Source organism: Streptomyces griseicoloratus, from assembly GCF_014534645.1.
Classification (GTDB): Bacteria; Actinomycetota; Actinomycetes; order Streptomycetales; family Streptomycetaceae; genus Streptomyces; species Streptomyces griseicoloratus.
In genome coordinates this window covers 1-113,284 of record NZ_JACVQF010000191.1, presented here as the reverse complement: position 1 = coordinate 113,284, position 113,284 = coordinate 1, and the positions used below count along the sequence as shown (strand labels likewise).

101 protein-coding genes, 1 tRNA gene, 3 pseudogenes and 1 riboswitch are annotated in these 113,284 nt (G+C 72.6%); of the genes and pseudogenes, 49 read left to right on the top strand and 56 right to left on the bottom strand.

Annotation, left to right across the window (positions count from 1 at the left end; translation table 11 throughout):
• Positions 1-204: 204 nt before the first annotated feature.
• Positions 205-1,803: an ABC-F family ATP-binding cassette domain-containing protein gene (locus H0H10_RS17605; RefSeq protein ID WP_188181938.1), complete on the bottom strand. Its 1,599-nt coding sequence runs from the start codon at positions 1,801-1,803 to the stop codon at positions 205-207.
• Between the two features lie 280 nt (positions 1,804-2,083).
• Here H0H10_RS17605 and H0H10_RS17600 point away from each other — a divergent pair, with 280 nt between their 5' ends.
• On the top strand, positions 2,084-2,497 hold the full coding sequence (locus tag H0H10_RS17600; RefSeq protein WP_188181937.1) for a VOC family protein: 414 nt from the start codon (positions 2,084-2,086) through the stop codon (positions 2,495-2,497).
• Between the two features lie 13 nt (positions 2,498-2,510).
• Here H0H10_RS17600 and H0H10_RS17595 read toward each other — a convergent pair whose 3' ends face one another.
• The 3 genes from H0H10_RS17595 to H0H10_RS17585 all read right to left on the bottom strand — a co-directional run bounded on the left by H0H10_RS17595 (position 2,511) and on the right by H0H10_RS17585 (position 6,685).
• On the bottom strand, positions 2,511-3,914 hold the full coding sequence (locus tag H0H10_RS17595; protein ID WP_188181936.1) for a hypothetical protein: 1,404 nt from the start codon (positions 3,912-3,914) through the stop codon (positions 2,511-2,513).
• 158 nt (positions 3,915-4,072) lie between these two features.
• Positions 4,073-5,197 (bottom strand): alpha/beta hydrolase family protein, encoded by a 1,125-nt coding sequence (locus H0H10_RS17590; RefSeq protein ID WP_188181935.1) that lies wholly within the window; start codon positions 5,195-5,197, stop codon positions 4,073-4,075.
• Between the two features lie 816 nt (positions 5,198-6,013).
• A complete protein-coding gene (locus H0H10_RS17585) occupies positions 6,014-6,685 on the bottom strand; it encodes a class II aldolase/adducin family protein (protein ID WP_188181934.1) in 672 nt (223 codons plus the stop codon).
• A gap of 275 nt (positions 6,686-6,960) precedes the next feature.
• Between H0H10_RS17585 and H0H10_RS17580 the strand changes: the two genes are divergently transcribed.
• The 10 genes from H0H10_RS17580 to cobI all read left to right on the top strand — a co-directional run bounded on the left by H0H10_RS17580 (position 6,961) and on the right by cobI (position 20,603).
• Positions 6,961-7,716, top strand: a complete 756-nt coding sequence (locus tag H0H10_RS17580; protein ID WP_188181933.1) for a lysozyme — start codon at positions 6,961-6,963, stop codon at positions 7,714-7,716.
• A 184-nt stretch (positions 7,717-7,900) separates the two neighbouring features.
• A complete protein-coding gene (locus H0H10_RS17575) occupies positions 7,901-9,157 on the top strand; it encodes an inorganic phosphate transporter (protein WP_188181932.1) in 1,257 nt (418 codons plus the stop codon).
• A 34-nt stretch (positions 9,158-9,191) separates the two neighbouring features.
• A complete protein-coding gene (locus tag H0H10_RS17570; protein ID WP_188181931.1) occupies positions 9,192-9,413 on the top strand; it encodes a hypothetical protein in 222 nt (73 codons plus the stop codon).
• A gap of 114 nt (positions 9,414-9,527) precedes the next feature.
• A riboswitch (cobalamin riboswitch) is annotated at positions 9,528-9,667 on the top strand.
• A gap of 103 nt (positions 9,668-9,770) precedes the next feature.
• The gene (locus H0H10_RS17565; protein ID WP_188181930.1) at positions 9,771-10,739 is read left to right on the top strand and encodes a cobalamin biosynthesis protein; all 969 of its coding nucleotides are present in this window, start codon (positions 9,771-9,773) and stop codon (positions 10,737-10,739) included.
• Positions 10,736-12,244, top strand: coding sequence for a cobyric acid synthase (locus H0H10_RS17560; protein WP_188181929.1), 1,509 nt, complete (start codon positions 10,736-10,738; stop codon positions 12,242-12,244). The genes H0H10_RS17565 and H0H10_RS17560 overlap by 4 nt, the downstream gene beginning before the upstream one ends.
• Positions 12,241-15,906, top strand: coding sequence for a cobaltochelatase subunit CobN (cobN, locus tag H0H10_RS17555; RefSeq protein WP_188181928.1), 3,666 nt, complete (start codon positions 12,241-12,243; stop codon positions 15,904-15,906). The genes H0H10_RS17560 and cobN overlap by 4 nt, the downstream gene beginning before the upstream one ends.
• Complete coding sequence (locus H0H10_RS17550) at positions 15,903-17,903, top strand: putative cobaltochelatase (protein WP_188181927.1); 2,001 nt, start codon at positions 15,903-15,905, stop codon at positions 17,901-17,903. Before cobN ends, H0H10_RS17550 begins: the two co-directional genes overlap by 4 nt.
• Positions 17,903-18,502 (top strand): cob(I)yrinic acid a,c-diamide adenosyltransferase, encoded by a 600-nt coding sequence (gene cobO / locus H0H10_RS17545; protein WP_188181926.1) that lies wholly within the window; start codon positions 17,903-17,905, stop codon positions 18,500-18,502. Before H0H10_RS17550 ends, cobO begins: the two co-directional genes overlap by 1 nt.
• A complete protein-coding gene (locus tag H0H10_RS17540) occupies positions 18,496-19,875 on the top strand; it encodes a cobyrinic acid a,c-diamide synthase CobB (RefSeq protein WP_188181925.1) in 1,380 nt (459 codons plus the stop codon). Before cobO ends, H0H10_RS17540 begins: the two co-directional genes overlap by 7 nt.
• Positions 19,872-20,603 carry a precorrin-2 C(20)-methyltransferase gene (gene cobI, locus H0H10_RS17535; RefSeq protein WP_188181924.1) on the top strand — a complete coding sequence of 244 codons (732 nt, stop codon included), beginning with the start codon at positions 19,872-19,874 and terminating at the stop codon, positions 20,601-20,603. The genes H0H10_RS17540 and cobI overlap by 4 nt, the downstream gene beginning before the upstream one ends.
• Before the next feature lie 20 nt (positions 20,604-20,623).
• Here the strand turns inward: cobI and H0H10_RS17530 are convergent, their stop codons facing one another.
• Positions 20,624-21,352: a ZIP family metal transporter gene (locus H0H10_RS17530; RefSeq protein WP_188181923.1), complete on the bottom strand. Its 729-nt coding sequence runs from the start codon at positions 21,350-21,352 to the stop codon at positions 20,624-20,626.
• A 98-nt stretch (positions 21,353-21,450) separates the two neighbouring features.
• Between H0H10_RS17530 and cobM the strand changes: the two genes are divergently transcribed.
• From cobM to cobC, 6 genes are read left to right on the top strand one after another with little or no spacing between them, the layout of a single operon-like run.
• Positions 21,451-22,269, top strand: a complete 819-nt coding sequence (cobM, locus tag H0H10_RS17525; RefSeq protein ID WP_188181922.1) for a precorrin-4 C(11)-methyltransferase — start codon at positions 21,451-21,453, stop codon at positions 22,267-22,269.
• Positions 22,266-23,504 (top strand): precorrin-6y C5,15-methyltransferase (decarboxylating) subunit CbiE, encoded by a 1,239-nt coding sequence (cbiE, locus tag H0H10_RS17520; RefSeq protein WP_188181921.1) that lies wholly within the window; start codon positions 22,266-22,268, stop codon positions 23,502-23,504. Before cobM ends, cbiE begins: the two co-directional genes overlap by 4 nt.
• Entirely contained in the window at positions 23,501-25,171 is a 1,671-nt protein-coding gene (gene cobJ / locus H0H10_RS17515) for a precorrin-3B C(17)-methyltransferase (protein ID WP_188181920.1), read from the top strand. Before cbiE ends, cobJ begins: the two co-directional genes overlap by 4 nt.
• Positions 25,168-25,764, top strand: a complete 597-nt coding sequence (locus H0H10_RS17510; protein WP_188181919.1) for a precorrin-8X methylmutase — start codon at positions 25,168-25,170, stop codon at positions 25,762-25,764. Before cobJ ends, H0H10_RS17510 begins: the two co-directional genes overlap by 4 nt.
• Positions 25,761-26,678 (top strand): sirohydrochlorin chelatase, encoded by a 918-nt coding sequence (locus tag H0H10_RS17505; protein ID WP_188181918.1) that lies wholly within the window; start codon positions 25,761-25,763, stop codon positions 26,676-26,678. The genes H0H10_RS17510 and H0H10_RS17505 overlap by 4 nt, the downstream gene beginning before the upstream one ends.
• Complete coding sequence (gene cobC, locus H0H10_RS17500; protein ID WP_262506271.1) at positions 26,668-27,723, top strand: Rv2231c family histidinol phosphate aminotransferase CobC; 1,056 nt, start codon at positions 26,668-26,670, stop codon at positions 27,721-27,723. Before H0H10_RS17505 ends, cobC begins: the two co-directional genes overlap by 11 nt.
• A gap of 224 nt (positions 27,724-27,947) precedes the next feature.
• Here the strand turns inward: cobC and H0H10_RS17495 are convergent, their stop codons facing one another.
• The 4 genes from H0H10_RS17495 to H0H10_RS17480 form a co-directional block, all read right to left on the bottom strand.
• Positions 27,948-28,871: an SCO1860 family LAETG-anchored protein gene (locus H0H10_RS17495; protein ID WP_188181916.1), complete on the bottom strand. Its 924-nt coding sequence runs from the start codon at positions 28,869-28,871 to the stop codon at positions 27,948-27,950.
• A 186-nt stretch (positions 28,872-29,057) separates the two neighbouring features.
• Positions 29,058-30,149 (bottom strand): amidohydrolase family protein, encoded by a 1,092-nt coding sequence (locus H0H10_RS17490; protein WP_188181915.1) that lies wholly within the window; start codon positions 30,147-30,149, stop codon positions 29,058-29,060.
• A 100-nt stretch (positions 30,150-30,249) separates the two neighbouring features.
• Positions 30,250-32,388, bottom strand: coding sequence for an FG-GAP-like repeat-containing protein (locus H0H10_RS17485; RefSeq protein ID WP_188181914.1), 2,139 nt, complete (start codon positions 32,386-32,388; stop codon positions 30,250-30,252).
• Positions 32,389-32,506: 118 nt separating this feature from the next.
• The gene (locus tag H0H10_RS17480) at positions 32,507-33,019 is read right to left on the bottom strand and encodes a hypothetical protein (RefSeq protein WP_309141821.1); all 513 of its coding nucleotides are present in this window, start codon (positions 33,017-33,019) and stop codon (positions 32,507-32,509) included.
• A gap of 192 nt (positions 33,020-33,211) precedes the next feature.
• On the opposite strand from H0H10_RS17480, the gene H0H10_RS17475 reads away from it, so the two are divergent.
• From H0H10_RS17475 to thpD, 5 genes are all read left to right on the top strand, one after another.
• A complete protein-coding gene (locus tag H0H10_RS17475; RefSeq protein ID WP_188181913.1) occupies positions 33,212-34,315 on the top strand; it encodes a pyridoxal-phosphate-dependent aminotransferase family protein in 1,104 nt (367 codons plus the stop codon).
• 353 nt (positions 34,316-34,668) lie between these two features.
• The gene (gene ectA / locus H0H10_RS17470; protein WP_188181912.1) at positions 34,669-35,181 is read left to right on the top strand and encodes a diaminobutyrate acetyltransferase; all 513 of its coding nucleotides are present in this window, start codon (positions 34,669-34,671) and stop codon (positions 35,179-35,181) included.
• Between the two features lie 60 nt (positions 35,182-35,241).
• Complete coding sequence (gene ectB / locus H0H10_RS17465; protein WP_188181911.1) at positions 35,242-36,513, top strand: diaminobutyrate--2-oxoglutarate transaminase; 1,272 nt, start codon at positions 35,242-35,244, stop codon at positions 36,511-36,513.
• Positions 36,514-36,567: 54 nt separating this feature from the next.
• Entirely contained in the window at positions 36,568-36,966 is a 399-nt protein-coding gene (locus H0H10_RS17460; protein WP_188181910.1) for an ectoine synthase, read from the top strand.
• Between the two features lie 6 nt (positions 36,967-36,972).
• Positions 36,973-37,866 (top strand): ectoine hydroxylase, encoded by an 894-nt coding sequence (gene thpD / locus H0H10_RS17455; RefSeq protein ID WP_188181909.1) that lies wholly within the window; start codon positions 36,973-36,975, stop codon positions 37,864-37,866.
• A gap of 75 nt (positions 37,867-37,941) precedes the next feature.
• Here the strand turns inward: thpD and H0H10_RS17450 are convergent, their stop codons facing one another.
• The 5 genes from H0H10_RS17450 to H0H10_RS17430 all read right to left on the bottom strand — a co-directional run bounded on the left by H0H10_RS17450 (position 37,942) and on the right by H0H10_RS17430 (position 42,623).
• Positions 37,942-39,027: an aminotransferase class V-fold PLP-dependent enzyme gene (locus H0H10_RS17450; protein WP_188181908.1), complete on the bottom strand. Its 1,086-nt coding sequence runs from the start codon at positions 39,025-39,027 to the stop codon at positions 37,942-37,944.
• A 59-nt stretch (positions 39,028-39,086) separates the two neighbouring features.
• On the bottom strand, positions 39,087-39,803 hold the full coding sequence (locus H0H10_RS17445) for a DsbA family oxidoreductase (RefSeq protein ID WP_188181907.1): 717 nt from the start codon (positions 39,801-39,803) through the stop codon (positions 39,087-39,089).
• Between the two features lie 74 nt (positions 39,804-39,877).
• The gene (locus H0H10_RS17440; protein WP_188181906.1) at positions 39,878-40,381 is read right to left on the bottom strand and encodes a GNAT family N-acetyltransferase; all 504 of its coding nucleotides are present in this window, start codon (positions 40,379-40,381) and stop codon (positions 39,878-39,880) included.
• A 37-nt stretch (positions 40,382-40,418) separates the two neighbouring features.
• Positions 40,419-41,027 (bottom strand): DUF1349 domain-containing protein, encoded by a 609-nt coding sequence (locus H0H10_RS17435; protein WP_188181905.1) that lies wholly within the window; start codon positions 41,025-41,027, stop codon positions 40,419-40,421.
• Between the two features lie 66 nt (positions 41,028-41,093).
• Entirely contained in the window at positions 41,094-42,623 is a 1,530-nt protein-coding gene (locus tag H0H10_RS17430; protein ID WP_188181904.1) for an aldehyde dehydrogenase (NADP(+)), read from the bottom strand.
• 103 nt (positions 42,624-42,726) lie between these two features.
• Between H0H10_RS17430 and H0H10_RS17425 the strand changes: the two genes are divergently transcribed.
• The 10 genes and pseudogenes from H0H10_RS17425 to H0H10_RS17380 form a co-directional block, all read left to right on the top strand.
• Positions 42,727-43,500, top strand: a complete 774-nt coding sequence (locus tag H0H10_RS17425) for an IclR family transcriptional regulator (RefSeq protein ID WP_004002235.1) — start codon at positions 42,727-42,729, stop codon at positions 43,498-43,500.
• 14 nt (positions 43,501-43,514) lie between these two features.
• Complete coding sequence (locus H0H10_RS17420) at positions 43,515-43,985, top strand: GNAT family N-acetyltransferase (RefSeq protein ID WP_188181903.1); 471 nt, start codon at positions 43,515-43,517, stop codon at positions 43,983-43,985.
• Between the two features lie 81 nt (positions 43,986-44,066).
• Positions 44,067-45,077 (top strand): hypothetical protein, encoded by a 1,011-nt coding sequence (locus H0H10_RS17415; protein WP_188181902.1) that lies wholly within the window; start codon positions 44,067-44,069, stop codon positions 45,075-45,077.
• Positions 45,074-46,324, top strand: a complete 1,251-nt coding sequence (locus H0H10_RS17410) for a sensor histidine kinase (protein ID WP_188181901.1) — start codon at positions 45,074-45,076, stop codon at positions 46,322-46,324. The genes H0H10_RS17415 and H0H10_RS17410 overlap by 4 nt, the downstream gene beginning before the upstream one ends.
• Entirely contained in the window at positions 46,321-46,980 is a 660-nt protein-coding gene (locus H0H10_RS17405; RefSeq protein ID WP_188181900.1) for a response regulator transcription factor, read from the top strand. The genes H0H10_RS17410 and H0H10_RS17405 overlap by 4 nt, the downstream gene beginning before the upstream one ends.
• 64 nt (positions 46,981-47,044) lie before the next feature.
• Positions 47,045-48,502: a peptidoglycan D,D-transpeptidase FtsI family protein gene (locus tag H0H10_RS17400; protein ID WP_188181899.1), complete on the top strand. Its 1,458-nt coding sequence runs from the start codon at positions 47,045-47,047 to the stop codon at positions 48,500-48,502.
• A 139-nt stretch (positions 48,503-48,641) separates the two neighbouring features.
• Positions 48,642-49,208 (top strand): SigE family RNA polymerase sigma factor, encoded by a 567-nt coding sequence (locus H0H10_RS17395; RefSeq protein ID WP_188181898.1) that lies wholly within the window; start codon positions 48,642-48,644, stop codon positions 49,206-49,208.
• On the top strand, positions 49,205-50,074 hold the full coding sequence (locus H0H10_RS17390; RefSeq protein ID WP_188181897.1) for a hypothetical protein: 870 nt from the start codon (positions 49,205-49,207) through the stop codon (positions 50,072-50,074). The genes H0H10_RS17395 and H0H10_RS17390 overlap by 4 nt, the downstream gene beginning before the upstream one ends.
• 85 nt (positions 50,075-50,159) lie before the next feature.
• Positions 50,160-50,996 carry a pectate lyase gene (locus H0H10_RS17385; RefSeq protein ID WP_188181896.1) on the top strand — a complete coding sequence of 279 codons (837 nt, stop codon included), beginning with the start codon at positions 50,160-50,162 and terminating at the stop codon, positions 50,994-50,996.
• A gap of 178 nt (positions 50,997-51,174) precedes the next feature.
• Positions 51,175-52,233, top strand: a pseudogene (locus H0H10_RS17380) (glycoside hydrolase family 43 protein); the annotation flags it as partial.
• Between the two features lie 19 nt (positions 52,234-52,252).
• Here H0H10_RS17380 and H0H10_RS17375 read toward each other — a convergent pair.
• From H0H10_RS17375 to H0H10_RS17300, 16 genes and pseudogenes are all read right to left on the bottom strand, one after another.
• Positions 52,253-53,317 (bottom strand): dienelactone hydrolase family protein, encoded by a 1,065-nt coding sequence (locus H0H10_RS17375; protein WP_188181895.1) that lies wholly within the window; start codon positions 53,315-53,317, stop codon positions 52,253-52,255.
• Positions 53,301-54,422 carry a pectinesterase family protein gene (locus H0H10_RS17370; protein ID WP_188181894.1) on the bottom strand — a complete coding sequence of 374 codons (1,122 nt, stop codon included), beginning with the start codon at positions 54,420-54,422 and terminating at the stop codon, positions 53,301-53,303. The genes H0H10_RS17375 and H0H10_RS17370 overlap by 17 nt, the downstream gene beginning before the upstream one ends.
• A gap of 66 nt (positions 54,423-54,488) precedes the next feature.
• Positions 54,489-55,816 (bottom strand): annotated as a pseudogene (locus H0H10_RS17365) (pectate lyase family protein).
• Between the two features lie 38 nt (positions 55,817-55,854).
• Entirely contained in the window at positions 55,855-56,655 is an 801-nt protein-coding gene (locus H0H10_RS17360) for a rhamnogalacturonan acetylesterase (protein ID WP_188181893.1), read from the bottom strand.
• 95 nt (positions 56,656-56,750) lie between these two features.
• Positions 56,751-58,112 carry an ABC transporter substrate-binding protein gene (locus H0H10_RS17355; protein WP_188181892.1) on the bottom strand — a complete coding sequence of 454 codons (1,362 nt, stop codon included), beginning with the start codon at positions 58,110-58,112 and terminating at the stop codon, positions 56,751-56,753.
• Positions 58,113-58,176: 64 nt separating this feature from the next.
• Positions 58,177-59,226, bottom strand: coding sequence for a pectate lyase family protein (locus tag H0H10_RS17350; RefSeq protein ID WP_188181891.1), 1,050 nt, complete (start codon positions 59,224-59,226; stop codon positions 58,177-58,179).
• A gap of 33 nt (positions 59,227-59,259) precedes the next feature.
• Complete coding sequence (locus tag H0H10_RS17345) at positions 59,260-60,777, bottom strand: glycoside hydrolase family 43 protein (RefSeq protein WP_188181890.1); 1,518 nt, start codon at positions 60,775-60,777, stop codon at positions 59,260-59,262.
• Positions 60,774-61,619 (bottom strand): DUF6807 domain-containing protein, encoded by an 846-nt coding sequence (locus tag H0H10_RS17340; protein ID WP_188181889.1) that lies wholly within the window; start codon positions 61,617-61,619, stop codon positions 60,774-60,776. Before H0H10_RS17340 ends, H0H10_RS17345 begins: the two co-directional genes overlap by 4 nt.
• The gene (locus H0H10_RS17335; protein WP_188181888.1) at positions 61,616-62,788 is read right to left on the bottom strand and encodes a Gfo/Idh/MocA family protein; all 1,173 of its coding nucleotides are present in this window, start codon (positions 62,786-62,788) and stop codon (positions 61,616-61,618) included. Before H0H10_RS17335 ends, H0H10_RS17340 begins: the two co-directional genes overlap by 4 nt.
• Positions 62,785-64,095 (bottom strand): pectate lyase family protein, encoded by a 1,311-nt coding sequence (locus H0H10_RS17330; protein WP_188181887.1) that lies wholly within the window; start codon positions 64,093-64,095, stop codon positions 62,785-62,787. Before H0H10_RS17330 ends, H0H10_RS17335 begins: the two co-directional genes overlap by 4 nt.
• A complete protein-coding gene (locus tag H0H10_RS17325) occupies positions 64,092-64,988 on the bottom strand; it encodes a carbohydrate ABC transporter permease (RefSeq protein ID WP_188181886.1) in 897 nt (298 codons plus the stop codon). The genes H0H10_RS17330 and H0H10_RS17325 overlap by 4 nt, the downstream gene beginning before the upstream one ends.
• The gene (locus H0H10_RS17320) at positions 64,985-65,920 is read right to left on the bottom strand and encodes a carbohydrate ABC transporter permease (RefSeq protein WP_188181885.1); all 936 of its coding nucleotides are present in this window, start codon (positions 65,918-65,920) and stop codon (positions 64,985-64,987) included. The genes H0H10_RS17325 and H0H10_RS17320 overlap by 4 nt, the downstream gene beginning before the upstream one ends.
• A gap of 97 nt (positions 65,921-66,017) precedes the next feature.
• Entirely contained in the window at positions 66,018-67,739 is a 1,722-nt protein-coding gene (gene araD / locus H0H10_RS17315) for an L-arabinonate dehydratase (protein ID WP_188181884.1), read from the bottom strand.
• On the bottom strand, positions 67,736-68,644 hold the full coding sequence (locus H0H10_RS17310) for a dihydrodipicolinate synthase family protein (protein WP_188181883.1): 909 nt from the start codon (positions 68,642-68,644) through the stop codon (positions 67,736-67,738). Before H0H10_RS17310 ends, araD begins: the two co-directional genes overlap by 4 nt.
• The gene (locus tag H0H10_RS17305) at positions 68,641-69,318 is read right to left on the bottom strand and encodes a GntR family transcriptional regulator (protein WP_188181882.1); all 678 of its coding nucleotides are present in this window, start codon (positions 69,316-69,318) and stop codon (positions 68,641-68,643) included. The genes H0H10_RS17310 and H0H10_RS17305 overlap by 4 nt, the downstream gene beginning before the upstream one ends.
• Before the next feature lie 147 nt (positions 69,319-69,465).
• Positions 69,466-70,068, bottom strand: coding sequence for a TIGR03086 family metal-binding protein (locus H0H10_RS17300; RefSeq protein WP_188181881.1), 603 nt, complete (start codon positions 70,066-70,068; stop codon positions 69,466-69,468).
• 138 nt (positions 70,069-70,206) lie between these two features.
• On the opposite strand from H0H10_RS17300, the gene H0H10_RS17295 reads away from it, so the two are divergent.
• Positions 70,207-71,448 (top strand): MFS transporter, encoded by a 1,242-nt coding sequence (locus H0H10_RS17295; RefSeq protein ID WP_188181880.1) that lies wholly within the window; start codon positions 70,207-70,209, stop codon positions 71,446-71,448.
• A gap of 14 nt (positions 71,449-71,462) precedes the next feature.
• Here H0H10_RS17295 and H0H10_RS17290 read toward each other — a convergent pair whose 3' ends face one another.
• Both H0H10_RS17290 and H0H10_RS17285 read right to left on the bottom strand, forming a co-directional pair.
• The gene (locus tag H0H10_RS17290; protein ID WP_188181879.1) at positions 71,463-72,626 is read right to left on the bottom strand and encodes a hypothetical protein; all 1,164 of its coding nucleotides are present in this window, start codon (positions 72,624-72,626) and stop codon (positions 71,463-71,465) included.
• Entirely contained in the window at positions 72,623-73,567 is a 945-nt protein-coding gene (locus H0H10_RS17285) for a 5-dehydro-4-deoxyglucarate dehydratase (protein WP_188181878.1), read from the bottom strand. Before H0H10_RS17285 ends, H0H10_RS17290 begins: the two co-directional genes overlap by 4 nt.
• 198 nt (positions 73,568-73,765) lie before the next feature.
• On the opposite strand from H0H10_RS17285, the gene H0H10_RS17280 reads away from it, so the two are divergent.
• The 7 genes and pseudogenes from H0H10_RS17280 (at position 73,766) to H0H10_RS17250 (ending at position 81,272) form a co-directional block, all read left to right on the top strand.
• Entirely contained in the window at positions 73,766-74,575 is an 810-nt protein-coding gene (locus tag H0H10_RS17280) for an NAD-dependent epimerase/dehydratase family protein (protein ID WP_188181877.1), read from the top strand.
• Positions 74,576-74,838: 263 nt separating this feature from the next.
• Positions 74,839-75,609: a DeoR/GlpR family DNA-binding transcription regulator gene (locus H0H10_RS17275; protein ID WP_188181876.1), complete on the top strand. Its 771-nt coding sequence runs from the start codon at positions 74,839-74,841 to the stop codon at positions 75,607-75,609.
• A gap of 63 nt (positions 75,610-75,672) precedes the next feature.
• Positions 75,673-77,062, top strand: a pseudogene (locus H0H10_RS17270) (ABC transporter substrate-binding protein).
• Positions 77,059-78,000, top strand: coding sequence for a carbohydrate ABC transporter permease (locus H0H10_RS17265; RefSeq protein ID WP_188181874.1), 942 nt, complete (start codon positions 77,059-77,061; stop codon positions 77,998-78,000). The pseudogene H0H10_RS17270 and the gene H0H10_RS17265 overlap by 4 nt, the downstream one beginning before the upstream one ends.
• Entirely contained in the window at positions 77,997-78,842 is an 846-nt protein-coding gene (locus H0H10_RS17260) for a carbohydrate ABC transporter permease (protein WP_188181873.1), read from the top strand. The genes H0H10_RS17265 and H0H10_RS17260 overlap by 4 nt, the downstream gene beginning before the upstream one ends.
• On the top strand, positions 78,839-79,828 hold the full coding sequence (locus H0H10_RS17255; RefSeq protein WP_188181872.1) for a zinc-dependent alcohol dehydrogenase family protein: 990 nt from the start codon (positions 78,839-78,841) through the stop codon (positions 79,826-79,828). Before H0H10_RS17260 ends, H0H10_RS17255 begins: the two co-directional genes overlap by 4 nt.
• A gap of 241 nt (positions 79,829-80,069) precedes the next feature.
• A complete protein-coding gene (locus H0H10_RS17250; RefSeq protein ID WP_188181988.1) occupies positions 80,070-81,272 on the top strand; it encodes a TerD family protein in 1,203 nt (400 codons plus the stop codon).
• Between the two features lie 177 nt (positions 81,273-81,449).
• On the opposite strand, the gene H0H10_RS17245 is transcribed toward H0H10_RS17250, so the two are convergent.
• The 6 genes from H0H10_RS17245 to H0H10_RS17220 all read right to left on the bottom strand — a co-directional run bounded on the left by H0H10_RS17245 (position 81,450) and on the right by H0H10_RS17220 (position 88,455).
• Positions 81,450-82,466 carry a 1-aminocyclopropane-1-carboxylate deaminase gene (locus H0H10_RS17245; protein WP_188181871.1) on the bottom strand — a complete coding sequence of 339 codons (1,017 nt, stop codon included), beginning with the start codon at positions 82,464-82,466 and terminating at the stop codon, positions 81,450-81,452.
• 13 nt (positions 82,467-82,479) lie between these two features.
• Positions 82,480-83,127 (bottom strand): GntR family transcriptional regulator, encoded by a 648-nt coding sequence (locus tag H0H10_RS17240; RefSeq protein ID WP_188181870.1) that lies wholly within the window; start codon positions 83,125-83,127, stop codon positions 82,480-82,482.
• Positions 83,128-83,238: 111 nt separating this feature from the next.
• On the bottom strand, positions 83,239-84,822 hold the full coding sequence (locus H0H10_RS17235; RefSeq protein ID WP_188181869.1) for a TROVE domain-containing protein: 1,584 nt from the start codon (positions 84,820-84,822) through the stop codon (positions 83,239-83,241).
• 362 nt (positions 84,823-85,184) lie between these two features.
• Positions 85,185-85,254: transfer RNA gene (locus H0H10_RS17230), tRNA-Ile, on the bottom strand.
• Positions 85,255-85,298: 44 nt separating this feature from the next.
• Positions 85,299-86,744: an alkaline phosphatase PhoX gene (locus H0H10_RS17225; protein ID WP_188181868.1), complete on the bottom strand. Its 1,446-nt coding sequence runs from the start codon at positions 86,742-86,744 to the stop codon at positions 85,299-85,301.
• A 274-nt stretch (positions 86,745-87,018) separates the two neighbouring features.
• Complete coding sequence (locus H0H10_RS17220; protein ID WP_188181867.1) at positions 87,019-88,455, bottom strand: hypothetical protein; 1,437 nt, start codon at positions 88,453-88,455, stop codon at positions 87,019-87,021.
• 295 nt (positions 88,456-88,750) lie between these two features.
• Here H0H10_RS17220 and H0H10_RS17215 point away from each other — a divergent pair, with 295 nt between their 5' ends.
• Positions 88,751-90,577 (top strand): DUF8508 domain-containing protein, encoded by a 1,827-nt coding sequence (locus tag H0H10_RS17215; RefSeq protein WP_188181866.1) that lies wholly within the window; start codon positions 88,751-88,753, stop codon positions 90,575-90,577.
• Positions 90,578-90,599: 22 nt separating this feature from the next.
• Here H0H10_RS17215 and H0H10_RS17210 read toward each other — a convergent pair whose 3' ends face one another.
• The 3 genes from H0H10_RS17210 to H0H10_RS17200 all read right to left on the bottom strand — a co-directional run bounded on the left by H0H10_RS17210 (position 90,600) and on the right by H0H10_RS17200 (position 92,599).
• Positions 90,600-91,304, bottom strand: coding sequence for an antibiotic biosynthesis monooxygenase (locus H0H10_RS17210; RefSeq protein WP_188181865.1), 705 nt, complete (start codon positions 91,302-91,304; stop codon positions 90,600-90,602).
• A 438-nt stretch (positions 91,305-91,742) separates the two neighbouring features.
• A complete protein-coding gene (locus tag H0H10_RS17205) occupies positions 91,743-92,183 on the bottom strand; it encodes a DUF3618 domain-containing protein (RefSeq protein WP_188181864.1) in 441 nt (146 codons plus the stop codon).
• Positions 92,180-92,599, bottom strand: a complete 420-nt coding sequence (locus H0H10_RS17200; protein WP_188181863.1) for a phage holin family protein — start codon at positions 92,597-92,599, stop codon at positions 92,180-92,182. Before H0H10_RS17200 ends, H0H10_RS17205 begins: the two co-directional genes overlap by 4 nt.
• A 174-nt stretch (positions 92,600-92,773) precedes the next feature.
• Between H0H10_RS17200 and dapA the strand changes: the two genes are divergently transcribed.
• The gene (gene dapA / locus H0H10_RS17195) at positions 92,774-93,694 is read left to right on the top strand and encodes a 4-hydroxy-tetrahydrodipicolinate synthase (RefSeq protein WP_188181862.1); all 921 of its coding nucleotides are present in this window, start codon (positions 92,774-92,776) and stop codon (positions 93,692-93,694) included.
• Here dapA and H0H10_RS17190 read toward each other — a convergent pair.
• Positions 93,679-93,909: a hypothetical protein gene (locus H0H10_RS17190; protein WP_188181861.1), complete on the bottom strand. Its 231-nt coding sequence runs from the start codon at positions 93,907-93,909 to the stop codon at positions 93,679-93,681. The two genes, dapA and H0H10_RS17190, sit on opposite strands and share 16 nt — an antisense overlap.
• Positions 93,910-94,072: 163 nt before the next feature.
• On the opposite strand from H0H10_RS17190, the gene H0H10_RS17185 reads away from it, so the two are divergent.
• On the top strand, positions 94,073-94,261 hold the full coding sequence (locus tag H0H10_RS17185) for a hypothetical protein (RefSeq protein WP_188181860.1): 189 nt from the start codon (positions 94,073-94,075) through the stop codon (positions 94,259-94,261).
• Positions 94,262-94,328: 67 nt separating this feature from the next.
• Here H0H10_RS17185 and dapD read toward each other — a convergent pair whose 3' ends face one another.
• The 11 genes from dapD to H0H10_RS17130 all read right to left on the bottom strand — a co-directional run bounded on the left by dapD (position 94,329) and on the right by H0H10_RS17130 (position 103,191).
• The gene (gene dapD, locus H0H10_RS17180; RefSeq protein WP_188181859.1) at positions 94,329-95,318 is read right to left on the bottom strand and encodes a 2,3,4,5-tetrahydropyridine-2,6-dicarboxylate N-succinyltransferase; all 990 of its coding nucleotides are present in this window, start codon (positions 95,316-95,318) and stop codon (positions 94,329-94,331) included.
• A gap of 351 nt (positions 95,319-95,669) precedes the next feature.
• Complete coding sequence (locus H0H10_RS17175; RefSeq protein ID WP_188181858.1) at positions 95,670-96,239, bottom strand: TetR/AcrR family transcriptional regulator; 570 nt, start codon at positions 96,237-96,239, stop codon at positions 95,670-95,672.
• Positions 96,239-96,559, bottom strand: a complete 321-nt coding sequence (locus tag H0H10_RS17170; protein ID WP_188181857.1) for a DMT family transporter — start codon at positions 96,557-96,559, stop codon at positions 96,239-96,241. Before H0H10_RS17170 ends, H0H10_RS17175 begins: the two co-directional genes overlap by 1 nt.
• Positions 96,560-96,646: 87 nt before the next feature.
• The gene (locus tag H0H10_RS17165; protein WP_188181856.1) at positions 96,647-96,979 is read right to left on the bottom strand and encodes a metal-sulfur cluster assembly factor; all 333 of its coding nucleotides are present in this window, start codon (positions 96,977-96,979) and stop codon (positions 96,647-96,649) included.
• A complete protein-coding gene (gene sufU, locus H0H10_RS17160) occupies positions 96,976-97,443 on the bottom strand; it encodes a Fe-S cluster assembly sulfur transfer protein SufU (RefSeq protein WP_188181855.1) in 468 nt (155 codons plus the stop codon). Before sufU ends, H0H10_RS17165 begins: the two co-directional genes overlap by 4 nt.
• A gap of 16 nt (positions 97,444-97,459) precedes the next feature.
• Positions 97,460-98,716: a cysteine desulfurase gene (locus tag H0H10_RS17155; RefSeq protein ID WP_188181854.1), complete on the bottom strand. Its 1,257-nt coding sequence runs from the start codon at positions 98,714-98,716 to the stop codon at positions 97,460-97,462.
• Entirely contained in the window at positions 98,713-99,477 is a 765-nt protein-coding gene (gene sufC / locus H0H10_RS17150) for a Fe-S cluster assembly ATPase SufC (protein ID WP_188181853.1), read from the bottom strand. Before sufC ends, H0H10_RS17155 begins: the two co-directional genes overlap by 4 nt.
• Positions 99,478-99,484: 7 nt before the next feature.
• Positions 99,485-99,802, bottom strand: a complete 318-nt coding sequence (locus H0H10_RS17145; protein ID WP_188181852.1) for a non-heme iron oxygenase ferredoxin subunit — start codon at positions 99,800-99,802, stop codon at positions 99,485-99,487.
• Positions 99,799-100,989: a Fe-S cluster assembly protein SufD gene (gene sufD / locus H0H10_RS17140; protein WP_188181851.1), complete on the bottom strand. Its 1,191-nt coding sequence runs from the start codon at positions 100,987-100,989 to the stop codon at positions 99,799-99,801. Before sufD ends, H0H10_RS17145 begins: the two co-directional genes overlap by 4 nt.
• A gap of 61 nt (positions 100,990-101,050) precedes the next feature.
• Positions 101,051-102,472 carry a Fe-S cluster assembly protein SufB gene (sufB, locus tag H0H10_RS17135; RefSeq protein WP_188181850.1) on the bottom strand — a complete coding sequence of 474 codons (1,422 nt, stop codon included), beginning with the start codon at positions 102,470-102,472 and terminating at the stop codon, positions 101,051-101,053.
• On the bottom strand, positions 102,469-103,191 hold the full coding sequence (locus H0H10_RS17130; RefSeq protein ID WP_188181849.1) for a helix-turn-helix transcriptional regulator: 723 nt from the start codon (positions 103,189-103,191) through the stop codon (positions 102,469-102,471). Before H0H10_RS17130 ends, sufB begins: the two co-directional genes overlap by 4 nt.
• Positions 103,192-103,536: 345 nt before the next feature.
• Here H0H10_RS17130 and H0H10_RS17125 point away from each other — a divergent pair, with 345 nt between their 5' ends.
• The 3 genes from H0H10_RS17125 (at position 103,537) to H0H10_RS17115 (ending at position 106,387) form a co-directional block, all read left to right on the top strand.
• On the top strand, positions 103,537-104,460 hold the full coding sequence (locus H0H10_RS17125) for an ABC transporter ATP-binding protein (RefSeq protein WP_188181848.1): 924 nt from the start codon (positions 103,537-103,539) through the stop codon (positions 104,458-104,460).
• A 148-nt stretch (positions 104,461-104,608) separates the two neighbouring features.
• A complete protein-coding gene (locus H0H10_RS17120) occupies positions 104,609-105,325 on the top strand; it encodes an ABC transporter permease (protein ID WP_223180024.1) in 717 nt (238 codons plus the stop codon).
• Positions 105,326-105,337: 12 nt separating this feature from the next.
• Positions 105,338-106,387 (top strand): COX15/CtaA family protein, encoded by a 1,050-nt coding sequence (locus H0H10_RS17115; RefSeq protein WP_188181846.1) that lies wholly within the window; start codon positions 105,338-105,340, stop codon positions 106,385-106,387.
• Positions 106,388-106,391: 4 nt separating this feature from the next.
• On the opposite strand, the gene H0H10_RS17110 is transcribed toward H0H10_RS17115, so the two are convergent.
• From H0H10_RS17110 to H0H10_RS17100, 3 genes are all read right to left on the bottom strand, one after another.
• On the bottom strand, positions 106,392-107,498 hold the full coding sequence (locus H0H10_RS17110) for an amidohydrolase family protein (protein WP_188181845.1): 1,107 nt from the start codon (positions 107,496-107,498) through the stop codon (positions 106,392-106,394).
• A 67-nt stretch (positions 107,499-107,565) separates the two neighbouring features.
• Positions 107,566-107,898, bottom strand: coding sequence for a hypothetical protein (locus H0H10_RS17105; RefSeq protein ID WP_188181844.1), 333 nt, complete (start codon positions 107,896-107,898; stop codon positions 107,566-107,568).
• 92 nt (positions 107,899-107,990) lie between these two features.
• The gene (locus H0H10_RS17100; RefSeq protein ID WP_223180016.1) at positions 107,991-108,959 is read right to left on the bottom strand and encodes a heme o synthase; all 969 of its coding nucleotides are present in this window, start codon (positions 108,957-108,959) and stop codon (positions 107,991-107,993) included.
• Between the two features lie 360 nt (positions 108,960-109,319).
• Between H0H10_RS17100 and tkt the strand changes: the two genes are divergently transcribed.
• The 3 genes from tkt to H0H10_RS17085 all read left to right on the top strand — a co-directional run.
• On the top strand, positions 109,320-111,407 hold the full coding sequence (tkt, locus tag H0H10_RS17095) for a transketolase (RefSeq protein WP_188181843.1): 2,088 nt from the start codon (positions 109,320-109,322) through the stop codon (positions 111,405-111,407).
• Positions 111,408-111,441: 34 nt separating this feature from the next.
• Entirely contained in the window at positions 111,442-112,560 is a 1,119-nt protein-coding gene (gene tal, locus H0H10_RS17090; RefSeq protein ID WP_188181842.1) for a transaldolase, read from the top strand.
• Position 112,561: 1 nt separating this feature from the next.
• Positions 112,562-113,284, top strand: a 723-nt coding sequence (locus tag H0H10_RS17085; protein WP_188181841.1) for a glucose-6-phosphate dehydrogenase, incomplete at its 3' end; no start/stop codon positions are given.

The following is a 113,284-nucleotide window of genomic DNA, read 5'->3' as shown; positions in this document are numbered from 1 at the left end:
CTGATTCCGCAGGTTCGCGTCCGTACCACCGAACGGGTTCCCCGGAGAAGTTCCAGGTCAGAAAGGCGCGACGGCCGGACCCTCGCGACATGAGGGTCCGGCCGGAAAATCCGTGTAGGACACACCTCATGATGAGGAGATCTCACACAGATGATGGATCACGGATCGGCCGAATGATCCATACTCAGTGGATCATCCGTTCGATCAAGCCAGGGCGACGAGGTCCGCGTAGTCGGCGCCCCACAGGTCCTCGACACCGTCCGGGAGCAGAATGATCCGCTCCGGCTGGAGCGCCTCGACGGCGCCCTCGTCGTGGGTGACCAGCACGACCGCGCCCTTGTAGGTGCGCAGCGCGCCGAGGATCTCCTCGCGGCTGGCCGGGTCGAGGTTGTTGGTCGGCTCGTCGAGCAGCAGCACGTTCGCCGACGACACCACGAGGGTGGCGAGGGCCAGACGGGTCTTCTCGCCGCCGGAGAGGACACCGGCCGGCTTGTCGACGTCGTCGCCGGAGAACAGGAACGAGCCGAGCACCTTGCGGACCTCGACGAGGTCCATGTCGGGCGCGGCGGAGCGCATGTTCTCCAGCACCGTGCGGTCCGGGTCGAGGGTCTCGTGCTCCTGGGCGTAGTAGCCGAGCTTGAGGCCGTGGCCGGGGACGACGGCTCCGGTGTCCGGCTGCTCGACCCCCGCCAGGAGCCTGAGCAGGGTCGTCTTGCCGGCGCCGTTGAGGCCGAGGATGACGACGCGGGAGCCCTTGTCGATGGCCAGGTCGACGTCGGTGAAGATCTCCAGCGAGCCGTACGACTTCGACAGGCCCTCGGCCGTCAGCGGGGTCTTGCCGCAGGGCGCGGGCTCCGGGAAGCGGAGCTTGGCGACCTTGTCGGACTGGCGGACCTCCTCCAGGCCGGACAGCAGCTTCTCCGCGCGGCGGGCCATGTTCTGCGCGGCGACCGTCTTGGTGGCCTTGGCGCGCATCTTGTCGGCCTGGGCGTTGAGCGCGGCGGCCTTCTTCTCGGCGTTGGCGCGCTCGCGCTTGCGGCGCTTCTCGTCGGCCTCGCGCTGCTGCTGGTAGAGCTTCCAGCCCATGTTGTAGACGTCGATCACGGAGCGGTTGGCGTCCAGGTAGAACACCTTGTTGACGACCGTCTCGACCAGGTCGACGTCGTGGCTGATCACGATGAAGCCGCCGCGGTAGGTCTTGAGGTAGTCGCGGAGCCAGAGGATCGAGTCGGCGTCCAGGTGGTTGGTCGGCTCGTCGAGCAGCAGGGTGTCCGCGTCCGAGAACAGGATGCGGGCCAGCTCGATGCGGCGGCGCTGACCGCCGGAGAGCGTGTGCAGGGGCTGGCCGAGCACCCGGTCGGGCAGGTTGAGCGCGGCGGCGATGGTGGCGGCCTCGGCCTCGGCGGCGTACCCGCCCTTGGTGAGGAACTCGGTCTCCTGGCGCTCGTACTGGCGCAGCGCCTTCTCGCGGGTGGCGCCCGTGCCGTTGGCGATGCGCTGCTCGTTCTCCCGCATCTTGCGGATCAGGACGTCGAGGCCGCGCGCGGACAGGACGCGGTCGCGGGCGAGCACGTCGAGGTCGCCGGTGCGCGGGTCCTGCGGGAGGTAGCCGACCTCGCCGGAGCGGGTGACGGTGCCCGCGGCGGGGATGCCCTCGCCGGCGAGGACCTTGGTGAGGGTGGTCTTCCCGGCGCCGTTGCGGCCGACCAGGCCGATGCGGTCGCCCTTGGCGACACGGAAGGTGGCGGACTCGATGAGGACGCGGGCACCGGCGCGCAGCTCGATGCCGGAGGCGGAGATCACGGACAGACTCCTGGGCGGGTGGGTGGCGGGACGGACGGCTTGAGGACGTTCCCGCCGTCTAATGCGCGAGGAGAATGGCCATGGGGCCAGTCTAACGGTGCCGTGCAACCACTTTTTCTGCGTTCCGGTGTTCGGTGGCCCCTGTTCGAGGGTCCCGTGTTCGACATCGCGGGTCACGGGTGTTGTCAGTGACGGGTGCCACACTGAGCGACGGGCCGGATTTGCGGACATTCCGGCACCCGGCCCGACCCCGGTACCGGCTCACGAAGGAGTGATCGGCATGGCAGGCACGGACACCGGTCGTCCGAGCATCTACCCGACGCTGCTGTACGCGGACGCCAAGGCCGCCGTGCGGCAGCTCACCCAGGCCTTCGGATTCACGGAACTCGCCGTGTACGAGGGTGAGAACGGCACGGTGGCGCACGCCGAGCTGGCCCAGGGCAACGGGGCGGTCATGCTCGGCTCGAAGGGCACGGGCGGCCGCTTCGACGAGGTGATGAAGAGCGCGGGTCCGACGGGGGTGTACGTCGTCGTGGAGGACGTCGACGCACACCACCGGCGGGCGGTGGAGCACGGCGCGGAGATCCTGATGCCGCCGACCGACCAGGACTACGGCTCTCGGGACTACATGGCCCGGGACCTGGAGGGCAACATCTGGAGCTTCGGCACCTACGCGCCCGAGATCCGCGCCTGAGCGCCGGGCACGGTCAGCTGCCCCCCGTGTGCACCTGGAAGGCGGCCCGGCGTACGGCCTTGGCGAGCGCCGGGTCGGGGTGCGCGGCGGCGAGTGCCACCAGGACCTGCACGGTGCGGGGGTGTCCGACGGCCCGGACCTCGTCCAGCAGCGCGGGGACGGTGGGCTGCACGGCGGACTCCAGGTGCCTCACCAGCAGCGGGGCCTCGCCGTGGTCGGCGACGGCGGCGGCGGTGTCGACCCACAGCCAGGTGGCCTCGTGCCGGGTGAGGACCGCGTGGGCGTCCTCCGGGTCGGCCCCGTCGTGCTCGGCCAGCCACAGCAGGGCGTACGGCCGCAGCGTCGGCTCCTCCAGCACGGCGCGGACGTCGGGCTCGGCGGGGGCGCCGACGACGCGCAGCGCCTCGAAGGCGAGGCCGCGCAGCAGGGCGTCCTCGCCGCGGGCGGCGGCGAGCAGCTCGGTGACGGCGCTGCCGACGGGGCGGGCGGCGAGCCAGGCGCGGTACTCGGCGCGGGCCGCGTTCGGGCGGAGCTGGGCGCAGCCGCGGAGCATGTCCTCGGCCGACTGCTCGATGTTCCCGGCGGGGCTCTGGGCGGCCACGCAGATCTGCTCCAGCTTGACCCAGACGGCCCAGCTTCCGAGCGGGGTGAGCGTGGCCTGTCCGTCGCCGCAGGTGAGGGCGCCGACGGAGGCCAGTGCGTGCAGGGCCCAGTCGAGGAGCGGGGCGAGCGCGGTGGTGTCGTCGGGCCGTGGCTGCGGGACCGGCTCCGGCCGGGGGCCGTAGGGGATCTCGCAGCGCTCGGTGCGCAGTTCGGTGACCCGCTGCTGAAGCAGGTCGAGGAGCTGGGCCACGGGGACGGGTCCGGCGGACAGCTGGAGGAAGGAGAGCACCTGGGGCATGGCCGAGACGACCTCGGCGACGGCGGCCGGTTCGTGGCCGGCGGGCTCCGGGTGGGCCAGCGACCAGGCGTCGAAGAGGGCGACCCAGCCGCGCAGTACGGCGCTGTCGTCGCGGTCCCAGGCGCGCAGCCGCCAGCCGGGCCGGGCGCTGCCGCCGTGCACCTCGACCAGTCCGGCGAGGCGGGCGGTGTCCCAGTCGGCGCGGACGCGGTCCACGGTCAGGCCGAGTTCGCGGGCGGCGCGGGCGGCGGTCGCGTCGGAGAGGGTGGCCTTGCCGTCGGCGGTCGCGGCGTCGCGGCCGGGGCCGAGGGCGGCATCGGCCCAGCGGGCCACGCGGGCCGCGCCGGCCAGGCCGGAGCGTGCCATTCCGGCCAGTTCCGATCGTGCCGGTGTGCCCTCCGGGGGGTGCGGCGCGGTGCGGCGCGGGCGCCGCTGGTTCATCGCTCTGGGGGCGGCGGCCAGGGGTCGCGGGCGGACGAGTCGAAGCCTGGAGTCGCGCGGGATACGGGACGTCACGGGTGCAGTCTTCCGGTTGACGGTCCGAAAACCCAAACGGAATGACATGACGGGCGGCGTGGGCGGTGGGCGAGGAGGCCCGGCGGGCTGTCCGGGCATCGGATCAGGCCATCGGTCCGGCCGCGAAACGGAACCGGCGGCGCGGGTTCGGGCGGGGGTCACACCAGCGGGGTCAGGAAGCGGCGCAGGGTCTCCTCGTAGCGGTCCGGGTCGGCGTTCCACATGGCGGAGTGCGGGGCTCCCTCGACCGGGTGCAGGGCGACGAGGCGGTCGGTGTCGGCGAGGTGGCGGGAGTACCGCCAGGGCGCCACCTCGTCGTCCGGGCCGTGGAAGACCAGGGTCGGGATCTTCGGGCGGTAGCGGTCGCCGGTGCCGTCCTCGCGGTCGGCGTGCAGTCCGGCGCGGCCCTGGGCGGCGCGGACGGCGAGCGGCAGGAGTGCGCCGGGGGTGCGCCGGGCGGCGGCCAGGGCGCGGAGGGTGGCCTCCCAGTTGAGTACCGGGGAGTCCAGGACGAGGCCGGCGATGCGGTTGCGGACCTCCGAGAGGGCGGCGGTGCGCAGGGCCATGGTGGCCCCGGTGGACCAGCCGAGCAGGACGACGTGACGGGCGCCGTGGTCGAGGGCGTAGCGGACGGCGGCGTCCACGTCGGGCCACTCCGTCTCGCCGAAGTGCTGCAGGCCGTCCGGCGAGCGGGGGGCGCCCTGGTCGCCCCGGTAGGCGAGGGCCAGCACGGGGAGGTGCCGGCGGTTCAGGGGGACCATCAGGTTCATGGCGTGTTCGCGGGTCGCGGCCAGGCCGTGCACGGCGATGATCCAGGTGCTGCGGGCGCCGGGCAGGAACCAGGCCGGGAGCGGTCCGAGCTCGCCGGGGATCTCCACGTCGACGTGGTCCAGGCCGAGGGCGGTGCGCGGGGTGCCGACGTAGAGGTTCGGGGTGAGCCACGCCCGGTCGCCGGCGGCGAAGGTGCCGTGGGTGACGGCCTCCAGGCGGCGTACGACGGTGTCGGCCGACTGCTGCGGGGCGCTCAGGACGGGGCCGACGATCGCGTGGGAGCCGTCGCCGGAGAGCCCGTAGCGGCCTGGGCGCAGCGCGGCCAGGTCCCGGGTGAGGGTGATCTGCCCGGCGGCGGTGCCGTGCACGGTGAGCCGGGGTTCGGTGGGCAGGGGCCGGCCGGGGGACGCCTTGAGCGCGGCGTCGCCGGCGAGCCGGCCGGCGGCGACGCTTGCAGCGCCGGCTGCCAGGGCTGCGCCGACGGCGGCGGCCGTTGCTGTGACAGTGCGCATGGGGCCAGTGTCCTGGTCGAGTGCGGGGGCGGCCAGTGGGCGGGCGACCGGGGGTGACACCGGGTCCGGACGGAGACCCGCCCGCCCCGACGGCGCCCGGTCGGGCGGGGCCCGCTTCCCGTCTTCCCCGCAGCCTCCGGTTCCGGGGGCACGCACGCTCGGCCGAACGGTCCGTCCCCGTACTCACCGAGCAGGCGAACGTCCGCCGACGACACCGGCCGAGCGGAAGCCGGCCCGGCCCATCCGGACGACCCGATGACACCCGGCGGCGGGCCACAGGCGGCGGCGCGCCGCCGGAGTCCGGGACTCCTCGCCCGCATCAGCCCGCCGGGCGCAAACCGGCCGGCCCGGCAGCGGGCGGCACCCGCGCGCCGCCGCCGGCGCCAGGACCGGCGCCCCGGACACCGCGCCGCATCCGCCCGTCGCGGGGAATCGATTACGCCCGACACCAGGCGGCAGCCACGCACCACCGGCACCTAGCCGCCCCGCGACCCGGCACTGCACCCAGCCCGTCGGGCGGAACCAGCCGGCCCGGCAGCGGGCGGCACCCGCGCACCGCCGCCGGCGCCAGGACCGGCGCCCCGGACGCTGCGGCCCGCAACCGCACCGTCGGGAGCAATACGGTTGCGCCCGACAGCAGGTGGCAGCCGCGCACCGCCGGCACCTGGCCGTCCGGCGCTGCGCCCGTATCAGCCCCTCCGGCGGAACCGGTCGGCCCGGCAGCGGGTGGTAGTCGCGTGTCGGCGCCGGTGTCCGGGGCTCTGCTGCATGGTCTGTCCGGAGGGCGGCCGGCGGCGGGGTGGGGTGGGTGGCCGGTCAGTGCGGTTGGCCGTAGCCGCGGAGCCGGGCCGTGACCTCTGCCAGTTGTTCCTCCGTCAGCAGCGACGGGGTGAGGCCCGGTACCGAGGAGGCCGTCAGCCACAGGCGGCACATCCACTCCAGCTGGGCGGTGCGGTCCAGGGCCTGGTCGAGGGAGGCGCCGTGGGTGAGGGTGCCGTGGTTCTGCAGGAGGCAGCCGGAGCGGCCGGCGAGGGCCTGGAGCATGTTCTCGGCCAACTCGTCACTGCCGTATGCCGCATAGGGGGCAACCCGGACAGGACCGCCGAGCGCGGCGGCCATGTAGTGGACCAGCGGGAGCTCACGGACGAGCGTCGAGACGGCGGTCGCGTGCACGGCGTGGGTGTGGACGACGGCGCGGGCGTCGGTGGTGCGGTACACGGCGAGATGCATGGGCAGTTCGCTGGTCGGCACCAGCACGCCGGCCACCTGCCGTCCGTCGAGATCGACCGCGGTCACGTCGTCGGCGCCCAGCCGGTCGTAGGGCACGCCCGACGGGGTGACCAGCACCGTGTCGCCGACGCGCACCGAGACGTTGCCGGACGTGCCGACCACCAGCCCGTCGGACACCGTGCGCCGGGCCGTCGCCACGAGCGCCTCCCAGGCCCGCGCCTCCTCGTCGCGCACACGCCTCCCCCGCGACTCCTCCACGACCTCTCCCTTCTCCCGGGCGCCCCGTGCGCCCCCGCCGTCCCGGCACTGCCCGGCCGTGCGGCGATCCTGCCAGCCACGGGGCGGAGGTGCCGCCGGGCGGGCGCACTGTAGGCCGGAAGCCCCGGCTCCGGCAGGGGGCGTATCGCCATATTTCACCCCTCGTCCGCTCCTTGGCCGGAGATCGATGAGCGTTCAAGGATCTTCCGATACGCTCCCTCCGGCTCGTTTTGTCATGCACGTTGCCATTTTGGGGGATCATTCCGGGGGAAAGCATGGCCAGTGATCACATACCGTCCCGCCGTCGCGGCCACCTCGTCGCGGCCCTGGCGGCGGCACTCGCACTCGGGGGAACCGCGCTCGCCGAGGCACCGGCCGCCTCGGCGGCGGGCGGCCGGCCCCAGGGGCACGACGTCTCGTCCCACCAGAAGACCGTCGACTTCCGCCGCGCGAAGGCCCGGGGCGCGACATTCGTCTACGTCAAGGCCACCGAGTCCCACACCTACCGCAACCCGTACTTCGGCCGGCAGTACACCGACTCGCGCGAGGCGGGGCTGATCCGCGGCGCGTACCACTTCGCCCTGCCGGACAGGTCGCCGGGCCGGACGCAGGCCCGCCACTTCGTCCGCAACGGCGGCGGCTGGACCGCGGACGGCCGGACGCTGCCGCCCGCGCTCGACATCGAGTACAACCCGTACGACAAGAAGCGGAAGTGCTACGGCCTGAGCGGAACGGCCATGACCGGCTGGATACGGTCGTTCAGCGACGAGGTGAAACGGCTCACGGGCCGCCGCCCGGTGATCTACACCACGACGCACTGGTGGAACACCTGCACCGGCGGCAGCCGCGCCTTCGCCGCGGATCACGCCCTGTGGATCGCCCGCTACGACGCGTCCGCCCCGGGGGAGCTGCCGGCCGGCTGGTCGGCCTGGACCTTCTGGCAGTACGACAACGCGGGCAGCCTGCCGGGTGACCAGAATCTCTTCAACGGGTCGCCGGACCGGCTGCGGAGGTTCGCCCGGGGCGCCTGACCCGGTCCCGGGCCGGGTTTCGGGGCCCCGCCGGAGACGCAGCGCGACGGCCGGAAACGGAGCGCGACATACGGGGGCGGCGACCCCGCTTCCGGCCATCGCCAAGCCCCTCCCAGTTCACCTTCCGTTCACCCTGGTTACCTACGTTCGTCCAGCCAATGACCTCGAACGATTGCCTGGGTAAATGGAAAGCTTCTCGCTGATCCTCGCGATTGTGGTGGTAACCGCACTCGCGTTCGATTTCACGAACGGTTTCCACGACACCGCGAACGCGATGGCAACGACCATTTCGACCGGTGCGCTCAAGCCCAAGGTGGCGGTGGCCATGTCCGCCGTCCTGAACCTTGTCGGCGCCTTCCTCTCGGTGGAGGTCGCCAACACGATCTCCAAGGGTCTCGTCGACGAGACCGGCATCCGTCCCGAGGTCATCTTCGCCGCCCTGGTCGGCGCGATCCTCTGGAACCTGCTCACCTGGCTGGTCGGTCTGCCGTCCAGCTCCTCGCACGCCCTCATGGGCGGCCTGATCGGCGCCGCCATAGCCTCGGCCGGCGTCGGCGCCGTCCACGGTGACGTGCTCGTCACCAAGGTGCTCCTCCCGGCGATCGCCGCCCCGATCGTCGCCGGCGTCGCGGCGATGCTCGCCTCCCGGCTGACGTACACGCTCGGCCGCAAGGCCGACGGCAAGGCCGCCGCGAAGGGCTACCGCGCCGGGCAGATCGCCTCCGCCGGGCTCGTCTCGCTGGCCCACGGCACCAACGACGCCCAGAAGACGATGGGCATCATCACCCTCGCCCTGGTCGCCGGCGGCGCCCTCGCCCCCGACTCCGACCCGCCCATGTGGGTCATCCTGTCCGCGGGCCTCGCCATCGCGCTCGGCACCTACCTCGGCGGCTGGCGCATCATCCGCACCATGGGCAAGGGCCTGACCGACCTCCAGCCGCAGCAGGGCTTCGCCGCCCAGACCAGCGCCGCCACGGTCATCCTGGCCTCCTCCCACCTCGGTTTCTCCCTCTCCACCACGCACTCGGTCTCCGGTGCCGTGATGGGCGCGGGCCTCGGCCGCAAGGGCGGCGTGGTCCGCTGGTCCACGGCCACCCGGATGTTCGTCGCCTGGGGTCTGACCCTGCCGGCCGCGGCGCTGGTCGCCGCGATCGCCGAGTGGATCTGCGGCTTCGGCGACTGGGGCACGGCGCTCGTCGCGGTCTTCCTGGTCGCCTCCAGCGCCGCGATCTGGAAGATCTCCCGCCGCGAGGTCGTCGACCACACCAACGTCAACGGCGACGACACGCCTGAGACGGAGCCGGCCGGCGTGGTCACCACCGCGATCGCCGCCGTGACCCCGCCCCCGGCGGGCACCACCGAGGAGCTGACGGCCACCGTCCCGGCCCCGGCCTCCGCACCCGACGACGCCAAGGCCCCGTCGGCCGCCACCACCGTCTGAGCCCGCGCCCCGGGTACGAAGGAAGAGAACCAGCATGAAGATCGACTGGGCAGCCCTCGGCTCCGTCTTCGGGGTCAGCCTCGTGGTCACCGTCGGCCTGGTGGCCCTGTTCACCCTCGGCATCGCCGGCCTCTCCCGCCAGGAGCGGGCCGCCGCCCAGGGCGGCTCCGCCGCGCTCGCGGTCACCGGCGCGTACGCCTGCTTCGCGGCCTGCGCGGCGGCGGTGGCGTACGGGATCTACCTGATCGTCGCCTGACCGGGCGACGGCACACGGACATCCGCGGGGTGCGGGACGGAACACCGTCCCGCACCCCGCTTCCTTGTGGGCCTCCGCACACTCCCCCCTCGCAGGTCAACGGCAAGTTGACGGGTGTTCGCGGGCCGTGGTGGACTTCCGGAGCCATGTACGGCGGCAGGAGAGGAAGCCCGGTGCGAATCCGGCGCGGTCCCGCCACTGTGACCGGGGGTCAGACCCCGGGAGCCAGGAACTCTCACCGCCGGTCTCGTCGAACCAGGGCGTGGACACCCTGAGTGAGGACATAACGCGATGCTCGGCTGCCGAACGACGTTCCGTGACAGGTTCCTCCCTGACCGCGTGACCGGCTGAGCTCCCATGCGTGCCGAACGCGTCTTCGCGTACGGCGCCGCCGCCGGCCTCCTCGGTGACCTCCTCCTCGGCGATCCGCGCCGCGGACACCCGGTCGCCGCGTTCGGCCGTGCCGCCGGTGCCGTGGAACGGGTGCTGTGGCGTGACCACCGGGGCTGGGGCGCGCTGCACACCGCCGTGTGCGCCGGTGGCGCCGTCGCCGTCGGGGCCGTCGCCGCCCGCGCCGTGCGCCCCTCCCCCGCCGCCTCCGTCGCGCTGACCGCCGCCGCCACCTGGTCCGTCGTCGGCGGTACCTCGCTCGCCCGCGAGGCCCGCGCCATCGGCCGGGCGCTTCGCGCCGGGGACGTCGAGGCCGCCCGGGAACGGCTGCCGCACCTGTGCGGGCGGGACCCGCAGGCGCTGGACGCCGACGGCATCGCCCGGGCGGTCGTGGAGTCCGTCGCCGAGAACACCTCCGACGCGGTCGTGGGCGCCCTGGTGTGGGGTGCCGTGGGCGGTGTGCCGGGGCTGCTCGGCTTCCGCGCCGTGAACACCCTGGACGCCATGGTCGGCCACAAGTCGCCCCGGCACCGGCGCTACGGCTGGGCCTCCGCCCGCCTCGACGACGTCGCGGGCTGGCCGGGCGCGCGGCTCACCGCCGTCCTGGCCGCCGCGGCCGGAGACAGCCCCCGGGGTGCCGTACGGGCCTGGCGGGCCGACGCCGCGAAGCACCCGAGCCCCAACGCCGGGCCGGTGGAGGCGTCGTTCGCGGGCGCCCTGGGCGTCCGGCTCGGCGGAACGCTCTCCTACGGCGGGCGGGTGGAGCACCGGCCCGTGCTGGGCGCGGCGGCGGGGCGCGCCGTCCGCGTCGACGACATCGACCGGGCCGTACGGCTCTCCCGGCGTGTGAGCTGGCTCGCGCTGGGCGTGTGCGCAGGCGCGCGGCTGCTCGCGGGCACCGCGGCCCGGAACGGGAAGAGAGGACGTACGTCATGAACGGTGGTCTCCTCGTCGCCGGCACCACCTCCGACGCGGGCAAGAGCGTCGTCACCGCCGGGATCTGCCGGTGGCTGGTGCGGCAGGGCGTCAAGGTGGCGCCCTTCAAGGCGCAGAACATGTCCCTCAACTCCTTCGTGACCCGCGAGGGCGCCGAGATCGGGCGGGCGCAGGCCATGCAGGCACAGGCGTGCCGCGTCGAGCCGACCGCGCTGATGAACCCGGTGCTGCTCAAGCCGGGCGGCGAGCAGAGCAGCCAGGTCGTGCTGCTGGGCAAGCCGGTGGGCGAGCTGAGCGCCCGCGGCTACCACGGCGGGCGGCAGCAGCGGTTGCTCGGCACGGTGCTCGACTGCCTGGCCGAGCTGCGCGGCACGTACGACGCGGTGATCTGCGAGGGGGCGGGCAGCCCGGCCGAGATCAACCTGCGCCGGACCGACATCGTGAACATGGGGATCGCCCGGGGCGCCCGGCTCCCCGTCCTGGTGGTCGGCGACATCGACCGCGGGGGCGTGTTCGCCTCGTTCTTCGGGACGGTGGCGCTGCTGTCGCCCGAGGACCAGGCACTGGTCGCCGGGTTCCTGGTCAACAAGTTCCGCGGGGACGTGTCACTGCTGGAACCCGGGATCGACATGCTGCACGGGCTGACCGGGCGGCGGACGTACGGCGTCCTGCCCTTCCGGCACGGCCTCGGCATCGACGAGGAGGACGGGCTGCGGGTGTCGCTGCGCGGTGCCGTCCGGGAGTCGGTGGTCGCGCCGCCCGTCGGCGAGGACGTGCTCCGGGTCGCCGTCTGCGCCGTCCCGCTGATGTCCAACTTCACGGACGTGGACGCGCTGGCCGCCGAGCCGGGTGTCGTGGTGCGGTTCGTGGACCGGCCGGAGGAGCTGGCCGACGCGGATCTCGTGGTGGTGCCGGGGACGCGGGGGACGGTCCGGGCGCTGGAGTGGCTGCGGGAGCGGGGGCTGGCCGACGCGATCGCGCGCAGGGCCGCCGACGGCCGGCCCGTACTCGGCGTCTGCGGCGGCTTCCAGCTGCTCGGCGAGCACATCGAGGACGACGTCGAGAGCCGCCGCGGGCACGTCGACGGGCTCGGCCTGCTGCCCGTGCGGGTGCGGTTCGCCCGTGAGAAGACCCTGACCCGGCCCGTCGGCGAGGCCCTCGGCGAGCGCGTCGAGGGCTACGAGATCCACCACGGGGTCGCCGAGGTCCTGGGCGGGGAAGCCTTCCTGGACGGCTGCCGGGTCGGCCAGACCTGGGGCACGCACTGGCACGGTTCGCTGGAGTCGGACGGCTTCCGGCGGGCCTTCCTGCGCGAGGTGGCCGCCGCCGCGGGCCGCCGCTTCGTGCCGGCTCCCGGCACCTCGTTCGCCGCGCTGCGCGAGGAGCAGCTCGACCGGCTCGGCGACCTGATCGAACAGCACGCGGACACCGACGCGCTGTGGCGGCTCATCGAGTCCGGCGCGCCGCAAGGACTGCCCTTCATTCCACCGGGAGCGCCCGCATGAGCACAGTGTTGTTGTTGTCGACCGCCGACACGGACCTGCTGGCGGCCCGCGCGTCGGACGCCGCCTACCGGATCGGCAACCCGACCCGGGTCGACGTCCGCGAGGAGCTGCCGGCCCTCGTCGAGGGCGCGGACATCGCCGTCGTACGGCTGCTGGGCGGCAAGCGCGCCTGGGAGGACGGGCTCGCCGCGCTGAAGGCGTCCGGCGTCCCGACCGTGCTGCTCGGCGGGGAGTCCGTGCCGGACGCGGAGCTGATGGCCGAGTCGTCGGTGCCGGCCGGGGTCGTCGCGGAGGCGCTGCGCTACCTCGTCGAGGGCGGGCCGGCCAACCTCACGCAGCTGGCGCGGTTCCTGTCCGACACGGTGCTGCTGACCGGCGAGGGCTTCGACGAGCCGCGGAAGATGCCCGAGTACGGCGTCCACGGCTCCCGGACCGTCCAGGAGGGCCGCCCGACGGTCGGCGTGCTCTTCTACCGCGCCCACGAGCTGAGCGGCAACACCGCCTTCGTCGACACGCTGTGCGACGCGATCGAGGCGCACGGCGCCAACGCCCTGCCCGTGTACTGCGGTTCGCTGCGCGGCGCGGACGCCGGGCTGTACGAGCTGCTGGGCCGGGCCGACGCGCTGGTCGCCACCGTCCTCGCGGCCGGCGGCACGCACGCCTCGCAGGCGTCGGCGGGCGGCGACGAGGAGGCGTGGGACATCGGTGCGCTGGCCGATCTGAACATCCCTGTGCTGCAAGGGCTCTGCCTGACCTCCTCGCGGGGTGCGTGGGAGGAGTCGGACGCCGCCCTGTCCCCCATGGACGCGGCGATGCAGGTCGCGATCCCGGAGTTCGACGGCCGCCTGATCACCGTGCCGTTCTCCTTCAAGGAGCAGGGCCCGGACGACGTTCCGGTGTACGTGGCCGACCCGGAGCGGGCCCGCCGGGTCGCGGGGATCGCCGTACGGCACGCCCGGCTGAAGCACAAGCCGAACGCGGAGAAGAGGATCGCGCTCGTCTTCACCGCGTACCCGACCAAGCACTCCCGGGTCGGCAACGCGGTGGGGCTCGACACGCCGGCGTCCGCGGTGCGGGTCCTGGACGCGCTGCGGGACGCCGGGTACGCGCTCACCGAGTACCCCTCCGGCGGTGACGAGCTGATCCACCGGCTGATCGAGGCCGGCGGCCACGACGTGGAGTGGCTGACGGAGGAGCAGCTGGCCGCCGCGCCCGCGCGGGTGCCGCTGGCGGACTACCGGGCGTGGTTCGGGAAGCTGGACCCGGAGCTGCGGGAGGCGATGACCGAGGCGTGGGGGGAGCCGCCGGGCTCGCTGTACGTCGACGGCGACGACATCGTGCTGGCCTCCCTCCAGTTCGGGAACGTCGTCGTCATGATCCAGCCGCCGCGCGGCTTCGGCGAGAACCCGATCGCGATCTACCACGACCCCGACATGCCGCCGTCGCACCACTACATGGCGGCCTACCGGTGGCTGGAGAACAGTTTCGGCGCCGACGCGATCGTGCACATGGGCAAGCACGGCACGATGGAGTGGCTGCCGGGCAAGGGGCTCGGGCTGAGCGCCGGGTGCGCGCCGGACGCGGTCCTCGGCGACCTGCCGCTGATCTACCCGTTCATCGTCAACGACCCCGGCGAGGGCACCCAGGCCAAGCGGCGCGGGCACGCGACGGTGGTCGACCACCTGGTGCCGCCGATGGCCCGCGCCGACACCTACGGCGACCTGGCCAAGCTGGAGCAGCTGCTCGACGAGTACGCGCTGGTCTCCGACCTGGACCCGGCGAAGGCGCCGGCGGTCCGCGCGCAGATCTGGACCCTGGTCAAGGCCGCCGAGCTGCACCACGACCTGCACGTGGACGACCAGCCGGACGACGACGAGTTCGACGAGTTCGTCATGCACATCGACGGCTATCTGTGCGAGATCAAGGACGTGCAGATCCGCGACGGCCTGCACGTCCTGGGCGGCGGTCCGGTCGGCGAGCCCCGCGTGAACCTGGTGCTGGCGGTGCTGCGCGCGTCCCAGGTGTGGGGCGGGCAGGCGAACGCGCTGCCGGGGCTGCGGGCCTCGCTGGCCGGGCACTTCGGGCTGGTGGAGAAGGAGCTGCTGGCCGAGCCGGGCGCCCCGGTGAAGGTGCCGGTGGAGCTGACGGACCTGGTGGACGGCCCGGCGCGTTCGGCCGCCGACGCGATCGACCTGCTGGAGCAGCTGTGCCGGCGGATCGCGGAGGGGATGGAGGCCCGGGCGTGGGACACCGCGGCCGTACCGGGGCTGGTGCGCGAGGTGCTGGGCACCGAACTGCCCGACGCGGTGGCCGTGCTGGAGTTCGCCTGCACGGAGGTCGTGCCGCGGCTCGCCCGGACCACGGACGAGATCGGGCACATCCTGCGGGCCCTGGACGGCGGTTACGTGCCGGCCGGTCCGTCCGGCTCGCCGACGCGTGGACTGGTCAACGTGCTGCCGACCGGCCGGAACTTCTACTCCGTCGACCCGAAGGCGATCCCGTCCCGGCTGAGCTGGGAGGTGGGGCAGTCGCTGGCGGAGTCGCTGGTGCAGCGGTACCTGAGCGACACCGGTGAGTACCCGAAGTCCGTCGGCCTGACGGTCTGGGGCACCTCGGCCATGCGCACCCAGGGCGACGACATCGCCGAGATCCTGGCGCTGCTGGGCTGCCGTCCCGTCTGGGACGACGCCTCGCGCCGGGTCACCGGCTTCGAGGTCGTGCCCCTGGAGGAGCTGGGCCGGCCGCGCATCGACGTCACGGTGCGTATCTCGGGCTTCTTCCGGGACGCGTTCCCGCACGTCGTCGGGCTGATCGACGACGCGGTGCGGGCGGTGGCGGAGCTGGACGAGCCCGCCGGGCAGAACTACGTCCGCGCGCACGCCGACGAGGACACCGCCGAGCACGGTGACCGGCGCCGGGCCACGGCGCGCGTGTTCGGCTCCAAGCCGGGCGCGTACGGCGCCGGTCTGCTGCCGCTGATCGACGCCCGCAACTGGCGCTCCGACGCGGACCTCGCCGAGGTGTACGCGGTGTGGGGCGGTTACGCCTACGGGCGCGGGCTCGACGGGCGGGCGGCGCGCGGCGACATGGAGGCGGCGTTCCGGCGGATCGCGGTGGCGGCGAAGAACGTGGACACGAGGGAGCACGATCTCGTGGACGCGGACGACTACTTCCAGTACCACGGCGGCATGGTCGCGATGGTGCGGCATCTGACGGGGGCGAGCCCCGAGGCGTACGTCGGTGACTCGGCCACCCCGGACCAGGTGAAGACCCGCACCCTGGGCGAGGAGACCCACCGCGTCTTCCGCGCCCGCGTGGTCAACCCCCGCTGGATGGCGGCGATGCGGCGGCACGGCTACAAGGGCGCCTTCGAGATGGCGGCCACCGTGGACTACCTGTTCGGGTACGACGCCACGGCCGGGGTCGTCGACGACTGGATGTACGAGAAGCTCAGCGCCGAGTACGTCTTCGACCCGGAGAACCGGGACTTCATGAAGAAGTCCAACCCCTGGGCGCTGCGCGGCATCACCGAACGGCTGCTGGAGGCGGCCGACCGCGGCCTGTGGGCCGAACCGGACGCGTCGACGCTGGAGCGGCTGCGCGCCACCTACCTGGAACTCGAAGGCGACCTCGAAGGCGACTCGGAGGGCGACGACAAGTGAGTACCCCGTTCCCGTTCACGGCCGTCGTCGGCCAGGACGACCTGCGGCTCGCGCTGCTGCTGAACGCCGTCTCACCGGCGGTCGGCGGCGTGCTGGTGCGCGGTGAGAAGGGCACCGCCAAGTCCACGGCCGTACGGGCGCTGTCCGCGCTCATGCCGGAGGTGGACGTCGTCTCCGGGTGCCGTTTCTCCTGTGATCCCGCCTCGCCCGACCCCGGCTGCCCGGACGGCCCGCACGGGACGGGGGCGTTCGAGTCGCGTCCGGCGCGGATGGTCGAGCTGCCCGTCGGCGCCTCCGAGGACCGGCTGGTCGGCGCGCTCGACATCGAGCGGGCGCTCGCGGAGGGCGTGAAGGCGTTCGAGCCCGGCCTGCTGGCCGACGCGCACCGCGGGATCCTCTACGTCGACGAGGTCAACCTCCTCCACGACCATCTCGTGGACCTCCTGCTGGACGCGGCCGCGATGGGCGCCTCGTACGTCGAGCGCGAGGGCGTCTCCGTACGGCACGCGGCGCGTTTCCTGCTCGTCGGCACCATGAACCCCGAGGAGGGCGAGCTGCGCCCGCAGCTGCTCGACCGGTTCGGGCTGACGGTGGAGGTCGCGGCCTCGCGGGAGCCCGACCAGCGGGTGGAGGTCGTCCGGCGCAGGCTGGCCTACGACGACGATCCGGCCGGTTTCGCGGCACGCTGGGCCGGCGAGGAGGCCGCCGTACGGGCGCGGATCGCGGCGGCGCGGGAACTGCTGCCGCAGGTGCGGCTCGGCGACGGGGCGCTGCGGCAGATCGCGGCGACCTGTGCCGCCTTCGAGGTGGACGGGATGCGGGCGGACATCGTGATGGCCCGGACGGCCACCGCGCTGGCCGCCTGGGCCGGGCGGACCGACGTGCTCGCGGAGGACGTGCGGCAGGCGGCGCTGCTGGCGCTCCCCCACCGGCGGCGGCGCAATCCCTTCGACGCGCCGGGGCTGGACGAGGACAAGCTCGACGAGACGCTGGAGCAGTTCTCCGGCGAGGGCGACGGCGGGGGTGACGACGACCCGGATCCCGGCCCGGACGGGCCCGGCGGTGGCGGCGGTGAGCCGGCCCCCGGCATCCCCCCGCAGGGCGGTGACACCGGAGCGCGCCCCGAGGCCGGGGAGGGCGGCGAACCGCAGCCGTCCGGCGCGGGCGAGCAGTCCGCCGTACGCGCCGCCGAGCCGTTCCGGACCAAGGTGCTGAGCGTGCCCGGCATCGGCGAGGGCGCGGCCGGGCGGCGGTCCCGGGCGCGGACCGAGCACGGGCGGACGACCGGGGCCCGGCGGCCCCGGGGAGCCCTGACCAAGCTGCATCTGGCGGCGACCGTGCAGGCGGCCGCCCCGCACCAGCGGGCGCGCGGCCGGTCCGGACCGGGGCTGGTGATCCGCCGGGACGATCTCCGGCAGGCCACGCGCGAGGGCCGCGAGGGCAACCTCGTGCTGTTCGTCGTGGACGCCTCCGGGTCGATGGCGGCGCGGCAGCGGATGAGCGCGGTCAAGGGCGCCGTGCTGTCGCTGCTCCTCGACGCCTACCAGCGGCGGGACAAGGTGGGGCTGGTGACCTTCCGCGGGTCGGCGGCGGAGGTGGCGCTGCCGCCCACGTCGTCGGTGGACGCCGCGGCCGCGCGCCTGGAGTCGCTGCCGACCGGCGGGCGTACGCCGCTGGCGGCCGGGCTGCTCAAGGCGCACGAGGTGCTGCGCGTGGAGCGGCTGCGGGACCCGGCGCGGCGGGCGCTGGTCGTCGTGGTGACCGACGGACGGGCCACCGGTGGCCCGGAGCCGGTGGCGCTGGCCGGGCGGGCGGCGCGGCTGTTCGCGGCCGAGGGGACCGCGTCCGTGGTCGTGGACTGCGAGTCCGGGCCGGTGCGGCTGGGGCTGGCCGGGCGGCTCGCGGGCGAGCTGGGCGGCACGGCGGTGACGCTGGACGAGCTGCGGGCGGACAGCATCGCCGGACTGGTGAAGGACGTGCAGAGGAGGGCCGCGTAATGCCTCAGGGGCAGCCGAGTGTGATCCCGGACGACGGACTGACGACGCGTCAGCGGCGCAATCGTCCGCTGGTCGTCGTGCACACGGGCGTGGGCAAGGGCAAGTCGACGGCCGCCTTCGGGCTGGCCCTGCGCGCCTGGAACCAGGGGTGGCCGATCGGGGTGTTCCAGTTCGTCAAGTCGGCGAAGTGGAAGGTCGGCGAGGAGAACGCGCTGCGGGTACTCGGCGCCTCCGGGCAGGGCGGCAGCGTCGACTGGCACAAGATGGGCGAGGGCTGGTCGTGGGTCCAGCGGGACGCCCAGATGGACAACGAGGAGAAGGCCCGGGAGGGCTGGGAGCAGGTCAAGCGGGACCTGGCCGCCGAGACGTACCGGCTGTACGTGCTGGACGAGTTCGCGTATCCGATGCACTGGGGGTGGGTCGACACCGACGAGGTGATCGACGTGCTGCGCGACCGTCCCGGCACCCAGCACGTGGTGATCACCGGGCGGAACGCGCCCGGGAAGCTGGTGGACTTCGCCGACCTCGTCACCGACATGTCCAAGGTCAAGCACCCCATGGACGTCGGGCAGAAGGGGCAGAGGGGCATCGAGTGGTGACGTCCGTGCCCCGGCTGGTGATCGCCGCGCCCTCCTCGGGCAGCGGCAAGACCACCGTCGCCACGGGACTGATGGCCGCGCTCACCGGGCGCGGGCTCGCCGTGTCCCCGCACAAGGTCGGTCCCGACTACATCGACCCCGGGTACCACGCGCTCGCCACCGGGCGCGTGGGGCGGAACCTGGACGCGTACCTGTGCGGTCCCGAGCTGGTCGGGCCGCTGTTCCTGCACGGGGCGCGCGGGTGCGACATCGCGGTCGTCGAGGGCGTGATGGGGCTGTACGACGGGGCCGCCGGGGAAGGCGAGCTGGCGTCCACCGCCCATGTCGCCAAGCTCCTGCGGGCGCCGGTGGTGCTCGTGGTCGACGCGTCCTCGCAGTCGCGGTCGGTGGCGGCGCTGGTGCACGGGTTCGTGACGTGGGATCCGGAGGTGCGGGTCGGGGGCGTGATCCTGAACAAGGTCGCGTCCGATCGGCACGAGGGGTTGTTGCGGGAGGCGTTGGACTCCGTCGGGGTGCCGGTGCTGGGTGTGCTGCGGCGGGCGCCGCAGGTGGATACGCCGTCGCGGCATCTTGGGTTGGTGCCGGTCGCCGAGCGGCGGGCAGCTGCGGTTGACGCTGTTGCCGCGATGGCTGCGCAGGTGGCTGCCGGGTGTGATCTGGACGGTCTCGAGATGCTCGCCCGGTCCGCCGGGCCTCTGCCAGGGGGCTCCGCCGCCTGGACCCCCGGGCCTGTGCCCACCCACCACCCGACTCGGTCGGGCAGGAAGCTGACGCCGCGTGTCGCCGTCGCCGGTGGGGCTGCGTTCACGTTCTCCTACGCCGAGCACACTGAGTTGCTTGCCGCCGCCGGCGCGGAGGTCGTCACCTTCGATCCGTTGCGGGACGAGGAGTTGCCCGAGGGGACCCGGGGGCTGGTGATCGGGGGCGGGTTTCCCGAGGTGTACGCCGACGAGCTGTCCGCCAACGAGCCGCTGCGGAAGGCCGTCGCCGAACTGGCGCTGAGCGGTGCTCCCGTCGCCGCCGAGTGTGCCGGGCTGCTCTACCTGTGCCGGGAGCTGGACGGCAAGCCCATGTGCGGGGTGCTGGACGCCTCCGCCCGGATGACCGGGCGGCTCACGCTCGGCTACCGGGATGCCGTGGCCGTCGGCGACAGCGTGCTGGCCGGCGCCGGGACGCGGATGCGGGGGCACGAGTTCCACCGGACCGTCGTGGAACCGGGGGCCGGACCGGCGCCCGCCTGGGGAGTGCGCGCGCCCGAGCGGCGCGTCGAGGGTTTTGTACAGCGCGGTGTGCACGCGAGCTATCTGCACACGCACTGGGCGTCCGAGCCCGGTGTCGCCCGTCGGTTCGTGGAGAGGTGCCGGACGTCATGAGCAGCCATCTGGTCGGGGTGGGGGTCGGTCCCGGTGATCCGGAGCTGGTGACCGTCAAGGGTGTGAACGCCCTGCGGGCGGCCGATGTCGTCGTCGTACCCGTGATGGACACGGGCGAGCGGGGGCGGGCCGAGGCGACCGTGCTGCACTACGTCCCCGGGGAGAAGGTCGTCCGGGTCGTGTTCGCGCTGAACGAGCGCACCGACCGGGCCCGCCGCGAGGCCGCCTGGGACGCGGCCGGGGAACGGGTGGCCGCGCTGCTGCGGGAGCACGGCCGCGTCGCCTTCGCGACCATCGGCGACCCCAACGTCTACTCGACGTTCACGTATCTCGCGCAGACCGTCGGCGAGCTGGTGCCGGGCACCGTGGTGGAGACCGTGCCGGGCATCACCGCCATGCAGGACCTCGCGGCACGCTCCGGGGCCGTGCTCACCGAGGGGACCGAGCCCTTGACGCTGGTGCCGGTCACCGCGGGGGCCGCGGTGCTCAAGGAGGCGCTGAACGGGCCGGGGACGGTCGTCGCGTACAAGTTCGGCCGGCAGGCGGCCGAGGTCGCCGAGGCGCTGCGGGAGAGCGGGCGGCTCGACGACGCGGTCTGGGGCTCGGCGCTCGGGCTGCCGGAGGAGTCGGTGCGGCCGGCCGCCGAGCTGGACGGCGGTCCGCTGCCGTATCTGTCGACGCTCATCGCGCCCGCGCGGCGCGACGGCGGGCGGGGCGGCAAGCTGTGACCCGTCCGAGGCGCGGTCGCTCACTCGGCGACGCCGACCACCAGCCAGATGAACGCCGCGCCCGCGATCGTGCACAGCAGGGTCGAGCGGGCGGGGTGCTCGTGGTGGGCCTCGGGCAGGATCTCGGCGGCCGCGAGGTAGAGCAGCGCGCCGCCGAAGAGGCCGAGGTAGGCGCCGAGGGCCTGCTCGGGGATGCTGAACAGCAGCGTGGACGCGGCGCCCACCACGGGCGCGCAGGCGTCGGCGACCAGCATGGCGACGGCCCGGCGGCGGGCGTTTCCGTACAGGCTGGTGAGCGTGTAGGTGTTGAAGCCGTCCGCGAAGTCGTGGGCGATGACGGCCAGCGCGACCGCCAGTCCCATGCCGCCGCCTACCTGGAAGGCCGCGCCGATCGCCACGCCGTCCATCGCGCTGTGCCCGACCATCGCCGCGGCGGCCGTCAGGCCCACCTCGGGCGAGCGGTGGCCGTCCTCCTCGGCGCCGTGCGCGGCCCGGCGTGCGGCCAGCAGCCGCTCCACCAGATGGGCGAGGAGGAACCCGGCGACGAACAGCAGCAGCGCCGCGGGGACGCCGAACACCTCCCGGTCCGCCGCCTCCAGTGCCTCCGGCAGCAGGTCCAGGCCCACCACGCCCAGCATGAGGCCGCCGGCCAGGCCGAGGACCAGGTGGCGCCGGTCGGTCACGCGCTGGGCCGTCCAGCCGCCGGCCAGCGTCATCAGGAACGCGCCGAGCGCGACGAAGACCGCCATGGGCCCTTGCTATCCGATCCGCACCCGGTCGCGCACGTCCGACCGCACGCGCGTTGACGTTCCGTTTGATGTTCCGTAGGACGAGAGGACTCCAACCCATGGCCGATGCCCCCACCGGCAAGGTGACCTTCGTCGGTGCCGGTCCCGGCGCCGCCGACCTGCTGACGTTCCGCGCCGCTCGCGCCATCGCCGAGGCCGACGTGGTGATCTGGGCGGCCAGCCTGGTGCAGGCGGAGGTCCTCCAGCACGCGCGGGAGGACGCGGAGGTGCTCGACTCGGCGACGATGTCGCTGGAGGACGTCGTCGCCGTCTACCGGCGGGCCCGCGAGGAGGGCCTGAAGGTGGCGCGCATCCACTCCGGGGACCCGGCCCTGTGGGGCGGCACGCAGGAGCAGCTCGACCGGTGCGCGGAGATCGGCATCGCGACCGAGGTCGTGCCCGGTGTCTCCTCGTTCTCCGCGGTCGCCGCGCTGGCGCAGCGGGAGCTGACGATTCCGGAGGTGGCGCAGTCCGTGGTCCTGACCCGGCTGGGCGGCGGCAAGACGCCGATGCCGCCCGGCGAGGAGGTCCGCGAGTTCGCCAAGCACGGCACGACCATGGCGGTGTTCCTGTCCGCCGCCCGCAGCGGCCAGCTGGTACGGGAGCTGCTGGAGGGCGGCTACCCCACCAGCACCCCGGTCGTCGTCGCCCACCAGGCCACCTGGCCGGAGGAGCTGGTCGTGAAGTGCACGATCGGCACGCTGGAGGAGACGGTCAAGGAGCACAAGCTCTGGAAGCACACGCTGTTCCTGGTCGGCCCGGCCCTCGACGCGCACGGCACCCGCTCGCACCTGTACCACCCGGGGCACTTCCACGGGTACCGCAAGGCCGACCCCGAGGCCCGCAGGGCGCTGCGCACTCGGGGCGCGAGCACGTGATCACGGTCGTGGGCACGGGGACGGGGGCGCCGCCGCCCGAGGACGTCCTCGCCGGTGCCGGCCTGGTGGTGGGCGGCCGGCGGCACCTGGACGCCGTACGGCTGCCGGGGACGGCCGAGCGGGTCGTGCTGGGGCCGCTGGCGCCCGCGCTCGACACCGTCGCGGAGTACGTCGCGAAGGAGCGGCCGGTGGTCGTGCTGGCCTCCGGCGACCCCGGGTTCTTCGGGATCGTGCGGGCGCTGGCCGAGCGGTTCGGGCCACAGCGGCTCGACGTCCGCCCCGGTGTCTCCTCCGTCGCCGCCGCCTTCGCCCGCGTCGGGCTGCCGTGGGACGACGCCGTGGTGGCCAGCGCGCACGGGCGGGACCTCAGGACCGCGGTGAACGTCTGCCGGGCCCACCCGAAGGTCGCCGTGCTGACGGGACCGGGGGCGGGTCCGGCGGAGCTGGGCGCCGCGCTCGCGGCCGACTCCGACTCCCGGGTCCTGGTGGTCGCCTCCGCGCTCGGCTCCGCGGAGGAGCGGGTGGAGCGGGTGACGCCCGCCGAGGCCGCCGCCCGGGACTGGGGGACGGCGGTGAGCGTGGTGCTGTGCCTGGACGAGGCGCGGGCGCTGGGACCCGTACGAGCGGTCGCGGGACCGCTCGCCAGGCCCGCCGGGTGGGCCCTGGACGAGGCCGAGTTCGCGCACCGGGACTCCATGATCACCAAGTTCGAGGTGCGGGCCCTGGCCCTGGCCCGGCTCGGGCCCCGGCCGGGGGACCTGGTGTGGGACGTCGGCGCGGGCTCCGGGTCCGTGGGGGTGGAGTGCGCGCGGCTGGGCGCCGCCGTCACGGCCGTCGAGAAGACCCGGGACGGCGTGGAGCGGATCCGGGCCAACGCCGCCGCGCACGGTGTCGACGTCCGGGTGGTGCACGGGGCGGCGCCCACGGTGCTGTCCGGCCTCGACGATCCCGACGCCGTGTTCGTCGGCGGCGGCGGGCGCGAACTGCCCGCCGTCGTCACGGCCTGCGCCCGGCGCGCCCGGCGGTCCGTGGTCGTGGCCATGGCCGCGCTCGACCGGGTGCCCGCGGCCCGTACGGCCCTGCTCGACGCCGGGCTGGAGTGCGACGGGGTGCTGCTGCAGTCGTCCCGGCTCGCGCCGCTGCCGGGGGACGTGACCCGGCTCGCGGCGACCAATCCCGTTTTCCTGCTGTGGGGCGTCAGGCCCGCGGCGCGTGATGAAGGAGTAGTCCAGTGATCGGCCTTGTTTCCGCCACGGTGGCGGGCGCGGCTGCGCGCGACCGGCTGGCCGCGGCCTGGCCGGGGCGTACGCGCGTGTACGACGGTCCCGTCGCCGACGCCGTGCGGCGGGCGTTCGCCGAGTGCGAGCAGCTCGTGTGCTTCCTGGCGACGGGGGCCGTGGTCCGGCTCGTGGCGCCGCTGCTGGACGACAAGCGGACCGACCCCGGGGTGGTGTGCGTCGACGAGGCCGGGCGGTGGGCGGTGCCGCTGGTCGGCGGGCACGGCGGCGGTGCCAACGACCTCGCCCGTGCGGTGGGTGAGGTGCTGGGCGCCGAGCCGGTGGTGACGACGGCGACGGACGCCGTGGGCCTGCCCGGCCTGGACACGCTCGGGCTGCCGGTGGAGGGCGATGTCGCCGGGGTGTCGCGGGCGCTGCTCGACGGCGAACCGGTCGCGCTGCGCACCGAGGTGGCCTGGCCGCTGCCGCCGCTGCCGGTCGGGGACGAGGGCGCGTACGTGATCCGGGTGACGGACCGTCTGGTCGAGCCCGCCGCGCGGGAGGCGGTGCTGCGCCCGCCGTCCCTGGTGGTCGGTGTCGGCGCCTCCAGGAACGCTCCCGCCGAGGAGGTGCTGGGCCTGGTCGAGGGCGCCCTGCGGGACGCCGGACTGTCCCCCGCGTCGCTCGCCGAGATCGCCACCGTGGACGCCAAGGCCGGTGAGCCCGGCATCGTGGCGGCGGCGGAGCGGCTCGGGGTGCCGCTGGTGACGTACCCCGCCGAGGAGCTGGCCCGCGTGGAGGTGCCGAACCCGTCCGCCGCGCCGCTCGCTGCGGTGGGGACGCCGTCCGTCGCGGAGGCGTCGGCGCTCGTGCGCGGGGGCGAACTGCTGGTGCCGAAGCGGAAGTCGGCGATGGCGACGTGTGCCGTCGTACGGCGGCCGGGGCGCGGGCGGCTCGCGGTGGTCGGGCTCGGTCCGGGCGCCCGGGACCTCCTCACTCCGCGCGCGAAGGCGGAGTTGCGGCGCGCTTCCGTGCTGGTCGGCCTCGACCAGTACGTCGACCAGATCCGGGACCTGCTGCGGCCCGGCACCCGGGTCCTGGAGTCCGGTCTCGGTGCCGAGGAGGAGCGGGCGCGGACGGCGGTCGCCGAGGCCCGGCGGGGTCGGGCGGTCGCGCTGATCGGCAGCGGGGACGCGGGCGTCTACGCGATGGCGTCGCCCGCGCTGGCCGAGGCGTCCGACGACATCGACGTGGTCGGCGTGCCGGGCGTGACGGCGGCGCTGGCGGCCGGGGCGATCCTGGGGGCGCCGCTCGGCCACGACCACGTGTCGATCAGTCTCTCCGACCTGCACACGCCGTGGGAGGTCATCGAGCGGCGGGTGCGGGCGGCGGCCGAGGCCGACATCGTGGTGACGTTCTACAACCCGCGCAGCCGGGGCCGCGACTGGCAGCTGCCGAAGGCCCTGGCGATCCTCGCCGGGCACCGGGAGCCGACGACGCCGGTCGGTGTCGTGCGCAACGCGTCGCGGGCGGACGAGTCCAGCCGGGTCACGACGCTCGGTGACCTCGACCCGGCGACGGTCGACATGATGACGGTCGTGACGGTGGGCAACACCGCGACCCGCGAGATCGCGGGCCGCATGGTGACGCCGCGCGGCTACCGCTGGCAGGAGGAGACCGAGTGAACCGCGTCGTCCATCCCATCGAGCAGGAGTCCTTCCGGCGGCTGCGGGCCCGGCTGGACACCTCGCACTTCCCGCCGCTGACCCGGGCGGTGGTGGAGCGGGTCATCCACTCCGCGGCCGACCTGGAGTACGCCTCCGACCTCGTCATGGACGAGGGCGACCTGGTGAAGGCGCACGCCGCGCTGCACGCCGGGGCGCCCGTCGTCGTGGACGTGGAGATGGTCGCCGCCGGGATCACGCGCCGGGAGACCGTGTGCCGGCTGAGGGACGCCGTCTCCGGTCCCGGGCTGACGCGTTCGGCGCACGCGATGCGGCTGGCGTACGAGGAGGTCGGGCCGGGCGCGCTGTGGGTGATCGGCTGTGCGCCGACCGCGCTGGAGGAGCTGCTGACCCTGGACGCCGCGCCCGCGCTCGTCATCGGGCTGCCCGTCGGTTTCGTCGGGGCGGCCGAGTCCAAGGCCGCGTTGCGCGAGAGCGGGCTGCCCGCCGTGAGCAACGTGTCCGAGAAGGGCGGGTCGGCGGTCGCCGCCGCCGCGCTCAACGCCCTGCTGTACCACCCCGCTTCGGCGGACGAACCCGAGGAGAACCTGTGACCACCCCGCCCGCCCTGCTCATCGCCGGCCACGGCACCCGGGACGAGGCCGGAGCCGAGGCGTTCCGCGACTTCGTGCGCGAGCTGGGCCGCCGCCACCCCGAACTGCCCGTCGCGGGCGGCTTCATCGAGCTGTCCCCGCCGCCGCTGGGCGAGGCGGTCGCCGAGCTGGTGGAGCGGGGCGTACGCCGGTTCGCCGCCGTGCCGCTGATGCTGGTCTCCGCCGGGCACGCCAAGGGCGACATCCCGGCGGCGCTGGCCCGCGAGAAGGAGCGGCACCCCGGCATCACGTACACCTACGGGCGTCCGCTGGGCCCGCACCCGTCGCTGCTGGGCGTGCTGGAGCGGCGGCTGGCGGAGGCGGTCGATCCGTCCTGGGACCGCTCCGAGGTGACCGTGCTGCTCGTCGGGCGCGGCTCGACGGACCCGGACGCCAACGCCGAGGTGTTCAAGGCGGCCCGGCTGCTGTGGGAGGGGCGCGGATACGCGGGCGTGGAGACGGCGTTCGTGTCGCTGGCGAAGCCGGACGTGCCGGGGGGCCTGGACCGGTGTGCGCGGCTGGGGGCGCGGCGGGTCGTGGTCCTGCCCTACTTCCTGTTCACCGGCATCCTCCCGGACCGGGTGCGGCAGCAGACCGAGGAGTGGGCCGCCGCGCATCCGGAGACCGAGGTGCGGTCGGCGGACGTCATCGGTCCCGAGCCGGAGCTGCTGGACCTGGTGTGGGAGCGGTACGAGGAGGCCGTCGGGGGTGACCTGCGGATGAACTGCGACAGCTGCGTGTACCGCATCGCGCTGCCGGGGTTCGAGGACAAGGTGGGGCTGCCGCAGCAGCCGCACTTCCACCCCGACGACGACGGTCACCACCACCACGGGCACCATCACGGACATGGACACGCACACTCCCATGCGCACTGAGCCCGGGCACGACCTGCGGCACCACGGGGACGCCGAGGTCCGCGACGACGGTTCGGCGCTGGTCGACCTCGCGGTGAACGTCCGCGCGGACACGCCGCCAGACTGGCTGCGCGAGCACATCGCCGGCTCGCTCGGCGCGCTCGCGGCCTACCCGGACGGGCGGGACGCGCGGGCGGCGGTGGCGGCGCGGCACGGTCTGCCGGAGGAGCGGGTGCTGCTGACGGCGGGTGCGGCGGAGGCGTTCGTGCTGCTGGCGCGGGCGCTGAAGGTGCGCCGGCCGGTCGTGGTGCACCCGCAGTTCACGGAGCCGGAGGCGGCGCTGCGGGACGTGGGTCACGCGGTCGACCGGGTGCTGCTGCGCGCGGAGGACGGTTTCCGGCTGGATCCGGCGGCCGTGCCGGAGGACGCCGACCTGGTGGTGATCGGCAATCCGACGAACCCGACGTCGGTGCTGCACCCCGCGGACGCGATCAGCGGGCTGGCGCGTCCGGGGCGGACGCTGGTCGTGGACGAGGCGTTCATGGACGCGGTGCCGGGCGAGCGGGAGGCGCTGGCCGGGCGGACGGACGTGCCCGGGCTGGTGGTGCTGCGCAGCCTCACCAAGACGTGGGGGCTGGCCGGGCTGCGGATCGGGTACGTGCTGGCGGCGCCGGAGACGGTGGCGGAACTGGAGCGCGCCCAGCCGCTGTGGCCGGTGTCCACGCCCGCGCTGGCGGCGGCCGAGGCGTGCGTGGCGCCGCGGGCCCTCGCGGAGGCCGCCCACGCCGCCCACCGCATCGCCGCCGACCGGGCGCATCTCGTCTCGGGGCTCGGCGGGTTCGCCCCCGCCGGACTGCGGGTCGTCGGGCCCGCCGAGGGCCCCTTCGTCCTCGTACGGCTGCCGCACGGCGCGGCGGTACGCCACCGGCTGCGCGGCCTCGGGTACGCGGTGCGGCGCGGGGACACGTTCCCGGGGCTGGACGAGGAGTGGCTGCGGCTGGCGGTACGGGACCGTGCCACGACGAACGGGTTCCTACAAGCACTGGAGCGGGCCCTGCCGGACTGACCCGTCGGCCCCCCGGCCGGGCAGGGGGCCGGCGCCCCCTACCCGACCGGACGTCCAACAGAAGGCAGGCCCCGTCCGGGACCAGGCCCACCCCGGGCCACGCCCTCCCCCGGTCGCACCGCCCCCCCCTGCCACGCCGTACCGGCGGGCGCGTCGGTCGGTCGGGGTGGAGTCGGTGGGCTCGTCCCGGACCGGGCGCGGGTGCCGTTGGGCGCGGCCGGTTGTCAAGTGCGTCGGCGGCGGGTCGCCGCCAGTGCTCCGCCGCCCGCCAGGAGCAGCGCCACGGCGCCGGCCGCGACGTACGGGGTCGCGGAGCTGCCGCCGGTCTCGGCGAGGCCCGCCTCGGTCCGTTCGCCCTGGGCCCGGACGTCGGGGGCCTGTTCGGCGGCCGGTTGCGCGGGCGGCTGTCCGGCCGGGGCCCCGGGCGTCGCCGGTGTCTCGCAGGTGGCCTCCGCCAGGGTCAGGGTGCCGTCGACCTCGGCCACGTTCAGGTCCAGCGGGTTGACGGAGACCGTGAGTTCGAGCGCGGTGGCGGCGGCCGTGCGGGAGGTCGTCGCGGTCTTCGACAGGTCCAGCCGGACCTCTCCCACGCCGGGCACCTTCACCTCGGTCGTCCCGCCGGTGGTCAGCGTGACCTTCTTGCCGAGGACCGTCACCGAACCCAGCAGGTTCGCCTCGGCGACCGGCTTCTTCCCGGCCTCGCAGACCGCCCGGGAGGTGACCTGCTCGACCTCGACGACCGACAGCAGCGGCAGTCCGGGCACGTGGACCCTGGCCCGTGCGAGGTTGGTGTGCCCCTCGGCCCTGCCGCCGGTCACGGTCGCCCCCGCGTCGGCCACGTCGGCGCGCAGGACGCTGAAGGGCCTGCCGCCGTCGACGCCGTCGAGCCGGGCGGTCAGCGCGGTCTCGCGGGCGCTCTCGGGCGCCTGCACCTCGTTGAGGGAGACCGTGAGCGGGACGTTCACGGTCTTGTTGAGCAGGGACACGTCGAGCCCGGTGCGCAGCACGGCGGCGCTCGCGCGGCCCTGGTCGCCGGTCGCGTGGGCGGTGCCCGGGCCGGCCAGGGCGGCGGGACCGGCGGCCAGGGCCGTGGCCGCCGCGACGGTGACCAGGCGGCGTGCGGGCATGCGGAAGGTGTTGCCGTTCAAGGTGGTGGGACCCCCAGGAAGACGTGCATGCGGGACATGCACGGGAGACATGCTTGGGACCCGGAAAGAATGTCCCCGCCCGCGCCGGGCCGTCAGCGATCCGGGGTCACTTCACCCCATCGTGGGGTTTCCGTGAAACCTTTCGAATCCCCCGGCACGGGTGTTCCCCGGTGTCACCCGCGTCGGCTATCCGACGACCCGCCCGTTGAGCACCACCCGGCGCGGAGCGGCGAGCACGCGCACGTCGGTGCGCGGGTCGCTCTCGTACACCACCAGGTCGGCCGGAGCGCCCTCGTCCAGGCCGGGGCGGCCGAGCCACCGCCGGGCGGCCCAGGTCCCCGCCGCCAGCGCCTCCACGGGCGGGATGCCGGCGGTGACCAGTTCCGCGACCTCCGCCGCCGCCAGACCGTGGGCCAGCGAGCCGCCCGCGTCGGTGCCGACGAAGACGGGGATCCCGGCGTCGTAGGCGCTCCGCACGGTGTCGTAGCGGCGTTCGTGCAGCCGGCGCATATGGGCCGACCAGCGCGGGAACTTGGACTCGCCGCCGTCGGCGAGCGCGGGGAAGGTGGCGATGTTGACGAGGGTGGGCACGATGGCGACGCCCCGCTCCGCGAACAGGGGGATCGTGTCGTCCGTCAGGCCCGTGGCGTGCTCGATGCAGTCGATGCCGGCCTCGACCAGGTCGCGCAGGGAGTCCTCGGCGAAGCAGTGCGCGGTGACGCGGGCGCCCAGGCGGTGGGCCTCGGCGATCGCCGCCTCGACGGCGCCGCGCGGCCAGCAGGCGGACAGGTCACCGAGGTCGCGGTCGATCCAGTCGCCGACCAGCTTCACCCAGCCGTCGCCGCGCCGGGCCTCCTGGGCGACGTACGCGACGAGGTCGTCGGGTTCGACCTCCCAGGCGTAGTTGCGGATGTAGCGGCGGGTGCGGGCGATGTGCCGGCCGGCCCGGATGATCTTCGGCAGGTCCTCGCGGTCGTCGATCCAGCGGGTGTCGGAGGGCGAGCCCGCGTCGCGGATCAGCAGCGTGCCCGCGTCCCGGTCGGTCAGCGCCTGCTTCTCCGCGATGTCCTCGGGGACCGCGCCGTGCTGGTCGAGGCCGACGTGGCAGTGCGCGTCGACCAGGCCGGGCAGCGCCCAGCCCTCGACGGTGCGGATGTCGCCGGCCCCGGTGGGCCGGTCGTACGAGATCCGGCCGCCGATCACCCACAGCTCGTCACGGACGTCGTCCGGTCCGACGAGCACCCGCCCCTTCACGTGCAGCACCGCGCCATCGCTCATGCCTGCACCTTAGAAGGTCCGGTGGGCGGCCCCGCAACGGGTGCGATCGGCCGGGGCGGCCGAGCCGTGCCGGACCCGGTCGGGCCCGGCACGGCGTGGATCAGTTCGCGCTGCGCAGGAAGGTGCTGCTGCCGATGTTCCAGCCGGTGGTGGTCGCGCTGGCCCAGCCGGGAGCCGCACCGTTGATCCGGCCGCCGGCCGCGGTGGTCCAGGTGAACGCCCTGACCTTTCCGTCGCTGTAGCCGTACAGCGCCGCCAGGTCGTCCCGCCCGTCGCCGTTGTAGTCACCGGCGACCATCCGCATCGCGGCGTAGGTGAAGTTCCCGGCGGCGGTCTCGTACACCTGCACGGGCGTGGTGAACTGGCCCTCGGCGGTGGCCGAGCTCCGCAGGAGGTGCACGGCGTCGTGGCCGTCGGCGTAGTCGTACCAGGCGGCGACGTCGTCACGCCCGTCACCGTCGAAGTCGCCCGCGTGGACGTGCGTGCGGTTCCAGTCCCCGAAGGTGGCGCTGCCCCAGGAACCGATGGACGCCCCGAAGCCGCCGGCGGGGGTCGCCAGGAAGCTGTACATCTTCAGGCTGCCGTCGGAGAACCGGTACAGGCCGCCGAGGTCGTCGCGGCCGTCCGCGTTCCAGTCGCCGACGACGAACTTCAGGTTGTCCCGGTTCCAGTCGTCAGCGGTGTTGCTCCAGGACGGGACGGGTGCGGCGAAGCCGCCGGCGGCGGTGGACCTGAAGGTGAAGAGCCGGTCGTCGCCGTTGTCGTAGTCGTACCAGGCGGCGAGGTCGTCGCGGCCGTCGCCGTCGAAGTCGCCGCTGTGCAGCGTCATGTTCCGCGCGGTCCAGCCGCCGGGATTCGCACTCCAGGAGGGGACCGGCGGCTGGAACCCGCCGTCGTCCCTGCCCAGCGCCGTGAACAGTCTCACGGAGCCGTCGCTGTAGCCGTACAGGGCGGCCATGTCGCCACGTCCGTCACCGTTGTAGTCACCGGTGGAGAACTGCATGTTCCCGGCGTACCAGCTGCCGACGGCAGAGGAGTACGACTGGAACGGCTGCTCGATGAGGCCGTCGGCGTCCGCGGTGAGCGTGTGCAGCGCGTCGTGACCGTCGCTGTAGTCGTACCAGGCGGCGAGGTCGCTGCGGCCGTCACCGTCGTAGTCGTGGCGGATCGCCGTACCGGCCGCCCACCGGGTCGCGCCGTCGGCGCCGGCTATGACGAAGTTCCCGCGGTTCTGCAGGACCGCCCGCCCTCCGGGGGCCGTGGTCCCGGACTCCCACAGCACGGCGCCGTCGGCGGCGACCACGCTGAGGTTGCCGTTGTCGTCGAAGCGGGCCGTGGCACCGGGGTGGCCCGCGGTTCCCGTCGACCACAGCGTCCTGCCGGCGTTGGAGACGACGACCAGGTTGCCGTCGGCCTGGAGCGTCAGACGTGCGGCGTTGGACGTCAGGTTGTCCCCCGGCCGCAGAACGGTCCCGGCCGGGACGGTGTTGCCGCCGACGGTGTCGTCGAGCCGGGTGGCGATGGCGCCGTTGCGGGTCTCCGCCTGGTCGGTGCCGAAGCACCCGCCCTGCCAGGACCGGCTGCTGACGGCGACCAGCTCCGGTTCGCCGCCCGCGGTGCGCAGGACGGGTCCGCCCGCGTCGCCGGCGCAGATCGCATCGGACGCGGACTTCCCGCTGATGTTCAGCTCGGACCCGGCCACGGAGTCGACCGTGAACGCGGAGGTGTGCAGCGTCAGCGGCGCCCACTCGTCCTTCGTCCGTCCGAATCCGGCGACCGTCAGTTCCTCGCCGGCCGCGGGCGGGGTCTTCGCGAACGGGACCGGGGCGATCCCCGTGGTGGGCGAAGCCAGCCGGGCCAGTACCAGGTCCCGGTCACCGCGCGGCACCAGCTCGACGACCTCACGGACCTGACCGGTCGTGGTGGTCAGGTCGGGGCGGCCGATCGTGGCCGTGGTCTTCCACCGGGGTGCGCCCGCGGCGGCGTCCGGGGTGGCCGCGTCCTCGCTGAAGCAGCTCGCGGCGGTCGCGATCCACTGGGGCGCGACGAGCACACCGGAGCAGGCGCGCAGGCCCTCACCGATGTCGAGCCGGGCGGTGAAGGCATAGTCGGCCGCCGTGGACGGCACGCCGGCGACCGCATGGGCCGGCGCGGCCGCGGGGGCCAGCAGAGGCAGAGAGACGGCGCAGGCGGCCAAGGGCACCAGCCAGCGGGCCCTGCCCTTGCCATGGGTATGCATGAGTCAAGTCCTCGGATGTCGGTGCGCGGGCGGCGAGACCTCCGCCCGCGACGATGAGTTCTTCACAATCCCGCAAAAACGCAACGGAAAGTACACAGAACTTTCACTTTAAGTGACATCAGGAATCGGGACGTTCACTTTTACTCACTTGTGATCTTGAACTCGACGCCCGACATGCCCCGTTCGCGTACCCGGCCGCGACGGCGCCCCCGACGGCGGCCAGGGCGAGGGCGGCGACGGCGGGGTTGACCCAGCCGGGGACCTCGTCCGAGGCGTAGCCGTCGCCGTCGGAGGTCTCGCAGCGGAAGCGGAGGGGCGGGTAGGAGACCGAGTAGTCGACGACCCGCGCGGACAGCTCCGGGTTCCCGGCCGTGCGGCAGGGCGGCATCGGTGAGGAACCGGCGCCGCCGTCCTCGGCCGACATGACCGCCCCGGCCACGCACAGCGCGCCCCAGGCGTACAGGACGACGGCCGCCGCACCGGCGAACCCGGCGAGCGCGCGGAGCCCGGCGCCGGGGCGCCCCGCGGCGGCGGGCCCGGGTGCGCGGCGGGCGAGCGTCTGGGCGCCGTGGCCGACGAGGGCGACGGCGGTCACCACGCCGACGAGGGCGAGCAGCAGGAAGGGCAGCACGGCGCGAGTCCATCAGGGCGTTGACCCCTTCGGCTGTGGCGGAAGCCATAGTTCCGGCCGTGGGGGTGTCGCAACGGTGGGTCCTCGCCCGGAGTGGCGGGGCCGACTGCGGTTACTCTCGACACCGTCTGATCCGTACCACCTGGCACCGTCCGACCCGTACCACCTGCCGTGAGTGAAGAGAGCACCGCCGTGACCCATCCCTTCCTGGACCTCGCCCCGCTCAGCGCCGGCCGTTTCGCCGCGATCGAGGACCGGGTGGCGCGGCTGCTCGGCACCGAGCAGGACGTCGTGATCATGCAGGGCGAGGCGCTGCTGCCGCTGGAGGGGGCGATCCGCGCCGCCGCCGGGCCGGGCACCGTCGCGCTGAACGTGATCACGGGGCCGTACGGGCAGACGTTCGGGAACTGGCTGCGGGACTGCGGCGCGACGGTGCACGACCTCGCCGTGCCGTTCCACACCGCCGTGACGGCGGACCGGATCCGGGAGGCGTTCGCCGAGCACCCGGAGATCGACTTCGTGTCGCTGGTGCACGCGGAGGCGGCGACGGGGAACACCAACCCGGTCGCGGAGATCGGCGCGGTGGTGCGGGAGCACGGTGCGCTCTTCTACCTGGACGCCGTCGCCTCCGTGGGCGCGGAGCCGGTGCTGCCGGACGCGTGGGGCGTGGACCTGTGCGTGATCGGCGCGCAGAAGGCGATGGGCGGTCCTGCCGGGGTGTCGGCGGTGTCGGTGAGCGAGCGGGCGTGGGCGCGGATGGCGGCCAACCCGAGGGCGCCGCGGCGGTCGTACCTCTCCCTGCTGGACTGGAAGGAGCGGTGGATCGACGGCGGGCGCAAGGCGCTGCTGCACGCCCCCGCGCAGTTGGAGATGCTGGCGCTGGAGGCGTGCGTCGAGCGCATCGAGGCGGAGGGCCTGGAGACGGTGATGCGACGGCACGCGTCCGCCGCGGCGGCCACCCGGGCCGGTGCGCTGGCGCTGGGCGGCGGCCTGGAGCCGTACGTGTACGAGGCCGGGGACGCGGCGCCGGTGGCGACGACCCTGCGGGCGCCGGCCGGGGTCGACGCCTCCGAGCTGGTGGCCGGTGCCCTGGAGTCCGACCCGGCGCTGCCGCTGGCCGCGGGCGGGGGCGCGCTGGCGAAGGAGATGATCCGCGTCAACCACTACGGGCCGGACGCGACGCCCGGGGCCGTGCAGGGCTGCCTGGCCGCCCTCGGCGCGGCGCTCGCGGCGAAGGGACTGGCGACCGATCCGGCGGCCGCCCGGCAGGCCGCGGACGACGCGTGGCGCGCATGAGCGCCCGGCCTTTCCGGGACCTGAATTCCGAGTTGCCGGCCGATTTTCCACAGTCACAATAAAGGGATTATCCGGAGAGCAGCTTCCCGTATTCTCCTGCCCGCTTTCCGGCGGGCTAAACGCCAAGATTCGGATAACGCGAACCGGACCATTCCGGGCGGGCTACGAACGGGTTACGCGATTGTGACCCGTTCCACAGCCCGCCCGTTTTGTGTGCTACATCCCGTGCAAATCCGGGCAAATCCGCAACGCCTCGCGCGGACCCACGCGCCCGCGTGATAACACACGACCACGCCATCCGTAACCCCGTCCTGCGATGCAATTTTGAATTTCCCTGGGTAAGTTCAATTTGCATGACTGCCGCACAAGCAGACCTGCAAATCGACCGTCCGGAGGTGACGGACGGAGCCGCACTGTGGCGGATAGCGCGGGATTCCAAGGTCCTCGACCTGAACTCGTCCTACAGCTATCTGCTGTGGTGCCGGGACTTCGCCGCCACCTCGGCCGTCGCCCGTGACGAGAGCGGCGAGGCGATCGGGTTCGTCACCGGGTACGTGCGGCCGGACCGCCCCCGCACCCTGCTCGTCTGGCAGGTGGCGGTGGACGAGGCGTACCGCGGTCGCGGACTGGCCGCCGCGCTGCTCGACGGTCTGGTCGCGCGCACCGTGGCGGAGCAGGGGCTGACCACCATGGAGACCACCATCACCCCGGGCAACACCGCGTCGGAACGCCTGTTCACCTCGTTCGCCGAGCGCCACGGCGCGCGGCTGGAGCGCACGGTGCTGTTCGACACGGCGCTGTTCCCGGACGGGCCGCACGACCCCGAGGTCCTGTACCGCATCGGCCCCCTCACCGACGCCCGCTGACACCGGACCGACCCTCCCCGACTCCCTCACCGACCCTCACGCATCGAGGAGCGATTCGTCGTGACCATCACCCAGCCCGACCTCAGTGTCTTCGAGACCCTCGAGTCCGAGGTGCGCAGCTACTGCCGCGGCTGGCCCACCGTCTTCGACCGTGCGCACGGCAGCCGCATGTACGACGAGGACGGCCACGAGTACCTCGACTTCTTCGCCGGAGCGGGGTCCCTCAACTACGGGCACAACAACCCCGTGCTGAAACGGGCCCTGATCGACTACCTGGAGCGGGACGGCGTCACGCACGGGCTCGACATGTCGACCACCGCCAAGCGCCGCTTCCTGGAGACCTTCCAGAACCTGGTGCTCCGGCCGCGCGACCTGCCGTACAAGGTCATGTTCCCGGGGCCGACCGGCACCAACGCCGTCGAGTCGGCTCTCAAGCTGGCGCGGAAGGTGAAGGGCCGCGAGGCGATCGTGTCGTTCACCAACGCCTTCCACGGCATGTCGCTGGGCTCGCTCGCCGTGACCGGCAACGCCTTCAAGCGGGCCGGCGCCGGCATTCCGCTGGTGCACGGCACGCCCATGCCGTTCGACAACTACTTCGACGGCACCGTCGAGGACTTCCTGTGGTTCGAGCGGCTGCTGGAGGACCAGGGCTCCGGCCTCAACAAGCCGGCCGCCGTCATCGTCGAGACCGTGCAGGGCGAGGGCGGCATCAACGTGGCCCGGCCCGAGTGGCTGCGCGCGCTGGCCGAGCTGTGCGAGCGCCAGGACATGCTGCTGATCGTCGACGACATCCAGATGGGCTGCGGCCGTACCGGCGCCTTCTTCTCCTTCGAGGAGGCGGGCATCACGCCGGACATCGTCACCGTCTCCAAGTCGATCAGCGGCTACGGCCTGCCCATGTCGCTGTGCCTGTTCAAGCCCGAGCTGGACGTGTGGGAGCCGGGCGAGCACAACGGCACCTTCCGCGGCAACAACCCCGCCTTCGTCACGGCGACCGCCGCGCTGGAGGCGTACTGGGCCGACGGGTCGGCGATGGAGAAGCAGACCCGCACCCGCGGCGAGCAGGTCGAGCAGCACCTGATCGCCGTCACCGAGGAGAACCTCGCCGACGTCAAGGAGTACCGGGGCCGCGGGCTCGTGTGGGGCCTGGAGTTCCACGACAAGGAGCGCGCCTCACGCATCGCCCGGCGGGCCTTCGAGCTCGGGCTGCTCATCGAGACGTCCGGTCCCGAGAGCGAGGTCGTCAAGCTGCTGCCCGCCCTCACCGTCACCCCCGACGAGCTGGACGAGGGCCTGAAGACCCTCGCGCGCGCCGTACGCGAGACCGCCTGACCGGCACCGTCCGGCAGGCCCGTGCAACACCCACCTAGGAGGCATCGCAACACCGTGATCGTCCGTTCGTTCAAGGAGATCGAAGGCACCGACCGGCACGTGAAATCGGCGTCCGGCACCTGGGAGAGCAAGCGCATCGTCCTCGCCAAGGAGAAGGTCGGCTTCTCCCTGCACGAGACGATCCTGTACGCGGGTACGGAGACGTCGATGTGGTACGCGAACCACATCGAGGCCGTCGTCTGCACCAAGGGCGACGCCGAGCTGACCGACCTCGAGACCGGGAAGACGTACCACATCACGCCCGGCACCATGTACCTCCTCAACGGCCACGAGCGGCACACGCTCAGGGTCAAGGAGGACTTCCACTGCATCTGTGTCTTCAACCCGCCCGTGACCGGACGGGAGGACCACGACGAGAACGGCGTCTACCCGCTGCTCACCGAGGAGGTGTGAGTCACCGTGACCACCACGACCGTCACCGATCTCTACCCCAGCCGCGGTGCCACCGAGGTGGCCACTCCCCGGCAGGACCCGGTGGTCTGGGGCGCCCCCGACGCGCCCGGTCCCATCGACCCGGCCGGTCTGCAGTCCTTCGAGCGCGACGGCTTCCTCGCCATCGACCAGCTCATCGCACCGGACGAGGTCGAGGTCTACCGGCGTGAGCTGGAACGGCTCACCACCGACCCGGCGATCCGGGCGGACGAACGCTCCATCGTGGAGCCGAAGTCGAAGGAGATCAGGTCCGTCTTCGAGGTGCACCGGATCAGCGAGGTGTTCGCGAACCTGGTGCGCGACGAGCGGGTGGTCGGCCGGGCCCGGCAGATCCTCGGCTCGGACGTGTACGTCCACCAGTCGCGGATCAACGTCAAGCCGGGCTTCGGGGCCAGCGGCTTCTACTGGCACTCCGACTTCGAGACCTGGCACGCCGAGGACGGTCTGCCCCGGATGCGCACGGTGTCCGTGTCGATCGCGCTCACCGAGAACTACGACACCAACGGCGGTCTGATGATCATGCCGGGGTCGCACAAGACGTTCCTCGGGTGCGCGGGGGCCACGCCGAAGGACAACTACAAGAAGTCCCTGCAGATGCAGGACGCGGGGACGCCGTCCGACGAGGCGCTGACGAAGATGGCGTCGGAGTACGGCATCAGGCTCTTCACGGGCAAGGCCGGCTCGGCGACCTGGTTCGACTGCAACTGCATGCACGGTTCGGGCGACAACATCACCCCGTTCCCGCGCAGCAACGTCTTCATCGTGTTCAACAGCGTGGAGAACACGGCGGTCGAGCCGTTCGCGGCGCCGGTGCGGCGGCCGGAGTTCATCGGTGCACGGGACTTCACGCCGGTGAAGTGACCGTGTGACGGGACCACCGGGCCGGGCCTCTTCGTGTGGGACGGGAGGCACCGGCCCGGTCGCGTGCCGCGGCCGTCAGCCGCACAGGGCGTCCAGCAGCCGGTCGACGTCGGCCGCGGTGTTGTAGAGGTGGAAGGCGGCCCGCAGATTGCCCGCGCGGTCGGAGACCTCCACGCCCGCCCGGCTCAACTCGCCCTGCCGGTGGCCCAGTCCGGGCACGGACACGATCGCCGAGCCCGGCGCGGGAACCGGCTCGTGCCCCAGGGAGGCCAGGCCCTCGCGGAACCGGCCGGCGAGGGCGGTGTCGTGGGCGTGCACGGCGTCGACGCCGAGTTCCTCCACGAGGCCCAGGGAGTGCCGGGCGCCGGCGTAGGAGAGGAGGGCGGGGCTCTCGTCGAACCGCCGTGCGGAGTGCGCGAGTTCCTCCACGGGCCCGTAGCAGCTGTCCCAGGGGCGCTCGCCCGCGGCCCACCCGGCGAACAGCGGCGGCACGGCCCCCAGGTCCTCCGGCACGACCAGGAAGGCCACGCCCCGCGGGCAGAGCACCCACTTGTAGGCGACGGCGACCACGTAGTCGAAGCCGTCCGCGTCCAGCGGCAGCCACCCGGCGGACTGGGAGGCGTCGACCAGCGTCCGCGCGCCGTGCGCCCGGGCGGCCTCCCGCAGCGCGGCGAGGTCGGCGATCCGTCCGTCCGCCGACTGCACGGAGCTGACCGCGACCAGGGCGGTGTCCGGGCCGACCGACTCGGCGACCAGCTCCAGCGGCACGCTGCGCACCTTCAGGTCGCCGCGGACGTGGAAGGGGTTCACCAGGGAGCTGAAGTCGGCCTCCGCGGTGAGGACTTCGGCGCCCGTCGGCAGCGAGGCCGCGACGAGACCGCTGTACGTGGCGACCGACGCCCCGGCCGCGACCCTGGAGGCGGGCACGCCGGCGAGCCGGGCGAAGGCGGACCTGCACGCCTCCACGTCGGCGAACATGTCGGACGGCTGTCCGGCCGCCACCGACGCCGTGGCGTCGCGCATCGCGACGACGGTCCGGGCGGGGAGCAGGCCGGTGCTGGCGGTGTTCAGGTACGTGTTCTTCGGCGCGAACTCGGCACGGACGAGGTTCTCGAAGCTCTCCATGGGACCACTCTGGGGCCCCACGACCTCCCCGTCCATTGCCGATTTCTGCGCGATTCCTCGAAGCAGCGCTTATACACGGCCGCTCACCTGGGGTTTCAGTTCTGCGGCACCGCGCACCCGTCCGGGCCGCACGCCTGTGCGCCCCCGCCGTCCTCGATCAGCGTCAGCGGAGCGCGCTCGCCCCACGCCTGCGTCAGCGCCTGGGCGAACACCTCGGCGGGCTGGGCGCCGGAGACGCCGTACTTCCGGTCGAGCACGAAGAACGGCACGCCCGTGGCGCCGAGCTGTGCGGCCTCGCGCTCGTCGGCGCGCACCTCGTCGGCGTAGGCGGTCGGGTCGGCGAGCGTCTCGCGGACGGCGTCCGCGTCGAGCCCGGCGGCCACGGCCAGCTCCGCCAGCCGCTCGTCGTCGTTGTACACGGAGCGCTCGTCGGCGAAGTTGGCCCGGTAGAAGGCGTCCAGCAGCGCCTCCTGCCTGCCCTGCGCCTTGGCCAGGTGGAGGAGCCGGTGCATGTCGAAGGTGCTGCCGTGGTCGCGGCCCCGGGTGCGGTAGTCCAGGCCCTCGGCGGCGGCCTGGGCGCCGAGGTTGTCCTCACCGGCCTGCGCCTGGGCCTCGCTCATGCCGTACTTCGCGGTCAGCATCGTCAGGACGGGCTGCACGTCGTCCTTGGCCCGGCCCGGGTCCAGTTCGAACGAGCGGTGGACCACCTCGACGCCGTCGCGGTGCGGGAAGGCCGCCAGCGCCTTCTCGAAGCGGGCCTTGCCCACGTAGCACCAGGGGCAGGCGATGTCGCTCCAGATCTCGACGCGCATGGTCTCGGCTCTCCAGGTCGTACGGCTGGCGGAGGCTCTCTCCGCCCGGTACGTGAACGTTCAAGCTGCGGGTCTCATTCCCCCGGCACGCCGAAGCGCAGGTACAGGTGGTGGTCGTCCTCGGCGGGCGGATGCTCCGGGTCCGGCACCCAGCCCAGGCGGGCGTAGAACGCCTGGGCGCGCCGGTTGCCGGCGTGCACGTCGAGGACGGCCGTCCGCCGGTCGTCGGCCCGCCACTGCTCGACGCAGGCCGCGTGCAGGGCGGTGCCGATGCCGGAGCGCCAGTGGCCGGGGTCGACGTGGAACTGGAACAGCTTGACCGTGTCCGCCGGGGCGCCCTCCGGGACGCGGAAGGAGGCGATGCCGACGACGCTTCCCCGTTCGACGGCGCACAGGACGTGCCCGTCGGGCCGTTCGACGGCGGTGCGCCAGGCGGCGGCCCAGTCGATGCCGTCGTCGGGGAGCCCGTCCGGGTAGTACGTCGCCCGGGCTCGCAGGTGCAGCGCGGCGACGGTCTCCGCCTCGGCGGGCAGGGCGGTGCGGATCACCAGGGGTCCGGTCCCACGTTCGTTGATCATGCGGGGGAGGACGCGGGCACCGGCCGCCCGGTTCCGCTCAGCTGCCGTCGCGCAGGTCCGCCGGTCCGCCCGGCCGGAACGCGATGCGGTCGAACGTGACGGCGCAGCCCTCCCCGGCCGGCGACTGGGTCATGAACCCGACCAGGGCCGCGCCCGTCTCCTTCTCGTCGCCCAGGGTGAACACGCGGACGAAGGTCCACCGCTCGCCGTCGTGGGAGGCGTGGAAGGCCAGCGCGCGGCCGGTGCGGGTGATCCGCAGCCAGATCGAATCTCCGTCCACCGTGAAGGAGTTGGCGTCGTCGGAGTGCCCCCGGGTGACCACCGTGCAGACGGTGGGCACGTCCGGGGAGTACTCCAGGCACAGCTTGGCCCAGGCCCGCTCGCCGACGTGGACGTAGAGGACCCCGGCGTCGAAGGCGGCCTCGAAGCCGACGGTGACGCGGGCGATCAGCTGGAAGTCGCCCTCGGGCGCGCCGAGCAGGCGGGGCGCGTCGGAGGCGGACTCCAGCGCCTCCCCGGCAGGCGGCACGAACCGGTCCTGCCGGGGCCCGGCCCGTCCGGTGAGGACGCCGTCCTCGTAGGACCAGTTGCCGTCGGGCCCGTAGGGCCGGAGCGGGAAGGGCAGTTCGGGAAGTTCGACGTCCATGAACCGATCTTCTCAGGGAGGGGTGGGAAACCTCAGGGCGCACCGGATTTCCGCGCCCCCACGGCGCTACCGCTCCAGCACCCCGTTGAACCGGCGGGGCAGCCCCAGCGGATTGTCGTCCCGCAGCTCGGGCGGCAGCAGCGCCTCGGGCGTCCCCTGGTAGGCGACCGGCCGCAGCCACCGCTCGATCGCCGTGCCGCCCACCGAGGTGGACGTCGACGTCGTCGCGGGGTAGGGCCCGCCGTGGTGCTGGGCCGGAGCCACCGCCACCCCCGTCGGCCAGCCGTTCACCAGGACGCGCCCCGCGAGCGGCGTCACCTCGGCGAGCAGTTCCGCGCCGCGCCCCTGGCCGGCGGCCTCCTCGGCGGAGAGCTGCACGGTCGCCGTGAGGTTGCCCGGCAGCCGGGACAGCACGCCCCGCACCTCGGTCTCGTCCTCGTAGCGGGCCACCACGGTGACCGGCCCGAAGCACTCCTCCAGCAGCAGGTCGTGCTCCCCCTCGGCGGCCAGCCGGCTCGCCGGCACGGTCAGGAACCCGGCGCTGACGGTGTGCTCGCCGCCGGCGCCCGGCGTGACCGGGGCCTCCACGTCGGGCAGCGCCGCGCGCTCGGCGACCCCGGCGACGAAGTTGTCCCGCATCCGGTGGTCGAGCAGGACCCCGGCGTCGGTGTCGCCGACGGCGTCGGCGAGGGACTTGACCAGGCCGTCGCCCGCCGCGCCCGACGGCACGAGGACGAGCCCCGGCTTCACGCAGAACTGGCCGACGCCCAGCGTCATCGACCCGGCGAGCCCGGCGCCGATGGCCTCCGCCCGCTCGGTGGCGGCCGCCTCCGTGACCACGACCGGGTTCAGCGAGCCCAGCTCGCCGTGGAAGGGGATCGGCACCGGGCGGGCCGCCGCCGCGTCGAAGAGCGCGCGGCCGCCGCGCACCGAACCGGTGAAGCCGGCCGCCGCGACCAGCGGGTGCTTGATCAGCTCGATGCCCGCCTCGAAGCCGTGGACCAGGCCGAGGACGCCCTCCGGGATGCCGTGGCGGGCGGCGGCCCTGCGCAGCACCTTGGCGACCAGCTCGGACAGGGCCGGGTGGTCGGGGTGGGCCTTGACCACGACCGGGCAGCCGGCCGCGAGGGCACTGGCGGTGTCGCCGCCGGGCACGGAGAAGGCGAAGGGGAAGTTGGAGGCCGAGTAGACGGCGACGACGCCGAGCGGCACCTTGTAGCGGCGCAGGTCCGGGACGGGCGGGGTCGCCGTGTCGTCGGGGTGGTTGATGACGACGTCGAGGAAGGCGCCCTCGTCGACGATGTCGGCGAAGGCCCGCAGCTGGTAGCAGGTGCGGGCGAGTTCGCCGGTGAGGCGGACCGGGCCGAGCGCGGTCTCGGCGTCGGCCGCCTCGACGAGCGTGGCCTCCGCCGCCTTCAGCTCGTCGGCGGCCGTGCGCAGGAAGGCCGCGCGGACCGTGCGGTCGGCGAGGGCGTCCCGGGCGGCGTGCGCGGCGCGGACGGCGGCGTCCACCTCCTGGGCCGTGGCCTCCACCGCAACCTGTTCACGCTGCTTCCCGGTACGGGGGTCGACACTCCAGACTGGTGCTGCTGCCACCGCGGGTCCCTCCAGATCTAGGGACGTTCGATATACTGAACGCTGTCTCTATGGGTGAATACGCGTGGAGACTATTTCCCGTCCAACGAAGGGGTCAAGGGCGATGTCGGCAGGCGAGACAGGCGGCGGAGCGCAGGTCAAGTCCGCGGTGCGGACCGTGGAACTGCTGGAGTACTTCGCCGGACGCCCCGGTATGCACTCCCTCGCGTCGGTCCAGGAGGCCGTCGGCTACCCCAAGTCCAGCCTCTACATGCTGCTGCGCACCCTGGTCGAGCTGGGCTGGGTGGAGACGGACGCGACGGGCACGCGCTACGGCATCGGCGTACGGGCGCTGCTGGTCGGCACGTCGTACATCGACGGGGACGAGGTCGTGGCGGCGGCCCGGCCGACACTCGACCGCCTCTCGGACGACACGACGGAGACGATCCACCTCGCCCGCCTCGACGGCACGAACGTCGTCTACCTGGCCACCCGCCAGTCGCAGCACTACCTGCGCCCGTTCACCCGGGTCGGCCGCCGGCTGCCCGCCCACTCGACCTCGCTGGGCAAGGCACTGCTGAGCACGTACACCGACGAGCAGGTCCGCAAGATGCTGCCCGAGACGCTGCCCGCGCTCACCGAGAACACCATCACCGACCGGGAGAAGCTCATCGAGGAGCTGCACCAGGTGCGGGAGCAGGGCTTCGCCGTGGACCGCGAGGAGAACACGCTGGGGCTGCGCTGCTTCGGCGTGGCGATCCCGTACCGCACACCCGCGCGGGACGCGATCAGCTGCTCGGTGCCGGTGGCGCGGCTGACGCCCGCCCACGAGCAGATGGTGAAGGACGCGCTGTTCGACGCGCGCGACCGGCTGACCCTGGCCACCCGCAGGCTCTGACTAGTCTCTGCAGCATGCACATCGCACTGCGCCCGGTCCACGACAGCGACCTGCCCGTCTTCTACCGGCAGTTGAACGACCCGGAGGCCCTGCGCATGGCGGCCTTCACCCCCGCGGACCCGGCCGACCGGGACGCCTTCGAGGCCCACTGGAAGCGGCTGCGGGCCTCGGACGACGTGGTGCGCACGATCCTCGGCGACGGTGACGTCATCGGCAGCGCGGCGGTGTACGGGGAGCCGGGCGAGCGCGAGGTGACGTACTGGGTCGACCGGGCGTACTGGGGCCGGGGTGTGGCGACGGCCGCGCTGCGGGCCCTGCTGGCGGAGGTGCCGGAGCGGCCGCTGTACGCGCGGGCGGCGGCGGACAACGCCGGGTCGCTGCGCGTGCTGGAGAAGTGCGGCTTCCGGCCGTCCGCCCGGGCCAGGGGGTTCGCCGAGGCCCGGGGCGAGGAGATCGACGAGGTCGTGCTGCACCTGGCGGGGTGAGGCGGTCCTCCCCCGTGCGGCGGAGCGGGATCGCCCGTGCGCAGGAGGTGGCCGGGCCCGCTCGCGCAGGAGCGTGGGGCCATGACGCAGTCACTCGCTCCCGCCGCCCCGGCGGTCGTCCCGGCCGGTCCGTCCCGTTCCCGGCGGCTGCTGCGGGCGGCCGCCGTCGTCTCGTGCCTGCCGTACCTGGGCCTCAAGGCCGCCTGGATCGCGGGGAGTCACGTCGGGATCCCCGACGGCAGTCCGCTGCTGGACCACCGGGTGGCCATGGCCGTCGCCAACGGGCTCTCCGTCCTGCTGGACAGCTGCGTGATCGTGCTGGCGCTGGTGCTGACCCGGCCGTGGGGCCTCAGGGTGCCGCCCTGGCTACTGGCGTTCCCGGTGTGGACCGCCACCGGGCTGCTCGCGCCGATCATGGCCGGGTATCCGCTGCAGCTGCTCGTGCGGGTGTTCGTCGGCGACGTCGCGACGGCCTCCGGCCCGCGGCGTGAGCCCTTCCTGCACGAGTGGGTGTTCGGGGTCGTCTACGGCGGGTTCATCGTGCAGGGGCTCGCCCTCGGGGCGCTGTTCGTGCTCTACGCCCGGGACCGCTGGGGCCATCTGTGGCGCGGGCGGGTGTGGGACCTGCCGGCCTCCGTCGTCGGGCGGGGCCGGCAGGTCACCGCCGTGGCGGCGGCCGTCCTCGCGCTGTTCCCGCTCGCCGTGCGGCTGTCGTGGGCGTGCGGCGGTACGGCGGGGCTCGGCGCGGCCCACGCCGCGGACCGCACCAGTGACTTCCACGTGCTGGAGGGCCTGTACGCCGCCTTCCTCGCCGTGGCCGTCGCCGGGGGCCTGCTGCTCGCCTTCCGCCGGGGGCGCGTCCTGCCGGTGGCGGTGCCCCTTGCTCTGACCTGGGTCGGCTCGGGCGCGGTGGCCTGCTGGGGCGGGTGGATGCTCCTCGTCTCGCTGACGGGGACGGACGATCCCGCCGACCGGCCGACACAGCTGATGCTGCTCACCTACGCTGGCCAGATGATCGTCGGCCTCCTCCTCGCCGCCGTCGGCGCGGGCTTCCTCGCCAGGCGGTCGGCCACCGCCCCGAAACGGCCGTGACCGCGTTCGCCCGGCTGCTGTTCGGCCGGCGGGCGCGCCTGCGGTGGGTCCACCTGATCCTCGGCGGCGCGCTCGCCATGCCGTACGTCCTGGTCGGCTCGGTCGCCGTCGGTCCCGCCCTGGGCGCCACGAACCTCTTCGGCTCGGTCGCCGTACAGTTCGCCTCCTTCGCCGTCGGGCTGCCGCTGGCCGCCGTCACCTCGCTGTTCCCTCCGACCCGGCCGCTGGAGGCGGGGGTGGTGCGCTGGCTGTGCGGGGTGGAGGAGGACCTGCTGGCCTACGGGCCCGCGCGGACGAAGGGTGAGAAGGGACGTACGGCGGCCTGGTTCACGCTGCACCTCGGGTTCGGCGGGATCGTCGCGGGGATGTCGCTCGCGGTGCCGCCGTTCGCGACGGTGCTGATCGTGCTGCCCGTCTTCGAGGGGCTGCGCGACAGCCGGCTCGGGCTGCCCGCGGTCTTCGAGCAGAGCTGGGCGCTCCCGCTGGCGCCGGTGGCGGGCGTCGCGATGCTCGTCGGGCTCGCCGGGTGCGCCGCCGGCTGCGGTGTGCTGCTGGCGCGCTGGGCGCCCGCGCTGCTCGGCCCCTCTCCCGAGGAGCGGGTCGCGGCGGCCGAGGCGCGGGCCGCCGACCTCGCCGTGCGCAACCGGCTGGCGCGCGAGCTGCACGACTCCGTCGGCCACGCCCTGAGCGCGGTCATGCTCCAGGCGAGCGCGGCGCGCCGGCTCCTGGACAGCGACCGCGAGTTCGTCCGCGAGGCCCTCGCCGCGATCGAGGACACCAGCCGGCGCACCGTCGGCGAGCTGGACGCCGTCCTCGGGGTGCTGCGGGACGGCGACGCCCCGGGCACCGCACCCGCGCCGACGCTCGCCGACGACCTCGACGGCCTGCTGCGCCGCACCCGCGCGGGCGGGCTGCGGGTGCGGGCCGCCGTCACCGCCGACCCCGCGTCGGTCCCGCCGCTGATCTCCCGCGAGGCGTATCGCATCGTGCAGGAGGGGCTGAGCAACGCGCTCAGGCACGCCGGCGACCGGGTCACGGTGGCCGTGACCATCGACGTGGCGGACGACCACCTGCGGATCACGGTCGAGAACCCCCTGGGCGAGGCCGGCGCTCCGCGTCCCGGCGGCGGCCACGGCCTGCGCGGCATCGCCGACCGGGCCCGGCTGCTGGGCGGAGCGGCCCGGGCGGGCGCGGCCGGGGGGACCTGGTGCCTGCACGTACGACTGCCGCTGAAGGGATCCGTATGACCCGCCCGCCGATCAGGATCGTCCTCGCCGACGACGAGCGCATGGTGCGCACCGCCCTGCGCGCGATCCTCTCCGCCGAACCGGACCTGGAGGTCGTCGGCGAGGCGGCGACGGGGGCCGAGGCCGTCTCCGTGGTGCGCGAGGCGCGGCCCGACGTCGCCCTGATGGACGTCCGCATGCCCGGGACCGACGGCATCCGTGCCACCGAGCAGATCCTCGCCGTGCTCCCCGAACCGCCCCGGATCGTCGTCGTGACCACCTTCGAGAACGACTCCTACGTCTACGACGCCCTGCGCGCCGGTGCCGCCGGATTCCTGCTCAAACGGGCCGACGCCGACACGCTCGTACGGGCCGTGCGGCTGGTGGCGCACAGCGACACGCTGCTGTTCCCGTCGGCCGTACGGGCTCTCGCGGCCGAGCACGCACGGGCCAACCCGGCGCCACCGGCCTGGGTGGCGCGGCTCACGGGACGCGAGGGCGAGGTGCTGCGGCTGATGGCGACCGGGCTGACCAACGCGGAGATCGCCCGGAGCATGGGAGTGGGTCCCGCCACGGTGAAGACCCATGTGGCGTCCGTGCTGGCGAAGACCGGCAGCCGGGACCGCACCCAGGCGGTCGTGCGGGCCTACGAGGCCGGTTTCATGAACGGACGATGAGAAATCCGGCGGGACCGGGCCAGAAGGGAACGATTCGATCCGGCCCGCTCGTCTTGTCGGCGGGATGAACAAGACGATCAGGCGTGCCTCCGTCTTCACGCTGCTCCTGGTGTTCGCTCTGCTGGTCAGGGCCACCTGGGTGCAGTTCTACGACGGTCGGGCACTCGCGGACGACAAGGACAACCGGCGCAACGCGATCGAGACGTACGCGGAGCCGCTCGGGAACATCATCGTGGCCGGACGGTCGGTCACCGGCTCGGAGCGGACGGAGAACGGCGACCTCGCGTACAAGCGCACGTACGGCGACGGCGAGCTGTACGCGGCGGTGACCGGCTACGCCTCGCAGGCGTATGCGCCCACACAGCTGGAGGGCATCTACGAGGACCTGCTCAACGGCACCGACCCGCAACTGAAGACCATCATGGACACGGTCACCAACCAGCGGGCCGACCCGGGCAACGTGGTCACGACCATCGACCCGGAGGTACAGAAGGCGGCGTACGGGGCGCTGGGCGACAAGAAGGGCGCCGCCGTCGCGATCGACCCGGCGACGGGCCGGATCCTCGCGGTGGTGTCGACCCCGTCGTACGACCCGTCGTCGCTGACCGACGCCAACACCGCGGGCGAGGCGTGGCAGAAGCTGACGAAGGACGAGGACAAGCCGCTCACCAACCGCGCGCTGCGCCAGCCGCTGCCGCCTGGCTCCACGTTCAAGCTGGTGGTGGCGGCCGCCGCCCTGGAGGACGGGCTGTACGGATCGGTGGACGAGCGGACCGACAGCCCGGACCCGTACCGGCTGCCGGACACCACGACGAACCTCACCAACGAGAACCCGAACGCCCCCTGCGAGAACGCCACGATCCGCACCGCGCTGCAGTACTCGTGCAACAACGTCTTCGCGAAGATGGCCGTCGACCTCGGCCAGGACAAGGTGCGGGCGACGGCCGAGAAGTTCGGTTTCAACGACGAGACCCAGGACGTGCCGGTGCGGGCCTACACGAGCGTGTACCCGAAGGACATGAACCGGCCGTCGACCGCCCTGACGGGCATCGGCCAGTTCGACGTCACGGCGACCCCGCTGCAGATGGCCATGGTGTCGGCGGCCCTTGCCAACGGCGGCAAGCTGGTCTCGCCCCACATGGTGTCGCAGACCACCGACAGCGGCGGCCACGTGCTGCAGGACTACGACGACGACGCGGAGACGAAGCAGATCGTCAGCTCCGCCACGGCCGAGCAGCTCCAGTCGGCCATGCGGACCGTGGTCGAGGAGGGCACCGGGTCGAACGCGCAGATCGCGGGGGCGACGGTGGGCGGCAAGACGGGCACGGCCCAGCACGGCGAGAACAACAGCAAGACGCCGTACGCCTGGTTCACCTCGTACGCCAAGTCCGACACCTCGGACAAGCAGGTCGCGGTGGCCGTCGTGGTCGAGCAGTCCGACGCGGCCCGGTCGGAGGTCAGCGGCAACGGCCTGGCGGCACCGGTGGCCAAGGCGATGATGGAGGCGGCGCTCAAGAGCTAGACGTCTCCCGCGAGTTCGGTCCGTCATACGGTGTTCGAGGCACCGTACGACGGACCGTCCGACGCTGCTACAGTTCCGGGTCCCGGCCCGGCGCACGGCTGTTCGACGTCGGGGAAGCCGCTGCGAGGAGAGACCGCCCGTGGGCACAGTCGTCGACGACGCCGCCTCCGTGGAGTTCCACGCCTTCTTCGAGCGCCACTACGCCGAACTGTCCCGGCTCGCCCATCTGCTGACGGGTGAGCCGGACACCGCCGACGACCTGGCGGCGGACGCGCTGCTGGCGCTGTGGCACCGCTGGGACCGGGTGCGCGCGGCCGACCATCCGGTGGCGTACGCACGCGGTGTCGTCGCCAACCTCGCGCGCACCCGCATACGCAGCGCGGTGCGCGAGCGCCGGCGGATCGCCCTGTTCTGGTCGCAGCGCGAGGAGAGGACCGAGAACCCCGACGTGGCGGGCGTGGTGGACGTGCAGGAGGCGTTGCGCAGACTGCCGTTCCGCAAGCGGGCCTGCGTGGTGCTGCGGCACGCGTTCGACCTGTCCGAGAAGGACACCGCGCTCGCCCTGGGCGTCTCGGTGGGTACGGTGAAGAGCCAGACGTCGAAGGGAATGGCCGAACTGCAGCGGTTGCTCGGCACATCGGGAGCTCCGCAGCGGGTGCGCGCGGCGATCGCGCGCACCGGCGAGGCCGCGGAAGGGAACCGATGACCATGCGGCGGGACGTGCACGGGGAACTGCGCGCCCGGCTGCACGAGGCGGCCGGGGCGCACGAGCCCGACCGGGCGCGCATGCTGGCCCGGATCGAACGCGGCATGGCCGGTGAGGTGCGGCCCGACCACCGGGCGACGCGTCCGCCGCTGTTCGGCTGGGCGCGGGTGGCCGGGGCGACGGCCGCGGTGGCGGGCGTCCTCGCGGTCGGCGGCTACGCGGTCGCGTCCGCGGTGAAGGAGGACGCGCCCCCGCAGCGTTCGGTCGCCACCTCGCCGACGCCCACCGCGTCGCCGTCCCCCGAGGGCACCGCGAGCCATGCGCCCGCGCCGCCGGCGGATCCGTCGCCGCGCACCTCGCCCGCGTCCCGGGGACCGCAGTCACCACCGCCCTCCCGGCCTCCGGCCGGCACCTCCTCCGCCCGGCCGCCGGCCGCCGGTGAACAGGACGGTCCGCTGTGGTCGGACGGCTCGGTCGACCCGCACAGCAACGAGTTCTGGGCGCAGAGCAACGTCACGCTCAAGACCCGTGAGCCGCTGACCGCACTCACCGTCGAGCTGAGGATCGCGCAGACGGGCGGGGTCGCCTCCACCGGCGCCTGGCGGTCCCTGCCGGAGGACGACTTCTCCTTCGCGGTCGCCGAGCGGGACGGTTTCCTCGTCTACACGTGGACGCTGAAGGAAGGCCGTACGGTCCCGGCGGGCGAGTGGGTCTTCGCCGGCCAGTACGACCACGAACGCGGCGGCCGGGACGCCGCGGACGACCGGTACACGGCGAAGGCGACGGCCGCCTCCGGACAGCGGTCGGTCGCGGGCGACTTCGCGGCGCACGGCACCGACGACGCCTCCGGCGGCACCGGTTCGTGAAAAAGATCTGAAGAGGCGGCAACCCTTTCCCCACCCGTGGCGACCAGGAAGCGCAAAGATCCTCTCCCCCACGCAAGGAATGGGCATGACTGCACGAGCCGAACAGCGCGTCCGACACCGCCGCCGGGTCACCAGGCGGCGGGCGGTGATCGCCGCGGCCTCCGCCTTCGGGCTCACCGGCGCGGCGATCGTCACCACGACGATGCTGTCCACCGCCGGTGCCGCCTCCTCCCCCTGGCCCACGGACACCGGAAGCAGGCCCGTCTCGTCGACGATCCCGGTGTCGGGCACCTACGACGGGAAGATGAAGAAGTTCTACGGCACCGGAGCCCTGGGCGGCGACGGCCAGGACGAGGGCCAGGACCCGGTCTTCGAACTGGCCGACGGAGCCACGCTGAAGAACGTGATCATCGGCACCCCGGCCGCCGACGGCGTCCACTGCAAGGGCTCCTGCACGCTGCAGAACGTGTGGTGGCTGGACGTCGGCGAGGACGCCGCCAGCTTCAAGGGCACCTCGCCGTCGGCCGTGTACACGGTGTACGGAGGCGGCGCGAAGAACGCCGACGACAAGGTGCTGCAGTTCAACGGCGCCGGCAAGCTCGTCGTCAGCAAGTTCCGGGTCGAGAACTTCGGCAAGCTGGTGCGCTCCTGCGGCAACTGCAAGAAGCAGTACCAGCGCACGATCGTCATCAACGACGTGGACGTCACCGCGCCCGGCAAGTCGATCGTGGGCGTCAACGCCAACTACGGCGACACGGCGGCGCTGCGCAACGTCCGCGTCCACGGCGACGCCAAGAAGAAGATCGAGACCTGCGTCCGCTTCGAGGGCAACAGCACCGGAAAGGAGCCCAAGAAGCTCACCCCGGTCGGCCCGTACGGCAAGACCTGCGACTTCACCGGCGCCGACATCAGCTACGACTGAGCGCCCCGGGCCGCCGGGCCCGTCGAACGCCCCCGCCGGTGACGGCCGGCGGGGGCGTTCCCCTGTCCGCGGCCGAAACTTTCGGCCCCTGCCGCCCCGTTGACGCACGGCCTCCCGCTCGTGACACTCCGAGGGCACGCCACCCGACAGAATCCACCAGACACCCACAGGAACCCTCATGCGTCGACTCGCGTTCCGCACCCTCCTGGCCCCGTGTCTCGCCCTGCTCCTGGCCGTGTTCGCCGCCGCACCCGCGAGCCAGGCCCACGTCCGCAAGCCCGCCAAGCCCCCGGAGTACGCCGGTTACCTCTTCGCCTACTTCACCGGCGAGGGCACCGCCGACGGGGAACAGATCCGCTACGCCCTCAGCCGCGGCAACGACGCCCTGCACTGGCGGGAACTGAACGGCGGCAGACCGGTCCTGACCTCCACCATCGGGGAGAAGGGCCTGCGCGACCCGTTCGTGATCCGCTCCCCCGAGGGCGACAGGTTCTACATGATCGCCACCGATCTGCGGATGTACCAGGGCAGCAGCGGCACCTGGGACGAGGTCCAGCGGCACGGCAGCAAGTCGATCATGGTCTGGGAGTCCACCGACCTGGTCCACTGGACCGACCAGCGGCTGGTGCGGGTCTCCCCGGACAACGCGGGCAACACCTGGGCGCCGGAGGCGTACTGGGACGACTCGCTCGACGCGTACGTCGTCTTCTGGGCGTCCAAGCTGTACGCCGACGACGACCCGGACCACACCGGCTCGACGTACAACCGGATGCTGTACGCGACCACGAAGGACTTCCGCACCTTCAGCGAACCGAAGGTCTGGAACGACCCGGGCTACTCGGTCATCGACTCGACGGTCGTCGAGCACGACGGCACCTACTACCGGTACACCAAGGACGAGCGCGACCCGTCCTCCGGCTCGCCCTGCTCGAAGTTCATCACCGGCGAGAAGTCCGCGTCCCTGACGGACACCTCGTACGACCTCGTCGCCGACTGCATCGGCAGGGGCGCGATGGACCGCGGCGAGGGGCCGACCGTGTTCAAGTCGAACACCGAGGAGAAGTGGTACCTGTTCATCGACGAGTACGGCGGCCGGGGCTACCTCCCCTTCGAGACCACCGACCTCGCCTCGGGCACGTGGACGCCGTCCTCGGACTACCGGCTGCCCGCCAGCCCGCGGCACGGCACGGTCATCCCGGTGACGCGGGCCGAGTACCAGCGGCTGCTGGCCGCGTACTGAGACGCACGGTCCGGGCTCACAGGACGGCGTCGAGCCAGGCGAAGACGTCGTCCTGCACCCGGACCGGGAAGGCGTGCCCGGCACCCGGCAGGATCTCCGTACGGAGCCGGTCGCCGGCACCGCGGGAGCTCCAGACCGCGCGCAGCCGGGCGTACGCCGCGCGGACGCCGTCCGCCGTGAACAGCGGGTCCTCCTCGCCGTGCAGGAACAGCATCGGCTTCGGCGCGGCGATGCTCGCCACGTCGGGGAGGTCGAGGTGCCGGGCGAGACCGGGGTGGAGCATGTGGAACGCCGACTGCCCGCGCAGGGCGTTGTTGCCGGGCACCATCATCTCCTTCAGGCCGGTCATCCAGCACACGCTCACCGCGGCGGCGACGTCGTCGGTGAGGGCGGCCGTCTGCCAGGCGCGGAAGCCGCCCATGGAGAAGCCGAGGGCCGCCACCCGCCGGGCGTCGACGCGGCCGAGCCCGGCGAGGAAGGCGGCGGCCCGCGCGTCCTCGCGGGCCATGAGTCCGGCGAGGGAGCTGCCGAGGTGGTACAGGCTGCTCGCCAGGGCCTGCTGCCGCTCGTAGGCGAGGGGGGCGCGGTCGCCCCACCCGTAGGCGTCCAGGCACAGCACGACATGGCCGCGCCGGGCCAGTTCGTCGCCGGGGAAACGTCCGCCGAAGTGCCGGCCGGCCCACTCCTCGGCGGCGGCGAGGCGTGTGCCGTCGGACCAGGGCCGGACGAGTTTCTCCTTGCCGATGTCGAACCGGGAGCCGTGGTCGTGCAGCAGCAGGACCGCCGGGAACGGCCCGGTGCCGTGCGGGGTGAGCAGGGCGCCGCGGACGCGTTCGTACCGGGTGAGGGAGAGGGTGACCGACTCCCGCGTGTATCCGTCGCCCTCCGAGCGCGCGGTGTACTCCGGGGCGAACGGCGTGGTGTCCTGCCGGTCGACGAGCAGGTGGTCCTCGACGGTCGCGCGGGCCGCCCGCCGCCACGCCCCGAAGTCGCGGATCGGCGAGGTGCCCCAGGCGAGCGGGAAGGTCAGCTCGTCCTTGAGCGACGGGTGGAAGCCGGGCAGCTCAGCGGCGGTGGTCATACGGCCGCCAGTCCCCGAGGTACGCCTCCCGGGTGTGCGACGCGGCCTCGGCGCGGGTGAGCCGGGGACGGTTCTCGGGGACGGTGATCGTCGCGCCGGGGCCGGTGTTGCGGTACTCCCGGAAGCGCTGGTCCTGCCACGGGTGGGCGTCGCGCATGTTGGCGTAGGGCGCGACCGCGTCGATGCCCGCGCCGAGGCGGGTCTCGCGGACGGTGAGCATCGGGCGGGCGGTGGTGTCGGAGCTCGGCACCCAGGGGCGGGCCAGCTTGTAGAAGCCGTCGGGGGCCTCGCTGCTGACGCGGCTGTGCGTCACGAGGTAGCCGCGCGGGTTGGCGCCCGCCGTGGACGGCGCGAACACGAAGCCGTAGGGCGCGGTGGACAGGTCGGTGCGGGTCAGGGTGCGGAAGTGGCAGTGCTCGTAGACCGCCGTCGCCCGGCCGAAGACGAAGTCGACGTCGCCCTCGACGTGACAGTGCGTGTAGTACTGGCGGGCGAAGTGGCCGAGGTCGCGGCTGTCGGCGTAGAGGGTGTCCTGGTGGCCGAGGAACCGGCAGTGGTGGAAGGCCGAGCGGTCGCCCTGGACCTTGATCGCGACGGCCTGGGTGCCGCTGACGCCGGGGTGGTCGGCGCGCAGCCAGTCGTTGGCGAAGGTGATCCAGCGGGCGGTGAAGCCGTCGGCCTGCACGGTGGTGGTGGCCGAGCCGCTGGTGCCGTAGGTGCCGGAGCCGTCGGGCCTGGGGGTGCCGGCCGCGTTGTCGTACACGATGACGACGTCCCGCGGGTTCTCCGAGGCGCCGATCCAGGTCCACTCCGTGCGGGTGGCGTCGACGGCGACCGTCTCCCGGTAGGTGCCGGGCGCGATGACGAGCGTCCAGCCGGCGCCGGCCGCCGCGGCCACCGCGGCCCGGACGGAGGTGAAGTCGCCGCGGCCGTGCGGGTCGACGTACAGGGTCTTCGGGGTGGCGCGGGCGGCCGGTGAGCCGTGGCGGCCGAACGGGCGCGGACGGGGCCCGGCGGACGCGGGGCCGGCGGCGAGGCCGAGGGCGGTGCCCGCGCCGGCGGTCGCCAGGAGGAAGCCTCTGCGGGTCAGGGCGGGTCGGTGCATGCGGGTGCTCCTTCGCAGGTGGCGGGCCGGGGCGGTGCGGGCGCCCCGGCCCGGTTCGGGGGCGCGTCAGCGCAGGCGGCCCGCGCCCGCTCCGCGGTCGACGATCGCGGGGACCGCCTTCGCCGGGTGGACCCCGGTGCGCAGGGTGGGCGTCCAGCCCGCGCCCGGCTGGAGGGTCTCGCCGGGGATCTCCGCGTTGTGCACGGCGATCAGGTCGACGCTCCGGCCGTTGACGCGGTTGTGGGCGGCGGTGACCGGCGACTCGTTCCACTTCTTCAGCACCTTCGCGGGGCTGACCCCGTCCGGCAGCGTGAAGGCGTTGTGCTCGGCGACGAGCTGCGACTCCTTGCCGATGCCGAAGCTGTAGGCGTAGGAGTCGTCGGCCACGAAGTGGTTGTTGTAGACGTCGACCTGGCCGAAGCGGACCCGGGGCGCGCGCTCGACGAGGTTCTTGAACAGGTTGTGGTGGAAGGTCACCTTCAGGTGTCCGCGGTCGCCGGCGGCGGTGGACTCGCTGTCGCTGTTGCCGATCAGGATCGTCTTGTCGTGCTCGGTGAAGACGTTCCAGGAGGCGGTGACGTGGTCGGCGCCGCGGACCACGTCCAGCTGGCCGTCGTGCTGCTGGTACAGCATGCCGAAGTACGTCGGGGCCGCGCTGTCGGGGTGCTCGCCGTCGGTGAAGGTGTTGTGGTCCAGCCACACGTGGGTGGAGCCGTACACGACGGCGCTGTCGTACTCGGAGTTCCAGTTGCCCTTGTCGCCGTCCGTGGGGTCCCACTGCGGGAAGCAGTCCACGGGGCTTTCGAAGGTCAGGTTGCGGACGATGACGTTGTCCACGCCCTTGATCTGGAGGCTGGCGCCCTTGAAGCCGGCGTTCCGGCCGATGCCGATGATCGTGGTGTTGGCGGGGACGTTCGCCTTGATGGCCTGGTCCTGGCGGGCGGCGGAGGCGCGGCGCAGTCCCTCGGGGCTGTCGTCGGGCTCGTCGCCGAGGTCGGTCTCCAGTCCCCAGTTCTCCGGGGAGTACTTCTCCAGGTAGGCGCCGAAGTCGTAGCCGGGCGCGGCGAAGGCGTCGCAGCCGTCGGCGACCGCGTCGATGGTGCCCTTCACCTTGATGATCCTCGGTGCGCTGCCGCCGGCCGCGAGGGCTGCCTTGAACTGGGCCCAGGTGCTGACGGTGTACACGTGCTCGGCGTCGGCGGCGGCACCCCGGTGGTCCCGGTGCCGTGGGACGCCCAGCCGTCGTTCGCCGGCAGGGTCTGCCGGGCGAGGTCGCGCGGGTGGTGGGGGCGGGCCTGGGCGGCGGTGCCGGTGAGGGACAGCACGAGGGCGGTGCAGCCGATCAGCGCGGCACCCCTCTTCATGGCATGCCCATGCCATCTCTGTCTTTCCATGGTGCGGCTCTCCTTCTCGCCTGATGAGGGTCGGGGTGCTACGCGGCGGGCGCCGGGGGCCAGCCGATCCAGGACTCGGGGATCTCCTCGTCCAGCCGGCGCACGTCCCGGTGCGCCAGCACCCGCGTGCGCAGCAGCTCCCGGGTGACGAGCCGGGCGACCTCGATCGCGCCCGGCGGGTTGAAGTGGGTGTTGTCCTGCTCGGTCGCGGTCCAGTTGAAGTACGTCTTCGTCCCCTCGACGCCGATCCGCTGCCACAGCGCGAGCGACAGCGCCTGGACGTCCAGCAGCGCCACGCCCTCCTCCCGGGCCAGCTCCCGCATCGCCGCCGGGTACTCGCCGTGGCTCGGCACCGCCCGGCCGTCCGCGTCGAACCGGCGCCGCTCGACGGGCGTGGCCAGCACCGGCCGTGCCCCGCGGGCCCGGGCGCCCTCGACGTACAGCCGCAGGTGGTCCTGGTACGTCGTCCAGGGCTCGGTGTAGCGGGCGGGGTCCTCCTTCTTCTCGTCGTTGTGGGCGAACTGGATCAGGAGGAAGTCGCCGGGCCGGATCGATCCGAGGATCGCGTCGAGCCGCCCCTCGTCGACGAAGCTCTTGGAACTCCGCCCGTTGACGGCGTGGTTAGAGACGCCCAGTTCCCCGCGGAGGAAGAAGGGCGCCGCCATGCCCCAGCCGGTCTCGGGAGCGGCGTCGGCGTACTTCTGGGCGGCGGTGGAGTCGCCGGCGATGTAGAGGGTGCGGGGCCGGTGACGTGCGGCCTGTGCGGTTCCGGTTGCCGCGAACGCCAGCGGAAGGGCGGTGACGGTGGCTGCGGTGACCTGTCTGCGCGTGAGTGACACGCCGGTGTGCCTTTCGGAGGAGGGACGAACGGCTTCCCGTGGGACGGTCCGCGGCCCGTGGACCGCGGACCGTCCCACGGCGGGAACCGGAACGACTAGGCCATCTGCTCGTTCCACTCGGCCTGCGCCTCGTTCAGCTGCTCGGCCATCGTGTCCAGGAAGTCCTTCGCGCTCATCTTGCCCAGCAGCACCTTCTGGAAGTTCGGCTCGTTGTCGGCCTTGGAGATCGTGTTCCAGTCCGGCAGGTAGTACGGCAGCTGGACGATGGTCGTGGACCCGTCGTTCAGCGCCTGCGCCGCCAGCTTCGTCGGCTCGGCCTTGGTGATCCACGCGTCGTTCGCGGCCTCCGTGTTCGCCGGGACCTGCCCCGCCGACTCGTTGAACTTCGAGTTCTCCTCGTGGGAGAGGGCGAACTCGATGAACTTCCAGGCGGCGTCCTTGTTCTTGGAGCTCTTGAACAGGCCGAGACCGTCGACCGGGTTGGACACCTGGACGCGCTTGCCGCCGGGCCCGGTCGGCTGCGGAATGCCGCGGAACTTCTCCGTCCCGAGGGCCTTCACGTGGTCCTGGTAGGAGCCCAGGTTGTGGTTCAGCATGCCGATGGTGCCGGAGTCCCACTGGGCGACCATCTTGGTGAAGTCGTTGTTGACGTCGGCGGCCGGCGTGGCCTTCTTGTAGAGGGCCGCGTACTTCTCCAGCGCCGCCACGTTCTTCGGGTCGTTGACGGTGGTCTTCTCGCGCTGGGCGTCCCAGAACGACGTGATGCCGGACTGCCCGTACATCGCGTCGAGCGCCTGGGCGATGGAGCCGGCGCCGCCGCGGATGGTGTAGCCGAACTCGTTCTTGTCCTCGTTCGTGAGCTTCTGCGCGGCCTCGAAGAACGCGTCCCAGGTCGTCGGCGGCTCCAGGCCGGCCTTGTCGAACAGGTCGGTGCGGTAGTAGAGGACGCCGTTGTTGGCGGAGGTCGGGACCGAGTACAGGCGGCCGTCACCGCCGCCGGCCGCCTTCAGCGACTCGAGCATGTCCTTGTTGAGCTTGCTGTTCAGCGACGATCCCGTGAGCCGGTTCTCCAGCGGCTCCAGCGCGTCCTGGGCGGCGAAGCCCGCGAGCATCGCCGCGCCGACACCGCCGACGTCCGGCAGGCCGCCGCCCTGGATGGCGGTGTCGACCTTGGACTGGTACTCGGTGGCGGCGATGCCGACGTACTCGACGTCGATGTCCGGGTTGGCCTTCTCGAAGTCGGCGATGATCTCCTTCCAGATGTCGGTGCGGACACCGCCGTTGTTGTCCCAGAAGACGATCTTCCCCTTGCCGCTGCCCTCGGCGCCCTTGTCGCCGCCCGCCCCGCTGCCGTCGTCGCCGCAGGCGGTGGCGGTCAGCGCGAGCACGGCCCCCAGGGCGACGGCGGCCGACGTCCGGCGCCTGCCTGTGCTGCTGCTGCGAATGCTGATCTTCATTGGTCGGCTCTCTTCTTCTGGATCCAACGAAAGAGGTGAACGTGCTGAACGCGTGGGGGGGGGATCAGTGGGTGCCGATCTGCTTCTGCGGTCCCGAGAAGCGCTTCACCAGGGCGGGGACGGCCGCCGCGGGGTCGAGCCGGTAGTCGTAGAAGTCGCGCGGGTCGAAGGCGGCGCCCCACTCGTCGTGCCGGCCCGTCGTGTTCTTCAGGATCGATCCGCGCTGCACCAGCTCGGCGGTGGCGTCGGCCTGGTAGGGGTGCTGGACGTCCTGGTAGTAGCTGTTCTCGATGACCATCTTCGTGGCGCCGCGCGACCAGTTCCCGTACGTCCACACGGGGTCGCCCGGGTCCGCCTGCGCCGTCAGGTAGTTGTTGTACAGGTGCGCGCGGGCGGCGTTGTCCACGGAGGGGTTGCGCTGCTTGGTGTTCGCGAACCAGTTGTGGTCGATCGTGATCTGCGTCCTGACGTTCGTCGTCCAGCCCAGTCCGAACGTCTTGTTGTTGTTCTCGAACCGGTTGTAGGAGACGGTGACGTACTCGCTGTCCTTGCGGACGTCGAGCTGCCCGTCGCAGATGTTCGAGAACCGGTTGTGGTCGACCCACACGTGGTGGACGGTGTCCATCTGGATGCCGTCGTAGTCGGTGTCCTTGCAGTCCCAGTTCCCCTCGACCGCCGAGTCGCGGATCGTCAGGTTGCGGATGATCACGTTGTGCGTGCCGGGGTTCAGGTGCAGCTCGCCGTGGACGATCTCGCCGGTGTCGCCCACACCGACGATCGTCTTGTCCGAACCGACCACGATTTCCGCGCCGAATGGCTCGACGTCGATCGCGCCCGCCACCCGGATGACGTACGGCTCCTCGGCCGCCGCGTACTTCACCAGCGCGGCCTGGTCGGTGACGGTGACGACCTCGCCGCCGGCGCCGCCGGTGGTGCCGCCGGCGAGGGAGGCGAAGCCGTGCGGCCGGTCGGTGAAGCGAGGGGTCCCGGTCTCTGCGCCCGGAGCGGCCCGTGCCTCGCCGAGCGTCCCGAGACCCAGGGCGGTGACCAGACCGAGGACGGCGGCGAGGGTTCTGCCGGCTCCCGGCAAGCGCTTGCTACGGAGGTGCGTCATTGCGGCTCCCAACAGGCGTACGGGTGGGGTGGGTTACTGGGGTCTGATGCGGAACTGCGTGAAGGTCGCCGCGCCGGCGTGTCCCTGGCCGGCGGGCGCGAGCGCGAACAGGCCGAGCAGGGCGCCGACCCAGCGCCAGGGGGCGGCGGCGAAGACCTGGCCGGTGGGCCGGAAGCCGTCGCCGACGTCGCAGGAGAAGCGGCAGCGCGCCCCGGCGTCCGCCTCGATCCGCAGCCGGGCCCGCCCTTCGGGCGCGAGCCGGGGGCGGTCGGCGTCCCGCTCCGCCTCGGCGACCGGCTCGGCGAACCGGTGCACCAGGTGCACCGACCCGTCCGCGCCCCGCTGGAGCCCGATCCAGCGGTAGGCGTCACCGAGCACCGCGAGCCCCGCCCGCGCGCCCGGCTCCTCGCTGTCCAGGCACAGTTCCACCTCCACGGCCGACGGGTGACCGGGCAGCCGCTGGGTGAGGACGTTCGGCAGCCTGCGCAGGTCGTGGGCGTCGGCGGAGCGGACGCAGGCCAGCTTCAGGCCGTCGCCGGAGTGCTGGGTGGCCCAGCCGTCGCGCGGGTTGGCCGTCCACGACCACTGGCGGCCGAACCGTCCGCCGGGGAAGTCGTCGTCCGTGGCGGGCGCCGCCGGGGGCTGCGGCGGCAGCGCGGGACGCCGGTGGACGCTCACCGGGGCACCGTCGTCGCCCAGCACCGGCCAGCCGTCCGGGCCCCAGCGCATGGGCTGGAGGTGGACGACCCGGCCGTGGGCGCCGCGCTGCTGGAAGTGCAGGAACCAGTCCTCGCCGGCCGGGGTGCGCACCCAGCCGCCCTGGTGGGGGCCGTTGACGTCGGTGTCCTTCTGCTCCAGGACGACCTTCTCCTCGTACGGCCCGAAGAAGCCGCGCGAGCGGAACGCGCCCTGCCAGCCCGTCTCCACTCCCCCGGCGGGCGCCATGATCCAGAACCAGCCGTCGTGCCGGTAGAGTTTCGGGCCCTCCAGGGTGAACCAGCCGGGGATCCGGTCGGCGTCGACGATCACCTTGCCCTCGTCCAGGACGGCGGTGCCGTCCGGGTGCATGCGGTGGCCGGTGAGCCGGTTCTTGACGCCGGAACGGGACCTGGCCCAGGCGTGCACGAGGTACGCCTCGCCGGTCTCCTCGTCCCACAGCGGGCAGGGGTCGATCAGGCCCTTGCCCTCCTTCACCAGGTGCGGTGTGGTCCAGGGCCCCCGGATCTCCGGGGCGTTGACCTGGAAGATCCCCTGGTCGGGGTCGCCCCAGAAGATCCAGAAGCGGCCGGCGTGGTGCCGCAGGGAGGGTGCCCACACCCCGCAGTCGTGGCGCGGCACCGCGAAGTCGTCCGCCGGCTCCAGGCGGTCCAGGGCGTGGCCCACCAGGGTCCAGTTGACCAGGTCGCGGGAGTGCAGCAGCGGCAGGCCGGGGGCGCGGCCGAAGCTGGAGGCGGTCAGGTAGAAGTCCTCGCCGACGCGGACGACGTCCGGGTCGGACCAGTCGGCGTTCAGGACCGGGTTGGTGTAGGTGTCCGCGGTCTCGGGGGTCATGGGCCCACCGCCTTCCGTACGAGGGTCGCGGCGTCGTCGGTGCCGAGCCGGCCGTCGGCGACGACGGTGACGATCCGGCGCACGAGGGTGTCGCCGGGTGCGACGGCCAGGCGTTCGTCGTGGGCGAGGGAGGAACCCACGCCCGGGTACTCCTCGGTGCGCACGAACCACGGGTCCCGCCGGGTCCGCGCGGTGGCGCCGGCGAACACCAGCGACCAGGTGCCGCCCACCAGGGCGAGCCAGTCGGCGGTGCGGCCGTGGACCTCCTGCTCGCCCTTGCGGTCGGCGGTGAAGACGTCCGGGGCCGCGCTCTCCTTGCGGGCGCGCCAGAAGAAGCCGCCGTAGGCCGCGCCGGGGCGCCCGTTGGTGGCGGGGCTGCCGATGGTGACCGGGTCGCGGGTGGCGTTGGTGAGGGAGAAGGTGAAGTCCAGCGCCCAGGCGGTGGCGGTGAGCTCGGTGGCGGCGACCGTGCGGCGCTCGCGCAGCAGCTCCGTGCCGCCCGCCACCCAGCGCAGCTCCTCGACGAAGCCGTCGGGGTCGCGGAGCTGGAAGGCGAGGTGCCGCTGGGTGCCGTGGTTGTCCAGCTCCGTGGGGCCCCGGTCGCGGACGAAGGTGCGCCCGCCCCAGAAGTTGTGCCCCTCGACGTCGGGAACGGCGACACCGACGCCGAGGTGGTGGAGGTGGTCGGCGGGGCCGGACTCGGTCACGGCCGTGCCGGCCAGGGTGGTGACGGGGTGCAGGTAGGGGCGCGGGGAGAGCCGGGCGGGCAGCTCGGGCCGGGTGACGTAGCGGCCGACGGGCCGGCCCGCCACGCGCAGCACCGGGGAGTCGGTGCCGGTCATCGGGTGCTCACCTCTTTCAGCGGGTGCTCCGTGTCCGGTGCCCAGGGGGCGCCCAGCTCGGAGTAGAGGGAGAGGGTGTCGGCGGCCGCCGCGACGAGCCCGTCGATGCCGGGGACCACCCGGCGGCCCTCGCCGGGGACGCGGTGCCAGGCGCCGTCGGGCAGCGGGGCCGGGTCGGGGGCCCGGCGGACGGCCTCCACGACCCGCATGAAGGCGCCGGTCTCGTCCGGGGGGACGAGCAGGGGGACGCCGGTCGTGAGGTGGGCGACCAGGTTCTCCAGCAGGTCGGTGCGGCCGTACTCGTACTCCTCGGGGCCGTGGCCGGCGCGCTGGAGCAGGACGCGGTCCTGCTTGTACCAGAAGGTGATCCGGCCGCTGGTGCCGTGCACCAGGACGTACGGCTCGTCGGCCCGCTCGGCGCACAGCGTCGCCGCGACGGTGACCTGGTGGCCGCGCGCGGTGCCGATCCGGACGCAGGAGGTGTCGTCGGCCTCGATGTCGTTGGCGTGGCTCAGCTCGGTCTCGATGCCGGTGACGTCCTCGGCGCGGGTGCTGTCGCCGAGGGCCAGGGCGGTGGCGACGGCATGGGCGAGGGGGTTGGTCAGCACGCCGTCGATCACGTCGGCGCCGTCCAGCCGGCGTCTGCCCGCCCAGGGCGCCCGCCGGAAGTACGCCTCGTCGCGCACCCAGGCCCCGGCCCCGCCGATCCCGGCCGTCCGGCCGATGGCGCCCTCGGCGAGCAGTTCACGGATCGCGGGCACGGCGTGCGAGCCCAGCGACTGGAAGCCGATCTGGCAGGCGACCCCGGCCGCGGCGACCCCGTCGGCCATCCGGCGGAACTCGGCGTAGGAGGGGGCCGGCGGCTTCTCCAGCAGCAGGTGCACGCCCCGCTCGGCCGCCGTGAGGGCGAGGTCGGTGTGGGTCGGGATCGGGGTGCAGATCACCGCGACCCGGGCGCCGGTGGACTCCAGCAGCCCACCGAAGTCGTCGGACTGCTCGGGGAGTTCACCGCCGAACTCCTCCTCGGTGAGCGGGGTCAGCTCGCAGATGCCGGCCAGCCGTACGAGGCCCTTGTTCTCCAGGCGGCGGATGTTGTCGACGTGCCAGCGGCCGTGGCCGCGCGCGCCCGCGAGGACCACGGGCAGGGGTGTGCTGCCTTTGAGGCTCATGGGATCCTCCCCGCGCCGGCGCCCCGTGCCACCTCTCGGTCGGCCACGGCAGCGCTGTCGATCCTTCCGTGCAGGGTGGGTGTCCAGCCGACGTCGGCCGTCAGGTCGCGCTCGCTGCCGGAGTTGTAGGCGTTGTTGAGGGCGAGCAGGTCGACGGGGAAGCCGTTGAAGAGGGTGCCGCTCTGGTGCAGTGCACTGCCGTTCCAGCTCTTGACCAGGTCGGCCGCCTCGACGTGGCCGGGGGTGGTGAAGGCGTTGTTCTCGGCGTGGATCGCGGACTCGGTGGAGACGCCGAGGGAGTAGCGGTAGTCCGAGCCCTCCGGGACGACGTACCGGTTGTTGTAGACGTGCACCTGGCCGAAGCGGACGCGCGGGGCGCGCTGGACGATCGACTCGAACTCGTTGTGGTGCAGGGTGACCCGGAGCCTGCCCCGGTCGCCGGTGGCCGAGTCGCCGTTGCCGATGAGCATCGCCTTGTCGTGGTCGGCGAACCGGCTCCAGGAGACGGTGACCAGGTCGGAGCCGTTCGTGATGTCCAGCAGGCCGTCGTGGCGCAGGTAGTTGCGGGCGAAGTGGGTGGGTTCCCTCTCGTCCGGGTGCCCCTTGTCGGACAGGGTGACGTGGTCGATCCACACGTGGGTGGCGCCGCGCAGCCAGATGTTGTCGTACGCCGTCTTCCAGTCGCCGAGGCCGCCGGAGTTGGGCTGCCAGACGGGGAAGCAGTCGTAGGCGTCGCGGATGTCGAGGTTGCGGATGATCACATTGTCCGCGTCCTCGACCTGGAGGCCGGCGCCCTTGAGCACGGCGCCGGAGCCCAGCCCGACGATCGTGGTGTTGGAGCCGATCCGCAGCACGACCCGCTCGGCCTGCCGGGCGGCGGACGCCTGGCGGGCCTCCTCCTGCGGGCCGCTGGGCTTGGCCGCACCCCAGGTGCGGGGGTCGTAGGCGGCGAGGTACTTCTTCAGGGTGTAGCCGCCGGTGGCGTAGTCGTCGCAGTCGAGGTGGTCGCCGTCGTCGTCGGTGTTGGCGTCGATGGTCCCGGCGATCTTGATGATCTTCGGGGTGTCGCTGCCGCCGTCGAGGGCGCGGACGAGTCCGGCGCGGTCGGTGACGGTGTGGACATGGGCGTCGTCGGCGGCCGCTCCCCCGGTGGTTCCGGTTCCGTACGCGGCCCAGCCGTCGCCCGCCGGCAGGGTGTCGCGGCCGATGTCGCGGGCCTGCGCCTGAGCGGGCACGCACAGGACGCCCAGGAGGACGGCGGAGAGGGCCAGGTGACGGCGTCTCAGCCCTGCGCGATGGAGTCTCATCCCTTCACCGCCCCCGCGCTGAAGCCGGTGATCAGCCACTTCTGGATGAAGGCGAAGACGATCACCACGGGGACGGCCGCGATGATGCCGCCGGCGGCGAGCGCGCCCAGGTCCACGCTGTCCGCGCTCATCAGGGTGTTGAGGCCGACCGGGATGGTCTGCTTCTCCTGGTTGTTGAGGAACATCAGGGCGAACAGGAAGTGGTTCCAGGAGTGCACGAAGGCGAAGGAGCCGACGGCGATCAGGCCGGGCCGCAGCAGCGGCAGGACGACGACCCGGAAGGCCCGCATCCTGTTGCAGCCGTCGACCCAGGCGGCCTCCTCCAGGGAGTACGGCACGTTCTTGATGAAGTTGCTGATCAGGATCATCGACAGCGGCAGCTGGAAGACCGTCTCGGCGATGATGACGCTGCCCAGCGAGTTGATCATGCGCAGCTCGGCGAAGATCTCGAACAGCGGCACCAGCAGCAGCGCGCCGGGCACGAACTGGGAGCAGAGCAGGGCGAGCATGAAGCCCCGCTTGATCCGGAAGTCGAACCGCGCGAGGGCGTAGCCGCCGGCCAGCGCCACCAGGGTGGTCATCACCAGCGTGGCGACGCCGACGAGCACGCTGTTCTGGAAGAAGGTGCCGAAGCTCCGGTCGGTCCAGACCTTCTCGAAGTGGTCGAAGGTCATCGGCCAGGGCACGAGCGAGGTGGAGCCTGCCGGGCGCAGGGCGAAGAGCAGGATCCAGTAGAACGGGATCAGGGTGAAGACGAGGTAGACGGAGAGCGGCAGGTAGATCTGCCAGCGGGGGACCTCGTCCCAGGCGGGGCGCCGCTTCGACGGCCCCGGCGGTGCGGGCGCGACGCGCGCGGGGGCGGGCGCGGCCTCGGTGGCCTCCTTGGTGATCACTTGTTGTCGCCTCCGAACTTGCTCAGCCGCAGGTAGACCATCGAGCAGAAGAGCAGGATCACGAACGCCACCGTGGTCAGGGCCGACGCGTAGCCGAAGTCGTGCGCGTCGACGCTGGTGTTGGCGATGTACAGCGGCAGCGTGGTGGTCTCGCCGGCCGGTCCGCCGCCGGTCAGGGTGTAGAGCAGGTCGACGTTGTTGAACTCCCACACCGCGCGCAGCAGCGTGGACAGGATGATGGCGTCCTTCAGGTGCGGCAGCGTGATGTGCCAGAACTGCTTGATGCGGCTCGCCCCGTCGACCTCGGCGGCCTCGTACAGGTCCTTCGAGACGGACTGGAGGTCGGCGAGGATGAGGATCGCGAAGAAGGGGACGCCGCGCCACAGGTCGGCGACGATCGCCGCCGGGAACACGGTGGAGGTGTCCGACAGCCAGCTCGTGCCGTAGTCGCCGATGCCCATGTCGGCGAGGTAACGGGTGATGCCGGTCTGGGAGTTGTAGAGCAGCACCCAGATGGCGGAGGTCAGGACGCCGGAGACGGCCCACGGGGAGAAGACGAGGGCGCGGCCGAGGGCGCGGCCGACGAACGTCTGGTTGACGATGAGGGCGAGCGCCAGGCCGAACAGCAGCTGGAGTCCGACCTCGACGAAGACCCACTTGGCGCTGAAGACGAGGGTGTCCCAGAAGACCGGGTCGTCGGTGAAGATGCGGACGAAGTTGTCGAAGCCCGCGTAGCCGTTCCGCCACGGCTTGGTGGGGTTGTAGTCCTGCAGGCTGTAGTAGAAGACGCTGACGACCGGGTAGGCGATGAAGCCCAGCATGAGCAGGGCCGCCGGGGCGATCAGCAGGTACGGGAGCCTGCGCGGTGTGGCGGAGGCACGGCGCCGCCGGGGTGGCGCGGGCGGTTTCGCCACGGCTGCGGCTTGGGCCATGACTGTTCTCCGTTCTGGTACGTCGTGCGTGTGTCGTGCGGGAAGCGCTTTCTCCACGGGCAGGGGTGTGCGGGTCCCTGCGCTGTGCGGTGGTGGTTCAGCCGGCGTACGGGTCCTGCACCTTGCCCGGGCGGGCCAGGAACTCGAAGTCGCAGCCGGTGTCGGCCTGGGTGATCTGCTCGTTGTAGAGCGCGCCGTATCCGCGCTCGTACCGCGCGGGGGGCGGCGTCCACCGCGCCCGGCGGCGCTCCAGCTCCTCGTCGTCGACGTCGAGCCGGAGGGTGCGGGCCTCGACGTCGAGGGTGATGCGGTCGCCGGTGCGGACCAGGGCCAGCGGGCCGCCGACGTACGACTCGGGGGCCACGTGCAGGACGCAGGCGCCGTAGCTGGTGCCGCTCATCCGGGCGTCGGAGATCCGCACCATGTCCCGCACGCCCTGCCTGAGCAGGTGGTCGGGGATGGGCAGCATGCCGTACTCGGGCATGCCCGGTCCGCCCTTGGGGCCGGCGTTGCGCAGCACCAGCACGCTGTCGGCGGTGATGTTCAGGGACGGGTCGTTGATGGTGCGCTGCATCGTCTTGTAGTCGTCGAAGACGACCGCGGGGCCGGTGTGCTTGAGCAGGTGCGGCTCGGCGGCGATGTGCTTGATGACGGCGCCGTCGGGGCAGAGGTTGCCGCGCAGGACGGCGACCCCGCCCTCGCTCGCGACCGGGTTGTCGCGGGGCCGGATCACGTCGTCGTCGTGGACGAGGGCACCGGCGATCTGCTCGCGCAGGGTGTCGTGGGAGACGGTGGGCCGGTCCAGGTGGAGCAGGTCGGGGATGCGGGAGAGGAAGCCGGGCAGGCCGCCGGCGAAGTGGAAGTCCTCCATGAGGTACTTCCGGCCGCCGGGACGGACGTTGGCGAGCACCGGGACGGTGCGGGCGATGCGGTCGAAGTCGTCCAGGGTGAGGGTCACGCCCGCGCGGCCCGCCATGGCGATCAGGTGGATCACGGCGTTGGTGGAGCCGCCGAGGCCGAGCACGGTGGTGACGGCGTCCTCGAAGGCGTCCGCGGTGAGGATGTCGCTCAGCCTGCGGTCCTTGTGGACCAGTTCGACGATGCGCAGGCCCGCGGCGGCGGCCATCCGGTCGTGCCCGGAGTCGACGGCCGGGATGCTGGAGGCGCCCGGGACCGTGACGCCGAGGGCCTCGGCGGCGGCGGTCAGCGTGGACGCGGTGCCCATCGTCATGCAGTGGCCGGGCGAACGGGCCAGGCCGCTCTCCAGCTCCTGCATCTCGCAGTCGCCGATCAGGCCGGCCCGCTTGTCGTCCCAGTACTTCCACATGTCGGTGCCGGAGCCGAGCACCTCGCCCCGCCAGTGGCCGGGGAGCATGGGCCCGGCGGGCACGAAGACCGCCGGCAGGTCGACGCTGGCGGCGCCCATGAGCAGCGCGGGCGTGGACTTGTCGCAACCGCCCATCAGCACGGCGCCGTCGACCGGGTAGGAGCGCAGCAGCTCCTCGGTCTCCATCGCGAGCAGGTTGCGGTAGAGCATCGGGGTCGGCTTCTGGAAGGTCTCGCTGAGCGTGGAGACCGGGAACTCCAGCGGGAAGCCGCCCGCCTGCCACACTCCGCGCTTGACGGCCTGGGCGCGGTCGCGCAGGTGGACGTGGCAGGGGTTGATGTCGGACCAGGTGTTGAGGATCGCGATGACCGGCTTGCCGAGGTGCTCCTCGGGCAGGTAGCCGAGCTGGCGGGTGCGGGCCCGGTGGCTGAAGGAGCGCAGGCCGTCGGTGCCGTACCACTGGTGGCTTCTGAGCTGTTCGGGGGACTTCATATGGACCACCCGGCGGCGATGGCGGCGACCTCGGCGCGCTCGTTCTCGGGCAGCGGCTTGCTCGGCGGGCGGACCTCCCTGCGGCACAGCCCGAGGGAGGCCAGGGCCTCCTTGACGACGGTGACGTTGTTGGCGGAGCCGTTGGCGGCGCGCAGTTCCTCGAAGCGGCGGATCTGCTCCCAGACCTTCATGGCGGCCGGGTAGTCGCCGGCCCGGAGCGCTTCGATCATGTTCAGCGAGACGGCCGGGGCCACGTTCACCAGCCCCGAGGTGAAGCCGGTGGCGCCGGCGGAGAAGTACGAGGGGGCGTACGGCTCGGCGAGACCGGCGACCCACACGAAGCGGTCGAGGCCGGCGTCGCGGGCGAAGGCGGCGAACCGGGAGGCGTCCGGGACGGCGTACTTCACGCCGATGACGTTGGGGCAGGCGTCGGCGAGTTCGGCGAGGCGGGCGCCGGGGAGCCGGTCGTTGCGGATGTAGGGCACGACGCCCAGCTCGGGCACGGACTCGGCGATGGCGCGGTGGTAGTCGACCCAGCCGCCCTGGGAGACGTAGGGGTGGACGGGCTGGTGCACCATCACCATCCGGGCCCCCAGCTCGCGGGCGTGCCGGGCGGAGGCGATCGCGGTCGGCACGTCGTGGCCGACGCCGACCAGGATCGCCGCCCGGTCGCCGGCCTCCTCGGCCGTCAGCTCGGTGACGAGGCGGCGCTCGGCCGGGGAGAGGGCGTAGAACTCGCCGGTGTTGCCGTTGGGGGTGAGGGTCGTGATGCCCCCGTCGAGCAGTCGACGCAGCAGGGCCCGGTAGGTGCCGGGGTCGACGGAGCCGTCCTCGGCGAACGGGGTCACCGGGATCGCCACCACGTCGGCCAGGGCCGCCCGCTGGGTCTCGAACGTCGTTGTCATGCCTGACCGTCCTCTTCCCGGGCTTCCCCGGCCTCGTGTTCCGCTGCCGGGAAGGCCCGCTCGACGAACGACGCGATGTGCGCGTGCAGGGCACCGGCCGCGCCGTCCGCGTCGCCGGCGAGGGCGAGGCGCAGGATCTCCTGGTGCTCGCCCGCCTCCTGCTCCCAGGAGGGGTCGGCGGCCCAGGCGACCGCGGAGACGAGGGCCGCCTGGTCGCGGACCTCGTCGAGCATCCGGCCGAGCAGCGGGTTGCCGCAGGGCAGGTACAGGGCGCGGTGGAACTCGCGGTTGGCGAGGGACCGTTCGGCGGTGTCGGTGGCCCGGTCGGCGCGGGTCAGCGCCTCGCGCGCGGCGTCCAGGGAGGCACCGCGCCGCACGGCGCGCCGGAGCGCCTCGGGCTCCAGGAGCAGCCGGACGTCGTAGACCTCGCGTGCCATGTCCGCGTCCACCATGCGCACCGTGACGCCCTTGTACTGGCTCATGACGACCAGTCCGGTGCCGGCCAGTGTCTTGAGCGCCTCCCGCACCGGTGTCTTGGACACCCCGAACTGTGCGGCGAGGTCGGTCTCGACCAGGGCCTGTCCCGGCGTCAACTGCCCGGTGAGGATGCGGCGTTTGATCTCCTCCAGCACGTACTGCGTGCGGGAGGGGATCGGCGTGGGCACAGAGGTCATGCGCGCCTCTCGGATCTCGCGTCGGATCGCGTATCTGATCTCGCGTATCGCGTCTCATATATGACGTACGAAGTACGACGCGTTGAAACTAGGAGTGGCGCGGTGTTTCGTCAATGCTTCTGACAAAGGAAGTTGGGATTACGGGCGTCAGGCGGGTGGCGCCCAGGCCGGGTCCCGTCCGCTCAGGCCGAGCGCGCGGTCCAGCAGCGGCGCGTCGGCCGGGACCGGGACGACGGGGCCGAAGAGGCCGCCACCGTCGCGGTCGGGCTCCTCGGCCGCGGCGGCGAGGAGGTCGTACGACACGCGGAGCGCGGCGGGGTCGGGCGTGTACTCCTGGCCGGTCGCCCGGGCCAGGTCCCAGCCGTGGATCACCAGTTCGTCGGCCGCGACGGCACCGGCGACCGCACCGGTCAGGCCGACGCCGCCGGCCCGGGTCGTGCCGGTCCAGGCCGCCGGGTCGCGCCAGGCCTCGGCGAGGTCGCCGAGCACCGCGGGCAGTTCCTCGCGCCAGCCGGGCCCGATGTCCGGCACGGCGGCGTCGGGGCTGGTGTCGGTCGTGACGCCGAGGTCCTTGCGCCCGGCGTCCCGGAAGGCGACGACCAGGCCGGTCAGATGCCCGAGGAGGTTGCGGACCGCCAGGTCCGGACACGGTGTCGGGTCCGTGAGCTGCCCGTCGCTCACGCCCTGCGCGAGACGCGCCACGATCCGGGCCTGCGGCCCGAGGTCGAGGGCGGTGGTGTCGGCTGTCATGGGCTGCTCCTCTCTCGGATGCGGTGCTCCCTCAGGAGGTGGACCGACCGGGCCGCTGGAACTCATCGGCCGCCCGTCCCGTGCCTAAGGCACCTTCCCGATGCCGGCCTGGGCCCCTTAGACCCACGATGACCAGGCATGACGACGAGGAAGACGACCTGGGCCGTGGTGCGCGTCCTGCGCGACCGCAACGCGGGCCTGTATCTCGCCGGGGTGGTGGTCTCCGGCTTCGGCACCTCCGCGCTGTGGCTGGCGTCCGGCGTGTGGGTGAAGGACCTGACGGGTTCCGACGGGCTGGCCGCGCTGTGCATGCTCGCCATGTGGGCGCCGACGCTGGCCGGTCCGGCGCTGGGCACGCTCGCCGACCGCGTCCGCCGCAAACCCCTGCTGATCGCCACGAACCTGGTGCTCGCCGCCCTCCTGCTCGGCCTCTTCGCCGCCGGCTCCCGGGGCGGCCCCTGGCTGCTGTTCGGGGTGCTGTTCGTGTACGGCGCCGCGGGCGTCGTCCACGACGCGGCCGAGTCGGCGCTCGTCGCCTCCGCCGTCGGCAGGGACCTCCTCGGTGACTTCAACGGGCTGCGCATGACCGCCACCGAGGGCATGAAACTGCTCGCCCCGCTGGCCGGGGCGGGACTGTACGCCGCGTACGGCGGCCCGAGCGTGGCGCTGCTCGACGCGGCGACGTTCGTGCTGGCCACGGGTCTGTACGCCGCGCTTCGGGTGCGCGAGGGCAGGCCGGAGCGGCCCGCGGCCAACTGGCGGCGGCAGACGGCCGAGGGGGCCCGGTTCCTGTGGGCGCATCCCCGGCTGCGCCCGCTCGTCCTCGCGGGCGGGCTGACGATGCTGTGCGCGGGCGTCAACGGCGCCACGGCCTACGCCGTCGTCGACGCCCTCGGGCGCTCCCCGGCGTACGCCGGTGTGCTGTACGCCGTGCAGGGCGCCGGTTCGGTGGCGGTCGGGCTGCTGGCCGGGCCGGCGCTGCGGCGGCTGGGCGGGCGCCGGTTCGCGGCGTGCGGCATCGCCCTGCTGGCGGTGGCGGTGGCGGTGCGCGCCGTCCCGCACGACGCGGTGGCCCTGGTGACCAGCGCGGCGATCGGCGCGGGGCTGCCCGCGGTGCTGATCGCCTCCCTCACCGCCGTGCAGCACGAGACGCCGGAGGCGCTGCTGGGCCGGGTCACGGCCACGGCCAACTCCCTGGTGTTCACGCCGAACGTGCTCGGGCTGGCCCTGGGCGCGGCCCTGGTCGAACTGACCGACGTCCGGCTACTGCTGCCCGCCCTCGGCCTCACCCTGCTGGCAACGGCAACCCCGCTCGCCCACCACCCGCCGACCACCGATCCCCCCACCCCCGCCCCACCCTCCGGCACCGACCGGCCGTGAACGGCACTGCCGGATCACAACCCTCCGAGTGCCGAGCGCACAGCCTCCAGGTCGGCGTCCGGCGCCAGGCCGGCGTGGTAGAGGCGCAGTTCCGTGGCGCCCAGGTCGCGGGCGCGGGCGGCGTCCGCGGCGAGCGTGGCGGGGCTGCCGCCCATGCCGGCGACCACGGTGAAGTTGGCGGCGAGGACGGTGCCGGCGCGGCGCCGCTCGGCGAACGGCGTGAGCAGTCCCGCACCGCCGGTGCAGGGCACCACCACGCCGTCCGCGACGGACAGGATGTGGGCGGGGTCGACGCCGGCGTTGGCGCCGCAGTGGTACGACACCGGGTCGGCGTGCAGCAGGATCTGGAAGCCCTCGGGCGCCGCGGCCCGGACGGCCCCGACGGCCGCCTCCTGGAGCGAGCGGGCGGTGCCGTCGCGCCACGCGCGCGTGGCGTTCGCCGTGGCCTCGCCGAGCAGCTTCTCCACGCCCGCCCATCCCCCGTCGGACGGCGCCCCCCGCCACACCGGCTCCAGCGCACCCCGTACGGCGGCCACCAGTTCGTCGGCGTCCAGGCCCTGCCTGCCGTACCCGTCCCGGCAGTCGGCGCAGAAGCACAGCGACATCAGGTACTGCCCGGCGTCCCCGAGGCCGACTCCCCCGGTCTTGTCGTGGGCGTGCAGATGCGCCAGCCCGTACCAGCCGAGGGACTCCAGCTCGGTGCCGTGCGCCCCGGGCCGCACCGCCGCCTCGGCGGCGAGGTCGACGAGGTACGCGCGCGTGGCCGGCTGCGCGATGCAGGGCGCCCACGGGTAGCGGTCGCCGTAGGCGTTGACGACGGACGTGTGCGGCTGCTCGGCGCCCAGCCGGGAGTTGTGGGCGAGCACCACCCAGGTGTGCACCTCCAGACCGGCGTCCGCGAGCGTCGCGGCCGCTTCCCCGTAGGCGTCGCCGGGGGCCCAGTCGCCGGCCGCGTACGGACGGATCGCGCGTCCCTCCCAGCGGCCGTCCGGCGGGTAGAGGACGGCGGCGTGCTCGGCGGTCACCACGCGGTGGCGCGGGTGGCGGGGGGTGAGGGCGCGGGTGGAGTGGTACGCGGCGGCGAGCGTCACCTGCCGCACCCCGGTGCCGGCGATGAACCGTGCCGCTCCCGGGTCCCCGTTGACGTCCCAGGGGTAGACGAACGCCGATGCCTTCACCGGGCCTCCTCGTCGATCAGCGCGTAACCCTGCTCGATCAGCTGAGCGAGCTGCTTCACATGGTCCGCGGCCGGCTCCTGCAGCGGGGGCCGCACCTCGCCCACGTCCAGCCCGCGCAGCCGTACGCCGGCCTTGACCAGGGCGACGGCGTATCCGCGGCCCTGGGCACGCAGTTCGGCGAACGGCCGGTAGAAGCCGTCCAGCAGGCGGTGCGCGGTGGTCTCGTCGCCCGTGCGGAGCGCGCGGTGGAAGGCGAGGGCGATCTCGGGGGCGAAGCAGAACACGGCGGAGGAGTAGAGCGTGATGCCGAGCGCGCGGTAGGCGAGCTGGGTCTGCTCGGCGGTGGGCAGCCCGTTGAAGTAGAGGAAGTCGCCGGGGGCCTCGGTGCGCACCGCGCTGACGATGCGCTGCATGAGGTCGAGGTCGCCGAGCCCGTCCTTGAGGCCGATGACGCCGTCCGTGCGGGCCAGTTCGACCACGCTCGCGGGGGTGAACACCGCGTTGTCGCGCTGGTAGACGATCACGGGCAGGGAGGTCGCCGCGGCCACTTCCCGGTAGTGGCGCACCAGCCCCTCCTGTCCGGGGACCACCAGATACGGCGGCATGGCGAGCAGCCCGTCGGCCCCGGCCTCCTCGGCGAGGCGCGCGTAGCGGACGGCGAGCGCGGTGCCGTAGCCCGCGCCGGCCACGACGGGCACGCGCCCGGCCGTCTCCTCCACGGCGACCCGTACGCACTCCTGGAACTCCTCGGGGGTGAGCGCGTGGAACTCCCCGGTGCCGCAGCAGGCGAACACGGCGGCGGCTCCGGCCTCGACCCCGCGGCGCACATGCGCGCGGTGGACGTCGAGGTCGACCTCGCCGCCCGGTCCGTAGGCCGTGACGGGGAAGAACAGCGGCCCGCTGGAGAAGTCGAGTCGAGCGGCGAGAGGGGCTGAGGTCACGGGCACTCCCGATTCCGAGTCCATATTTGTGTTTTGCGTCCATGTTTCTGAACGCAGCCACGCTAAGCCGCCCCCGAGGGGCCGTCAAGCAGGCAGCCCTTGACGCCTGAAGTCGGGACTCTTAGCGTGTCCACGCATATGAACGCCGTGCGCCCATACACACGGCCGTCGGTTCAAGGAGACCTAGGAGTCCCGAGGATGCCCGCTCCCCGCACCGTCCTGCTCACCGGCGCCGCCGGCGGCCTCGGCACCCTCATGCGGGACCTGCTCCCCGGCTACGGCTACGACCTGCGCCTGTTCGACCTGCGCCCGACAGAGGGCGAACCGGACGCGATCGTCGGCGACCTCGCCGACAGGGACGCCGTGCGCGAGGCGGTCCGGGGCGTCGACGCGATCGTCCACCTCGCGGGCATCTCCCTGGAAGCCCCCTTCGAGAAGATCCTGAAGGCCAACATCGAAGGCACGTACAACGTCTACGAGGCCGCCCGCGAGGAGGGCGTCGGACGCATCGTCTTCGCCTCCTCCAACCACGCCGTCGGCTACACCCCGCGCCCGCAGGGCGACGACCCCCTCATCCCCGTGGACACCCCGCGCCGCCCGGACACCTTCTACGGCCTGTCCAAGTCCTTCGGCGAGGACCTCGCCCAGTTCTACTGGGACAAACACGGCATGGAGACCGTCTCGGTCCGCATCGGCTCCTGCTTCCCGGAGCCGACCAGCGTGCGCATGCTCTCGGTGTGGATGAGCCCCGCCGACGGCGCCCGCCTCTTCCACGCCGCCCTGACCGCCGAGAACGTCGGCCACACCGTCGTCCACGGCTCCTCCGCCAACACCCGCCTGTGGTGGGACCTCACCTCCGCGCGGGCCCTCGGCTACGACCCCCAGGACGACTCCGAGCCGTACGCCGCGAAGCTCATCGCCGAACAGGGCGAACTCGACCCGGACAACCCGGCCCACGCCCGCCTGGGCGGGCACTTCGTGACCGACCCGCCGATCTGGCCGTACTGACCGGAAGTCGTCGCCGCGAGAGGGCGGGCGGGCACCGAACGGGCCCGCCCGCCCTCGCATGCGGGCATCCACGCTGCCCGTTCCCACCTCCCGCCCCGCTGCCGCCCAGGTCCGCGACGGGCACCCGGCGCGCGAAGCGGGCACAAGCGGGCAGCATCGGGCCCGCAACAGACCTGGTCAGTGCCGCACGGCCGCTGTAGAACTTCCCCCAAGGGCCCCACCGGGCCCGAACGGGCAACGAGGCGGTGAGGCAGGTGTTCGGCATGGGCACGAGGACGGCGGAAGAACGCCAGCGCGAGATCGTGCGGGTCGCCCGCGCCACCGGCTCGGTCGACGTCACCGCGCTCGCGGCCGAACTGGGCGTGGCCAAGGAGACCGTACGGCGGGATCTGCGCGCCCTGGAGGACCACGGTCTGGTGCGCCGCACCCACGGCGGCGCCTATCCGGTGGAGAGCGCCGGCTTCGAGACGACGCTCGCCTTCCGCGCCACCAGCCACGTCCCCGAGAAGCGCCGGATCGCCGCCGCCGCGGCCGACCTGCTGGGCGACGCGGAGACGGTCTTCATCGACGAGGGCTTCACCCCTCAGCTCATCGCCGAGGCCCTGCCCCGGGACCGGCCGCTGACCGTGGTCACCGCCTCCCTGCCGGTCGCCGGCGCCCTCGCCGAGCACGGCGACACCAGCGTCCTGCTGCTCGGCGGCCGGGTCCGCCCGGGCACCCTGGCGACCGTCGACCACTGGACGACGAAGATGCTGGCCGGGTTCGTCATCGACCTGGCGTACATCGGCGCCAACGGCATCTCCCGCGAACACGGCCTGACCACACCCGACCCCGCAGTCAGCGAGGTCAAGGCGCAGGCGATCCGGGCCGCGCGCCGCACGGTGTTCGCGGGCACGCACACCAAGTTCGGGGCGGTCAGCTTCTGCCGGTTCGGGGAGATCGGCGCCCTGGAGGCGATCGTCACCAGCACCCTGCTCCCCACGGCCGAGGCCCACCGCTACTCCCTGCTGGGCCCGCAGGTCATCCGCGTCTGAACCACATCCGACTCACGTCACCCGCAGGGCACCCCCAGGCCCCGCACTGCCCGTAATCTCCCCATACGTCCAGGAGCGATCCATGCGAACCCAGAGCCGACGGAGGCCGCGAGCCACGCTCGCCGCGGCCGCCGCAGGGACGCTGCTCGCCCCGCTGCTCTCCGGCTGCTGGGTCGGGGCGGGCGGGGCCGGGTCCGGCGGCAACGCCATCAACGTCCTGATGGTCAACAACCCGCAGATGGTGGAGCTGCAGAAGCTCACCGCCGACCACTTCACGAAAGAGACCGGCATCAAGGTGAACTTCACCGTCCTGCCGGAGAACGACGTCCGCGACAAGATCAGCCAGGACTTCGCCAACCAGGCCGGCCAGTACGACGTCGCCACCCTGTCCAACTACGAGATCCCCATCTACGCCCGCAACGAGTGGCTGCACGAGATGGGCCCCTACGTCGCGAAGGACCCGGCCTACGACGAGCAGGACGTCCTGAAGCCGATGCGCGAGTCCCTCACCGGCGACGACGGCAAGCTCTACGGCCAGCCCTTCTACGGCGAGTCGTCCTTCCTGATGTACCGCAAGGACGTCTTCGCGAAGAAGGGCCTGACCATGCCCGAGCACCCCACCTGGACCCAGGTGGCCGAGCTCGCCGAACAGGTCGACGGGGCCGAACCGGGCATGAAGGGCATCTGCCTGCGCGGCCTGCCGGGCTGGGGCGAGCTGATGGCACCCCTGACGACCGTCGTGAACACCTTCGGCGGCACCTGGTTCGACCAGGACTGGAAGGCGCGGCTGGACTCCCCCGAGTGGCAGAAGGCGACGAAGTTCTATGTCGACCTCGTCCGCGAGCACGGCGAGTCCGGCGCCGCCCAGTCCGGCTTCGCCGAGTGCCTGAACAACCTCACCCAGGGCAAGGTCGCCATGTGGTACGACGCCACCTCCGCGGCGGGCTCCCTGGAGTCGGCCAAGTCCCCGGTCAAGGGCAAGATCGGCTACGCGCCGGCCCCCGTCGAGAAGACCGACTCCTCCGGCTGGCTCTACACCTGGGCCTGGGGCATCCAGAAGGCCTCCCGCAACCCCGACAAGGCGTGGAAGTTCGTCTCCTGGGCGTCCAGCAAGGAGTACGAGCAACTGGTCGGCGACGAGATCGGCTGGTCCAACGTCCCGGCCGGCAAGCGGGCCTCGACGTACGACAACCCCGCCTACCGCGCGGAGGCCGCCGCCTTCCAGGAGATGACCAGGGAGGCCATCGAGGGCGCCAAGCCGCGCGACCCCGGCGTGCAGCCGCGCCCCGCGCCCGGCATCCAGTTCGTCGGCATCCCCGAGTTCACCGACCTCGGCACCAAGGTCTCCCAGGAGATCAGCGCGGCCATCGCCGGACGCCAGTCCGTCGAGTCGGCCCTGAAGAAATCGCAGGCGCTCGCCGAGAAGATCTCCGAGGAGTACGAGGGACGATGACCGCCACGACCACGGCCCCCGTGGCCGCCCCCGACGTCCGCAGCCCGGCCCGCCCGCCCTCCACCCGGCTGCGCGCCTGGGCCACCCGGGCCCCGCTCCTGCCCGCCCTGATCTTCATGATCGCGGTCACCCAGCTGCCGTTCGTGGCCACGCTGGTGATCTCCTTCTTCGACTGGAACGCCCTCTACCCGGACGCCCGCCACTTCACCGGCCTCAGCAACTACGGCGACGTCCTCACCGACCCCGACCTGCGCAAGTCGGTGTGGACGACCATCCTGCTGACGGTCGCGGTGGTCCTGGCCAGCCTCGTCCTCGGACTCGCGCTGGCCCTGCTGCTGGACCGGCGGTTCAAGGGCCGGGGCGTGGTCCGCACCCTGCTGATCGCCCCGTTCCTGGTCGTCCCGGTGGCGGCGGCCCTGCTGTGGAAGCACGTGCTCTACAACCCCGAGTACGGCCTGTTCAACGGCCTGTTGCACTACGTCGGCGGACCGCAGCCGGACTGGATCTCCAACACCCCGCTGCTCGCCGTCGAGGCGTCCCTGGTGTGGCAGTGGACGCCGTTCATGATGCTCATCCTGCTGGCCGGGCTGCAGAGCCGGGACCAGCAGCAGATCGAGGCCGCCCGGGTGGACGGCGCGAGCGACTGGCAGATCTTCCGCCACCTCACCCTCCCGCACCTGCGCCGCTACCTGGAACTGGGCGCGCTGCTGGGCTCGATCTACATCGTGCAGAACTTCGACGCGGTCTTCACGATCACGTCCGGCGGTCTGGGCACGGCCAACCTGCCCTACACCGTCTACCAGAGCTTCTACCAGGCCCACGAGAACGGCCTGGCCTCGGCCGCGGGCGTCCTGGTCGTCATCGGCTCGATCATCATCGCGACCTTCGCCCTGCGCGTGGTGTCGTCCCTGTTCCGCGAGGAGGTGTCCCGCGCATGAGCGCCATGGCCGTACGAGTGGGCCGCAGGGGCGGTGTGGGCCTCGGGCTGGTGGCCTGGCTGGCCGGCATCGTCTTCTTCCTGCCCATCGCGTGGATGGCCCTGACCTCCTTCCACTCGGAGGAGGACGCGGCCACCAACCCGCCGTCCTTCGCGGCGTCGCTGACGCTGGACGGCTACCGCGAGTTCTTCGGCGCGGACGGCGGCGCGAGCCCCTGGCCGGCGCTGATCAACTCGGCGGTGGCGTCGATCGCGTCGACGCTCCTCGTCCTGCTGCTGGCCCTGCCCGCGGCGTACGCGCTGTCCATCCGCCCGGTGAAGAAGTGGACGGACGTCCTGTTCTTCTTCCTGTCCACCAAGATGCTGCCGGTGGTCGCGGGCCTGCTGCCGATCTACCTGTTCGCCAAGAACGCCGGCCTGCTCGACAACATCTGGCTGCTGGTCATCCTCTACACCTCCATGAACCTGCCGATCGCGGTGTGGATGATGCAGTCCTTCCTCGCCGAGGTCCCGGTCGCCGTCATCGAGGCGGCCCGGGTGGACGGCGCGAAACTGCCGACGATCCTGGCGCGCGTCGTCGCGCCCATCGCCCTCCCGGGCATCGCGGCGACGTCGCTCATCTGCTTCATCTTCAGCTGGAACGAACTGCTCTTCGCCCGGGTGCTGACGGGCGTGGTCGCCGAGACCGCGCCCGTCTTCCTGACCGGCTTCATCACCAGCCAGGGCCTGTTCCTGGCCAAGGTGTGCGCCGCGTCGCTCGTCATCTCCCTGCCGGTGCTCGCCGCGGGGTTCGCCGCCCAGGACAAACTGGTCCAGGGCCTGTCGTTGGGAGCCGTGAAATGAAGGCCGCCGTCATCGAGTCCGTGGGCCGCGCCGTCGTCACCGAGGTCCCGGACCCGGCGCCAGGCCCCCGCGAGGTCGTCGTCGAGGTCGCGGCCTGCGGTCTGTGCGGCACCGACCTGCACATCCTCCAGGGCGAGTTCGCGCCCAAGCTGCCGATCGTGCCGGGCCACGAGTTCGCGGGCGAGGTGGTCGGCGTCGGCACACAGGTCACGGAGGTGTCGGTCGGCGACCGGGTCGCCGTGGACCCGTCCCTGTACTGCTACGAGTGCCGCTACTGCCGTACCGGCCACAACAACCTGTGCGAACGCTGGGCGGCCATCGGCGTGACCACGGCCGGCGGGGCGGCGAAGTACGCGGTGGCGCCGGTGGCGAACTGCGTGAAGCTGCCGGAGCACGTCCGCACGCAGGACGCGGCCCTGATCGAGCCGCTGTCCTGCGCGGTCCGCGGCTACGACGTCCTGCAGTCCCGCCTCGGCGCCCACGTCCTGATCTACGGCTCCGGGACGATGGGCCTGATGATGCTGGAACTGGCCAAGCGGACCGGGGCGGCGAGCGTGGACGTCGTCGACGTCAACCCGGCCCGCCTGGAGACGGCCCGCGGCCTCGGTGTCTCCGCCTCGGCCGCGAACCCGGACGAACTGGACCGCCCGCAGGGCTGGGACCTGGTCATCGACGCGACGGGCAACGCGGCGGCGATCCAGGACGGCCTGGGGCGGGTCGCCAAGGCCGGCACGTTCCTGCAGTTCGGCGTGGCCGACTACGCGACGCGCGTGACGATCGACCCGTACCGCATCTACAACCAGGAGATCACCATCACCGGCTCGATGGCGGTCCTGCACAGCTACGAGCGCGCGGCGGAACTCTTCGCGAACGGCGTGCTGGACCCCGACGTCTTCATCAGCGACCGCATCCCCCTGGACCGCTACCCGCAGGCGCTGGAGCAGTTCGCGGCGGGGGTGGGAAGGAAGATCGTGGTGGTGCCGTAAGCCTCTTCATCCCGGCCGGCATCTCCAGCCCCTCCGGCGGCATCTCCAGCCCGTCCGGCGTTTGAGGACGAGGCCGAAGGCCGACAAGGGGGGTCTGGGGGCGCAGCCCCGGGGTCGGGAAGGGAAGGGGCGGCGGGGGGCGAAAAACACCGGCCGCCACCGCCCCACCCACCCCGGCCCGATCGCCCCACGGGTAAGGGAACGGTAAAACGGCCTCGCTCGTTCACCGGGCATGACAGCTATGACCCCCGGCTCGAACATCCCCCTCGCCGCCGCACGCGTGACGGTGGACGTCACCGCGCCCGTGCGGCTCGACGTATCGGGCCTGCTGCTCACCGCCGACGGCAAGGTGCGCTCCGACGACGACTTCATCTTCTACAACCAGCCCACCGGCCCGGGCGTGACCTACCGCTCCGGCGGCGGCACCGCCCCGGACGCGATCACGGTCGACACCGCCGCCGTCCCGCCGGGCATCGAGAAGATCGTCGTCACCGCCAGTCCGGACGCCGCCGGCCAGACCTTCCAGGGCATCGAACCGACCGCCACCATCCGCAACGCGGACGACAACTCCGTCCTGGCCACGTTCACGCCCCCGCAGCTCGGCACGGAGACGGCCCTGGTGATCGTGGAGATCTACCTGCGGAACGGCGCCTGGAAGGCCCGCGCGGTCGGCCAGGGCTACGCCAACGGCCTCGCCGGCATCGCCACCGACTTCGGCGTCACGGTGGAGGAACCGGCCGCCCCGGCCCAGCCGGTCACCCCGCCCCCGGCCGCGGTGCAGCCGCCGCCCCCGCCGGTCACCGCCCCCGCCGCCCCGCCGGCGCCGCCCGCCGCTCCCCCGGCCCCGGCCGCCGCGCCCGGCACCGGGAAGATCAACCTGGACAAGGGCCGCGTCAGCCTGCAGAAGAACCAGACCGTCTCCCTGGTCAAGGGCGGCCGGCCGGTGCTCTCCCAGGTCAAGATGGGCCTCGGCTGGGAGCCGGCGTACCGCGGCAAGGACATCGACCTGGACGCCTCCGTCATCGCGTACGGTCCGCAGCGCAACCACATCGACAGCTGCTACTTCGGCAAGCTCCAGATCGTGAACGGCGCCATCCGGCACTCCGGCGACAACCTCACCGGCGAGGGCGGCGGCGACGACGAGGTGATCACGGTCGACCTCGGCGCCCTCCCGCAGGACGTCACCGGCCTGGTGTTCACGGTCAACTCCTTCTCCGGCCAGAAGTTCACGGAGGTCGCCAAGGCGTACTGCCGTCTCCTGGACGGCGCGACCGGTGAGGAACTGGTCCGCTTCGACCTGACCAGCGCCGAGCCGCAGACCGGCGTGATGATGGCGAAGCTGATCCGCCAGTTCTCCGGCGAGTGGGAGATGACCGCCATGGGCGACTTCGTCAAGTCGCGCACGGTCAGGGGCATGGTGAAGCCCGCGGCCCAGGCACTCTAGGCAGCCGCACGGCGGGGGCGCTCCCGGTACCCGGAGCACCGGGAGCGCCCCTGCACCGGCAGTCCCTGCAGCACCGGCGACGGACACCGGCGGACCGGCTCCCCCTCGACCTGCGCGGCCATCGCCGATCGCCTCGATCCGGTCGGGACAGGCGGCCTCCGGCAACCGGCGGGACCCCTAGAACAGGGCGCTGTACGCGTTCAGGGCCGGCTGCCCGCCCAGGTGGGCGTAGAGCACGGTGGCGTCGCGGCCGATCTCGCCGCGGGTGACCAGGTCGATCAGCCCCGCCATCGACTTGCCCTCGTACACCGGGTCGGTGACCATGCCCTCGGTCCGGGCCGCGAGCCGCATCGCGGCGAGCGTGGTGTCGTCGGGGATGCCGTACGTGCCCGCGTGGTACCGCTCGTCCAGTTCGACGTCCGCCTCCGTCAGTTCCTTCGTCACGCCGACGAGCCGGCCCGTGCGGTGCGCGATGCGGGCGATCTGCTCCCGGGTGCGGGCGGGTTCCGCGGACGCGTCGACGCCGATCACCCGCCGGGTGCGGCCGCCTGCCTCCTCCAGGGCGCGGAACCCGGCGACCATGCCGGCCTGGGTCGATCCGGTGACCGAGCAGACCACCACCGTGTCGAAGAAGACGCCCAGCTCCCGCTCCTGCTCGGCGACCTCGTACGCCCAGCCGGCGAAGCCCAGTCCGCCGAGCGGGTGGTCGGAGGCGCCGGCCGGGATGGCGTAGGGCTTGCCGCCGGCCTCCTCGACCTCCCTGAGCGCCTGCTCCCAGCTCTCCTTGAAGCCGATGCCGAACCCGGCCCTCACCAGCCGTACGTCGGCGCCCGCCAGCCGGGAGACCAGGATGTTGCCGACCTTGTCGTACACGGCGTCGGGCCAGTCCACCCAGCTCTCCTGCACCAGCACGCACTTCAGTCCGGCCCGGGCGGCGACGGCGGCGACCTGGCGGGTGTGGTTGGACTGGACCCCCCCGATGGAGACGAGGGTGTCGCAGCCCTGGGCGAGCGCGTCGGCGACCAGGTACTCCAGCTTGCGGGTCTTGTTGCCGCCGTAGGCGATGCCGGAGTTCAGGTCCTCCCGCTTGGCCCACAGCGACGCCCCGCCGAGGTGGTCGGTGAGCCGTTCCAGCCGGTGCACGGGCGAGGGGCCGAGGAGCAGCGGGTAGCGCTCGTACGAGGACAGGGACACGGGGCCTCCCGGTTCAGTCGGAGTCGGCGAGCTTTTCCAGGCCGCGCCAGATGCCGGCCGTCACGCGGAGCGCCGCCTCCGTGTCACCGGCGGCGCAGGCCGCGATCAGCTGTTCGTGCAGCCCGGCGGAACGGCAGTTGCCGCCCTCGCCGAAGCGGCGGCGCTCCAGTCGGCGGATGAGCGGGGTGTGGCGGTCGATGGTGGCGGCGGCGGCCCGGTTGCCGGCCGCCCGGACGAGGACGTGGTGCAGCTCGTCGTCGGCGCGCACGGCGCCGTCGACGTCACCGGCGTGGACGGCCGCCGCGAACCGCTCGTTGGCCGCGCGCATCTCGTCGAGGTCCGCCTCCTCCAGCCGGGGGACGGCGACCCGTGTGACCAGTTCGTGCATGGCGCCGACGACGGCGGCGGCGTCCCGCACGTCGGCGGCGACGACCGGGGTGACCCGGGTGTAGCTCTGCGGCTTGCTCTCCAGCAGGCCCTCGTCCACGAGCCGGGAGAACGCCTCGCGCACCGGCGCCCGGGACAGTCCCAGCCGCTCGGCCAGGTCGGCGTCCCGCACCACGGCACCGGGTTCCATCTCCCCGGCGACGATGGCGTGCCGGATGGCTTCGCAGGCGCGGTCCCTGAGCAGGGTGCGGGGTACGGGTCGAAGGGCCTTCACGAACTGACATGTTAGATACCAGTCGCGCCCGCCGACAAGGGTGCGGCCCGCACCCGTATGCGCGGGTGCGGGCCGCGGTGGGCCGGTGGGCCGGTGGGCCGGTGGCCCGGCTCAGGCCGCCCAGGGCCAGTCGGCGTCCCGGGCCGCCTCCAACAGCGGAACCATCCGGAAGGCGGCGTCCGAGAGGCCCCCGAAGGTGTGCCTGTTCGCGTGGCCCGACGGGCCGTGGCCCGCCCGGTACCCGGCGAGGTTCCAGGTGTAGACCGGCACGTGCGGCGGGACCTGCTCGGTCGGGTCTCCGTGCCGGTTGTACGCGTACTGCTCGTCGGTGACGATCAGCACCCGGTCGTGCTTCCTGTAGTGCCGGCGGACCGCCTCGGTCGTGTCGGTGCCGCCCAGGTCGCCGAAGCGCTCCAGGACCTTCAGCACCGACTCGCCCCTGCGGTACTTCACGCGGTTGCTGGACGTCCCGAACTCGACGAGGTCCGCGTCCGCCGCCCGCATCGCGAGCGCCGTGCCGAAGACCGCCGCGGCGTCGGCCCGGTTGAGCTCCGAGCGGTCCGACAGGCGCGAGTAGAACATCGAGCCCGAGCGGTCCACGAGGACCAGGGTGCGGCCGGGCAGCGCGGGCACGTTGGCCAGCGAGTGCCCGAGCGCCTGCTCCAGCGGGTACGCCCAGCGCAGCGACGGCGCGTGCCGGTACGCGGCGAGGTAGCGGAAGGGGAACTGCCGCGAACGCGCCACCTCGGCCGGGTCGCTGATCCGCGCCGCCACCCGGGCCGCGACCTCGTCGGACACGCCGGCCTCGTCGAAGTTGCGCAGGTTGCGCACGAGCGCCATCGTGCCCATGGACGGGATCACGGCCTCCCAGGCCGCCTTGTCCATCGGCCCCTGGAGCCAGCCCGCCAGCATCTCCCAGGTGATGCCCGCCGCAGCCAGCCGCTCGGCGCCGTCGGGCGCGGTGACCACGGCCCGCCGCTCCTCCACGGGCAGCGCCATCAGCTCGCGGTGCGCGGTCAGGACGCGGTCCGAGGCGGGCGGCACCGCGGTGTCCGGGTTGTGCCGGCGGTCGAGCGCGTACCGGAACAGCTCGCCCTGCCACGGCTTGTCGGGGTCCGGCGCGGCGTGCACCAGGTTGAGGATGTCGCCGAAGCGGTATCCCTTGGACGCGGTGTCGTACTTCAGCAGCGACTTGCCGTGGTAGAGCCGTCGTACGGCGTCGGCGACGCCCCGCTTGACGGGCTTGGGCACGGCACGGCCGTACGTCGCCGTCCAGTAGGCCAGCAGCTCGCCGGGCTCGTCGGGCCGCTGGAGGACGGAGGCGACCACCTGCCGGTTGGCCGGGCCGTCGGTGGCGCCGGCGTCGAGGCGGGCCTTGACGTACTCGGCGGCGCCCACGATCGAGGCGGTGCGCAGGTTGCCCTCGCCGCGCAGCCAGCGAAGCAGGCCGGCCGTCCACGACGGGTCGGTGAGGGCGAGCCGGCGCACGAGTGCGGCGAACCGGTCGTCGCGGTCGGCGCCGGTCTCGTAGAAGGTCTGCTGCGACACGAAGTTGCCGACCGCGAGGAGGAAGAGCTCGGAGCGCGCGTCGCGCTCGCGGCCCCGGCCGCCCTCGTGGGTGCGCAGGACGCGCCCGGTCGACGTCACGCGCGAGGCGGGCTGTGCCTTCGCGCCCCTGACGTTGAATCGCGCCATGGTGAATTCCCCCGAATTCGTTTCGGAGGGAGGCGTGGCGAATGGAGGGTGCCCGAGGTCGGAAATCGGCGGCGGGAACATACGGATGCTCTGCCGATTGAGCTACACCGACCCGAAGTCGGTGACGGGATTCGAACCCGCAACCGTCCGGACAAAGGGAAGTAACCGCTGCCTGCGCACCGGGCACCCTGCCATCTGCTGCGCCTCCCGAGATCAAGTCGGCGGCGGCATCGGATTCTTTTGAGAGAAGAAGTAGCCGCAGCCCGCGCACCGGGAGGTGCATGAAGTTTTCGGTGTCCAGAGTTCAGGTCGGCGGAACCGACAAGGTGCTCCAACCCCTGAGCTACACCGGCGCGTTGTGCCGGTGGCGGGACTCGAACCCGCGACCGCCCCATTATCAGTGGAAGTAGGTCCTGCCTTCGCACCTGGACGTGGATTACCTTAGGCGGCGGTCGCGGGGCGAGCGAACGATTTAATTACCGGCGCTTCTGCCGCTTCCAGGGTCCGGTGATGGCCAGCATGATGCCCGGGTCCTGGATGTTGGCGTACAGGGTGCGCCCGTCGGGTGAGAAGGTGACGCCGGTGAACTCGCTGTACTCGGGCTCGTCCTCGGTGCCGACGTTGAGTTCGTTGCGGGCGATGGGGTAGGTGCGGCCGCTGTCGGTGGCACCGAACAAGTGCTGGACGCCGTCGCCGTCCTCGGCGATGACGAGGCCGCCGTACGGGGAGACGGTGATGTTGTCGGGGCCGTCGAGGGCGCCGTCCTGCGACGGGTCGGGGTTGACGCCGAGGAGGACCTTCAGGGTGAGGGTGCGGCGCCCCGGGTCGTAGAACCAGACCTGGCCGTCGTGCGGCCGGCCGGGGCTCTCGTCACGGGCGTAGGAGGAGACGATGTAGGCACCGCCGTCGGCCCACCACATGCCCTCCAGCTTGCGGGCGCGGGTGACCTCTCCGGCGGTGAACTGCTTGCGCACCGAGGTGGTCTTCGCGTCGCGGTCGGGGACCTCGGTCCAGTCGACGCCGTAGACGGTGCCGGTCTTCGTCGCGCGGGAGAGGTCGTCGACGAACCTGCCGCCGGAGTCGAAGCACTTGAACGCCTCCAGGCGCCCGGCGTCGTCGGCGAGGGTGCGCAGCCGGCCGCGACCGTGCCGGAAGCCCTCCGGCGGGGTCCAGCGGTAGAGCAGTCCGTTCGGGCCGGAGGCGTCCTCGGTGAGGTAGAGGTGGCCCCGCTTGGGGTCGACGACGACGGCCTCGTGGGCGTAGCGGCCGAGCGCCTTGACCGGCTTGGGGTCGCGATTGGCGCGCCGGTCCTCTGGATCGACCTCGAAGACGTAGCCGTGGTCCTTGGTCATCCCCTCCTCGCCGGCCTTGTCCTCGGTCTCCTCGCAGGTCAGCCAGGTTCCCCAGGGGGTGCTGCCGCCGGCGCAGTTGGTGGAGGTGCCGGCGATGCCGACCCATTCGGCGACGTGGCCGCCGGGGCGGACCTCGACGACCGTGCAGCCGCCGGAGGCGGCGGGGTCGTAGACCAGTCCCTCGGTGAGCGGGACGGGGTGGGGCCAGTCGGCGCGGGGGCCGCCGAGTTCGTGGTTGTTGACCAGGAGGGTGGTGCCGCGCGGGCCGGCGAAGGTGGCGGTGCCGTCGTGGTTGGAGGGGGTGAACTCGCCCGTCTCCAGCCTGGTCCGGCCGCAGTAGGTGATGATCTCGTACCGGAAGCCGGCGGGCAGGGCGAGGATGCCGTCGGGGTCGGGGATCAGCGGTCCGTAGCCGACCCCGCCGTGTCCGTGGTCCTCGCCCGCGGTCTCCGTGTCCGTGGACGCCAGTGCGTTGGGGGCGGAGGCGAGGGCGCCGACGCTGCCCGCCAGTGCGACGCCGGCACCGGTGAGCGCGGATCGTCTGGCGAAGTCCCTGCGGGTGAGCGACATGGTGTCTCCTGTGACGGTGGGGTGCCGTGGAGGGTGGCGGGCCTCGGTCCGGCGTCACGGTCCCGCTCATCCCTGAACGCGAGTTGAACGGGGTGCGTCCTTACCCGGCTCGCTTCCGTGAATCCGCGCGGGGTCCGGCGGCCCCGCCCGGGCCCTTGTCGGTCCCGGCGGACGGCGCACGGGACGGGCTCCTCGGGCCTGCCGCCGCGCGGGTCCGCGGCCCGTGTGGGGGAGCGCGTACGCCGTGGGGACGCGGGGCAGGTGTGGAGCCGGGTCAGTTCCCGTGCTGGGAGCGCGCCTTGAAGGCCGCCTTACGGGCCTCCTTGGCGATCTTCTTGTCGGGGTGCAGCCGTCCCATCGCCTCCAGGACGTCCGCGGTGGCCGGGTGCTCGACCCGCCAGGCCGTGTCGAAGAAGCCGCTGTGCTGCCGGGCCAGTCCCTGCACGAGGGCGCGCAGTTCCTCGGAGTTGCCCTCGGCCGCGAGCTGTGCGGCCACGGTGTCGATGGTCAGCCAGAAGACCATGGCCTCCGGCGGGGCGGGGACGTCCCGGGCGCCGTGCTCGGTCAGCCAGACCCGGGCCAGTCCGCCCAGTTCGGCGTCGTCGAGGACCTCCCGCAGCGCGGGCTCGGCCTCGGCGCCGACCAGGGACAGCGCCTGCTGGCAGCGCAGCCTGCGCAGCGGCGCGCCGGTGTCCACGCCGCGCGCGGCGGCCAGCAGCTCGCGGGCCGCGGCGAGGGGTTCGCGGCGGGCCAGCCACTGCTCGGTCTCGGCGTGGGCCGCCGCCGGCGGGAACGCGGCCGTGCCGTCGAGCAGCGCGTCGGCACCCTTGTCGGCCAGGTCGCCGACGGCCGGTGCGGTGAACCCGGCGTCCAGCAGCCGGGCCCGCAGTCCGTACAGTCCGAGCGGGGTCAGCCGCACCATGCCGTAGCGGGCGACATCGGTCTCGTCGACGGGGGCCGCGGGCTCCTCGTCGGTCTCCGCCATGAGCGCCTCGTCGACCGGCTGGTACTCCACGAGGCCGGCCGGCTCCAGCAGCCGGAACTGGTCGTCCAGCCGCATCATCGCGTCGGACACCTGCTCCAGGACGTCGTTGGTGGGCTCGCCCATGTCGCTGGGCACGAGCACGGAGGCGGCCAGCGCGGGCAGCGGCACCTGGGGCACCGGGGCGTCGCCGGGGTCGTCCCCGACGGTGAGCAGGTAGAGGTTGCCGAGCACTCCGTCGAGGAACCGGGCCTCGGCCTCCGGGTCCCAGTCGAGGGACGACAGGTCGAGCTCCCCCTCGCCCTCGGCGATCGCGTCGACCAGGCCTCCGAGGTCGGGTGTGCCGGCGTCGGCGAGCACCGCCTCCAGGGCACCGAGCCACACCCCGAGCACGTCCTGTGGGGAGCCGCCGGTGAGCAGGGCCAGGTCCTCGCCCGCGGTGACGGTGCCCGCCTCCTCGTCGGTGATCTCGACGAGCCCGGTGTCCACGGCGACCCGCCACGCCTCGCTCGCGTACGCCGCGGCGTCGTCGCCGCTCAGCCCGAGCGCCTCGGCCGCCGCGGGCAGCTGCTCGTCGACGAGCCCGCCCCCGGCGTCCACGCGGGTGTCCGGGCCGGCCCAGCGGGCGAGCCGCGCGGCCCGGGAGAGCAACGGGGTGGACAGTGCCTGGCGGGCCAGCTCCGCTTCGGGGCGCAGCCGCGCGGGCGGCAGGGTGGAGCTGTCTGACATCTGCTGGTTCTCCTCGCGCGCCTCGTCGGCCGTACGGCCATCCGGGCGCCGTACGGCTCAGCCGCTCAGCCTAGACGGGTTTCCACCCATGCCGCCCGGTTCATCTCCCCGTCAGGTGCCGTACATGGCCGAAACCTTGACAACTGGCCTGAGCAGGCTGGAGATTGACGCGCGTAGAAAGCGGGGGAACAAGTGTGCACTCAGGCCACGTGCATCCCCCGAGTCCCATGGCGTCCGTGCCGTCCCATGCACCACCCTCGTCCCGGCGCTCCGTCACGTCCCCGGAGGGATCCCCTTGGCCAGCAAGACCTCCGCGCGCCTCGCCGCGCTCACCGTCGCCGCCGTCTGTTCCGCGGCCTCCACCGTCGTCCTCACCTCGCCGGCGCACGCCGACGCCGTGCGCGTCCATGACATCCAGGGCACCACCCGGGTGTCCCCGTACGCCGGCGAGCAGGTCACGGACGTGGCCGGAATCGTCACCGGCGTGCGCGGCTACGGCTCCTCCAGAGGCTTCTGGATGCAGGACCCGCAGCCGGACGCCGACCCGGCCACCAGCGAGGGCGTCTTCGTCTTCACGAGCTCCACACCGAAGGTCGCCGTCGGTGACGCGGTCACCGTCTCCGGCACGGTCTCGGAGTACGTCCCCGGCGGCACCTCCTCGGGGAACCAGTCGCTGACCGAGATCACCCGCCCGACGGTCACCGTGGTCTCCACCGGCAACGCGGTCCCGGCCGCCACGGCCGTCTCCGCCCGGTCCGTGCCGCGCGCGTACGCCCCCGCGGGCGACCCCGCCGCGGGCGGTTCGGTCAACGCCCTGCCGCTGCGTCCGGCGACGTACGCCCTGGACTACTACGAGTCCCTGGAGGGCATGAACGTCCAGGTCGCCGACGCCCGCGTGGTCGGCGCCTCCGACCCGTACACCGAGCTGTGGGTGACGGTGAAGCCCTGGGAGAACCCGAGCCACCGGGGCGGCACGGTCTATGGCTCCTACGACGCCCAGAACACCGGCCGGCTGCAGATCCAGTCCCTGGGCAAGCCCGCCGACTTCCCCGACGCCAACGTGGGCGACACCCTCGCCGGCACCACCACGGGACCGCTGGACTACAACCAGTACGGCGGATACACCCTGGTCGCGAGCGAGATCGGCACGCTGGAGAGCGGCGGCCTGGAGCGCGAGACGACCCGCGAGCAGACGCGCGGCGAGCTGGCGGTGGCGACGTACAACGTCGAGAACCTCGACCCGTCCGACGACACCTTCGACGCGCACGCGGCCGCGATCGTGCACAACCTCTCCTCGCCCGACATCGTGTCCCTGGAGGAGATCCAGGACGACAACGGCGCCACGGACGACGGCACGGTGGCCGCCGGACGGACGGTCGGCAAGCTGATCGACGCGATCGTGGCGGCCGGCGGCCCCCGGTACGACTGGCGTTCCATCGACCCGGCCGACGGCGAGGACGGCGGCCAGCCCGGCGGCAACATCCGCCAGGCGTTCCTGTTCAACCCGGAGCGGGTCTCCTTCACCGACCGCAGCGGCGGCGACGCGACCACCGCCACCGGTGTGACGAAGGTGCGGGGCAAGGCCGCGCTGACGCTCTCCCCCGGCCGGGTGGACCCGGCGAACCCCGCCTGGGAGGACAGCCGCAAGCCGCTGGCCGGCGAGTTCGTCTTCCGCGGCCGGACGGTCTTCGTCATCGCCAACCACTTCAACTCCAAGGGCGGCGACCAGGGTCTGACCGCGCAGTACCAGCCGCCGGTGCGCGGCTCGGAGACCCAGCGCCACCTCCAGGCGAAGGCGGTCAACACCTTCGTCAAGGAGATCCTCGGCGCCCAGAAGAACGCCGACGTCATCGCCCTCGGCGACATCAACGACTTCGAGTTCTCCGACACGGCCCGGATCCTGGAGGACGGCGGCGCGCTGTGGTCGGCGGTCAAGTCGCTGCCGCGGAGCGAGCGTTACTCCTACGTCTACCAGGGCAACAGCCAGGTCCTCGACCAGATCCTGGTCAGCCCGTCGGTCCGGCACGGCGGGCACCTGTCCTACGACAGCGTGCACGTCAACGCCGAGTTCCACGACCAGATCAGCGACCACGACCCGCAGGTGCTGCGGTTCCGTCCCTGACCGGCGACCCGCGGGGGCGGGGTCAGCGGGGCACGAGGCCGAGGGCGTGGTCGTAGCGGCCGACCGAACTGCTCTTCAGGCCCGGCCAGTTCTGCACCCGCGCCCACTGGGCCGTCGCGGAGCCGACGCCGTCGCCCGGCGCCGCGAGGGCGTCGATGTGGGCCTGGGCGCTCTCCCACTCGGCGTAGTTGAGGACCCGGGTGCCGTCGGTGCTGAGGTGGAAGTGGGCGGAGATGCCCCCGGGGTGGGGTTCCGGCTCGCTCGCCAGGGCCTCGAAGACGGCGTCGACCCAGGCGCGCTGCCGCTCGGGGTCGGGTCCCTCGAACTCGACGTCGACGATCACGATGCAGCCCGGGACGGGCGCGGCGCCGTCCTCCCGGGTGGCGCTGCGGTAGTGCCGGTACCGTCCGAGTCCCAGGCGTTCTATGCCCGGCACCGCGGTGTCGATCTCGTCCACGCGCTCCTGGCGGCGGGTCCTGGCGAAGGCTTCGTAGGCCTGCTCGCTCGCCCACTGCGAGTGGTGGAGCAGCGTGCTGCCGTCGTGTCCGGTGTACACGTGGTAGCTGCGCAGGTCGTCGGCGGGCCAGGGGCGGCGCTCCCAGGTGCGGGCGATCGCCTCCACGGCCAGCCGCTGCCGCTCGGGGGTGCCCACCCGCCAGGTGCTGAAGAAGGGCGCCTGGACGTCCGGGCGGACGAGTTCGGGGTGGGCGTCGGTACGGCGGGTCATGCCGGCCTCCACGGGTCGGTGGTCGTCGGGTACGGACACCACCCTCCGACCTCGACCATGCTTGAGGTCAAGGTCCGTGACCGAGGCCACGGCCGAGGCCGATCACCCTTCGGCACCGACACGCGAAGGGGACCCGAAACCGGGCCCCGGCCGGAGGCCTCACCGCCGCCACGCCCGGCGCACGTCGCTCCCGCGGCAGGCATACGAAGGGGACCCGCCGACCGGGCCCCCGCGAGCAGCCGCCCCACAGCCTCAGCCCCGCCGCGCCCGGCGCCCGTCGTTCCCGCGGCGGGCATACGAAGGGGCCCCGGAACCGGGCCCCCACGAGCAGCCGGCCGGCAGCCTCACCGCCGCCACGTCCGATGCCCGCCGCGCCCGCGGCGGGCATCGCGAAGGGGACCCGCGGACCGGGCCCCCGCGGGCAGCCGGCCGGCGGCCTCAGCGCCGCCGTGTCCGGTGCCCGTCGCTCCCGCGGCGCAGCACGCCGGCCGCCGCCACCGCGCCCATCGCCGCCCCGGCGACCAGCGCCGGCGCCGGGTGCCTGAGCCCCGCTCGCGCCGCGCCGCGCACCCGTCCCTGCGCGCCGGGCTCCTCGGGGTGATCCGTCCGGCCCTCCCGGCCGCGCCCGGTGTGGCCCGCCCGGCCCACGGAGCCGCGCAGTTGCCCGGTCATGGCGCCGGCCTTGTCCTTGAGGTCGGCGGCCCGGGCCCTGGCCCGGCCCTTCACATCCGCCTTGCCCGCCAGTTCCTCCACGGTGTCGCCGAGTTCGCCGCGGGTCTGCTCGATCTGCCGCCGCAGCTCGTCCGGGCCCTTGGCCCCGCCGGCCGACCGCCCCGCGGAGTGGGAGCTCGCGTCCTTGCCGCTCGTCGCGTCCGTCATCGGTGTGCCCTTTCCCTGATCTCCTCCATGTCGGCCCTGACGCTGCCGAGGGTCTGCTCGGGCTTGGGTGGTGTGGCGCGGCGGAGCTGTGCCCGGCCGGTCATGGCCAGCAGGCCCGCGACCGCGAAGAGCACCGCCGCCACGATCAGCGCCGCGGCCCACACGGGCAGCACGAGCGAGAGCGCGGCGGCAGCCGTGCCGGCCAGCGCGAACAGACCGACGTAGGCGATGGCGCCCGCGGCGCCGAGCATCCCGCCGCCCCGTCCGGCGCGCCGCCCCTTCTCGGCCAGTTCCAGCTTGGCGAGGGCCACTTCCTGGCGTACGAGCCGGGAAAGCTGTTCGGTGGCCTGGCCGACGAGCGCGCCCACGGAGTGGTGCTCGTCATGCACCGGCCTGGTGTGCATGGTCCCGGTCACGGTGTTCCGCCTCCTCTCGGTTCGGAACACCCCGGGTACCCCTGGCCGGTCGGCGCTACCCCCGGCCTCCGCCGCCCGAGCCCGGCGACGGCCGACAACTTCTCAGCATCCCTTACGGATACCTCGTAGAAGAATTAAGTGGAGCTACACAATCCGCCGACTGAGACTACTCCCATGACGACGGACAACCGCCCCGCACCGCCCTTCGGCCGCGCCCTGTGCGCCATGATCACGCCCTTCACCGAGGCCGGCGCCCTCGACCTCGACGGCGCCCAGCGGCTCGCGGACCGGCTGGTCTCCGGGGGCTGCGACGGCCTGGTGCTGTCCGGCACGACGGGCGAGTCGCCGACCACCACGGACGCCGAGAAGGCGGCGCTGATCACCGCGGTGCGGGAGGCGGTCGGGGACCGGGCCTCGCTCCTCGCCGGCGTGGGCACGGCCGACACCCGGCACACGGTGGAGCTGGCCCTCGCCGCCGAGAAGGCCGGCGCGGACGGCCTGCTGGTGGTCGCGCCGTACTACAGCAAGCCCCCGCAGGAGGCGCTGGAGGCGCACTTCCGGCAGGTCGCGGACGGCTGCGGGCTGCCGGTCGCCCTCTACGACATCCCGGGCCGCACCGGCACCCGGATCGAGCCCGACACGATGGTCCGGCTGGCCGGGCACCCGCGGATCGTGGCCGTCAAGGACTGCGCCTACGACCTCCTCGGCACGCAGAAGGTGCTGTCCCGCACCGGCCTGGCGTACTACGCCGGGTGCGACGAGCAGATCCTCGCCCTGTACGCGGTGGGCGCCGCGGGCTACGTCAGCACGGTCGCGAACGCCGTGCCGGACCGGCTCCGGGCGGTCCTCGACGCCTTCGACGCGGGCGACACCGGGCGGGCGGCCCTGCTGCAGCGGCGGGCGCTCCCCCTCATCGAGCTGATGATGGCGGCGGGACTGCCCGGCACGGTCACCGCCAAGGCCCTCCTCGGCGCCCTCGGCCTGCCCGCGGGGCCGGTCCGCGCGCCGCTGCGGCCCGCCGGCCGTGAGACGGTCGACGGGCTGCTGAGGGCGTACGGGACGCTGGTCGCCGACGGCGGTCAGTCCCAGGTGTAGCCGTCGCCGAACAGGAGCGTGTGCTCCAGGACGTCCTCCATCGGGTCGTCGACCTGACCCACGTGGGCGTTGAGGAGACCGAACCGGGGACCGTTGTGCGAGTCCGTGGTGGTCTCGTCGGCGTGCGCGGCCCCCGCCGGCAGCCAGCACACCAGCACCGCGGCACCCGCCCCGGCCAGCCAACGCGTCACGGTCCTCGCCCGCTCGTTCGTCATACCAGGCCCTTCGTTTCGTCGGATCGGTGTCTGATCGGACTCTGCGTCCACCTGTTCATCCGCCTGAACCGCTCCGAGGTCACGCCGAGTCATCCGTACGTGCGCGACGGGGGCCGGTTAATCGCTTGGCGTGGCCGGTATCCGCCGCCTACCGTCCCAGCCGATGAGCAGAAGACGCTACGTGGCCCGGGGCGTACCGGGCGGCTACCGGATCTGGGACAACCGGGGGCGGCGCTGGTGGGGCGACCTCTACGAGCTCTGCCCCGACGACCTGCTGACAGAGCTGAACGGCGCGGCCGACCAGGCCCGGATCACCGCCCTCCTGAAGCGGTACCGGGCCCTGAAACGCTGAGTGCCCTCGCGCCGGACCCCTGTACGGGCCGACGGGAGGGCACCCGGGCGCAGCCGGACGGTGCCGGTCAGTTGTGGCTGTGCAGGATCTCGTTCAGGCCGCCCCACACCGCGTTGTTCGGCCGGGCCTCGACCGCGCCGGTGACCGAGTTGCGGCGGAAGAGGATGTTGGAGGCGCCGGAGAGCTCGCGGGCCTTGACGATCTGGCCGTCGGGCATCGTCACGCGGGTGCCGGCGGTGACGTACAGGCCGGCCTCGACGACGCACTCGTCGCCGAGCGCGATGCCCACGCCCGCCTCGGCGCCGACGAGGCAGCGCTCGCCGATGGAGATGATCACGTTGCCGCCGCCGGACAGCGTGCCCATGGTGGACGCGCCGCCGCCGATGTCCGAGCCGTCGCCGACGACCACGCCCGCCGAGATGCGGCCCTCGACCATCGAGGAGCCGAGGGTGCCGGCGTTGAAGTTGACGAAGCCCTCGTGCATGACGGTGGTGCCCGCGGCGAGGTGCGCCCCGAGGCGGACGCGGTCGGCGTCGGCGATGCGGACGCCCTTCGGGGCCACGTAGTCCGTCATGCGCGGGAACTTGTCGATCGAGGTCACCTGGAGGTGCAGGCCCTCGGCGCGGGCGTTGAGCCGGACCTTCTCGAGGTCGTCGACGGCGACCGGGCCGAGCGAGGTCCAGGCGACGTTGGCGAGGTGGCCGAAGATGCCGTCCAGGCTCTGGCCGTGCGGCTTCACGAGCCGGTGGGAGAGCAGGTGCAGGCGCAGGTAGACGTCGTGCGCGTCGACCGGCTTCTCGTCGAGCGAGGCGATGACCGTACGCACAGCGACCACCTCGACGCCACGACGGGTGTCCGGTCCGACCGCCGCGGTGGCGCCACCGCCGAGCAGCTCCGCGGCACGCTCGGCGGAAAGCCGCTCGGTGCCGGACGGGCCGGGCGCGTCGGAGAGTTCGGGGGCCGGGTACCAGGTGTCGAGGACGGTGCCGTCGGCGGCGATCGTGGCGAGGCCGGCGGCCACGGCGCCGGTGGTGCGGGGAGCAGTCGTGTCGGTCATGGGGGCAACTTAACCGGCCGGGGCCACCGGGGGCGAACCGGTCGGCAGGGCATCTCACCTGCCGGGAGCGGGCGGGGTTCCTGCGGCGGCCTGTGCGGGTGGAGATACCCCCCGGGCGGCACGGGTGCACCCAGCGGCACGCCCTAGCTGCGGGCAGTCGTGCCTCCCCCAGTGCCTGAACGGCCTGGGAGGTACCCCCAGGGCGGCACGGGTGGGCGCCGGGGGTACCCCCTCTGGGGGAGGCACCCCGCCGGCGCCGGGCCCCGCGACCCACCCCCGGCCCGCACCCACGCCGGGCACACGCGCACCCACGCCGAGCGCACACGCAGCCACGCAGCCGGCGGCACGCCGCTAGCGCCGGCCCCCGCGGTCCGCCCCCGCCTCGCGCCCGATCACCCGCGCCAGGACCTCCCGTGCATACCCCTCGTCGTACGGCACGTCCGTCAGCAGTGCCTGGAGGCAGATGCCGTCCATCAGCGCCACCAGGGCGCGTGCCGTGACGGCGTCCGTGCGGCGGGAGAGCAGGTCGGCCACGCCCTCGGCCCACTCGGCGGCGACGGGGCGCAAGGCGGGGCGGCGCAGGGCGGCGAGGTACAGCTCGTACTCCAGCTCGACGCCCGTGCGGTCGCCGCCCAGCCACTCCCCGAGCACCCGGGCCAGCTCCCCGGCCAGGTCGGCGTGCGGATCCGCCAGGGCGGGATGCGCGGCGACCACCTTCGCGAACCCCTCGTTGGCCTGCCGCAGCGCCGCGACCAGCAGTTCGTCGAGGGTCGCGAAGTGGTACGTCGTGGAGCCGAGCGGCACATCGGCCTCGGCCGCGACGCTGCGGTGGCTGAGTCCGGCGATGCCCTTCTCGCCGACGACCCGGATCGCCGCGTCGATGATCCGCTGCCGCCGCTCCGGGTCGTAACGGCGTGACATCAGTGCGCGCCGCCCAGGTTCAGCACCACCACGCCGACGATGATCAGCGCGATGCCCGCGGCCTTGGTGACGGTCATCCCCTCCCCCATGAACGCGACGCCGATCGTGGCGATGGCGGCGGTGCCCACGCCGGACCAGATGGCGTAGGCCGTACCGACGGAGAGGGTCCGCAGGGTCTGGGCGAGCAGCGCGAAGGAGACCAGGTAGCCGAAGGCGGTGAGCAGCGACGGCCCCAGCCGGCTGAAGCCGTCGCTGTACTTCATGGCGGTGGTCCCGGCGACCTCGGCGGCGATGGCTCCGGCCAGCAGCAGGTATCCCATGTGTACGAGCGTACACAACGGCAGCGCCCGGGAACGCGGAAACGGCGACGCCCGAAGGCGTCGCCGTTTCCGTGCACCGGTGCGGTCTCAGACGTTGAAGCCGAGCGCCCTGAGCTGCTCGCGGCCGTCGTCCGTGATCTTGTCGGGGCCCCACGGCGGCATCCAGACCCAGTTGATCCGCAGCTCGCTGACGAGGCCGTCCGTGGCGGACTTGGCCTGGTCCTCGATCACGTCCGTCAGCGGGCAGGCCGCCGACGTCAGGGTCATGTCGACGGTCGCGATGTTCGCGTCGTCGATGTGGATGCCGTAGATCAGGCCCAGGTTGACGACGTCGATGCCCAGCTCGGGGTCGACGACGTCCATCAGGGCCTCACGGAGCTCCTCCTCCGAGGCCGGCTTGGTCTCCACGGTCTCGCTCATGCGCTCTTCCTTTCGGCGTCGGCGCCGTCCAGCGCCTGGGCCGTCGCGTCCTTCCAGGCCATCCAGCTCAGCAGGGCGCACTTGACCCGGGCCGGGTACTTGGACACCCCGGCGAACGCGACCGCGTCCTCCAGGACGTCCTCCATCGCGTCGTCGGGCTCGATCCTGCCCTTGGACTGCATCAGCTCCAGGAAGGTCTCCTGGATCTTCTGAGCCTCGGCCAGCTCCTTGCCGACCAGCAGGTCGTTCAGTACGGAGGCGGAGGCCTGGCTGATGGAGCAGCCCTGCCCCTCGTACGAGACGTCGCTGATCGTCGTGCCGTCGTACTTCACTCGGAGGGTGATCTCGTCGCCGCACGTCGGGTTCACGTGGTGTACCTCGGCGTCGCCATCCCGCAAGCCCCGCCCGTGCGGGTTCTTGTAGTGGTCCAGGATGACTTCCTGGTACATGGAATCCAGTTTCACCTTTTCCGCACGCCTCTCAGCCGAAGAAGTTCCGTACGTGCTCCAGGCCGTCGACCAGCGCGTCGATCTCGGCCGGCGTGGAGTACAGATAGAACGACGCTCGCGTGGTCGCAGGAATTCCGTAGCGGAGGCAGACCGGCCGCGCGCAGTGGTGGCCGACACGGACCGCGATGCCCTGCTCGTCGAGGACCTGGCCCACGTCGTGCGGGTGGATGTCCCCGAGGGTGAAGGAGATCGCCGCGCCGCGGTCCTCGGCCGTGGTCGGGCCGATGATCCGCAGGTCGGGGACCTCCGCCAGCCGCTTCACCGCGTACTCGGTGAGCGCGTGCTCATGGGCGAGGATCTTGTCCATGCCGATGGAGTTGAGGTAGTCGATCGCCGCGCCGAGACCGACCGCCTGGGCGATCGGGGGCGTGCCCGCCTCGAACTTGTGGGGGGCGGGGGCGTACGTCGACGAGTGCATCGACACCGTCTCGATCATCTCGCCGCCGCCGAGGAACGGAGGCAGGTCCTCCAGCAGTTCCTGGCGGCCCCACAGCACGCCGATGCCGGTCGGGCCGCACATCTTGTGGCCGGTGAAGGCCACGAAGTCGGCCTGGAGGGCCTGGACGTCCAGCGGCATGTGCGGCGCGGCCTGGGAGGCGTCGACGCACACCAGGGCACCGACCTCCTGGGCGCGGCGCACGATCGCCTCGACCGGGTTGAGCGTGCCCAGGATGTTGGAGACCAGGACGAAGGAGACGACCTTCGTCTTCTCGGTGATGATCTCGTCGATGTCGGACAGGTCGAGACGGCCGTCGTCGGTGAGGCCGAACCACTTCAGCTTCGCGCCCGTGCGCTGCGCCAGCAGCTGCCACGGCACGATGTTGGAGTGGTGCTCCATCTCCGTGATGACGATCTCGGTCTCGGAGTCCACGCGGTAGGGCTCGTCGGCCCAGCCCAGCATGTTCGCCACGAGGTTGAGGGACTCCGAGGCGTTCTTGGTGAATATCACCTCGTCGCGGCTGGGCGCGTTGATGAACTCCGCGACCTTGTCCCGCGCGCCCTCGTACAGTGCCGTGGCCTCCTCGGCGAGGACGTGCACGCCACGGTGGACGTTGGCGTTGTGCTGCTCGTAGTACTCGTCGAGAACGTCGATGACCTGGCGCGGGGTCTGCGAGGTCGCGGCGTTGTCGAGGTAGACGAGCTTCCTCCCGTCGTGGAGCACACGGTCCAGGATCGGGAAGTCCTTGCGGATCGCCTCGGTGTCGAGGAGGCCCGGCAGCTGTGTCACGCGGATACGCCACCCTTCGTGTATGCCTCGTAGCCCTCTTCCTCCAGCTTGTCGGCGAGCTCGGCACCGCCGGACTCGACGATCCGGCCGGCCGAGAAGACGTGGACGTGGTCGGGCTTGATGTACCGCAGGATGCGCGTGTAGTGCGTGATCAGCAGGGTGCCGACCTCACCGGTCTCGCGGACGCGGTTGACGCCCTCGGAGACGACGCGGAGGGCGTCGACGTCGAGGCCGGAGTCGGTCTCGTCGAGGATCGCCACCTTCGGCTTGAGCAGCTCCAGCTGGAGGATCTCGTGGCGCTTCTTCTCACCGCCGGAGAAGCCCTCGTTGACGTTGCGCTCGGCGAAGGCGGGGTCCATGTTGAGGCGCTCCATGGCCTCCTTGACCTCCTTCACCCAGGTGCGCAGCTTGGGGGCCTCGCCGCGGACGGCGGTGGCGGAGGTGCGCAGGAAGTTGGAGACCGAGACGCCGGGGACCTCGACCGGGTACTGCATCGCGAGGAACAGGCCGGCGCGGGCGCGCTCGTCGACGGACATCTCCAGCACGTCCTCGCCGTCGAGGGTGACGGTGCCGCCGGTGATCGTGTACTTGGGGTGACCGGCGAGCGAGTACGCGAGGGTCGACTTGCCCGAGCCGTTGGGGCCCATGATGGCGTGCGTCTCGCCCTGCTTCACGGTGAGGTCGACGCCCTTGAGGATCTCCTTCGTGGCGTTGTCGGCCTCGACGGTGACGTGCAGGTCTCGGATTTCAAGCGTTGCCATGGGTGCCTCAGGACTCCTGGGTGAGGGAGACGAGCACGTCGTCCCCTTCGATCTTTACGGGGTATACGGGGACGGGGCGCGTCGCCGGAAGGCTGTCGGGCTTTCCGGAGCGGAGGTCGAAGCGCGAGCCGTGCAGCCAGCACTCGATGTGGCAGTCGTCGACCTCGCCCTCGGACAGCGAGACGTTCGCGTGCGAGCAGATGTCGTGGATCGCGAAGACCTCGCCCTCCGTCTGCACGACGGAGATCGGCGTGCCGTCGAGTTCCACCCGCTTCGGGGTGTCCTCCTCCAGCTCGCTCACTCCACAGACGCGTACGAAGGTCATGCGACCGATGCCTCCAGCTCCTCTTCGATCTTGGCGATCAGGCGCTCCTCGATGTCGGGGACGCCGATCTGCTGGACCAGCTCCGCGAAGAAGCCGCGGACCACCAGACGGCGGGCGTCGATCTCGGGGATGCCGCGCGCCATCAGGTAGAAGAGCTGCTCGTCGTCGAAGCGGCCGGTTGCGGAGGCGTGCCCGGCGCCGACGATCTCGCCGGTCTCGATCTCCAGGTTGGGGACCGAGTCGACCCGGGCGCCGTCGGTCAGCACCAGGTTGCGGTTCATCTCGTAGGTGTCGGTGCCCTCGGCCTTGGCCTCGATGAGCACGTCGCCGATCCAGACCGCGTGCGCGTCGTCGCCCTGGAGCGCGCCCTTGTAGGCGACGTTCGACTTGCAGTGCGGGACGTTGTGGTCGACCAGGAGGCGGTGCTCCTGGTGCTGGCCGGCGTCGGTGAAGTACAGGCCGTACAGCTCGGCCTCGCCGCCGGGACCGGCGTACGTCACGCGGGGGTGCAGCCGGACCAGGTCGCCGCCGAAGGTGACGACGACGGACTTGAAGGAGGCGTCGCGGCCGACGAGGGCGTTGTGCTGGCCCACGTGCACGGCCTTGTCGTCCCAGTCCTGGACGGAGACGACGGTCAGCTTGGCGCCGTCGCCGAGGACGAAGTCGACATTGGCGGCGAGCACCGCGTCACCGGTGTGGTCGATGACCACGACGGCCTCGGCGAAGGCACCCAGCTCGACGACCTGGTGGCCGTAGGCGACCCCGCCCTCGCCGTGCACCGCGATGCGGATCGGCTCGGTGAGGACGGTCTCCTTCGGCACGGTCACGACCGAGGCCTGCTGGAAGGCGGAGTACGCCTGGGCGGCGACGCGGTCCACCGGGGTGCCCGCCCTGCCGAGCCGCGCGTCGTCGCGGCCGACGGTCTCGACGGTGACGCCCTCGGGGGCCTCGACGGCGACCTTGACGCCCTCGCCGGTGGCGGTGGCCGTGCCGTCGTGCAGGCCGCGCAGCCGCTCCAGCGGGGTGAACCGCCACTCCTCCTCGCGCCCGTGCGGGACCGGGAAGTCCGCCACGTCGAAGGACGGGGGCGCGCTCATGCGCGTGGCGACGGTCGAGTCGGCCTCGGCGGCCACCGCGATCGCACCGGCGGTGGTGGAGCCCACCGGGATGTTCTGAGCCTCAGCCATGGCTGTCGTAGTGCTCGCTTTCCGTTACGTAAGGGGCTGGACGGTCAGGACCGGGGGTGGGTCAGCCGACCGCGCCTTCCATCTGCAGCTCGATCAGCCGGTTGAGTTCGAGCGCGTACTCCATCGGCAGTTCCTTGGCGATCGGCTCGACGAAGCCGCGCACGATCATCGCCATCGCCTCGTCCTCGCTCAGGCCGCGGCTCATCAGGTAGAAGAGCTGGTCCTCGGAGACCTTGGAGACGGTCGCCTCGTGGCCCATGGACACGTCGTCCTCGCGGACGTCCACGTAGGGGTAGGTGTCCGAGCGGGAGATCGTGTCGACGAGCAGCGCGTCGCACAGGACGTTGGACTTCGAGCCCGGGGCGCCCTCGCCGATCTCGATCAGGCCGCGGTAGGAGGTACGGCCGCCGCCGCGCGCCACCGACTTGGAGACGATGTTGGAGGACGTGTTCGGGGCCATGTGGACCATCTTGGCGCCGGCGTCCTGGTGCTGCCCCTCGCCCGCGAAGGCGATGGACAGGGTCTCGCCCTTGGCGTGCTCGCCCATCAGGTAGACGGCCGGGTACTTCATCGTCACCTTGGAGCCGATGTTGCCGTCGATCCACTCCATGGTCGCGCCCTCGTAGGCCACGGCGCGCTTGGTGACCAGGTTGTAGACGTTGTTCGACCAGTTCTGGATGGTCGTGTAGCGGCAGCGGGCGTTCTTCTTGACGATGATCTCGACGACCGCGGAGTGCAGCGAGTCCGACTTGTAGATCGGGGCGGTGCAGCCCTCGACGTAGTGCACGTAGGCACCCTCGTCGACGATGATCAGGGTCCGCTCGAACTGGCCCATGTTCTCGGTGTTGATCCGGAAGTAGGCCTGGAGCGGGATCTCCACGTGGACGCCCGGCGGCACGTAGATGAAGGAGCCGCCCGACCACACGGCGGTGTTCAGGGCCGCGAACTTGTTGTCACCGGCCGGGATGACGGTCCCGAAGTACTCCTTGAAGAGCTCCGGGTGCTCCTTCAGCGCGGTGTCGGTGTCGAGGAAGATGACGCCCTGCTCCTCCAGGTCCTCGCGGATCTGGTGGTAGACGACCTCCGACTCGTACTGGGCCGCGACACCGGCCACGAGGCGCTGCTTCTCCGCCTCGGGGATGCCGAGCTTGTCGTACGTGTTCTTGATGTCCTCGGGCAGGTCCTCCCAGGACTCCGCCTGCTTCTCCGTGGAGCGCACGAAGTACTTGATGTTGTCGAAGTCGATGCCCGACAGGTCCGAGCCCCAGTTCGGCATGGGCTTCTTCTCGAACAGCTTCAGGCCCTTGAGGCGGAGCTTGGTCATCCACTCCGGCTCGGACTTCTTCGCGGAGATGTCCCGGACGACGTCCTCGTCCAGGCCGCGACGCGCCGACGCACCGGCCTCGTCCCGGTCGGCCCAGCCGTATTCGTACTTGCCCAGGCCCTCGAGCTCAGGGTGGGCAGTCTCCGTGGGGAGAGTCATGCGGGGTTCCTCCCGGCCGTGCTTGCAGATGCGTTGTGGGTGGTCTTGGAAGTCTTCGGGATAAACGTCGTACAGACGCCGTCGCCGTGGGCGATGGTCGCCAGCCGCTGCACATGCGTACCGAGCAGCTCGGCGAAAAATTCCGTCTCCGCCTCGCACAGCTGCGGAAACTGTTCGGCGACATGGGCGACCGGGCAGTGGTGCTGGCAGAGCTGCTCGCCGACCGGTGCGCTCCGCGCGGTTGCAGCGTACCCGTCCGCACTCAGGGCCTTGGCCAGCGCTTCCGCCTGCTGCTCCGGGGGCGCGGACTCGACGGCCTTGCGGTACGCGCCGCCCTGGGCGGCGATCCGGGCCCGGGCGAAGGCGGCGACGGCCTGCTCCCCGCCCTCGCGCTCGGCGATCCAGCGCAGGGCGTCCACGGCGAGCTTGTCGTAGGACTGGTCGAAGGCGTCCCGGCCGCAGTCGGTCAGGGCGAACACCTTGGCGGGCCGCCCGCGCGTGCGCGCGCCGTAGACCCGGCGGTCGCGGGCCTCCACGACGTTGTCGGTGACCAGCGCGTCGAGGTGCCGGCGGACGGCGGCCTGGGTGAGGCCGAGGCGCTCGGCGAGCTCGGCGACGGTCGACGGCCCGTGGTCCAGGATGGACCGCGCGACCCGGTTGCGCGTGGAGCGCTCCCCGGTCGCGAGCTCCTCGTGGGGTGCCTCGCCGACGTTTTTCACAACGCCATTGTTGCGTAATTCCTCGAAGCCGGGCAAGCCGCGTCCGGACGGCCCGATGGTGCCGTGCGTCACTTAGGTATACCTAATCTGACCTGCGGAAACGATCTTTGATCGATCAATTCGCCGCCACGCCGCCGCGCCTTCGGGAAGACTCCCGACCCCCGCCCACACCCGCTCCCACCGGCCCGATCGCGCTGCGAGAGACGCTCTCGGCGCACCTGCGCACGCTGGGCGTCCGGCCCGGCCAGCCCCCTCGGCCCGGACAACACCCCGGGACCGGTGCCCGAGGAGTGCTGGGACACCCGCCGACCGGGGCGTCCGTCCGCGTACCTAGACTCTGGAGCCATGCGAAGCGAGCCCGTGGTCCAGGTCCAGGCCCTGGTGAAGCGGTACGGCACGAAGACCGCGGTGGACGGCCTCGACCTGGTGGCCCGGGCGGGTGTCACCGCCGTACTCGGGCCCAACGGCGCGGGCAAGACGACCACGGTCGAGACCTGCGAGGGGTACCGGAAGCCGGACTCCGGCACGGTGCGCGTCCTGGGCCTCGACCCGGTGCGCGAGGCCGCCGCCCTGCGGCCCCGCATCGGCGTGATGCTCCAGTCCGGCGGCGTCTACTCAGGCGCCCGGGCGGACGAGATGCTGCGCCACGTCGCCAGGCTGCACGCCCACCCGCTGGACGTACCCGCACTCATCGAGCGCCTCGGGCTCGGCTCCTGCGGCCGGACCACGTACCGCCGGCTGTCCGGCGGCCAGCAGCAGCGGCTCGCGCTGGCGATGGCCGTGGTCGGCCGCCCTGAGCTGGTGTTCCTGGACGAGCCCACCGCCGGCCTCGACCCGCAGGCCCGCCGCGCCACCTGGGACCTGGTCCGGGACCTGCGCGCCGACGGCGTCTCGGTGATCCTCACCACCCACCACATGGACGAGGCCGAACAGCTCGCCGACGACGTCGCCATCATCGACGGCGGCCGGGTCATCGCCCAGGGCTCGCCCGAGGAGCTGTGCCGCGGCGGCGCCGAGAACACGCTGCGGTTCAGCGGCCGCCCGGGACTCGACATCGCCTCCCTCCTCAAGGCCCTCCCGCCGGACAGCTCGGCCGCCGAGCTGACGCCGGGCTCCTACCGCGTCACCGGCAAGGTCGACCCGCAGCTGCTCGCGACGGTGACGTCCTGGTGCGCCCAGCACGGGGTCATGCCGGACCGGATCTCGGTCGAGCGGCACACCCTGGAGGACGTCTTCCTGGAGCTCACGGGTAAGGAGTTGCGCTCATGATTCCGGCCGGCACAAGGATCTGCCGGGGGTCCGGGGGCTGTCCCCCGGGAAGACACCGCCTGGAGCTGACCGGTAAGGAGCTGCGCTCGTGAGCACGACCACCGCCGGGACCTACACCCCGAAGCCCGGAGCCGCCCCGCTCGGCCGCATGATCGCGGCCCAGGCGGCCCTCGAGACGAAGATGCTGCTGCGCAACGGCGAGCAGCTGCTGCTGACGGTGATCATCCCCACGCTGCTGCTCGTCCTGTTCAGCTCCGTGGACATCGTCGACACCGGACCCGGCGAGGCCGTCGACTTCCTCGCCCCCGGCGTCCTGGCGCTCGCCGTGATGTCGACGGCGTTCACCGGGCAGGCCATCGCCACCGGCTTCGAGCGCCGGTACGGGGTGCTGAAGCGGCTCGCCGCCTCGCCCCTGCCGCGCTGGGGCCTGATGACCGCGAAGACGGTGTCGGTCCTGGTCACCGAGGTGCTCCAGGTCGTACTGCTGACCGTGATCGCCTTCGCGCTGGGCTGGTCGCCGCACGGCAACCCGTTCGTCGTGCTGCTGCTCCTGGTCCTCGGCACCGCCGCGTTCTCCGGCCTCGGCCTGCTCATGGCGGGCACGCTGAAGGCCGAGGCGACGCTCGCCGCCGCCAACCTGGTCTTCCTGCTGCTGCTCGTGGGCGGCGGCGTCATCGTGCCGCTGGACAGGTTCCCGGACGCGGCGCAGACGGTGCTCGGCCTGCTGCCGATCTCCGCGCTCTCGGACGGGCTGCGGGACGTGCTCCGGCACGGCGCCGGGATGCCGTGGGGCGACCTGGGGATCCTCGCCGTCTGGTCGGTCGCGGGACTCGCGGCCGCCGGGAAGTTCTTCCGCTGGGAGTAGGGAGGAACCGGCATGGGCGACCCTCGTGAAAGCGTGCACAAGCACCCGCCTACCATGGAGCGCGTGCCAAACGTGACCCGCGCAGACGCCGCTGCCGCCGTGCGCAACCCCCTCGCCTTCATCGCCGCACGCTGGACCCCGGATCCCCGGACGGTCCGGCGGGCGGCCATGGCCGCCCTCGTCATGTCGGTGATCATCGTGGTCACCGGCGGTGCCGTCCGGCTGACCGGCTCGGGCCTCGGCTGCCCGACCTGGCCCAAGTGCACCGAAGACTCGCTCACCACGACGAGCGAGATGGGCTTCCACGGCGTCATCGAGTTCGGCAACCGCATGCTGACGTACGTCCTGTGCGCCGCGGTCGGCTGGGCGATCATCGCCGCCCGGTCGCAGAAGCCGTACCGGCGCAGCCTGACCCGGCTGGGCTGGGTGCAGTTCTGGATCGTGATGGGCAACGCCGTCCTCGGCGGCATCGTGGTCCTCGTGGGCCTCAACCCGTACACCGTCGCGGCGCACTTCCTGCTCTCGTCCGCCCTCATCGCCGTCGCCACGGTGATGTGGCACCGCACCCGGGAGGGCGACGCGGCACCCCGCCCCCTGGTGGGCAGGTCCGTGCAGCAGCTCGTGTGGGTGCTGGTGGCCGCCTCCGCCCTGCTGATCGCGGTCGGCACGGTGGTGACCGGTGCGGGACCGCACGCGGGCGACTCCAGCGAGGTCGAGCGGATGCCGCTCGACTGGGAGACGGTGACCAAGGCGCACGCCGTGCTGGCGTGGATCGTGGTGACGCTGACGTTCGCCCTGTGGTTCGTGCTGAAGGCCGTCGACGCGCCCAAGGGCCCGCTGAGCCGTACGCGGGACCTGTTCCTGGTGCTGCTCGCGCAGGGCGTCATCGGCTACGTCCAGTACTTCACCGACCTGCCCGAGGTCCTGGTCGGCCTGCACATGCTCGGCTCCGCGCTGGTGTGGATCGCGGTGGTGCTGGTGCTGCTGTCGCTGCGTGAGCGACCGGAGGCGAAAGCCGCGGTGCCGGAACCGGCGGCGGAGTCCGTGCTGACCCGCGCCTGACGGCTCACTCCAGGTCGTACACCCGCCGCGCGTTGCCCGCGGCGATCATCCCCGCCACCCGCTGCGCGTCCCCCAGGGACCACGCCCCGTCGGCCGCCCAGGTGCCCAGCACCCGGCCGAGGGCCTCGCGGAACAGGCGCGCGCCCACGACGTGCAGCTCGGGCAGCCCCTGGGCCCCGCTGGAGAACAGGATCTTGCCGAAGGGGGCCAGCTCCAGGATCTCCGCGAGGACGGTCGCGGCGCGGGCGCCGGTGCGCACCAGGGCGGCACCCGAGTCGGCGTACACGTGCGGGAAGACCCCGGCGAGGTGGGCGGCGTGGCGGTGGTACGGGTAGCCGTGCAGCAGGACCAGGTCGGTGCCGAGACCCGCGGTGGCCCGCACGAAGTCCGTCAGCAGCACCGGGTCGGTGCGGTCGATGCGCAGGCCCGGCTCGCCCAGCCCCGCGTGCAGCTGGAGCGGCAGGCCCGAGGCGACGGCGATCCACAGCAGATGGCGCAGCAGTACCGGATCGCTCAGCTCCCCGCCCACCTCGCGTCCGGCCAGCCAGCGCGCGGCGGCCCCGCGCACCTCGCCCGGTCCGGGCGGCTCCGGCGCGAGGGCGAGGCCGTGCCGTACGCCCGCGACGGAGGTGAAGGCGACGGCGTGCGCGGCGGCGCCGTGCACGGCCTCGGCGAGGTTGGCGAGGAAGGACTCCACGGTGCCGGAGGTGTCGGCGACCTGTTCGGCCAGCAGCTCCAGGCGCACGATCTCGTGGGCGTCGGCCGCCGCGGCGGAGGCCATCTCCTCGGGTCCGGTGAGGTCGCCGGGCAGCCCCGTGTCGACCAGGTACGTCGTGATTCCGCTGCCGCGCAGCAGCCGGCGGTCCGCCTCCAGGACGCCGAGTTCGCGGCGCCGCGCCAGATAGCGGGCGGGCGGGCAGTGCGGTTCCAGGCCGAGCAGCGGGGGGCACCAGCGGCGTACGGCGAACCCGGTCTGGGTGTCGAACAGGGTGGTGCCCGGGGCGGGCGGGCCCTCGGTGCGGGCCAGCTGGGCCTCGAAGGTGCCGAGGCCCAGTTCCGTTCTCAGCACGCCGTGGCAGTACTGGTCCACCAGGGACGGCGTTTCGATCATCCGGGCTCCCCGTTCGTGGACCGTGTGCCTCGCGGCTTGCTACGAGTCCTAACGGGTGAACCCGGCGTCAGGTGTTGCTCGGCCCGCCGACCTGGATGCCGGCCATGCGGGACCACTCGTACGGGCCCGTCCTCACCTTGGCGGCGAACTCTCCGTCGAAGTCCTCGTGGACGGTGATCCCGGCCTTCGCCACCGCCTTCTCGGCGATCTCGTAGGAGGGCGCGACCAGGTCGCCCCAGCCGCCGTCCTCGCCGACGAGCACGATCCGGGCGCCGCGCTGCCCGAGGTAGGCCACCTGGCCCTCGGCACCGCCGTGTGCCTTGGAGAAGGCGCTGATCCGCCCGGCCAGCCGGGTCGCCGTGCGCTCGGCCTTCGCGTCAACCTGCTGCGTGTCTGCCATGGCAGGATGCTACCGATGGGTAGATCAAACGGCGACGGGCGGGGTGCGTGGCCTTGACCACGCGCCCCGCCCGTCGGGCGGTCCTCGGTGCGTCAGCGCAGGAACGGGTCCACCGCGACCGCCAGGAAGAGCACCGACACATAGGTGATCGACCAGTGGAACAGCCGCATCTCCTTGAGCTTGGCGCCCGTCACCTCGGCCTTGGCGCGGTTCTGCAGTCCGTGCGCCTCCCACAGCCACATGCCGCCGGCCGCCAGGGCGACCGCCGTGTAGAACCAGCCGGTGTAGCCCATCGGCGTCAGCAGCAGCGACACCGCGACCATCACCCAGCTGTAGATCACGATCTGCCGGGCGACGACCTTGTTGGAGGCGATGACCGGGAGCATCGGCACGCCCACGCGCGCGTAGTCGTCCTTCACCTTCATGGACAGCGGCCAGTAGTGCGGCGGCGTCCAGAAGAACATCACCAGGAAGAGGATGACCGGCGCCCACGACATCGAGTTGGTCACCGAGGACCAGCCGATCAGCACCGGCAGACAGCCCGCGATGCCGCCCCAGACGATGTTCTGCGAGGTCCGGCGCTTGAGGATCATCGTGTAGACGACGACGTAGAAGAGGAGTGCGCCAAGGGAGAGCCAGGCCGACAGCCAGTTGACGGTGAGGCCGAACAGCAGGGTGGAGACCACCGCGAGGGTGATGCCGAAGGCCAGGCACTCGCGCGGGCTGACCATGCCGGTGACCAGCGGGCGCTGCGCGGTGCGCTCCATCAGCGCGTCGATGTCGCGGTCGATGTACATGTTCAGCGCGTTGGCGCCGCCCGCGGACAGGTAACCGCCGACACAGGTCAGCAGGACCAGCTTCAGGTCCGGCACGCCCTGCTCGGCGAGGAACATCACCGGCACGGTCGTGATCAGCAGAAGCTCGATGATCCGCGGCTTGGTCAGTGCCACGAACGCCTTGACACGGGCCCCGAACGGCCGGTGACTCGGGCTCTGGCTCGTCCCGATAACCCCCGCAGGACGGGATTCAACGGCCGTCACGCACACCCCTGACAGAGACATCCCAGCGAGCCTCCCCGTGTGAAGTGCCGGCAAAGGCTCGCGCGTACCACGCCACTTTAGACGTTGCCCATACCCCGGCCTCCGCGGGGGTGGGGTCGTGTTGGCGGGCGCGCTCCGACGTGCGTGCGGAGGGTCGATTGAGCGGTCAGATGAGCGGCTTCGTATTCACTTGCCGAATGCCGTTTCGCCCAGTCAGGAGGCGGATCCCAAAGAGTCCCGGCAGTCTGGTTTCCAGCGGAAAAACGCACGTACTTACGGGGGTAGGCTCGTCAGCGGCCGGCCGATGCACGGATACGCCGGCAGCCGGTGGACGCCCACGTGCACCGGCATCCGACATGTGGAGAGGAGCCCTGACTCAGGGTGAGCACCAAGCCGACCACCACAGACCTCGAGTGGACCGAACTGGACCAGCGGGCCGTGGACACCGCCCGCGTCCTGGCCGCCGATGCCGTACAGAAGGTTGGCAACGGCCATCCGGGTACGGCGATGAGCCTGGCGCCCGCCGCCTACACCCTCTTCCAGAAGGTGATGCGGCACGACCCGGCCGACGCGAACTGGGTCGGGCGCGACCGTTTCGTGCTGTCCGCCGGCCACTCGTCCCTGACCCTCTACACCCAGCTGTACCTCGCCGGCTTCGGCCTGGAGCTGGACGACCTGAAGTCCTTCCGCACCTGGGGCTCCAAGACCCCCGGCCACCCCGAGTACGGCCACACGGTCGGCGTGGAGACGACGACCGGCCCGCTCGGCCAGGGCGTCGCCAACGCGGTCGGCATGGCGATGGCCGCCCGCTACGAGCGCGGTCTGTTCGACCCCGAGGCCCCGCAGGGCGAGTCCCCGTTCGACCACTACATCTACTGCATCGCCGGTGACGGCTGCCTCCAGGAGGGCATCTCCGCCGAGGCGTCCTCCCTCGCGGGCCACCAGAAGCTCGGCAACCTGATCCTGCTGTGGGACGACAACCACATCTCGATCGAGGGCGACACGGAGACCGCCGTCTCCGAGGACACCGTCAAGCGGTACGAGGCGTACGGCTGGCACGTGCAGCGCGTCGAGCCCAAGGCCGACGGCGACCTGGACCCGAACGCGATCTACGCGGCGATCCAGGAGGCGAAGAAGGTCACCGACCGGCCCTCCTTCATCGCCATGCGGTCGATCATCGCCTGGCCCGCCCCGAACGCGCAGAACACCGAGGCCGCGCACGGCTCGGCCCTCGGCGACGACGAGGTCGCGGCCACCAAGCGCGTGCTGGGCTTCGACCCGGAGCAGTCCTTCGAGGTCTCCGACGAGGTCATCGGCCACACCCGCAAGGCGCTGGAGCGCGGCGAGGCGGCCCGCGCGGTGTGGGAGAAGTCCTTCCAGCAGTGGCGGGACGCCAACCCCGAGCGCGCCGCCGAGTACGACCGCATCGCGAAGGGCGAGCTGCCCACCGGCTGGGAGGAGAAGATCCCGGTCTTCGAGGCGGGCAAGGGCGTCGCCACGCGTGCCGCCTCCGGCAAGGTCCTCCAGGCCCTCGGCGCGGTCATCCCCGAGCTGTGGGGCGGCTCGGCCGACCTCGCGGGCTCGAACAACACGACGATCGACAAGACGTCGTCGTTCCTCCCGGCGGGCAACCCGCTGCCGGAGGCCGACCCGTACGGCCGCACCATCCACTTCGGCATCCGCGAGCACGCGATGGCCGCGGAGATGAACGGCATCGCCCTGCACGGCAACACCCGCATCTACGGCGGCACCTTCCTGGTGTTCTCCGACTACATGCGCAACGCCGTGCGGCTGTCGGCGCTGATGCACCTGCCGGTCACCTACGTGTGGACGCACGACTCCATCGGCCTGGGCGAGGACGGCCCGACCCACCAGCCGGTCGAGCACCTGGCCTCGCTGCGCGCCATCCCGGGCCTGAACATCGTGCGCCCGGCCGACGCCAACGAGACCGCGATCGCCTGGCGCGAGATCCTGAAGCGCTGGACGAAGGAGTTCGGCAAGGGCCAGCCGCACGGTCTCGCGCTCACCCGCCAGGGTGTGCCGACGTACGAGCCCAACGAGGACGCGGCCAAGGGCGGCTACGTCCTGTTCGAGGCGGAGGGCGGCGACGCGCAGGTGATCCTGATCGCCACCGGTTCCGAGGTGCACGTGGCCGTGGAGGCCCGTGAGGCGCTCCAGGCCGAGGGCGTGCCGACCCGCGTGGTGTCGATGCCGTCCGTGGAGTGGTTCGAGCAGCAGGACCAGGGGTACCGGGACAGCGTCCTGCCCCCGGCCGTGAAGGCCCGTGTCGCGGTCGAGGCCGGGATCGGTCTGACCTGGCACAAGTACGTCGGGGACGCCGGCCGCATCGTCTCCCTGGAGCACTTCGGTGCCTCCGCCGACGGCAAGGTGCTCTTCGAGGAGTTCGGCTTCACCGCCGAGAACGTGGCCGCCGCTGCCCGGGAATCGATCGCCGCGGCCCAGCGCTGACGCTCGTATACGACACGTAGGAGATGCATATTCCATGACAGACGCACTCAAGCGCCTCTCCGATGAAGGCGTCGCGATCTGGCTGGACGACCTGTCGCGCAAGCGGATCACGTCCGGCAACCTCGCCGAGCTGATCGACCAGCAGCACGTCGTGGGCGTCACCACCAACCCGACGATCTTCCAGAAGGCGATCTCCGAGGGCGACGGCTACGACCGCCAGCTGTCGGACCTGGCCGCCCGCAAGGTGACCGTCGAAGAGGCCATCCGCATGATCACCACGGCGGACGTCCGCGACGCCGCCGACATCCTGCGCCCCGTCTTCGACGCCACCGGCGGCAAGGACGGCCGGGTCTCGATCGAGGTCGACCCGCGCCTGGCGCACAACACCAAGGCGACGGTCGCCGAGGCCCGGCAGCTGGCCTGGCTGGTGGACCGCCCCAACACGCTCATCAAGATCCCGGCGACCCGTGCGGGCCTGCCGGCGATCACCGAGACGATCGGCAACGGCATCAGCGTCAACGTCACGCTGATCTTCTCGCTGGAGCGCTACCGCGAGGTCATGGACGCCTACCTCAGCGGCCTGGAGAAGGCCAAGGAGCGGGGTCTGGACCTGTCGCTGATCCACTCCGTGGCGTCCTTCTTCGTCTCCCGCGTGGACACCGAGATCGACAAGCGGATCGACGCGCTGGGCACCGACGAGGCGAAGGCGCTGCGCGGCAAGGCCGCCGTCGCCAACGCGCGTCTGGCCTACCAGGCGTACGAGGAGGTCTTCTCCTCCGAGCGCTGGAACGCGCTGGAGAAGGCCGGCGCCAACAAGCAGCGTCCGCTGTGGGCGTCCACCGGTGTGAAGGACAAGGCGTACAGCGACACGATGTACGTCACCGACCTGGTCGCGCCGAACACGGTCAACACCATGCCGGAGGCCACCCTGCTGGCCACCGAGGACCATGGCGAGATCACCGGCGACACCGTCGCCGGCACCTACGAGCAGGCCCGCGCCGACCTCGACGCGGTCGAGGCCCTCGGGATCTCCTACGACGAGGTGGTCCAGCTCCTGGAGGACGAGGGCGTCGACAAGTTCGAGGCGTCCTGGAACGACCTGCTGAAGTCGACCGAGGCGGAGCTCCAGCGCCTCGCTCCCTCGGAGGGCTGAATTGTCAAGCAGCAATCCGCTGCGTGACCCCGCAGACCGACGGCTCCCGCGTATCGCGGGGCCGTCGGGTCTGGTCATTTTCGGCGTCACCGGCGACCTGTCCCGCAAGAAGCTCATGCCCGCCGTGTACGACCTCGCCAACCGTGGTCTGCTGCCGCCGGGCTTCTCGCTCGTCGGCTTCGCCCGCCGCGACTGGGAGCACGAGGACTTCGCCCAGGTCGTGCACGACGCCGTCAAGGAGCACTCCCGCACCCCGTTCCGCGAGGAGGTCTGGCAGCAGCTCATCCAGGGCATGCGCTTCGTCCAGGGCACCTTCGACGACGACGACGCCTTCGAGCGGCTGCGCGGCACCATAGAGGAGCTGGACAAGGCACAGGGCACGGGCGGCAACTTCGCCTTCTACCTCTCCGTGCCGCCGAAGTCCTTCCCCGTGGTCATCCAGCAGCTCAAGAAGCACGGACTCGCGGACCAGAAGGGCGGCTCCTGGCGCCGCGCGGTGATCGAGAAGCCGTTCGGGCACGACCTGGAGTCGGCCGAGGAGCTCAACGCGATCGTCCACGAGGTCTTCGCCCCGGACCAGGTCTTCCGCATCGACCACTACCTGGGCAAGGAGACCGTCCAGAACATCCTGGCGCTGCGCTTCGCCAACACGATGTTCGAACCGATCTGGAACCGGTCCTACGTGGACCACGTGCAGATCACCATGGCCGAGGACATCGGCATC

What these genes read in the sequence shown, in the direction of transcription:
- H0H10_RS17255 (WP_188181872.1), top strand. Translation starts at nt 78,839, where the DNA reads ATGAAGGCCGCCGTCATCGAGTCCGTGGGCCGCGCCGTCGTCACCGAG.
- H0H10_RS17115 (WP_188181846.1), top strand. Translation starts at nt 105,338, where the DNA reads ATGGGCGACCCTCGTGAAAGCGTGCACAAGCACCCGCCTACCATGGAG.
- H0H10_RS17275 (WP_188181876.1), top strand. Translation starts at nt 74,839, where the DNA reads ATGGGCACGAGGACGGCGGAAGAACGCCAGCGCGAGATCGTGCGGGTC.
- H0H10_RS17250 (WP_188181988.1), top strand. Translation starts at nt 80,070, where the DNA reads ATGACCCCCGGCTCGAACATCCCCCTCGCCGCCGCACGCGTGACGGTG.
- H0H10_RS17340 (WP_188181889.1), bottom strand. Translation starts at nt 61,619, where the DNA reads ATGACCGGCACCGACTCCCCGGTGCTGCGCGTGGCGGGCCGGCCCGTC.
- H0H10_RS17295 (WP_188181880.1), top strand. Translation starts at nt 70,207, where the DNA reads ATGACGACGAGGAAGACGACCTGGGCCGTGGTGCGCGTCCTGCGCGAC.
- H0H10_RS17125 (WP_188181848.1), top strand. Translation starts at nt 103,537, where the DNA reads ATGCGAAGCGAGCCCGTGGTCCAGGTCCAGGCCCTGGTGAAGCGGTAC.
- H0H10_RS17345 (WP_188181890.1), bottom strand. Translation starts at nt 60,777, where the DNA reads ATGACCCCCGAGACCGCGGACACCTACACCAACCCGGTCCTGAACGCC.
- H0H10_RS17320 (WP_188181885.1), bottom strand. Translation starts at nt 65,920, where the DNA reads ATGGCCCAAGCCGCAGCCGTGGCGAAACCGCCCGCGCCACCCCGGCGG.
- H0H10_RS17205 (WP_188181864.1), bottom strand. Translation starts at nt 92,183, where the DNA reads ATGACGGACGCGACGAGCGGCAAGGACGCGAGCTCCCACTCCGCGGGG.
- H0H10_RS17400 (WP_188181899.1), top strand. Translation starts at nt 47,045, where the DNA reads ATGAACAAGACGATCAGGCGTGCCTCCGTCTTCACGCTGCTCCTGGTG.
- H0H10_RS17185 (WP_188181860.1), top strand. Translation starts at nt 94,073, where the DNA reads ATGAGCAGAAGACGCTACGTGGCCCGGGGCGTACCGGGCGGCTACCGG.
- cobO (WP_188181926.1), top strand. Translation starts at nt 17,903, where the DNA reads ATGCCTCAGGGGCAGCCGAGTGTGATCCCGGACGACGGACTGACGACG.
- H0H10_RS17190 (WP_188181861.1), bottom strand. Translation starts at nt 93,909, where the DNA reads ATGACGAACGAGCGGGCGAGGACCGTGACGCGTTGGCTGGCCGGGGCG.
- H0H10_RS17565 (WP_188181930.1), top strand. Translation starts at nt 9,771, where the DNA reads ATGCGTGCCGAACGCGTCTTCGCGTACGGCGCCGCCGCCGGCCTCCTC.
- dapA (WP_188181862.1), top strand. Translation starts at nt 92,774, where the DNA reads ATGACGACGGACAACCGCCCCGCACCGCCCTTCGGCCGCGCCCTGTGC.
- H0H10_RS17225 (WP_188181868.1), bottom strand. Translation starts at nt 86,744, where the DNA reads ATGTCGCTCACCCGCAGGGACTTCGCCAGACGATCCGCGCTCACCGGT.
- H0H10_RS17435 (WP_188181905.1), bottom strand. Translation starts at nt 41,027, where the DNA reads ATGGACGTCGAACTTCCCGAACTGCCCTTCCCGCTCCGGCCCTACGGG.
- cobI (WP_188181924.1), top strand. Translation starts at nt 19,872, where the DNA reads ATGAGCAGCCATCTGGTCGGGGTGGGGGTCGGTCCCGGTGATCCGGAG.
- cobM (WP_188181922.1), top strand. Translation starts at nt 21,451, where the DNA reads ATGGCCGATGCCCCCACCGGCAAGGTGACCTTCGTCGGTGCCGGTCCC.
- H0H10_RS17260 (WP_188181873.1), top strand. Translation starts at nt 77,997, where the DNA reads ATGAGCGCCATGGCCGTACGAGTGGGCCGCAGGGGCGGTGTGGGCCTC.
- H0H10_RS17590 (WP_188181935.1), bottom strand. Translation starts at nt 5,197, where the DNA reads ATGCGCACTGTCACAGCAACGGCCGCCGCCGTCGGCGCAGCCCTGGCA.
- dapD (WP_188181859.1), bottom strand. Translation starts at nt 95,318, where the DNA reads ATGACCGACACGACTGCTCCCCGCACCACCGGCGCCGTGGCCGCCGGC.
- H0H10_RS17570 (WP_188181931.1), top strand. Translation starts at nt 9,192, where the DNA reads ATGAAGATCGACTGGGCAGCCCTCGGCTCCGTCTTCGGGGTCAGCCTC.
- H0H10_RS17265 (WP_188181874.1), top strand. Translation starts at nt 77,059, where the DNA reads ATGACCGCCACGACCACGGCCCCCGTGGCCGCCCCCGACGTCCGCAGC.
- H0H10_RS17485 (WP_188181914.1), bottom strand. Translation starts at nt 32,388, where the DNA reads ATGCATACCCATGGCAAGGGCAGGGCCCGCTGGCTGGTGCCCTTGGCC.
- sufC (WP_188181853.1), bottom strand. Translation starts at nt 99,477, where the DNA reads ATGGCAACGCTTGAAATCCGAGACCTGCACGTCACCGTCGAGGCCGAC.
- H0H10_RS17120 (WP_223180024.1), top strand. Translation starts at nt 104,609, where the DNA reads ATGATCGCGGCCCAGGCGGCCCTCGAGACGAAGATGCTGCTGCGCAAC.
- H0H10_RS17170 (WP_188181857.1), bottom strand. Translation starts at nt 96,559, where the DNA reads ATGGGATACCTGCTGCTGGCCGGAGCCATCGCCGCCGAGGTCGCCGGG.
- sufD (WP_188181851.1), bottom strand. Translation starts at nt 100,989, where the DNA reads ATGGCTGAGGCTCAGAACATCCCGGTGGGCTCCACCACCGCCGGTGCG.
- H0H10_RS17600 (WP_188181937.1), top strand. Translation starts at nt 2,084, where the DNA reads ATGGCAGGCACGGACACCGGTCGTCCGAGCATCTACCCGACGCTGCTG.
- H0H10_RS17445 (WP_188181907.1), bottom strand. Translation starts at nt 39,803, where the DNA reads ATGCGCGTCGAGATCTGGAGCGACATCGCCTGCCCCTGGTGCTACGTG.
- H0H10_RS17110 (WP_188181845.1), bottom strand. Translation starts at nt 107,498, where the DNA reads ATGATCGAAACGCCGTCCCTGGTGGACCAGTACTGCCACGGCGTGCTG.
- H0H10_RS17310 (WP_188181883.1), bottom strand. Translation starts at nt 68,644, where the DNA reads ATGACAACGACGTTCGAGACCCAGCGGGCGGCCCTGGCCGACGTGGTG.
- H0H10_RS17100 (WP_223180016.1), bottom strand. Translation starts at nt 108,959, where the DNA reads ATGTCTCTGTCAGGGGTGTGCGTGACGGCCGTTGAATCCCGTCCTGCG.
- H0H10_RS17415 (WP_188181902.1), top strand. Translation starts at nt 44,067, where the DNA reads ATGACGCAGTCACTCGCTCCCGCCGCCCCGGCGGTCGTCCCGGCCGGT.
- H0H10_RS17490 (WP_188181915.1), bottom strand. Translation starts at nt 30,149, where the DNA reads ATGAGCGATGGCGCGGTGCTGCACGTGAAGGGGCGGGTGCTCGTCGGA.
- H0H10_RS17210 (WP_188181865.1), bottom strand. Translation starts at nt 91,304, where the DNA reads ATGACCCGCCGTACCGACGCCCACCCCGAACTCGTCCGCCCGGACGTC.
- H0H10_RS17235 (WP_188181869.1), bottom strand. Translation starts at nt 84,822, where the DNA reads ATGGCGCGATTCAACGTCAGGGGCGCGAAGGCACAGCCCGCCTCGCGC.
- H0H10_RS17335 (WP_188181888.1), bottom strand. Translation starts at nt 62,788, where the DNA reads ATGAGCCTCAAAGGCAGCACACCCCTGCCCGTGGTCCTCGCGGGCGCG.
- H0H10_RS17105 (WP_188181844.1), bottom strand. Translation starts at nt 107,898, where the DNA reads ATGGCAGACACGCAGCAGGTTGACGCGAAGGCCGAGCGCACGGCGACC.
- H0H10_RS17145 (WP_188181852.1), bottom strand. Translation starts at nt 99,802, where the DNA reads ATGACCTTCGTACGCGTCTGTGGAGTGAGCGAGCTGGAGGAGGACACC.
- H0H10_RS17175 (WP_188181858.1), bottom strand. Translation starts at nt 96,239, where the DNA reads ATGTCACGCCGTTACGACCCGGAGCGGCGGCAGCGGATCATCGACGCG.
- H0H10_RS17305 (WP_188181882.1), bottom strand. Translation starts at nt 69,318, where the DNA reads ATGACCTCTGTGCCCACGCCGATCCCCTCCCGCACGCAGTACGTGCTG.
- H0H10_RS17425 (WP_004002235.1), top strand. Translation starts at nt 42,727, where the DNA reads ATGTCGGCAGGCGAGACAGGCGGCGGAGCGCAGGTCAAGTCCGCGGTG.
- cobC (WP_262506271.1), top strand. Translation starts at nt 26,668, where the DNA reads ATGCGCACTGAGCCCGGGCACGACCTGCGGCACCACGGGGACGCCGAG.
- cobN (WP_188181928.1), top strand. Translation starts at nt 12,241, where the DNA reads ATGAGCACAGTGTTGTTGTTGTCGACCGCCGACACGGACCTGCTGGCG.
- H0H10_RS17440 (WP_188181906.1), bottom strand. Translation starts at nt 40,381, where the DNA reads ATGATCAACGAACGTGGGACCGGACCCCTGGTGATCCGCACCGCCCTG.
- sufB (WP_188181850.1), bottom strand. Translation starts at nt 102,472, where the DNA reads ATGACTCTCCCCACGGAGACTGCCCACCCTGAGCTCGAGGGCCTGGGC.
- H0H10_RS17370 (WP_188181894.1), bottom strand. Translation starts at nt 54,422, where the DNA reads ATGCACCGACCCGCCCTGACCCGCAGAGGCTTCCTCCTGGCGACCGCC.
- tal (WP_188181842.1), top strand. Translation starts at nt 111,442, where the DNA reads ATGACAGACGCACTCAAGCGCCTCTCCGATGAAGGCGTCGCGATCTGG.
- H0H10_RS17300 (WP_188181881.1), bottom strand. Translation starts at nt 70,068, where the DNA reads ATGACAGCCGACACCACCGCCCTCGACCTCGGGCCGCAGGCCCGGATC.
- H0H10_RS17330 (WP_188181887.1), bottom strand. Translation starts at nt 64,095, where the DNA reads ATGAGACTCCATCGCGCAGGGCTGAGACGCCGTCACCTGGCCCTCTCC.
- araD (WP_188181884.1), bottom strand. Translation starts at nt 67,739, where the DNA reads ATGAAGTCCCCCGAACAGCTCAGAAGCCACCAGTGGTACGGCACCGAC.
- H0H10_RS17385 (WP_188181896.1), top strand. Translation starts at nt 50,160, where the DNA reads ATGACTGCACGAGCCGAACAGCGCGTCCGACACCGCCGCCGGGTCACC.
- H0H10_RS17560 (WP_188181929.1), top strand. Translation starts at nt 10,736, where the DNA reads ATGAACGGTGGTCTCCTCGTCGCCGGCACCACCTCCGACGCGGGCAAG.
- H0H10_RS17450 (WP_188181908.1), bottom strand. Translation starts at nt 39,027, where the DNA reads ATGGACGGGGAGGTCGTGGGGCCCCAGAGTGGTCCCATGGAGAGCTTC.
- H0H10_RS17220 (WP_188181867.1), bottom strand. Translation starts at nt 88,455, where the DNA reads ATGTCAGACAGCTCCACCCTGCCGCCCGCGCGGCTGCGCCCCGAAGCG.
- H0H10_RS17420 (WP_188181903.1), top strand. Translation starts at nt 43,515, where the DNA reads ATGCACATCGCACTGCGCCCGGTCCACGACAGCGACCTGCCCGTCTTC.
- H0H10_RS17165 (WP_188181856.1), bottom strand. Translation starts at nt 96,979, where the DNA reads ATGAGCGAGACCGTGGAGACCAAGCCGGCCTCGGAGGAGGAGCTCCGT.
- H0H10_RS17580 (WP_188181933.1), top strand. Translation starts at nt 6,961, where the DNA reads ATGGCCAGTGATCACATACCGTCCCGCCGTCGCGGCCACCTCGTCGCG.
- H0H10_RS17405 (WP_188181900.1), top strand. Translation starts at nt 46,321, where the DNA reads ATGACCCGCCCGCCGATCAGGATCGTCCTCGCCGACGACGAGCGCATG.
- H0H10_RS17575 (WP_188181932.1), top strand. Translation starts at nt 7,901, where the DNA reads ATGGAAAGCTTCTCGCTGATCCTCGCGATTGTGGTGGTAACCGCACTC.
- H0H10_RS17375 (WP_188181895.1), bottom strand. Translation starts at nt 53,317, where the DNA reads ATGACCACCGCCGCTGAGCTGCCCGGCTTCCACCCGTCGCTCAAGGAC.
- H0H10_RS17530 (WP_188181923.1), bottom strand. Translation starts at nt 21,352, where the DNA reads ATGGCGGTCTTCGTCGCGCTCGGCGCGTTCCTGATGACGCTGGCCGGC.
- H0H10_RS17355 (WP_188181892.1), bottom strand. Translation starts at nt 58,112, where the DNA reads ATGAAGATCAGCATTCGCAGCAGCAGCACAGGCAGGCGCCGGACGTCG.
- H0H10_RS17280 (WP_188181877.1), top strand. Translation starts at nt 73,766, where the DNA reads ATGCCCGCTCCCCGCACCGTCCTGCTCACCGGCGCCGCCGGCGGCCTC.
- ectA (WP_188181912.1), top strand. Translation starts at nt 34,669, where the DNA reads ATGACTGCCGCACAAGCAGACCTGCAAATCGACCGTCCGGAGGTGACG.
- H0H10_RS17390 (WP_188181897.1), top strand. Translation starts at nt 49,205, where the DNA reads ATGACCATGCGGCGGGACGTGCACGGGGAACTGCGCGCCCGGCTGCAC.
- H0H10_RS17350 (WP_188181891.1), bottom strand. Translation starts at nt 59,226, where the DNA reads ATGACGCACCTCCGTAGCAAGCGCTTGCCGGGAGCCGGCAGAACCCTC.